103 protein-coding genes and 7 tRNA genes (2 of these 110 cut by a window edge) are annotated in these 112,273 nt (G+C 69.2%); 81 read left to right on the top strand and 29 right to left on the bottom strand.

The annotated features are described in order from the left end of the window. Both LXT12_RS02605 and LXT12_RS02600 read right to left on the bottom strand, forming a co-directional pair. Nucleotides 1-130 carry the start of a J domain-containing protein gene (locus tag LXT12_RS02605; protein WP_233389157.1) on the bottom strand. It extends 722 nt beyond the left edge of the window, so the window shows 130 of its 852 coding nt (coding positions 1-130); its start codon is at nt 128-130; the stop codon falls past the left edge of the window. Between the two features lie 76 nt (nt 131-206). Beyond that, nucleotides 207-2,408, bottom strand: a complete 2,202-nt coding sequence (locus LXT12_RS02600) for a sodium-translocating pyrophosphatase (RefSeq protein WP_233389155.1) — start codon at nt 2,406-2,408, stop codon at nt 207-209. A 155-nt stretch (nt 2,409-2,563) separates the two neighbouring features. Here LXT12_RS02600 and ppa point away from each other — a divergent pair, with 155 nt between their 5' ends. Next, the gene (gene ppa, locus LXT12_RS02595; RefSeq protein ID WP_233389153.1) at nt 2,564-3,094 is read left to right on the top strand and encodes an inorganic diphosphatase; all 531 of its coding nucleotides are present in this window, start codon (nt 2,564-2,566) and stop codon (nt 3,092-3,094) included. A gap of 52 nt (nt 3,095-3,146) precedes the next feature. Here ppa and LXT12_RS02590 read toward each other — a convergent pair whose 3' ends face one another. Continuing rightward, nucleotides 3,147-4,298 (bottom strand): GNAT family N-acetyltransferase, encoded by a 1,152-nt coding sequence (locus LXT12_RS02590; RefSeq protein WP_233389151.1) that lies wholly within the window; start codon nt 4,296-4,298, stop codon nt 3,147-3,149. A gap of 63 nt (nt 4,299-4,361) precedes the next feature. Here LXT12_RS02590 and LXT12_RS02585 point away from each other — a divergent pair, with 63 nt between their 5' ends. Both LXT12_RS02585 and LXT12_RS02580 read left to right on the top strand, forming a co-directional pair. Continuing rightward, nucleotides 4,362-6,356: an NAD(+) synthase gene (locus LXT12_RS02585; protein ID WP_233389149.1), complete on the top strand. Its 1,995-nt coding sequence runs from the start codon at nt 4,362-4,364 to the stop codon at nt 6,354-6,356. Nucleotides 6,357-6,389: 33 nt separating this feature from the next. Then, on the top strand, nt 6,390-6,728 hold the full coding sequence (locus tag LXT12_RS02580) for a P-II family nitrogen regulator (protein ID WP_233389146.1): 339 nt from the start codon (nt 6,390-6,392) through the stop codon (nt 6,726-6,728). Nucleotides 6,729-6,745: 17 nt separating this feature from the next. On the opposite strand, the gene LXT12_RS02575 is transcribed toward LXT12_RS02580, so the two are convergent. Then, entirely contained in the window at nt 6,746-7,822 is a 1,077-nt protein-coding gene (locus tag LXT12_RS02575) for an HD domain-containing phosphohydrolase (protein WP_233389144.1), read from the bottom strand. Between the two features lie 296 nt (nt 7,823-8,118). On the opposite strand from LXT12_RS02575, the gene LXT12_RS02570 reads away from it, so the two are divergent. Then, complete coding sequence (locus LXT12_RS02570) at nt 8,119-10,689, top strand: ATP-binding response regulator (RefSeq protein WP_233389142.1); 2,571 nt, start codon at nt 8,119-8,121, stop codon at nt 10,687-10,689. 36 nt (nt 10,690-10,725) lie between these two features. On the opposite strand, the gene LXT12_RS02565 is transcribed toward LXT12_RS02570, so the two are convergent. From LXT12_RS02565 to LXT12_RS02535, 7 genes are all read right to left on the bottom strand, one after another. Next, nucleotides 10,726-11,337, bottom strand: coding sequence for a LysE family translocator (locus LXT12_RS02565; protein ID WP_233389139.1), 612 nt, complete (start codon nt 11,335-11,337; stop codon nt 10,726-10,728). 65 nt (nt 11,338-11,402) lie between these two features. Continuing rightward, nucleotides 11,403-12,194, bottom strand: coding sequence for an AraC family transcriptional regulator (locus LXT12_RS02560; protein WP_233389137.1), 792 nt, complete (start codon nt 12,192-12,194; stop codon nt 11,403-11,405). A 27-nt stretch (nt 12,195-12,221) separates the two neighbouring features. Next, nucleotides 12,222-12,599, bottom strand: a complete 378-nt coding sequence (locus LXT12_RS02555) for a diacylglycerol kinase (RefSeq protein WP_233389136.1) — start codon at nt 12,597-12,599, stop codon at nt 12,222-12,224. After that, a complete protein-coding gene (locus tag LXT12_RS02550; RefSeq protein WP_233389134.1) occupies nt 12,596-13,108 on the bottom strand; it encodes an RDD family protein in 513 nt (170 codons plus the stop codon). Before LXT12_RS02550 ends, LXT12_RS02555 begins: the two co-directional genes overlap by 4 nt. After that, the gene (locus LXT12_RS02545) at nt 13,105-13,944 is read right to left on the bottom strand and encodes a DUF3106 domain-containing protein (RefSeq protein ID WP_233389132.1); all 840 of its coding nucleotides are present in this window, start codon (nt 13,942-13,944) and stop codon (nt 13,105-13,107) included. Before LXT12_RS02545 ends, LXT12_RS02550 begins: the two co-directional genes overlap by 4 nt. 10 nt (nt 13,945-13,954) lie before the next feature. Further along, on the bottom strand, nt 13,955-14,440 hold the full coding sequence (locus LXT12_RS02540; protein WP_233389129.1) for a DUF3619 family protein: 486 nt from the start codon (nt 14,438-14,440) through the stop codon (nt 13,955-13,957). After that, entirely contained in the window at nt 14,437-15,003 is a 567-nt protein-coding gene (locus LXT12_RS02535; RefSeq protein WP_233389127.1) for an RNA polymerase sigma factor, read from the bottom strand. Before LXT12_RS02535 ends, LXT12_RS02540 begins: the two co-directional genes overlap by 4 nt. A gap of 228 nt (nt 15,004-15,231) precedes the next feature. Between LXT12_RS02535 and LXT12_RS02530 the strand changes: the two genes are divergently transcribed. The 3 genes from LXT12_RS02530 (at nt 15,232) to ilvC (ending at nt 18,720) form a co-directional block, all read left to right on the top strand. Beyond that, nucleotides 15,232-17,019 (top strand): acetolactate synthase 3 catalytic subunit, encoded by a 1,788-nt coding sequence (locus tag LXT12_RS02530; protein WP_233389126.1) that lies wholly within the window; start codon nt 15,232-15,234, stop codon nt 17,017-17,019. A 166-nt stretch (nt 17,020-17,185) separates the two neighbouring features. Then, a complete protein-coding gene (ilvN, locus tag LXT12_RS02525) occupies nt 17,186-17,677 on the top strand; it encodes an acetolactate synthase small subunit (RefSeq protein ID WP_233389124.1) in 492 nt (163 codons plus the stop codon). Between the two features lie 26 nt (nt 17,678-17,703). Then, the gene (ilvC, locus tag LXT12_RS02520) at nt 17,704-18,720 is read left to right on the top strand and encodes a ketol-acid reductoisomerase (protein ID WP_233389122.1); all 1,017 of its coding nucleotides are present in this window, start codon (nt 17,704-17,706) and stop codon (nt 18,718-18,720) included. Between the two features lie 58 nt (nt 18,721-18,778). On the opposite strand, the gene LXT12_RS02515 is transcribed toward ilvC, so the two are convergent. After that, nucleotides 18,779-19,195, bottom strand: coding sequence for a DUF1810 domain-containing protein (locus LXT12_RS02515; protein ID WP_233389120.1), 417 nt, complete (start codon nt 19,193-19,195; stop codon nt 18,779-18,781). Next, complete coding sequence (locus tag LXT12_RS02510; RefSeq protein ID WP_233389118.1) at nt 19,192-19,530, bottom strand: NIPSNAP family protein; 339 nt, start codon at nt 19,528-19,530, stop codon at nt 19,192-19,194. Before LXT12_RS02510 ends, LXT12_RS02515 begins: the two co-directional genes overlap by 4 nt. 344 nt (nt 19,531-19,874) lie before the next feature. Here LXT12_RS02510 and pssA point away from each other — a divergent pair, with 344 nt between their 5' ends. The 4 genes from pssA (at nt 19,875) to pbpG (ending at nt 25,484) form a co-directional block, all read left to right on the top strand. Continuing rightward, nucleotides 19,875-20,699: a CDP-diacylglycerol--serine O-phosphatidyltransferase gene (pssA, locus tag LXT12_RS02505; protein ID WP_233389116.1), complete on the top strand. Its 825-nt coding sequence runs from the start codon at nt 19,875-19,877 to the stop codon at nt 20,697-20,699. A 193-nt stretch (nt 20,700-20,892) separates the two neighbouring features. Beyond that, complete coding sequence (gene leuA / locus LXT12_RS02500) at nt 20,893-22,584, top strand: 2-isopropylmalate synthase (protein ID WP_233389114.1); 1,692 nt, start codon at nt 20,893-20,895, stop codon at nt 22,582-22,584. Then, on the top strand, nt 22,577-24,118 hold the full coding sequence (locus LXT12_RS02495; RefSeq protein WP_233389113.1) for a 2-isopropylmalate synthase: 1,542 nt from the start codon (nt 22,577-22,579) through the stop codon (nt 24,116-24,118). Before leuA ends, LXT12_RS02495 begins: the two co-directional genes overlap by 8 nt. Before the next feature lie 400 nt (nt 24,119-24,518). Beyond that, nucleotides 24,519-25,484, top strand: a complete 966-nt coding sequence (gene pbpG / locus LXT12_RS02490) for a D-alanyl-D-alanine endopeptidase (RefSeq protein ID WP_233389111.1) — start codon at nt 24,519-24,521, stop codon at nt 25,482-25,484. Between the two features lie 62 nt (nt 25,485-25,546). Here the strand turns inward: pbpG and LXT12_RS02485 are convergent, their stop codons facing one another. Then, nucleotides 25,547-26,317, bottom strand: a complete 771-nt coding sequence (locus LXT12_RS02485) for an IclR family transcriptional regulator (RefSeq protein ID WP_233389109.1) — start codon at nt 26,315-26,317, stop codon at nt 25,547-25,549. A 34-nt stretch (nt 26,318-26,351) separates the two neighbouring features. On the opposite strand from LXT12_RS02485, the gene LXT12_RS02480 reads away from it, so the two are divergent. Further along, complete coding sequence (locus tag LXT12_RS02480) at nt 26,352-27,476, top strand: TIGR03790 family protein (RefSeq protein WP_233389107.1); 1,125 nt, start codon at nt 26,352-26,354, stop codon at nt 27,474-27,476. Here LXT12_RS02480 and hpnE read toward each other — a convergent pair. Genes hpnE through hpnC form a run of 3 tightly spaced genes read right to left on the bottom strand, consistent with a single transcriptional unit; the run spans nt 27,383 to nt 30,356 of the window. After that, on the bottom strand, nt 27,383-28,723 hold the full coding sequence (hpnE, locus tag LXT12_RS02475; protein WP_233389105.1) for a hydroxysqualene dehydroxylase HpnE: 1,341 nt from the start codon (nt 28,721-28,723) through the stop codon (nt 27,383-27,385). The two genes, LXT12_RS02480 and hpnE, sit on opposite strands and share 94 nt — an antisense overlap. Continuing rightward, nucleotides 28,687-29,535, bottom strand: a complete 849-nt coding sequence (hpnD, locus tag LXT12_RS02470) for a presqualene diphosphate synthase HpnD (protein WP_233389104.1) — start codon at nt 29,533-29,535, stop codon at nt 28,687-28,689. Before hpnD ends, hpnE begins: the two co-directional genes overlap by 37 nt. Further along, the gene (gene hpnC, locus LXT12_RS02465; RefSeq protein WP_233389101.1) at nt 29,532-30,356 is read right to left on the bottom strand and encodes a squalene synthase HpnC; all 825 of its coding nucleotides are present in this window, start codon (nt 30,354-30,356) and stop codon (nt 29,532-29,534) included. The genes hpnD and hpnC overlap by 4 nt, the downstream gene beginning before the upstream one ends. A 134-nt stretch (nt 30,357-30,490) precedes the next feature. Here hpnC and LXT12_RS02460 point away from each other — a divergent pair, with 134 nt between their 5' ends. The 12 genes from LXT12_RS02460 (at nt 30,491) to LXT12_RS02405 (ending at nt 41,683) form a co-directional block, all read left to right on the top strand. Beyond that, a complete protein-coding gene (locus tag LXT12_RS02460) occupies nt 30,491-31,627 on the top strand; it encodes an efflux RND transporter periplasmic adaptor subunit (RefSeq protein WP_233389099.1) in 1,137 nt (378 codons plus the stop codon). 13 nt (nt 31,628-31,640) lie between these two features. Next, nucleotides 31,641-34,817, top strand: a complete 3,177-nt coding sequence (locus tag LXT12_RS02455; protein WP_233389097.1) for an efflux RND transporter permease subunit — start codon at nt 31,641-31,643, stop codon at nt 34,815-34,817. A gap of 148 nt (nt 34,818-34,965) precedes the next feature. Beyond that, a tRNA-Leu gene (locus tag LXT12_RS02450) sits at nt 34,966-35,052 on the top strand. Nucleotides 35,053-35,080: 28 nt separating this feature from the next. Further along, nucleotides 35,081-36,394: a trigger factor gene (gene tig / locus LXT12_RS02445; RefSeq protein ID WP_233389095.1), complete on the top strand. Its 1,314-nt coding sequence runs from the start codon at nt 35,081-35,083 to the stop codon at nt 36,392-36,394. Nucleotides 36,395-36,501: 107 nt separating this feature from the next. Further along, on the top strand, nt 36,502-37,110 hold the full coding sequence (gene clpP, locus LXT12_RS02440) for an ATP-dependent Clp endopeptidase proteolytic subunit ClpP (RefSeq protein WP_233389093.1): 609 nt from the start codon (nt 36,502-36,504) through the stop codon (nt 37,108-37,110). Between the two features lie 138 nt (nt 37,111-37,248). After that, entirely contained in the window at nt 37,249-38,520 is a 1,272-nt protein-coding gene (clpX, locus tag LXT12_RS02435) for an ATP-dependent Clp protease ATP-binding subunit ClpX (RefSeq protein WP_233389092.1), read from the top strand. A gap of 71 nt (nt 38,521-38,591) precedes the next feature. Next, entirely contained in the window at nt 38,592-41,012 is a 2,421-nt protein-coding gene (gene lon / locus LXT12_RS02430) for an endopeptidase La (protein WP_233389090.1), read from the top strand. 86 nt (nt 41,013-41,098) lie between these two features. Next, nucleotides 41,099-41,174, top strand: a tRNA-Gly gene (locus LXT12_RS02425). A gap of 75 nt (nt 41,175-41,249) precedes the next feature. Continuing rightward, nucleotides 41,250-41,323 (top strand) — tRNA-Cys (locus LXT12_RS02420). A 12-nt stretch (nt 41,324-41,335) separates the two neighbouring features. Next, a tRNA-Gly gene (locus tag LXT12_RS02415) sits at nt 41,336-41,411 on the top strand. A gap of 38 nt (nt 41,412-41,449) precedes the next feature. Further along, nucleotides 41,450-41,525 (top strand) — tRNA-Gly (locus LXT12_RS02410). Between the two features lie 69 nt (nt 41,526-41,594). Then, nucleotides 41,595-41,683: transfer RNA gene (locus tag LXT12_RS02405), tRNA-Leu, on the top strand. A 39-nt stretch (nt 41,684-41,722) separates the two neighbouring features. Here the strand turns inward: LXT12_RS02405 and LXT12_RS02400 are convergent. Together LXT12_RS02400 and murI are read right to left on the bottom strand one after the other, a co-directional pair. Further along, nucleotides 41,723-42,409, bottom strand: coding sequence for an N-acyl amino acid synthase FeeM domain-containing protein (locus LXT12_RS02400; RefSeq protein ID WP_233389088.1), 687 nt, complete (start codon nt 42,407-42,409; stop codon nt 41,723-41,725). Between the two features lie 161 nt (nt 42,410-42,570). Continuing rightward, the gene (murI, locus tag LXT12_RS02395; RefSeq protein WP_233389085.1) at nt 42,571-43,398 is read right to left on the bottom strand and encodes a glutamate racemase; all 828 of its coding nucleotides are present in this window, start codon (nt 43,396-43,398) and stop codon (nt 42,571-42,573) included. Nucleotides 43,399-43,570: 172 nt separating this feature from the next. Between murI and LXT12_RS02390 the strand changes: the two genes are divergently transcribed. From LXT12_RS02390 to LXT12_RS02375, 4 genes are all read left to right on the top strand, one after another. Further along, nucleotides 43,571-44,326, top strand: a complete 756-nt coding sequence (locus tag LXT12_RS02390; RefSeq protein WP_233389083.1) for an electron transfer flavoprotein subunit beta/FixA family protein — start codon at nt 43,571-43,573, stop codon at nt 44,324-44,326. Beyond that, complete coding sequence (locus tag LXT12_RS02385) at nt 44,326-45,258, top strand: electron transfer flavoprotein subunit alpha/FixB family protein (protein WP_233389081.1); 933 nt, start codon at nt 44,326-44,328, stop codon at nt 45,256-45,258. Before LXT12_RS02390 ends, LXT12_RS02385 begins: the two co-directional genes overlap by 1 nt. Nucleotides 45,259-45,333: 75 nt before the next feature. Next, nucleotides 45,334-47,121, top strand: coding sequence for an acyl-CoA dehydrogenase (locus tag LXT12_RS02380; RefSeq protein WP_233389079.1), 1,788 nt, complete (start codon nt 45,334-45,336; stop codon nt 47,119-47,121). Nucleotides 47,122-47,132: 11 nt separating this feature from the next. Continuing rightward, nucleotides 47,133-48,086: an NAD(P)H-dependent flavin oxidoreductase gene (locus LXT12_RS02375; RefSeq protein WP_233389077.1), complete on the top strand. Its 954-nt coding sequence runs from the start codon at nt 47,133-47,135 to the stop codon at nt 48,084-48,086. Between the two features lie 30 nt (nt 48,087-48,116). Here LXT12_RS02375 and LXT12_RS02370 read toward each other — a convergent pair whose 3' ends face one another. Genes LXT12_RS02370 through LXT12_RS02355 form a run of 4 tightly spaced genes read right to left on the bottom strand, consistent with a single transcriptional unit; the run spans nt 48,117 to nt 51,184 of the window. Next, the gene (locus LXT12_RS02370) at nt 48,117-48,767 is read right to left on the bottom strand and encodes a trimeric intracellular cation channel family protein (RefSeq protein ID WP_233389075.1); all 651 of its coding nucleotides are present in this window, start codon (nt 48,765-48,767) and stop codon (nt 48,117-48,119) included. 31 nt (nt 48,768-48,798) lie between these two features. Further along, on the bottom strand, nt 48,799-50,367 hold the full coding sequence (locus LXT12_RS02365; RefSeq protein ID WP_233389073.1) for an ABC transporter substrate-binding protein: 1,569 nt from the start codon (nt 50,365-50,367) through the stop codon (nt 48,799-48,801). A 58-nt stretch (nt 50,368-50,425) separates the two neighbouring features. Then, nucleotides 50,426-50,728: a hypothetical protein gene (locus tag LXT12_RS02360; RefSeq protein WP_233389071.1), complete on the bottom strand. Its 303-nt coding sequence runs from the start codon at nt 50,726-50,728 to the stop codon at nt 50,426-50,428. A gap of 12 nt (nt 50,729-50,740) precedes the next feature. Further along, nucleotides 50,741-51,184, bottom strand: coding sequence for a winged helix-turn-helix transcriptional regulator (locus tag LXT12_RS02355; protein WP_233389069.1), 444 nt, complete (start codon nt 51,182-51,184; stop codon nt 50,741-50,743). A gap of 90 nt (nt 51,185-51,274) precedes the next feature. On the opposite strand from LXT12_RS02355, the gene LXT12_RS02350 reads away from it, so the two are divergent. Together LXT12_RS02350 and LXT12_RS02345 are read left to right on the top strand one after the other, a co-directional pair. Continuing rightward, entirely contained in the window at nt 51,275-51,595 is a 321-nt protein-coding gene (locus tag LXT12_RS02350) for a hypothetical protein (RefSeq protein WP_233389067.1), read from the top strand. Nucleotides 51,596-51,646: 51 nt separating this feature from the next. Next, nucleotides 51,647-51,838, top strand: coding sequence for a hypothetical protein (locus tag LXT12_RS02345; RefSeq protein ID WP_233389065.1), 192 nt, complete (start codon nt 51,647-51,649; stop codon nt 51,836-51,838). A 25-nt stretch (nt 51,839-51,863) separates the two neighbouring features. Here the strand turns inward: LXT12_RS02345 and LXT12_RS02340 are convergent, their stop codons facing one another. Beyond that, nucleotides 51,864-52,706 carry an isopenicillin N synthase family dioxygenase gene (locus tag LXT12_RS02340; protein WP_233389063.1) on the bottom strand — a complete coding sequence of 281 codons (843 nt, stop codon included), beginning with the start codon at nt 52,704-52,706 and terminating at the stop codon, nt 51,864-51,866. 298 nt (nt 52,707-53,004) lie between these two features. Between LXT12_RS02340 and LXT12_RS02335 the strand changes: the two genes are divergently transcribed. The 5 genes from LXT12_RS02335 (at nt 53,005) to LXT12_RS02315 (ending at nt 60,558) form a co-directional block, all read left to right on the top strand. Beyond that, nucleotides 53,005-55,860 (top strand): 2-oxoglutarate dehydrogenase E1 component, encoded by a 2,856-nt coding sequence (locus LXT12_RS02335; RefSeq protein WP_233389061.1) that lies wholly within the window; start codon nt 53,005-53,007, stop codon nt 55,858-55,860. Between the two features lie 89 nt (nt 55,861-55,949). Further along, entirely contained in the window at nt 55,950-57,188 is a 1,239-nt protein-coding gene (odhB, locus tag LXT12_RS02330; protein WP_233389059.1) for a 2-oxoglutarate dehydrogenase complex dihydrolipoyllysine-residue succinyltransferase, read from the top strand. 157 nt (nt 57,189-57,345) lie between these two features. Beyond that, nucleotides 57,346-58,767 carry a dihydrolipoyl dehydrogenase gene (gene lpdA, locus LXT12_RS02325; protein WP_233389057.1) on the top strand — a complete coding sequence of 474 codons (1,422 nt, stop codon included), beginning with the start codon at nt 57,346-57,348 and terminating at the stop codon, nt 58,765-58,767. Between the two features lie 103 nt (nt 58,768-58,870). Next, complete coding sequence (gene zapE, locus LXT12_RS02320) at nt 58,871-59,971, top strand: cell division protein ZapE (protein ID WP_233389055.1); 1,101 nt, start codon at nt 58,871-58,873, stop codon at nt 59,969-59,971. Next, nucleotides 59,971-60,558: a hypothetical protein gene (locus tag LXT12_RS02315; RefSeq protein WP_233389053.1), complete on the top strand. Its 588-nt coding sequence runs from the start codon at nt 59,971-59,973 to the stop codon at nt 60,556-60,558. Before zapE ends, LXT12_RS02315 begins: the two co-directional genes overlap by 1 nt. 20 nt (nt 60,559-60,578) lie before the next feature. Here LXT12_RS02315 and LXT12_RS02310 read toward each other — a convergent pair whose 3' ends face one another. Beyond that, a complete protein-coding gene (locus tag LXT12_RS02310) occupies nt 60,579-61,349 on the bottom strand; it encodes a PP2C family protein-serine/threonine phosphatase (protein ID WP_233389051.1) in 771 nt (256 codons plus the stop codon). A gap of 60 nt (nt 61,350-61,409) precedes the next feature. On the opposite strand from LXT12_RS02310, the gene LXT12_RS02305 reads away from it, so the two are divergent. Next, nucleotides 61,410-61,613, top strand: coding sequence for a YdcH family protein (locus LXT12_RS02305; protein WP_233389049.1), 204 nt, complete (start codon nt 61,410-61,412; stop codon nt 61,611-61,613). Further along, nucleotides 61,600-63,648, top strand: a complete 2,049-nt coding sequence (locus LXT12_RS02300) for a DNA repair helicase YoaA (RefSeq protein WP_414708809.1) — start codon at nt 61,600-61,602, stop codon at nt 63,646-63,648. Before LXT12_RS02305 ends, LXT12_RS02300 begins: the two co-directional genes overlap by 14 nt. Nucleotides 63,649-63,670: 22 nt before the next feature. Here the strand turns inward: LXT12_RS02300 and LXT12_RS02295 are convergent, their stop codons facing one another. Then, the gene (locus tag LXT12_RS02295; RefSeq protein WP_419964756.1) at nt 63,671-64,495 is read right to left on the bottom strand and encodes an outer membrane protein assembly factor BamD; all 825 of its coding nucleotides are present in this window, start codon (nt 64,493-64,495) and stop codon (nt 63,671-63,673) included. 42 nt (nt 64,496-64,537) lie between these two features. On the opposite strand from LXT12_RS02295, the gene LXT12_RS02290 reads away from it, so the two are divergent. The 20 genes from LXT12_RS02290 (at nt 64,538) to LXT12_RS02195 (ending at nt 84,842) form a co-directional block, all read left to right on the top strand. Continuing rightward, nucleotides 64,538-65,545, top strand: a complete 1,008-nt coding sequence (locus LXT12_RS02290) for an RluA family pseudouridine synthase (RefSeq protein WP_233389047.1) — start codon at nt 64,538-64,540, stop codon at nt 65,543-65,545. Nucleotides 65,546-65,787: 242 nt separating this feature from the next. Next, nucleotides 65,788-66,537: an SMC-Scp complex subunit ScpB gene (gene scpB, locus LXT12_RS02285; RefSeq protein ID WP_233389046.1), complete on the top strand. Its 750-nt coding sequence runs from the start codon at nt 65,788-65,790 to the stop codon at nt 66,535-66,537. Next, a complete protein-coding gene (locus LXT12_RS02280) occupies nt 66,534-68,522 on the top strand; it encodes a pseudouridine synthase (protein ID WP_233389044.1) in 1,989 nt (662 codons plus the stop codon). Before scpB ends, LXT12_RS02280 begins: the two co-directional genes overlap by 4 nt. A gap of 94 nt (nt 68,523-68,616) precedes the next feature. Next, the gene (ndk, locus tag LXT12_RS02275; RefSeq protein WP_233389041.1) at nt 68,617-69,045 is read left to right on the top strand and encodes a nucleoside-diphosphate kinase; all 429 of its coding nucleotides are present in this window, start codon (nt 68,617-68,619) and stop codon (nt 69,043-69,045) included. Nucleotides 69,046-69,086: 41 nt separating this feature from the next. After that, nucleotides 69,087-70,196: a dual-specificity RNA methyltransferase RlmN gene (gene rlmN, locus LXT12_RS02270; protein ID WP_233389039.1), complete on the top strand. Its 1,110-nt coding sequence runs from the start codon at nt 69,087-69,089 to the stop codon at nt 70,194-70,196. A 20-nt stretch (nt 70,197-70,216) separates the two neighbouring features. After that, entirely contained in the window at nt 70,217-71,002 is a 786-nt protein-coding gene (gene pilW, locus LXT12_RS02265) for a type IV pilus biogenesis/stability protein PilW (RefSeq protein WP_233389037.1), read from the top strand. 33 nt (nt 71,003-71,035) lie between these two features. Next, nucleotides 71,036-71,989: a helix-turn-helix domain-containing protein gene (locus tag LXT12_RS02260; protein WP_233389035.1), complete on the top strand. Its 954-nt coding sequence runs from the start codon at nt 71,036-71,038 to the stop codon at nt 71,987-71,989. Beyond that, on the top strand, nt 71,989-73,251 hold the full coding sequence (ispG, locus tag LXT12_RS02255) for a flavodoxin-dependent (E)-4-hydroxy-3-methylbut-2-enyl-diphosphate synthase (protein WP_233389034.1): 1,263 nt from the start codon (nt 71,989-71,991) through the stop codon (nt 73,249-73,251). The genes LXT12_RS02260 and ispG overlap by 1 nt, the downstream gene beginning before the upstream one ends. Further along, the gene (gene hisS / locus LXT12_RS02250) at nt 73,248-74,555 is read left to right on the top strand and encodes a histidine--tRNA ligase (RefSeq protein WP_233389032.1); all 1,308 of its coding nucleotides are present in this window, start codon (nt 73,248-73,250) and stop codon (nt 74,553-74,555) included. The genes ispG and hisS overlap by 4 nt, the downstream gene beginning before the upstream one ends. 35 nt (nt 74,556-74,590) lie before the next feature. After that, a complete protein-coding gene (locus tag LXT12_RS02245; RefSeq protein ID WP_233389030.1) occupies nt 74,591-75,268 on the top strand; it encodes a YfgM family protein in 678 nt (225 codons plus the stop codon). Continuing rightward, nucleotides 75,265-76,401, top strand: a complete 1,137-nt coding sequence (gene bamB / locus LXT12_RS02240; RefSeq protein ID WP_233389028.1) for an outer membrane protein assembly factor BamB — start codon at nt 75,265-75,267, stop codon at nt 76,399-76,401. The genes LXT12_RS02245 and bamB overlap by 4 nt, the downstream gene beginning before the upstream one ends. After that, nucleotides 76,398-77,735, top strand: coding sequence for a ribosome biogenesis GTPase Der (der, locus tag LXT12_RS02235; protein WP_233389026.1), 1,338 nt, complete (start codon nt 76,398-76,400; stop codon nt 77,733-77,735). Before bamB ends, der begins: the two co-directional genes overlap by 4 nt. 91 nt (nt 77,736-77,826) lie before the next feature. Then, on the top strand, nt 77,827-78,069 hold the full coding sequence (gene hfq / locus LXT12_RS02230; RefSeq protein ID WP_233389024.1) for an RNA chaperone Hfq: 243 nt from the start codon (nt 77,827-77,829) through the stop codon (nt 78,067-78,069). Nucleotides 78,070-78,080: 11 nt separating this feature from the next. After that, complete coding sequence (gene hflX / locus LXT12_RS02225; protein ID WP_233389022.1) at nt 78,081-79,310, top strand: GTPase HflX; 1,230 nt, start codon at nt 78,081-78,083, stop codon at nt 79,308-79,310. Between the two features lie 12 nt (nt 79,311-79,322). Then, nucleotides 79,323-80,579 (top strand): FtsH protease activity modulator HflK, encoded by a 1,257-nt coding sequence (gene hflK, locus LXT12_RS02220; RefSeq protein WP_233389020.1) that lies wholly within the window; start codon nt 79,323-79,325, stop codon nt 80,577-80,579. A 15-nt stretch (nt 80,580-80,594) separates the two neighbouring features. Continuing rightward, complete coding sequence (gene hflC / locus LXT12_RS02215) at nt 80,595-81,491, top strand: protease modulator HflC (RefSeq protein WP_233389017.1); 897 nt, start codon at nt 80,595-80,597, stop codon at nt 81,489-81,491. After that, on the top strand, nt 81,488-81,670 hold the full coding sequence (locus LXT12_RS02210) for a DUF2065 domain-containing protein (RefSeq protein WP_327574103.1): 183 nt from the start codon (nt 81,488-81,490) through the stop codon (nt 81,668-81,670). The genes hflC and LXT12_RS02210 overlap by 4 nt, the downstream gene beginning before the upstream one ends. Nucleotides 81,671-81,739: 69 nt before the next feature. Beyond that, nucleotides 81,740-82,903: an ATP phosphoribosyltransferase regulatory subunit gene (locus tag LXT12_RS02205; RefSeq protein WP_233389016.1), complete on the top strand. Its 1,164-nt coding sequence runs from the start codon at nt 81,740-81,742 to the stop codon at nt 82,901-82,903. A gap of 44 nt (nt 82,904-82,947) precedes the next feature. Continuing rightward, complete coding sequence (locus tag LXT12_RS02200; RefSeq protein ID WP_233389014.1) at nt 82,948-84,282, top strand: adenylosuccinate synthase; 1,335 nt, start codon at nt 82,948-82,950, stop codon at nt 84,280-84,282. A gap of 38 nt (nt 84,283-84,320) precedes the next feature. Then, complete coding sequence (locus LXT12_RS02195) at nt 84,321-84,842, top strand: phosphoribosyltransferase (RefSeq protein WP_233389012.1); 522 nt, start codon at nt 84,321-84,323, stop codon at nt 84,840-84,842. A gap of 263 nt (nt 84,843-85,105) precedes the next feature. Here the strand turns inward: LXT12_RS02195 and LXT12_RS02190 are convergent. Continuing rightward, a tRNA-Leu gene (locus tag LXT12_RS02190) sits at nt 85,106-85,190 on the bottom strand. Nucleotides 85,191-85,205: 15 nt separating this feature from the next. Between LXT12_RS02190 and rnr the strand changes: the two genes are divergently transcribed. Next, nucleotides 85,206-87,584, top strand: coding sequence for a ribonuclease R (gene rnr / locus LXT12_RS02185; protein WP_233389010.1), 2,379 nt, complete (start codon nt 85,206-85,208; stop codon nt 87,582-87,584). 21 nt (nt 87,585-87,605) lie between these two features. Here rnr and LXT12_RS02180 read toward each other — a convergent pair whose 3' ends face one another. Together LXT12_RS02180 and LXT12_RS02175 are read right to left on the bottom strand one after the other, a co-directional pair. Further along, complete coding sequence (locus tag LXT12_RS02180) at nt 87,606-88,958, bottom strand: NAD(P)H-hydrate dehydratase (protein ID WP_233389008.1); 1,353 nt, start codon at nt 88,956-88,958, stop codon at nt 87,606-87,608. A 41-nt stretch (nt 88,959-88,999) separates the two neighbouring features. Beyond that, nucleotides 89,000-90,259, bottom strand: coding sequence for an NAD(P)/FAD-dependent oxidoreductase (locus LXT12_RS02175; protein WP_233389006.1), 1,260 nt, complete (start codon nt 90,257-90,259; stop codon nt 89,000-89,002). Nucleotides 90,260-90,573: 314 nt separating this feature from the next. Between LXT12_RS02175 and rpsB the strand changes: the two genes are divergently transcribed. From rpsB to LXT12_RS02060, 23 genes are all read left to right on the top strand, one after another. Further along, on the top strand, nt 90,574-91,320 hold the full coding sequence (gene rpsB, locus LXT12_RS02170; RefSeq protein ID WP_233389003.1) for a 30S ribosomal protein S2: 747 nt from the start codon (nt 90,574-90,576) through the stop codon (nt 91,318-91,320). Nucleotides 91,321-91,389: 69 nt separating this feature from the next. Next, nucleotides 91,390-92,283 (top strand): translation elongation factor Ts, encoded by an 894-nt coding sequence (gene tsf, locus LXT12_RS02165; RefSeq protein WP_233389002.1) that lies wholly within the window; start codon nt 91,390-91,392, stop codon nt 92,281-92,283. Nucleotides 92,284-92,369: 86 nt separating this feature from the next. Next, a complete protein-coding gene (gene pyrH, locus LXT12_RS02160) occupies nt 92,370-93,080 on the top strand; it encodes a UMP kinase (protein WP_233388999.1) in 711 nt (236 codons plus the stop codon). A gap of 26 nt (nt 93,081-93,106) precedes the next feature. Further along, nucleotides 93,107-93,667 carry a ribosome recycling factor gene (gene frr / locus LXT12_RS02155; protein ID WP_233388998.1) on the top strand — a complete coding sequence of 187 codons (561 nt, stop codon included), beginning with the start codon at nt 93,107-93,109 and terminating at the stop codon, nt 93,665-93,667. After that, nucleotides 93,664-94,407 carry a polyprenyl diphosphate synthase gene (gene uppS, locus LXT12_RS02150; protein WP_255763418.1) on the top strand — a complete coding sequence of 248 codons (744 nt, stop codon included), beginning with the start codon at nt 93,664-93,666 and terminating at the stop codon, nt 94,405-94,407. The genes frr and uppS overlap by 4 nt, the downstream gene beginning before the upstream one ends. Nucleotides 94,408-94,421: 14 nt before the next feature. After that, entirely contained in the window at nt 94,422-95,258 is an 837-nt protein-coding gene (locus tag LXT12_RS02145) for a phosphatidate cytidylyltransferase (protein ID WP_233388996.1), read from the top strand. Continuing rightward, nucleotides 95,255-96,421, top strand: a complete 1,167-nt coding sequence (gene ispC, locus LXT12_RS02140; RefSeq protein ID WP_233388995.1) for a 1-deoxy-D-xylulose-5-phosphate reductoisomerase — start codon at nt 95,255-95,257, stop codon at nt 96,419-96,421. The genes LXT12_RS02145 and ispC overlap by 4 nt, the downstream gene beginning before the upstream one ends. After that, nucleotides 96,418-97,782 carry an RIP metalloprotease RseP gene (gene rseP / locus LXT12_RS02135; protein WP_233388993.1) on the top strand — a complete coding sequence of 455 codons (1,365 nt, stop codon included), beginning with the start codon at nt 96,418-96,420 and terminating at the stop codon, nt 97,780-97,782. Before ispC ends, rseP begins: the two co-directional genes overlap by 4 nt. A 21-nt stretch (nt 97,783-97,803) precedes the next feature. Then, a complete protein-coding gene (gene bamA / locus LXT12_RS02130) occupies nt 97,804-100,116 on the top strand; it encodes an outer membrane protein assembly factor BamA (RefSeq protein ID WP_233388991.1) in 2,313 nt (770 codons plus the stop codon). Nucleotides 100,117-100,118: 2 nt separating this feature from the next. Next, nucleotides 100,119-100,625: an OmpH/Skp family outer membrane protein gene (locus LXT12_RS02125; RefSeq protein WP_233388990.1), complete on the top strand. Its 507-nt coding sequence runs from the start codon at nt 100,119-100,121 to the stop codon at nt 100,623-100,625. A gap of 10 nt (nt 100,626-100,635) precedes the next feature. Further along, nucleotides 100,636-101,694 (top strand): UDP-3-O-(3-hydroxymyristoyl)glucosamine N-acyltransferase, encoded by a 1,059-nt coding sequence (lpxD, locus tag LXT12_RS02120; RefSeq protein WP_233388988.1) that lies wholly within the window; start codon nt 100,636-100,638, stop codon nt 101,692-101,694. Continuing rightward, on the top strand, nt 101,691-102,149 hold the full coding sequence (gene fabZ / locus LXT12_RS02115) for a 3-hydroxyacyl-ACP dehydratase FabZ (RefSeq protein WP_233388986.1): 459 nt from the start codon (nt 101,691-101,693) through the stop codon (nt 102,147-102,149). Before lpxD ends, fabZ begins: the two co-directional genes overlap by 4 nt. Before the next feature lie 4 nt (nt 102,150-102,153). Further along, complete coding sequence (gene lpxA / locus LXT12_RS02110; protein WP_233388985.1) at nt 102,154-102,945, top strand: acyl-ACP--UDP-N-acetylglucosamine O-acyltransferase; 792 nt, start codon at nt 102,154-102,156, stop codon at nt 102,943-102,945. A gap of 4 nt (nt 102,946-102,949) precedes the next feature. Next, nucleotides 102,950-104,074, top strand: coding sequence for a lipid-A-disaccharide synthase (gene lpxB / locus LXT12_RS02105; RefSeq protein ID WP_233388983.1), 1,125 nt, complete (start codon nt 102,950-102,952; stop codon nt 104,072-104,074). Next, nucleotides 104,046-104,687: a ribonuclease HII gene (rnhB, locus tag LXT12_RS02100; protein ID WP_233388981.1), complete on the top strand. Its 642-nt coding sequence runs from the start codon at nt 104,046-104,048 to the stop codon at nt 104,685-104,687. The genes lpxB and rnhB overlap by 29 nt, the downstream gene beginning before the upstream one ends. After that, on the top strand, nt 104,684-105,454 hold the full coding sequence (locus LXT12_RS02095; protein ID WP_233388980.1) for a TrmH family RNA methyltransferase: 771 nt from the start codon (nt 104,684-104,686) through the stop codon (nt 105,452-105,454). The genes rnhB and LXT12_RS02095 overlap by 4 nt, the downstream gene beginning before the upstream one ends. Before the next feature lie 68 nt (nt 105,455-105,522). Beyond that, nucleotides 105,523-105,720 (top strand): hemin uptake protein HemP, encoded by a 198-nt coding sequence (gene hemP / locus LXT12_RS02090; protein WP_233388978.1) that lies wholly within the window; start codon nt 105,523-105,525, stop codon nt 105,718-105,720. Between the two features lie 72 nt (nt 105,721-105,792). Further along, nucleotides 105,793-106,983 carry a DUF2325 domain-containing protein gene (locus LXT12_RS02085; protein WP_233388976.1) on the top strand — a complete coding sequence of 397 codons (1,191 nt, stop codon included), beginning with the start codon at nt 105,793-105,795 and terminating at the stop codon, nt 106,981-106,983. Between the two features lie 87 nt (nt 106,984-107,070). Then, nucleotides 107,071-108,330: a glucose-1-phosphate adenylyltransferase gene (gene glgC / locus LXT12_RS02080; RefSeq protein ID WP_233388974.1), complete on the top strand. Its 1,260-nt coding sequence runs from the start codon at nt 107,071-107,073 to the stop codon at nt 108,328-108,330. Then, nucleotides 108,327-109,805 carry a glycogen synthase GlgA gene (glgA, locus tag LXT12_RS02075; RefSeq protein WP_233388972.1) on the top strand — a complete coding sequence of 493 codons (1,479 nt, stop codon included), beginning with the start codon at nt 108,327-108,329 and terminating at the stop codon, nt 109,803-109,805. The genes glgC and glgA overlap by 4 nt, the downstream gene beginning before the upstream one ends. Beyond that, on the top strand, nt 109,802-110,152 hold the full coding sequence (locus LXT12_RS02070; protein WP_233388970.1) for a hypothetical protein: 351 nt from the start codon (nt 109,802-109,804) through the stop codon (nt 110,150-110,152). The genes glgA and LXT12_RS02070 overlap by 4 nt, the downstream gene beginning before the upstream one ends. Nucleotides 110,153-110,217: 65 nt before the next feature. Beyond that, nucleotides 110,218-111,765, top strand: a complete 1,548-nt coding sequence (locus LXT12_RS02065; RefSeq protein WP_233388968.1) for a S1/P1 nuclease — start codon at nt 110,218-110,220, stop codon at nt 111,763-111,765. Between the two features lie 115 nt (nt 111,766-111,880). Continuing rightward, nucleotides 111,881-112,273, top strand: partial view of a hypothetical protein gene (locus tag LXT12_RS02060; RefSeq protein WP_233388966.1) — the beginning only. The gene runs 774 nt beyond the window's last position; the window shows 393 of its 1,167 coding nt (coding positions 1-393); its start codon is at nt 111,881-111,883; the stop codon falls past the right edge of the window.

Genomic DNA, 112,273 nt, shown 5'->3' with positions numbered 1-112,273 from the left:
GCCGGAACCCGAGCAGCTTGGCGCGGGCGCCGTCGTGGTCGGCCTCCAGCACGGCGAGATAGCGCTGCAGGTCCTGCAGTTGCTCGCGCCGCCGCGTCAATTCGTGCCTCGTGATCGCCCTGCTTGCCATGGCGCCCGATTCTGCCGTGCCGCGCCAATGAAAACGGCCCGCTGAACGGGCCGTTATACCGATATTTACCCGGGCGTCACTGGGAGGCCGCCGAGGCGGGCGCCTCCATCATGGTGGGAGCCGCGGTTGCCGGCACGTCGCTGGCCGCCAGAGGCGCGACGGCCGTCGCCGCCGCCGTCGCGGGCAGGGCCTCGGGCGCCTTGGTGGCCGCGGTCATGGGCAGCAGGGGCACGATCAGCAACGCCACGATGTTGATGATCTTGATCAACGGGTTGACGGCCGGGCCGGCGGTGTCCTTGTAGGGGTCGCCCACGGTGTCGCCGGTGACGGCGGCCTTGTGCGCTTCCGAGCCCTTCTTGTGCAGCACGCCCTTGTCGTCGGTGAAGCCCTCTTCGATGAGCTTCTTGGCGTTGTCCCAGGCGCCACCGCCGGTGCACATGGAGATGCCGACGAACAGGCCGGTCACGATGGTGCCCATCAGCAGACCACCGAGGGCCGCCGGGCCGAGCGTCAGGCCGACGATGATGGGCGCGGCCACCGGCAGCAGCGAGGGCACGATCATTTCCTTGATGGCGGCGGTGGTCAGCATGTCGACCGCGGCGCTGTAGTCGGGCTTGCGCTGGCCGGCCATGATGGCGCCGTCGGCGAACTGCTTGCGCACCTCGACGACGACGGCACCGGCCGCCCGACCGACGGCTTCCATTGCCATGGCACCGAAGAGGTAGGGAATGAGGCCGCCGATGAAGAGGCCGAGGATGACGCGGTAGTCCGACAGGTTGAAGGCCACGTCCATGCCGCGCGATTCGAGGGCGTGGGTGTAATCGGCGAACAGCACCAGCGCCGCCAGGCCTGCCGAGCCGATGGCATAGCCCTTGGTGACGGCCTTGGTGGTGTTGCCCACGGCGTCCAGCGGGTCGGTGACGTTGCGCACGCTCTCGGGCAGCTCGGCCATCTCGGCGATGCCGCCGGCGTTGTCGGTGATGGGGCCGTAGGCGTCGAGCGCGACGATGATGCCCGCCATGCTCAGCATGCTGGTGGCCGCGACGGCGATGCCGTACAGCCCCGCCAGCTTGAAGGCCGCGAAGATGGCCGCGCAGACGAAGAGCACCGGCCAGGCGGTGGACTTCATCGACACGCCCAGGCCGGCGATGACGTTGGTGCCGTGGCCGGTGGTGGAGGCCTGGGCCACGTGCTGCACGGGGTGGTACTGGGTGCCGGTGTAGTACTCGGTGATCCAGACCATGGCCGCCGTCAGCACCAGGCCCACGGCGCAGGCGCCGAACAGGGCCGTGGCGTTGGTCGTCACGCCGCCGGCGAGCTGCACCTCGCCGGGGAACATGGCCCGCGTCACGAAGAAGAAGGCGACGAGGCTGAGCAGGCCGGCCACGATGAGGCCCTTGTAGAGGGCCGGCATCACGTTCTTCATGCCCTCGCTGGCCTTGACGAAGAAGCAGCCGACGATGGAGGCGATGATGGACACGCCGCCCAGGGCCAGCGGGTAGATGACGCCGGCCTGGGCCGAGTCGCCCATCACCATCAGGGCGCCCAGCGCCATGGCGGCGATCAGCGTGACGGCATAGGTCTCGAAGAGGTCGGCCGCCATGCCGGCGCAGTCGCCGACGTTGTCGCCCACGTTGTCGGCGATGACGGCCGGGTTGCGCGGGTCGTCCTCGGGGATGCCGGCCTCGACCTTGCCGACGAGGTCGGCGCCGACGTCGGCGCCCTTCGTGAAGATGCCGCCGCCCAGGCGGGCGAAGATGGAGATCAGCGAGGAGCCGAAGGCCAGGCCCAGCATGGGCTTGAGCGCCGTGCTGTCATGCCCGCCGCCGATGGCCATGTAGAAGCCGCCGACCCCGAGCAGGCCCAGGCCCACCACCAGCATGCCGGTGATGGCGCCGCCCTTGAAGGCAACGTCCAGCGCCGGGCCGATGCCCTTGGTGGCCGCCTGCGCGGTGCGCACGTTGGCGCGCACCGAGATGTTCATGCCGATGAAGCCGCAGATGCCCGAGAGCACCGCGCCGATGACGAAGCCGACGGCCGTCGTCGTGCCCAGCCCCGATACCGCGATGGCGATGGCGAGCACGACGCCGACGATGGCGATGGTGCGGTACTGCCGGCCGAGGTAGGCGGCGGCGCCTTGCTGGATCGCCGTGGCGATCTCCTGCATGCGGGCGTTGCCCGCGTCCTGACTCAAGATCCAGCTGCGCTGGATGAACCCGTAAAGAACGGCTGCGAGGCCGCAGGCCAGCGCGAAATACAGCGCCACTTCCGTCGACATGAAAAAGTCTCCTCTATAGCGTGCGATCTGTTCGGCCACCGCGGGCTGCGTCGGCCTGCGCGGCGGAGCTTAAGGGCGGGGTCCGAGGCGTCAGCTGAGCGTTTACCAGCAAACCTAGAATGCGGGTTTTCCTTAGCCCATAGAAATCGACGACCATGAGCCTGCACAACGTGTCCCCCGGCGCCAAGGCGCCCGACGAGTTCAACGTCATCATCGAGATCCCGATGAATGCCGACCCCATCAAGTACGAGGTCGACAAGGAAACCGGCGCACTGTTCGTCGATCGCTTCCTCACCACGCCGATGTACTACCCCTGCAACTATGGGTACATCCCCAAGACGCTCGCCGACGACGGCGACCCGGTCGACGTGCTGGTCATCACGCCCTTCGCGCTGCAGCCGGGCGTCGTGGTCACCTGCCGCGCCCTGGGCGTGCTGATGATGGACGACGAGGCCGGCGGCGATGCCAAGCTGCTGGCCGTGCCGACCAGCAAGATCCTGGCGATGTACGACCACTGGCAGCAGATCGAGGACGTGAACCCGGCCCGCCGCGCCGCCATCCAGCACTTCTTCGAGCACTACAAGGATCTGGAGAAGGGCAAGTGGGTCAAGGTCAAGGGCTGGGAAGGCGTCGAAGCCGCCAAGCGCGAGATCACCGAAGGCATGGCCAACTTCAGCAAGGCCTGACCCCGTTCAGGCCCCATTCAGGAAGACGCCGCACTCGCGGCGTCTTTTGCTTTTACGAGCCCGCTTGCGCGGTCTTGTAGGGCGCGTGGTCGTGGAGCTCGTCGATGTAGCCGGCCATGGCCTGGCCCTCACGGGCGAGGAAATCGTTGACGGCGTCGGCGAAGGCCGGGTGGGCCAGCCAGTGGCTGGAGGCCGTCGGCGTGGGCATGAGGCCGCGCGCCATCTTGTGCTCGCCCTGGGCGCCCCCTTCGAAGCGCTGGTAGCCGTCGGCGATGCACCAGGCCAGGGGCTGGTAGTAGCAGGCGTCGAAGTGCAGGTTGGGGATTTGCTCGGTCGCTCCCCAGTAGCGCCCGAAGGCCGCCCGGCGGGCGGGATCGAGGGCGATGAGCGAGGCGGCGACGCGGCGGCCCTCCCGCATCGCCGTGAACATCAGCCAGTGGCCGGGCATTTCGCTGGCCATGCGGGCGAAGAAGTCGCGCGTCAGGTAGGGGCGGCTGTGGTGCTCGCGGTAGGTCTGCTGGTAGCAGCGGTAGAAGTAATCCCAGTCCTCGGGCGTGATGGCCCGGCCCTCGCGCGCCTCGAAGCTGACGCCCGCCTCGCGCACGCGGCGCTGCTCCTGCTGGATCTTCTTGCGCTTGTCGCGGTGCAGCCGGGCCAGGAAGGCGGTGAAGTCGGCATCGCCGCCGGCCGTCCAGTGGAACTGCACACCGGCGCGTGCCATGCAGCCGGCCGCGGCGAGGGCCGCCTGGTCGGCTTCGTCGCCGAACAGCACGTGCAGGGACGAGGCATCGGTCTCGCGTGCCAGCGCCCGCAGGCCCTGCGCCAGCACGGCGCGGGCCTCGTCGTCCACGGCGAGCAGCCGGCTGCCGGGCACCGGCGTGAAGGGCACGGCCACGAGCAGCTTGGGGTAGTAGTTGAGGCCGTGCCGCTGGTAGGCCTCGGCCCAGGCCCAGTCGAAGACGTATTCGCCGTAGCTGTGGGCCTTGAGGTAGGCGGGGCAGGCGGCCAGCAGGTGCCCGTCGTCCCAGACGCTGAGGAAGCTCGGTTGCCAGCCCGTGCCAGCCACCGCGGAGCCGGAGTCGTGCAGGGCCTGCAGGTACTCGTGGCGCATGAAGGGCGTCGGCTGCGCGGAGGCGTCGAGCAGGCGGTTCCAGGCTTCTGGCGTCAGGGCGGCGGGCGAGTCGTGGACGCGGAGTGTCGGCATGGCGGGCTATTGGAAACCACCGCTGGAACGCAGGGCTAGACTGGGGTTTTGATGAAGCCGGCCATGCGTTTCGACAACCTCTACAGCCATGACTTCGCCCGCGTCGCCGTGGGCGTCCCCCAGTGCCGCGTGGCCGATCCGGCGTTCAATGCCGAGAAGACGATTGCCTTGCTGCGGCAAGCCGCGGCCGACGGCGTGGCCGTCATGGCCTTCCCGGAGCTGGGCCTGTCGGCCTACAGCTGCGACGACCTCTTCCACCAGCGCGCCCTGCTGGACGGCTGCGAGGCGGCGCTGGCCCAGGTGCTGGCCGCCACCCAAACGCTGCCTCTCGTCGCCATCGTCGGCATGCCGCTGCGCGTCGAGCAGCGCCTGTTCAACTGTGCCGTCGTGCTGCTGCGCGGCCGCATCCTCGGCGTGGTGCCCAAGACCTTCCTGCCCAACTACAGCGAGTTCTACGAAGCACGCCAGTTCGGCTCCGGCGAGGAGGCAACGGTCGACAGCGTCACGCTGCTCGGCCAGCAGGTGCCTTTCGGCAGCCGCCAGGTCTTTTCGGCCGAGGACATGCCGCTGCTGCGCCTGCACGTGGAGATCTGCGAGGACGTCTGGACGCCGATCCCGCCGTCCTCCTTCGCGGCGCTGGCCGGGGCGACCGTGCTGGTCAACCTGTCGGCGTCCAACATCGTCGTCGGCAAGGCCGCCTACCGGCGCCAGCTGGTGTCGCAGCAGTCGGCGCGCTGCCTGGCAGCCTATGTCTATTCGTCCGCCGGCGCGGGCGAGTCGACGACCGACCTGGCCTGGGACGGCCAGGCTCTCATCTGCGAGAACGGCGAGCTGCTCGCGGAGTCCGAGCGCTTCGTGCGGGACTCGCACGTCGTGACGGCCGACGTCGACCTGGAGCGCCTGGCGCGCGAGCGCATGCGCCAGACCAGCTTCGGCGATTCCGTGCGCCTGCATGCGGCGGCGGTGGGTGCCTTCCGTCAGGTGCCGTTCGAGCTGGGCCTGGATCGCGACCGGCCGCTGGCCTTGCACCGCCGCGTCGAGCGCTTCCCCTACGTGCCCGCCGACCTCGGCCGCCGCGACGAGCGCTGCCAGGAGGTCTACAACATCCAGGTCCAGGGCCTGACCCAGCGCCTGGCCTCCAGCGGCATCGGCAAGCTCGTCGTCGGCATCTCCGGCGGGCTGGATTCGACCCATGCGCTGCTGGTGGCCGCCCGCGCGATGGATGCACTCGGCCTGCCGCGCACCCACATCATCGGCGTGACCATGCCGGGTTTCGCCACGGGCGAGCGCACGCGCGAGCAGGCGCGGCGTCTGATGGCGGCCGTGGGCTGCGAGGCGCGCGAGATCGACATCCGGCCGAGCTGCGCGCAGATGCTCCGGGACATCGGCCATCCCCACCGCGAAGACCAGCCGGTCTACGACGTCACCTTCGAGAACGTCCAGGCCGGCGAGAGGACCAGCCACCTCTTCCGCCTGGCCAACCTGGCAGGCGGCATGGTGCTCGGCACGGGCGACCTGTCCGAGCTGGCGCTGGGGTGGTGCACCTATGGCGTGGGCGACCACATGTCCCACTACAACGTCAATGCCAGCGTGCCCAAGACGCTGATCCAGCACCTCGTGCGCTGGGTGGCCGAGACCGGGCAGCTCGGTGCGGGCACCGACACGCAGGTGCTGCACGACATCCTCGACACGGAGATCAGCCCGGAACTCGTTCCCGGCGCCCTGCAGAGCACGGAGGCGGTGGTCGGCCCCTATGCGCTGCAGGACTTCAACCTCTTCTACACCCTTCGCCACGGCTACGCGCCGAGCAAGATCGCCTTCCTGGCCCGCCACGCCTGGGGCGAGGCCTATGCGCCGGCCGAGATCAAGCGCGTGCTGCGCATCTTTCTGCAGCGCTTCTTCAAGGGCAGCCAGTTCAAGCGCAGCTGCGTGCCGAACGCGCCCAAGGTGGGCAGCGGCGGGTCGCTCTCGCCGCGTGGCGACTGGAGGGCGCCGAGCGATTCGGAAGCGGCCGTGTGGCTGGCCGATCTGGACCGGATTCCGGACGAACGTGCTTAAATCGGCGCCAAGCGATATCAGGAGCCTTGTCCCATGAAGCAGATCACCGCCATCATCAAACCCTTCAAGCTCGACGAGGTCCGCGAGGCGCTGGCCGAGGTGGGCGCTTCGGGGCTGACGGTCACCGAAGTCAAGGGTTTCGGCCGCCAGAAGGGCCACACCGAGCTCTACCGCGGCGCCGAATACGTCGTCGACTTCCTGCCCAAGGTCAAGGTCGAGGTGGTGGTGAAGGACGAGGAGGTCGAGCGCTGCATCGACGCCATCCTCAAGGCCGCCAAGACGGGCAAGATCGGCGACGGCAAGATCTTCGTGCTGCCGGTCGAACAGGTGGTTCGCATCCGCACCGGCGAGACCGACGAAGCGGCGGTCTAGCCAGGGCCGAGCTCCGATCACGCCATCGGGGCTCGCGAAAGCTGGGGACGCGCCGTCTCGCCGCTGTCCCGGTAGCGGGCCCGGATGTCCAGCACTTCGGGCAATCGGTTCATGAAGGCCTGCACGCAAGCCGGATCGAAGTGCTGCCCGCTTTGCGCCTGCAGATAATCCAACGCCTCGTCGACGGCCCAGGCCGGCTTGTAGGGCCGCTCCGAGGTCAGCGCGTCGAAGACGTCCGCCACGGCGACGATGCGCCCGACCAGAGGGATGGCGTCACCGGTCAGGCCCGACGGGTAGCCGTTGCCGTCGAACTTCTCATGGTGCGTCAGTGCGACGGTGGCGGCCAGTTGAAGCACCGGGCTGGTGCTGTCGCTGAGTATCTCGAAGCCGATGCTGGCGTGATGTCTCATCACGATCAATTCCTCGGGCGTCAACCGTCCGGGCTTCAGCAGGATGTGGTCCGGCGTCCCGACTTTGCCGATGTCATGCATCGGCGCAGCGTGCAGGATGAGTTCCTGCAGCGAGGACGGTTCACCCAACTGCGCGGCGATCAGCTTCGAGTAGTTCGCCATGCGCATCAGGTGGGCACCGGTCTCGGGGTCGCGGTATTCGGCGGCGCGTGACAGCCGGAAGATCGTTTCCCGTTCTCGTTCGACGATGGTCGCGGCTGCCTTGTTGACCTCCCGCGCCAGCCATTCCGCGCGGTCTTCCAGCGCCTTCTGGCCTGCACGCAGGGTGAGCATGTTGCGGGCGCGGGAGAGGAACTCCTTGCGGTCGATGGGCTTGTTGAGAAAGTCGCTGGCCCCAGCGCTCAGCGCCTCGTGGCGGACCGTCCGCTCGGAATCCGCAGTGATCATCAGTACCGGCACGTTGCCCCGATTCGGCATGCGCTGCAAGCGACGGATGAAGCTGATTCCGTCCAGTTCCGGCATGCGGTAGTCCACGATCACCAGGTCCGGCTGGTGGACGGCGCACCAGTCGAGCGCTCGGAGCGGGTTTTCGAAACCGGTTGCGCTCACGTCGTCCAACTGCCCACACCACTCGACGAGCAACGACACGTTTTCTCCAAGGTCGTCAACGATCAGGACGTTCATCACTTCGCTCCAGCCGAGCGTCTCGGCGATTGTGCTGCCGCAGGCCTGCAGTGCCTGTTTGCCAGCCTACCCCGTCTCGTGCCGTCCTGGCGTGCCCGATTCAGGGGGCGGTGATTCCGGATACCGCGCTTGTGCCGATGGCGGACTTGATCTGTCTGCTGCAGGATTCGCGGCACCGGCCGCCAGTCTGTGTGGTCGAGCGCATCCTTGACGTTCCGGCCGTTCCATCAGACCCATTGGGAGCCACGGCAATGTCACACAGCACTCTTTCAGGGTTCCGGTGGATCGTGTTGTCGATGTTGTTGCTGCAGGGATCGGCAGCCTTCGCATCCGGCGCGCAGGCCGGTGTCGACCAAACCTGGCGAGACCGCTTTGTGCTCGGGGATTTCGCGCAGACCATGCGCGACCCCGTGCGCGCGGCCCGTGAAGGTCGCGTGGCGCTTGACGCGGCGCAGCGCTCCGGCGACTTGCAGGCCCAGCTCAAGGCCGCAGCCAGCTACTTCCTGGCGATGGACGAAAACACCGGCGATTGCGCGGTCGTCGATCCGGTCATCAATGCCGCCAAGTCGCGACGCCAGGAGTTCGCCGTTGAGTTGTTCGACGTGGCTGCCGCTGCCTACCTCAGCCTGTCGGACCAGCACTGCAAGAGCTTCCTTCAGCCCGATGAACTGGAGGCGCTGGCTCGCCAGTTGGGCGATCCAGCGAGGATGTATTTCGTCCTCGGTGCCCGGGCGCTTGCGACGCTCAAGGAGAACCGGTTCAACGATGCCATCCAGACGCTGGCCGAACAACCGAACTACGCCATCTCGCAGCCCCAGGTGGTGTTCTCTCTGCACAACCGGGCTCAGGCCGAGCTTGCGGCCAACCCGGCGTCCAACGCGGCCCGGGCCCTGCTGGCCGATGCGCTGCCGCGCATCGTGGCCAGTCAGTACCCTGCGCTCTACCTGAGCCAACAGGTCCTGTCGTTCCGGATGGAGTTCGCCGCCCGGCATGACGTGGCGGCGTTTGATCACATGAAACAGGCGCTGCCCGGCACGCTCAAGGGTGTGCTCGGCGCCTGCCCTTCCGGTTTCGATCTCGTGACCTTTGCGCGCGCCAAGGTCACCGCGGGGCGGCCCGGGGAAGCGCTCGCGTTACTCGACGAAGCCAGGAAGTTCAACTCGAACTGCAAGAAGCTGGTGGCCTTGCGAAGCCGGGTGGCTCTGGAAGCCTGCACGGCCCTCGGCACGCCGGATGCGCTGGCACGCGGCCAAAGGGAGATCGAACAGATGGACGCCCTGCTGGCCGACACGCGCTCGTTCGGACCGCAAACCGTTAGGGCATTCAAATCTCGCGCGGCTTCGTTCTGGGAGCGGTTCGGCCGCTACGAGGAGGCCCTGCGTGCCCTGCGGGAGTCCAACAAGGCTGGCGAGGAACTGCAGCGGATTTCCAGCGAAACCGCCCGGGTGGAACTGCAGGAAAAGCTCAACGTCGCCGCCAAGGACAAGGAAAACGCCGAACTCAAGGCCGAATCGGAGCTGCAGGCCGCGCGACAACGCGGCTGGATGATGGCCTTCGGAGCGGCGGCGGTCGGAGTGGCTGCGACCGCGGTCGCCCTCGCGGTGGCTATGCGCCGAGGCCGCCGGCTGGTGCAGGTGTCGGCGGAGCTGGCGTTGCGCAATCGCGAACTTGAGCAGCGCAGCGCGTCGCGCATCCGGCTGCTGGCGGCCGCCTGCCACGACCTGCGCCAGCCGGCCCACGCGCTGGGCATGCTGGCCGAACTGGGCGCCGATGCGCAACGCGAGTCCTCGCGCTTTGTCGCCTGGCTGCAGAGCGTGAGGCGCAGCACCGCGTCGCTGGGCGAGATGCTTGATGAGCTGATGGACCTTGGTCGGCTGGACGGCGGGCACTACACGCCGCAGCTCGCCGTCGTATCGCTGGCTGAACTGCTGCACGACGTCATGCTGCACTTTGGTGGCCTGGCCAAGCGCAAGGGCCTGTCGCTGGACGTGCCGCCAGCGGACGGCCACGTGATGTCGGACGGGCATCTCCTTCGTCGCATCCTCTTCAACCTGGTCTCCAACGCCATCAAGTACACCGATTCCGGCTTTGTGAGAGTGAGGCTGCAGTACTCGGGACCCACCGTGTGCTTGACGGTGCAGGACAGCGGCTCAGGCATCCCGCCCCACAGGCTCGAGGACGTCTTTCGCGATCGCGTGCGGCTCGACCCGGCCAAGGCTGCCGAAGGCCTCGGTATCGGGTTGTCCATCGTGCGTCGCGCCGCCGAACTGCTAGGCCACAAGTTGAATCTCTCCTCAAGCCCCGGCGAGGGCACGACCGTCGCGCTCACTCTGCCGCTGATCGCCGAGGCGCCGCTGCCCGAACCGGTCCCGGCCGCGGGTGCCGTCGGCGGCGGACGCGGCGTGCTGGCGCTGCTGGAGGACGATGTCGAAGTACGGGACGCCATGGCGGCGCTGTTGCAACGCTGGGGCTATACGGTGCATGCCGCGGCCGACGTGGAAGGTGTACTCGCATCGCTGGAAAGCAACCCTCTCGCGCCTGCGCTGGTCATCTCCGACCTGCACCTGGGTGCCAGCGACGGGTTGACGGAAGTGGCGCGTCTGCGCGATGTACTGCAGGCGCCCGCGCTGCCCGCGCTTCTGGTCACCGGCGACCTGGACGCTGCCATCGCCAGCCAGGCAGCCCAGGCGAGCGTGTACGTGGCCCACAAGCCGCTGGCGCCGCGCAAGCTGTCGGCCCTGGTGGCGCAGTTACTGCAGATCCCGGCTCTCGATCGTGGGGCAGAGCCGGCCGGGTCGCCGGCGGCATGCGTGCACGACGGTGGCGCGGTGTACGGAGATGGCCCGCTGCATCGGCAGGCCGGTTGACCGTTTTGCTCAGGCCGCGGTTCGGGGGGCGAGACCTTAACGCTCAGTCAGGGCGAGCTTCAGGCCAAGACCCACGAAGGCCGCTGCGAAGCTTCGACGCAGCCAGGCCATGGCCGTTGCGCTGCCGAATACGCGATCGCGCATGCCTGCTGCGAAAGCCCCGTATGCCGCGAACACGGCGAAGGTCATGACCATAAAAGCGGCGGAGAGTTTCAGCATCGCCAGTGTCGGCTCCGCGTCCTCCTGCGCGACGAATTGCGGCAGGAAGGCCAGGAAGAACATCGACAGCTTGGGATTGAGCAGGTTGACGAGCACGGCGTGCCGCACGACCTCGGCGTTGGAGCGCCTGGCGCCTTCGGCCTCGACCCGCAGGACGCCCTGTTCCCGCCAGGTCATCCAGGCGATGTAGAGCAGATAGGCCACGCCCGCCACCTTGACGGCCTCGAAGGCCAGGGCGCTGGCGTGCAGCAGGGCCGCCAGGCCGGTGATGGCTGCCAGCATGTGGGGCACGATGCCCAGCGTGCAGCCGAGGGCGGCGACCAGGGCCGTGCGCGCGCCGCGTGACAGGCCGGTGGCGATGGTGACGGCCGCGCCCGTCCCGGGCGAGGCGACGACGAGTAAAGAGACGGTGAGGAATTCGAGATTCATGCAGGCGCTCCGGAAGTGAGGGCGCCATGCTGGCTTCCCGGCCCGCGGCCGTCTTGAACGAAATTTCAGAGTCGCGCGAGAGCGCCGGGCGTCATCCCGAGGCAGCGCACGAAACAGCGCGTCATGTGGCTCTGGTCGGCGAAGCCGCTGGCCGCCGCGGCCTCGGCCAAGCCCTGCCCAGCCAGCACCAGGCGGCGCGCGAGCTGCACGCGGCGCTGCACCTGGTAGGCATGGGGCGGCAGGCCGGTCAGGCGGGCAAAGGCCCGCAAGAACTGGTAGCGGCTCAGGCCGGCGTCGGCGGCGAGCTCGGAGAGGCGGAGCTCGGCGGCGGGATCGTCGTCCAGCCGGCTGCGGGCGCTGGCAATGCTCGCGGTGGCGGCCACGGGGCGGGGCTCGGCGGGCCGCAGCAGCCAGGCCACCAGCACGAGCAGGGCCGATTCGGCCTCCAGCCTCGAGCAGCCGGGCGACAGCGCCGCCTCGAACAGGGCCTGGAAACGGAGGGCGACGGCCGCGTCGCGCAGCACGGGGGCGTGGAACTCGAAGGCCGGGGTGGCGCTCATGTCGGCCGCCGCGTCGAGCACCTGAGCCGGGTCGACGTAGAGCATGCGCCAGCGTCGGCCGCGGGCGTCCAGGGGGCGGCCGTCGTGCACCTCGCCGGGGTTGACCGTGATGAGGTCGCCCGGGCCGGCCTCCACCGTGCCGCGACCACTGGCCGACTTTTGCGCGCCGCGCTCGATCAGGCCGATGCCGAACTGGTCATGCGTGTGGCGGCCGAATGCGTGGGCCGAATCGGCCACGACGACCTGCATGCCGGGCATGCCGGAACGCAGCAACTGGATGCCTCGGGCCTGGCGCATGGCCCGAGTGTCACACCAACGGCGCCGTCAGCGCAGGTGCTGCCAGACGGCAGCGGCCCAGACGCCGCCCGCCAGCAGCAGGGACAGCATCACGGCGGCGCTGGCGATGTCCTTGGCGCGCTTGGAGAGGTGGTGCATCTCGAAGGACACCCGGTCCACGACTGCCTCGATCGCGGAGTTGAGCAGCTCGACGATGAGCACCGCCAGCAGCGACCCGAGCAGCAGGGCGATCTGGACCCAGTCGCGGCCAACCCAGAAGGCCAGCGGCGCGCCGACGATGAGCAGCCAGGTTTCCTGGCGGAAGGCGCTTTCGCCGGTGTAGGCGGCCTTCAGCCCGGCCCAGGAGTAGCCGGCGGCGCGGATGATTCGGTCCAGGCCCGTGCGGCCTTTGTGGGGATTGCTCATGGACGCTGCGGGAGCTGGGTGATGACGCGCGTGCCGCAGATCGTATCGTGCAGGAACTGCCGTCCGGGATGCAGGCGCGCAATGAGCAGGTAGGCAAGCATGCCGGCGACGAGGCTGCCGACGATGGCGCCGCCACCGTGCAGGCCGAGCGCCCAGGTGCTGACCAGCGCCGGCAGGAACCACAGCCAGCTGGCCAGATAGCGCGCCACGGCTCGAGGCGCCTTCAGCGGTCGGCCCGCGGTGTCGACGACGCGCAGATGCCAGGTCTTCATCGCGAGCGTCTGGCCGGAGCGGGTCCAGAAGCCGACGAAGTACAGGCCCAGCACGATGAAGATGAAGATGCCAAGGCCGACTCGTCCCTGCAGGGCGTGCTGCTGCCGGGTCAGCACCGAATACAGGAAGCCCGCGAAGAAGACGACGCCGAAGAGCAGCACGCCCTCATACAGCAACGCCGCGAAGCGTCGCGCCAGGCCCGGAGGCGTGGCGCCTGTGGTGCCGGACGCCGTCATGGGCGCGGCGCGGAGGCGCTCGGCGCTCTCGGGGGCTTGGGCAGCAGGGTCTTGGGGTCGACGAGGTCGGGGTCGGCCACCACCTTGGATTCACCCGCCACCTGGTGGCTGGGCAGGCGCAGCGCGTGGGTGATGAGCACGGTGGTCGCGCCGGGCTTGGCCTGGATGAGGCCGCCGGTCACGGCCACGGGCGCGACGAGCCGGGGCGTCGCCGGAACGATGTTGGACTTGGGCTGGGCTGCGAGGGGCTTGGCCACCGGGCCCGCCGCCGTGCGCTGGGCCTTGCGGCGGGCGGCCGCCTTGTCGACGAGCGCCTGGCGCTGCTCCGGCGACAGGGCCTGGTAGGCCTCCCACTTGGCCTGGCGCTGCTCGGCGTCGACCTGCTTGGCCACCTGGAAACCGACGCGGGCGTCGCGGCGCTCGGCCGGCGTCAGCTTGGCCCAGTCGCGCATGCGCTCGTGCAGCCGGGTGAGCTCGGGCGGGGGCAGGGTGGCGAGCATGGGGGTGGCGTTCAGCCATTTGCTGCGCTGCGTGGGGCCGAGATGGGGCCAGTCGGCCTCCAGCGGCGCGAGCAGCTGGCGCTGGGTGGGGGTCAGGCTGGCCCAGGTCGGGGCCGGCGCCAGGGCGGAGGCCACCGGCACGGCCGGGGCCTTGGGCGCCGGCACGGCCGGGCGCGGTGCCGGGGTGGCCGGAGCCACGCTCGCAGCCGGTTCGGGGAGCGGCGCGGACGCGGCGTCGGGAAGCTGCGCAAAAGCACGAAGCCCCGCTGCGCTGAGCAGCAGGGCGATCAGCAGGCGGGGAAGGGCGGCTCGCGTCGTCGGGACAACTCGGCTCATGCGCATCCGGTCATTCCTGGCTGTCCCTCAGGTATTCGGCAAAACCGGGGTCGCTGAAGGCCGAAGGCGGGAGGTGGTCGCTCAGCAGGGCGGTGTCCACTTCGGCCGCGGCGACCACCTGTTCATGGATTTGGCTCTGCTGCATCAGCACCAGGCCGGCGAGCAAGGCAAGCAAGGGCAGGGCGGAGATCAGCTTGGCCCACAGGCCGTTTCGGCCATCGCTGCCGCCAGCCGGCCCCATGCCGCGCGGGCCGCCGCTGAAGGCCAGAACCGAGCCCATCTGCACCACGCTGGGGCTGGGGGCCGCGGCTGCCTGGGCGGCGCGGGCCTGGGCCGCTCGCGCCAGCGCTTGCTCGCGCGCGAAGCGCAGGCGCTCCGACACGTCGTGAGGCATCGCAGCGCTACGTTCCGTCAGTCCGGCGGCGACGCGCAGGCCGAACCGCGCAACGCGGGCGTCCAGGTCGGCGGGGAGGGGGGAAGACTTCGGCGAATTCATAGCGTGATCCCTTTGGCCTTGAGAGCCTTGGCCAGCGCATGGACTGCTCGTGAACAGTGAGTTTTGACACTGCCTTCGGAGCAACCCATCACAGAGGCGGTCTCTGCAACATCCAGTTCCTCCCAGTAACGCAACAGGAAGGCTTCCCGTTGACGCGTCGGCAGCTGTTGCACCTCGGTATCGATGGACTGCAAGATCTGCGCCCGGCTGACCTCGTCCGCGGCGCTCAGGGCGCCCATGGCGCCGTCCTGGGTCTCGAGGATCTCCAGCAGGTCGAAGTCGCCGTCGGCGTCCGCACCCTCGAAGTCCGACATATTCGTCATGACCGCGCTGCGGACCTTCTGCCGGCGGAACCAGTCCATCGTCGCGTTGGACAGGATGCGCTGGAAGAGCAGGGGCAGCTCGGCCGCGGGGCGGTCGAAATAGTTTTCGGCCAGCTTGATCATGGCGTCCTGCACGATGTCGAGGGCGGCATCGTCGTCTCGAACCACGTAGGCCGTGCGCTTGAAGGCGCGACGGTCCACGGTACGCAGGAAATCGTTGAGTTCTTTGTCAGTGGCCAAGGCGGAAGGCGGTCCGGGCAGCAAGGCGGATTATGGCATTCGCCTGATACGAAGGCTTAACGAGTTTTACCGGCCATAATGCGGCTTCGCACAAAGAGTCTGGTCTCTCAGTGGCCGCCCGACTGGGGCCCCATCTGTTCTGACCGCGCAGGCTCCGAGTCCGCCTCACGAGGGCGCGAGTAGGAGCACCGATGGTTTTTCGTCAGAGAAATTCACAGAGGTTCGAAAATGGACATGTCTGCCGCGGAAATCAAACGCGCCACCCAGGCGCAGCCGAATTCCTCTTCCCCCTCCACCACCACCGCGGAGCTCAATGGCTCCGAGATCCTCGTTCGCTGCCTCCAGGCCGAAGGGGTGCGCCATCTCTGGGGTTATCCCGGGGGCGCGGTGCTCTACATCTACGACGCCCTCTACAAGCAGGACAGCATCCAGCACGTGCTGGTGCGGCATGAGCAGGCCGCCGTCCATGCAGCCGACGGCTTCGCCCGGGCGACCGGCGAGGTCGGCGTGGCGCTGGTCACTTCGGGTCCGGGCGTGACGAATGCCGTCACCGGCATCGCCACCGCCTACATGGACTCCATCCCGATGGTGATCATCTCGGGCCAGGTGCCGACGCCGGCCATCGGCCTGGATGCCTTTCAGGAGTGCGACACCGTAGGCATCACCCGGCCCATCGTCAAGCACAACTTCCTGGTGAAGGACGTGCGCGACCTGGCCGTGACGCTCAAGAAGGCCTTCCACATCGCCCGCACCGGCCGCCCGGGTCCGGTGGTCGTGGACATCCCCAAGGACGTGTCCCTCGCCAAGACGACGTTCAGCTATCCGGACCGCATCGAGATGCGCTCCTACAACCCGGTGCGCAAGGGCCACAGCGGCCAGATCCGCAAGGCCGTGCAGCTGCTGCTGCAGGCCAAGCGGCCCTACATCTACACCGGCGGCGGCGTCATCCTCGGCGAAGCGACGCAGGAACTGCGCGAACTCGTCGACCTGCTGGGCTACCCCTGCACCAACACGCTGATGGGCCTGGGCGCCATGCCCGGCACCGACCCGCGCTTCCTCGGCATGCTGGGCATGCACGGCACCTACGAGGCCAACATGACCATGCAGCACTGCGACGTGCTGCTGGCCGTCGGCGCGCGCTTCGACGACCGCGTCATCGGCAACCCGAAGCACTTCGCCCAGGTCGAGCGCAAGATCATCCACGTCGACATCGACCCCTCGTCGATCTCCAAGCGGGTGCGGGTCGACATCCCCATCGTCGGCGACGTGAAGGACGTGCTGCAGGAGCTGATCGCCCAGCTGAAGGAGGCCCAGGCCAAGCCCGACGCCAACGCCGTCAACGCCTGGTGGAGCCAGATCAACGACTGGCGCCGCCGAGACTGCCTGGCCTACAAGGGCTCGGACGAGGTCATCAAGCCGCAGATGGTGGTCGACACCCTCTGGAAGCTGACCCGCGGCCGCGACACGTACATCACGTCCGACGTCGGCCAGCACCAGATGTGGGCCGCGCAGTTCTACAAGTTCGACGAACCGCGCCGCTGGATCAACTCCGGCGGCCTGGGCACCATGGGCGTGGGCCTGCCGTACGCCATGGGCATCAAGCTGGCCCGGCCCGAGTCGGACGTGTTCTGCATCACGGGCGAAGGCAGCATCCAGATGTGCATCCAGGAGCTGTCGACCTGCCTGCAGTACAAGACGCCCGTCAAGATCGTCTCGCTGAACAACCGCTACCTCGGCATGGTGCGCCAGTGGCAGGAGCTCGACTACGAGGGTCGCTATTCGCACAGCTACATGGACGCGCTGCCCAACTTCGTGAAGCTGGCCGAGGCCTATGGCCACGTCGGCCTGCTGGTCGAGAAGCCGAGCGACGTGGAAGGCGCGCTGAAGGAAGCGATGCGCCTGAAGGACCGCACCGTCTTCCTCGACATCCGCACCGATCCGACCGAGAACGTCTGGCCCATGGTCAAGGCGGGCAAGGGCATTTCGGAAATGCTGCTGGGCTCGGAAGACCTGTGAACGGCTGAAGCCGTCGGTCCTGGCGAGGGTTACCTCCCTCGCCGAGGCTGGCGGCGGATGCCGGACGCAGCCGACGAAGGCAGCCCTTTCTTCAACGATTCGAACCCGCCGCCAAGGTGCCGTGGTTACCGCCACGGTCGCTGAAGAGCGCGAAGGACGACATCCCATGAGACACATCATCGCTTTGCTCATCGAGAACGAGCCGGGGGCGCTGTCGCGCGTCGTGGCCCTGTTCTCGGCCCGGGGCTACAACATCGAGAGCCTGACCGTCGCGCCCACCGAGGACGCCTCGCTGTCGCGCATGACCATCGTGACGACCGGCAGCGACGAGGTCATCGAGCAGATCACCAAGCACCTCAACCGCCTCATCGAGGTCGTCAAGGTCGTCGACCTCACCGAGGGCAACTACACCGAGCGCGAACTGATGCTCATCAAGGTGAGGGCGGTCGGCAAGGAGCGCGAGGAGATCAAGCGCACCGCCGACATCTTCCGCGGCCGCATCATCGACGTGACCGAGAAGACCTACACCATCGAGCTGACCGGCGACGCCAGCAAGCTCGACGCCTTCATCGACGCCATCGACCGCGCGTCCATCCTCGAAACCGTGCGCACCGGTGCCTCGGGCATCGGCCGCGGCGAACGCATTCTTCGGGTCTGACCGGACCTTCTTCCCTGGAGCGAACCATGAACGTTTACTACGACAAAGACGCCGATCTGAGCCTCATCAAGGGCAAGAACGTCACCATCATCGGCTACGGCTCACAAGGCCATGCCCACGCGCAGAACCTCAACGACAGCGGCTGCAAGGTCACCGTCGCCCTGCGCCGCGGCGGCGCCTCCTGGAGCAAGGCCGAAGGCGCGGGCCTGAAGGTCGCCGAGATCGCCGAGGCCGTGAAGTCGGCCGACGTGGTGATGATCCTGCTGCCCGACGAGCAGATCGCCGACGTCTACAAGAAGGAAGTCGAGCCCAACATCAAGCAGGGCGCGTCGCTGGCCTTCGCCCACGGCTTCAACGTGCACTACGGCCAGGTCCAGCCGCGCGAGGACCTCGACGTCTGGATGGTCGCCCCCAAGGCTCCCGGCCATACGGTGCGCAACACCTACAAGCAGGGCGGCGGCGTGCCCCACCTGATCGCCGTCTATGCCGACAAGACCGGCAAGGCGCGTGACCTGGCGCTGAGCTATGCCGCGGCCAACGGCGGCGGCAAGGCCGGCATCATCCAGACCTCCTTCCGCGAAGAGACCGAGACCGACCTCTTCGGCGAGCAGGCCGTGCTCTGCGGTGGCGCCGTCGAGCTGATCAAGGCGGGCTTCGAGACGCTGACGGAAGCCGGCTACGCCCCCGAGATGGCCTACTTCGAGTGCCTGCACGAGCTCAAGCTCATCGTGGACCTGATCTACGAAGGCGGCATCGCCAACATGAACTACTCGATCTCGAACAACGCCGAGTACGGCGAGTACGTGACCGGGCCCAAGGTCGTGACCGAGGCCACCAAGAACGCCATGCGCCAGGCCCTGAAGGACATCCAGACCGGCGAATACGCCAAGTCCTTCATCCTCGAGAACAAGGCCGGCGCGCCGACGCTGATCAGCCGCCGCCGCCTGACGGCCGAGCACCCCATCGAGCAGGTCGGCGAGAAGCTGCGCGAGATGATGCCCTGGATCAAGGCCAACAAGCTGGTCGACAAGGCCAAGAACTGAGGCCCTGTCCTCCACGGTCCACGAGGGCCGGTGCCGTGAGGCGCCGGCCCTTTTTTCGCTAGTGGAGCAGAGCCAGCGTCGTCGCGTCGGGCTGCCCGCCGTAGAAGGCGTCCAGCGCCTCGCGGAAGATGTTCACCGGTGACGGGCTGACGGCATCGAACAGCGTCAGGCAGGACCGGAGCTTGAGCGCGTCGACCTCGCCCAGGATGCTTTCGGCCGAACGCCCCCGGTGGGCCAGCATCGCCTGCACGCAGCCGCGCAGCCGCTCGCCCAGCAGGGGATGGGCGAGGTAGGCCTCGGCTTCGGCGCGATCGGCGATGCCGTAGTGCTGGGCCGTGGAGCTGCGGCCGAGGCCGCGCAGCTGGGGTAGCACGAACCACATCCAGTGGCCGGTCTTGCGTCCGGCCTTCAACTCTCCCAGCGCCTGTTCATGCACGCCGTCCTGCGCCTGGACGAAGCGTTCGAGCGGGTTCATGCGAGCCCATTGTGGGCGCGCAGCGCCTCGACGGCATCGGGCGGCAGCCACAGCAGGGTGTTCAGGTAGTCGTCCAGACAGTCGACCAGTTCGGCCCGCGGGCCCTGCTTCCAGGTGGCGGAGCCGTAGAAGGCTTCCTGCTGCGCGATGAGCTGCTCGCGGCTGTCATAGGCACGGATCAGGTAGAAGCTCTCATGCTCGTGGTCGGAGCGGCCGAAGGCGACGACGTCCATGCCGCTGGCCCGCACGAGGGGCAGGGCCGTGCGCACGGCAGCGACGAAACGCTCGGCGCAGCCGGGCTTGAGCTTGTAGGTGCGGATTTCGATCAGCTTCATGCGTGGACTCCAGCGAGCTGCGCATCCTAGGCCACTGCGTCGGGGAAATGGCACCCCCGTGAGGTCCCAAGCCGGCCCAATCAAGGCGCGAGGCGCAGCCGGGGTCGGGCCCCGGCGAGGCCGAGCAACGCCGAGTGGGCCGGCTTGGGACCTCACCCTGCGGGCCGGGGCGTAAAGGCAGGCATTCAGCGTTGCTCGTCGTTGTGGGTCCCGACCCACGGCCTCCTCGCGCCTTGCCTGCCTGCCTTTACGCCCCGGCGGGGGTGTCATTTCCCCGACGCAGTGGACTAGGCCTGCCATCGTCCGGACCTGTCAGCAGGCCCCCTGCGCTATCCTGCCGCCCCATGACTCCCGATCCCATCGAGGACGACGAGCCCAGCATCGCCGTCCGTCCCCGCCGCAAGGGCATCTACGCCCTGCCCAATGCCATCACCCTGGGCGCGCTGTTCAGCGCCTTCTACGCCATCGTCATGGCCATGAACGGCCGCTTCGAGGTGGCCTGCGTGGCCATCTTCGCCGCCGCCGTGCTCGACAGCCTGGACGGCCGGGTCGCGCGCATGACCAACACCCAGTCGGCCTTCGGCGAGCAGATGGACAGCCTGTCCGACATGGTGGCCTTCGGCGCCGCGCCGGCCCTCATCGTCTACATGTGGGCCCTCAAGGACATGGGCAAGCCGGGCTGGATCCCGGCCTTCGTCTACATCGCCGGGGCGGCGCTGCGCCTGGCGCGCTTCAACGTCAACATCGGCGTGGTGGACAAGCGCTATTTCCAGGGCCTGCCCAGCCCGGCCGCGGCGGCGCTGGTCATCGGCCTGATCTGGGCGGTGGTCGACCAGGCCAGCTACACCGGCGTGCAGCCGGGCAGTTGGGTCGCCTGGGCGGCCTACGGCATCACGCTGTTCGCCGGGCTTTCGATGGTGACGAATGCGCCCTTCTACAGCTTCAAAGTCTTCGACCGGCGGCGCTCCGTGCCCTTCGTGGTGCTGGTCGTGATCATGCTGGGCATCGGCCTGGCGGCACTCGATCCCTCGCGCGTTCTCTTCGGCGTCTTCTGCGTCTACGGCCTGTCGGGCTATGCCATCTACGGCTGGCGCAAGGCCAAGGGCAAGCCGGTCAGCGTCATCTCGACGAGCACCGACGAGCCCGACGAGCGCGGCTTGCATCAGTAGCCATTCATGCTAGATTCGCGTCCCATGCAAAGCGTGCACTCGATCAGCCTGCTACTAGCCCTGGAGGAACCACGGGTTCGCTAGTCAGTCACGCCTACACGCTCCACCTGACCCCAACGGCCCGTATGCAACCGCAGCGGGCCGTTCGCGTTTTCAAAGGCTGTCGGTTGTGCCACCTCTTCGGATGGAAACCATGTTGAAGCAACCGCAGCAGAAGTACCGCGCCTTCGCGCCCATCGCCTTGCCCGACCGTCGCTGGCCCGACGCCGTGCTCACCCGTGCGCCGATCTGGCTGAGCACCGACCTGCGCGACGGCAACCAGGCCCTCATCGAGCCGATGGACATCGCCCGCAAGCTGCGAATGTTCCAGCAGCTCGTGAAGATCGGCTTCAAGGAGATCGAGGTCGGCTTCCCTTCCGCGTCGCAGACCGAGTTCGACTTCGTCCGGCTGCTCATCGAGGGCGGCCATATTCCCGACGACGTCACCATCCAGGTTCTGACGCAGGCGCGTGCCCACCTGATCGAGCGCACTTTCGAGGCCCTCGATGGCGCGCGGCGGGTCGTCGTGCACGTCTACAACGCCGTCGCGCCCATCATGCGCCGCGTCGTGCTCGGCACCGACGAAGACGGCATTGTCGAGCTGGCTGCCTCGCATGCCCGCCAGATCAAGGCACTCGCCGCGGCGCGTCCGGGCACCGACTGGCGTTTCGAATATTCGCCCGAGATGTTCTCCGGCACGGAGCTGGCCTTCAGCAAGCGCGTGGTGGATGCGGTGACCGAGGTCTGGGCGCCGACGCCGGACCGCAAGTGCATCATCAACCTGCCCTCCACCGTCGAGCACAGCACGCCCAACGTCTTCGCCGACATGATCGAGTGGATGCACCGCCACCTCGATCGCCGTGACAGCATCATCCTGTCCGTCCACCCCCACAACGACCGCGGCACCGGCACGGCCGCCGGCGAGCTGGCCCTGATGGCCGGCGCCGAGCGCATCGAAGGCTGCCTGTTCGGCAACGGCGAGCGCACCGGCAACGTCGACCTCGTCAACATCGCACTCAACCTCTACACCCAGGGTGTGGACCCGCAGCTGGACTTCTCGGACATCGACGAGGTGCGCCGCTGCGTCGAGCACTGCACGCAGATCCCGGTCCACCCACGCCATCCCTACGTGGGCGATCTCGTGTACACCTCCTTCTCCGGCTCCCACCAGGACGCCATCAAGAAGGCCTTCGCCGCCCGCAGGGACGGCGACGTCTGGGACATGCCCTATCTGCCGGTCGACCCCAAAGACCTCGGCCGCAGCTATGACGCCGTGATCCGCGTGAACAGCCAGTCCGGCAAGGGCGGCATCGCCTACCTGCTGGAGACCGAATACGGCCTGGAGCTGCCGCGCCGCCTGCAGATCGAGTTCAGCCAGGTCGTGCAGGCCGTCATGGACGACATGGGCAAGGAACTCAGCGCAGCCGACATCCACGCCATCTTCGAGCGCGAATACGCCCTCGGCGATGCCGGCACGGCCGTGCTGCAGCCGCAGATGACCGAAGTGGGCGGTGGCGCGATGCGCGTTGCCGCCGAAGTGGTGCTGGGCGGCTGGATGGGCCGCGTGCAGGGCGAGGGCAATGGCCCCATCGACGCCTTCGTCAACGCCCTCAGCGCCCGCGCCGGCACGCCCATCCGCGTGCTGGACTATCACGAGCACGCCATCGGCAGCGGTGCCGACGCCCGTGCCGTGGCCTATCTGGAGTTGCGCGTCGGCGACGAGACCCGGCATGGTGTCGGCATCGATGGCAGCATCGTGCGCGCTTCCATGCAGGCCATCCTCTCCGGCCTGCGCCGCAGCCCGGCTTTCGCGATGCCTCACAAGCAGGAACAGACCCATGAGTGACCAGCTGATCATCTTCGACACCACCTTGCGCGACGGCGAGCAATCGCCCGGCGCCTCCATGACGCGCGAGGAAAAGCTGCGCATCGCCCGCCAGCTGGAGCGGATGAAGGTGGACGTCATCGAGGCCGGCTTCGCGGCCTCCAGCAATGGCGACTTCGAGGCCGTCAAGGCCATCGCCGCCGCGGTTCGGGACAGCACCATCTGCTCGCTGGCCCGGGCCAACGACCGCGACATCTCGCGCGCCGCCGAGGCCCTGGCCGGCGCCCAGCGCGCGCGCATCCACACCTTCATCGCCACCAGCGAGCTCCACATGGAGAAGAAGCTGCGGATGACGCGCGAGCAGGTGCTGGAGCAGGCCACGCTGGCCGTGCGCTTCGGCCGCAACCTCTGCGGCGACATCGAGTTCTCGCCGGAGGACGGCTACCGCTCCGACATCGACTTCCTGGCCCGCGTCTGCGAGGCCGTCATCAAGGAGGGCGCCGGCACCATCAACATCCCCGACACCGTCGGCTATGCCATCCCGGAGCTCTACGGCGACTTCATCCGCCGGCTGCGCGAGAAGGTGCCCAACTCCGACAAGGCGATCTGGAGCGTGCACTGCCACAACGACCTCGGCATGGCGGTGGCCAATTCGCTGGCCGGCGTGAAGCTGGGCGGCGCACGGCAGATCGAGTGCACCATCAACGGCCTGGGTGAGCGCGCCGGCAATTGCTCGCTCGAGGAGGTCGTCATGGCCGTGAAGACGCGGCGCGACTACTTCGGCCTGGACGTCGGCATCGAGACCTCGCAGATCGTGCCCGCCTCCAAGCTGGTCTCCCAGACCACGGGCTTCGTCGTGCAGCCCAACAAGGCCGTCGTCGGCGCCAATGCATTCGCCCATGCCTCCGGCATCCACCAGGACGGCGTGCTCAAGGCCCGCGACACCTACGAGATCATGCGGGCCGAGGACGTCGGCTGGGCCGCCAACAAGATCGTGCTGGGCAAGCTGTCGGGCCGCAACGCCTTCAAGCAGCGCCTGCAGGAGCTGGGCATCGAGCTGGACAGTGAGGCCGAGGTCAATGCCGCCTTCCAGCGCTTCAAGGACCTGGCCGACCGCAAAAACGAAATCTTCGACGAAGACATCATCGCCCTCGTCATGGACGAGTCGGTCATCGCCGACGAGGAGCACTACCGGCTGCTGTCGCTGGCCCAGCGCTCCGAGACCGGGGAGCGGCCGCACGCCGCCATCGTCTTCTCGGTCGGCCACCAGGAACACCGCGCCGAGAGCGACGGCAACGGCCCGGTCGATGCGACGCTGCGGGCCATCGAGTCCGTGGTGCAGTCCGGCGCCGAGATGGTGCTGTACTCCGTCAACGCCATCACCGGCGGCAGCACCGAGTCTCAGGGCGAGGTGACGGTGCGGCTGCAGCACAGTGGCCGCGTCGTCAACGGCGTGGGGGCGGACCCGGACATCATCGTCGCCTCCGCCAAGGCCTACCTGAGCGCGCTGAACAAGCTGCAGAGCAAGAACGAGCGGGTCGCCGCCCAAGGCTGATGCCGGCGCGCGGGCCGGTGTAACGGCCGTGAACCGTGTCACGCCTGGGCCGACCGTTACGCCGCCGCGTGCAATCTGGCGCGCAAAGGCCCCGCTGCTCGGGGCCGCCTCCCGGGTCTGCGCCCGCAGAATCGCTGTCGTGGCCATCCGCGGGCAGCGTGCGGGGCGGTCGACCGGCGTTCTTGGCATGCGGGGCCGACCTGATACCGCCGCCGTGTCAGCCGAGGCCTACTTGCGTTCGTTTGAAGCCAGCTGCGAAGCGACCCGGAGCCGACGGCGGACCTACGGTGACTTCCCTAGAACAAGGGCAAGAGTTCACTTGAGGTATCCCGCTTAAGTTCTTATCTTGTCAGTGTTTTTGGCGTCACTTACACTGCCGCCCTGCTGTTTGGGGACACCGTTGAAGACTTTTGCCGCCGCTTTCCTGAGTCTCAGCCTGTTGGCCGGCCTGCCCGATGCGGCCTGCGCCGCCGCCAACAAGTCCAAACCCGTACCGACCCGCAAGGTCAAGTCCGTCGTGCTGCGCAAGACGGTCGCGGCCGTGCCGCCCGTGGCGACCTTCGGCCAGGTGGCCGGCCTGCACGAGGTGGACGATCCGCTCTCGCTGAAGTCCAGCGTCGCCTACGTGCTCGACCAAGACACCAACGAGGTGCTCTTCTCCAAGAACCCCCAGGCCGTGCTGCCCATCGCCTCCATCACCAAGCTGATGACGGCCCTGGTCGTCGTCGAGGCCGGCCTGTCCCTCGACGAGAAGATCACCGTGACCGACGAGGACGTCGACACCGAGAAGTTCACCCATTCGCGCCTGGCCGTCGGCACCACGCTGACCCGCGGCGAAATGCTGCACCTGGCGCTGATGTCGAGCGAGAACCGCGCCGCGCATGCACTGGGCCGCAACTACCCGGGCGGCCTGACGGCCTTCGTCGCGGCCATGAATGCCAAGGCCCAGGCCCTCGGCATGGCCGACACCCACTACGTCGAACCCACCGGCCTGTCCAGTCGCAACCAGAGCAGCGCCAAGGACCTGGCCGCCCTCGTCAACGTCACCAGCCAGATCCCGCTGCTGCGCGACCTGTCCACCTCCCGCGAGGCCCGCGTGGCCCTGGGCAAGCGCATGGTGCAGTTCCGCTCCACCAACGGCCTGCTGTCCAGCCCGCTGTGGGACATCGGCCTGCAGAAGACCGGCTTCATCAACGAGGCCGGCAAATGCCTGGTCATGCAGGCCCGCATGGCCGGGCGCCAGCTCATCATGGTGTTCCTCGATTCGAGCGGCAAGGCCTCGCGGATCGCCGATGCCGAGCGCATGCGCAAGTGGCTGGCGACGCTGCCCGGCGAGCCGGCCGCCACGGCGTCCAGCAAGCTCTGAGGTCAACTCCCTTCCCATGCAAAACGGCGCCGAGGCGCCGTTTTGCTTTTTGGAATGACCCGTCAAGTCCGGTGGCCCAGGGCCGCCGAGATCTGGGCGGCCGTCTCCTTCAGTCTGATCACCCAGCTCTCCTCCAGCCGGTCGGCCGGCGCGGAGATGGACAGGCCGGCGATCAGCTTGGCCTGGTCGTCGTAGATGCCGGCGGCCATGCAGCGCACGCCGAGTTCCAGCTCCTCGTCGTCCCGCGCGATGCCGCGCTGCCTCACCGTCGCCAACTCGCGCTCCAGTGCGCCGAGGTCGGTCAGGCTGTTGCGGGTGTGGCCGCCCAGGCCGGTGCGGGTGGCGTAGGCGCGCACCCGCGAGCTGTCGTCGCCGGCCAGGAAGAGCTTGCCGACCGAGGTCAGGTGCAGCGGCGCGCGGCCACCCACGGCGCGCACGACCTGCATGCCGGAGCGTTCCGAGTAGGTGCGCTCGATGTAGACGATCTCGTCGCCCTGGCGCACGGAGAGGTTGACCGGTTGATGCGTGAACTTGTGCAGTTCGCGCATGGCCGGCAGGGCGGCGTCGCGCACGTCCAGCCGTGCCTTGACGAGGTTGCCCAGCTCCAGCATGCGCATGCCCAGCCGGTAGCTGCCCGCCTCGGGCCGGTCGACGAATCGGCCCAGGGTCAGGTCGTTGAGAATCCGGTGCGCCGTCGAGGGGTGCAGGCCCGTCGCCTCGGACAGGGCCTTCAGCGAGACCGGGTCCTGGTGGCTGGCCAGCACGTCCAGCAGGGCGAACATCCGCTCCAGGACCTGGATGGCCGGGGTTTGCTGCGCCTCTTTGGATTTCATGCCGTCATTGTGGAGGAGATTGGCCGTGTTTTGTATGGCGAAAGCTAGGTTCAGCAGATGGCAAGCCCTGGCGGCGCTGCTGCTGGCCGTGGCGGCGGGTGGCGCCCAGGCGGCCGGACCGGCCTCGGCGCCTGCCCAGCCGGAGGCCCGGTGGAGCCGCATGCCGCGTCTCTATGGGCGGATCACGGCCGATGAGCTGGGCCTGGTCATCAACACGGCCGATCCCTATTCGGTCACCATCGGCGAGTACTACGCGCGGCGCCGCGGCATCCCGGAGGCCAACATCCTGCGCGTGCAACTGCCCCTGCGCGCCAGCCTGAGCCGCGACGAGTTCACGGCCCTCGACCAGGCCGTTCGCAGCCGCCTTCCCGAGTCGGTCAACGGCCTGGCGCTGGCCTGGGTTCAGCCCTATGCCGTGGAGTGCAATTCGCTGACCAGCGCACTCGCCCAGGGCCTGCAGCCCGACGTCTGCGCGCACAGCTGCGCGCCCACTCGCGTCAGCCCCTACACGAGCTACTTCGGTGCCCGGCCCTGGCTGGTCATCGGCCTGAGGCCGGCCATGCAGCTGGCCGCGCGGTCCGTGCCGGCCGCGATGGCCATGATCGAGCGAGGGATCGCCTCCGACCACATGCTGGCTGCCGGCAGCGCCGAGCCGGCCATGGCCTATCTGGCCGCGACGCCGGACGTGCACCGCAACGTCCGTGAACGCCTGTTCCCGCCGGCCGGCCCCGTGCCAGGCGTGGCCGGCCTGGAGGTGGCCCGGGTGCGCAGCGACGCGCTGCCGCCGATGCGCCGCATCCTGGCGTACGAGACCGGCCTGGCCCGCGTGCCGGGGCCGCTGGGCGGCGAATGGCTGCCCGGCGCCCTGGCCGACCACCTGACGTCGGCCGGAGGCCAGCTCGAAAGACCGCCGGCGGACGTACAGATGAACATCCTCGACTGGATCGATGCCGGCGCGACGGCGAGTTATGGCTCGGTCAGCGAGCCCTGCAACCACCTCCAGAAGTTCCCGCATCCCCAGGCCCTGATCCAGGCCTATGCCCAGGGCGTCAGCGCCCTGGAGGCTTACTGGCACAGCGTCGCCTGGCCGGCGCAGGGCGTGTTCGTGGGCGAGCCGCTTGCGGCGCCTTTCGCCCCGCTCCCGCCGCCCACGCCCTGAGCGGCCGCGAGGCCGGCGCGGACGGCGCCTTCGAGCGTGGCGGGGTAGGGCCCTTCGACATAGTCGCCGGCCGCCCACAGGCCCGGCGCGATGCGGCCCGGCGGGCGGACCAGCCCGGGCGTGCAGGCGAAGGTCGCGCGCTTTTCCGTCAGCATCCGCTCGATGACGGGCGGCGTGGCCCACGCCAGCTCGCGCCGCGCCTGGGCCAGCACGGCCTGCGCGCAGTCGCCGCGTTCGACCCAGGGGGCAGCACCGCTGACCACGAAGGCGAAGCGCCCCGGCGCGCCGCCGAGGGCGCCATGGTCGAAGACGAACTGTGCGGGCGAATCCGGCCCCTCGCGGAGGGCGAGCATGGGCTGGGGCAGGGCGCTGCCGGGGCTGTGCAGGTAGACCGTGACGATGGGCTGGAAGGCGAGGGCCCGGGCCAGCGCCGCCCAGCCGGGCGCGATGCCGGCCGTCAACCTCGCGGCCTCGACGCTGGTGCAGGCGAGCACCACGGCATCGAAGGGCTCGCCGTCCACGCGCCAACCCGGCTCGATGCACTGGACGCGCCGGCCGGTGCGCAGCCGTTCGCCCAGCCAGGCCGCGGCGGGGCGGGCGAGCAGCTCGGACAGCGGGCGGCGTGGCAGCAGCAGGTCGGCGCTGCCGGGCCCGCTGAAGAGGGCGTCTTTCAGCACGCGCAGGAAGACCTGGGCGCTGGCCTGCGGCGCCGGCGTGTTCAGGGCAGCCACGCACAGGGGCTCGACGAGGTCGCGCTTCACCGCCGCGGGCAGGCCGGCGCAGAGCTGGGCGACGCTCAGCGACGCGTCGCAGCGGAAGCCGCGCGCCAGCCAGCCGCCGGCCGCGGCCAGCAGGCGCAAGCGCGCGGCCAGGGGCCAGCCCCGATGCGCCAGCACGCCGCGCGTGAAGGCCACCAGGGGCGGCCCCGGCGGCAGGCGCAGCCCCGCCTCGCCGGGGTAGGGCAGGGCCAGGGGCAGCCGCTCGAGCACGGCCTCGGGACTCACGTCGAGGCGCCGCATCAGCGCCAGGCTGTCGCGGTAGGCGCCGATGAGGATGTGCTGGCCGTTGTCGTAGTCGGGGTCGCCGGCGACGCTGCGGGCCCGGCCGCCGGCCTGCGGCGCCATCTCGAAGACGGTAATGTCGTGACCCGCATCGGCCAGGCTGACGGCCGCCGCGATGCCGGCCCAGCCGCCGCCGACGATGGCCGCCTTCACCGGCCGCGCCAGTTGGTGCGCATGGCGATCCACAGCTTGCGCAGCGGCGTCAGCGCGATGCGCTGGTGCAGGACCTGGAAGCCTTCGCGCTCGATCTCCACCAGCAAGGCGCGGTAGATGTTGGCCATCATCAGCCCCGGCTTTTGCGCCGCACGGTCCGCCTCGGGCAGCTGGGCCAGGGCCTCGTCGTAGAGGCGGTGGGCGCGTTCGGCCTGGAACTTCATCAGCGCCGTGAAGCGGTCCGAATAGCCCCAGGGTTTGCTGCGCAGCAGGATCTCGCTGGCCTTGACGCCGAACTGCTGCAGCTCGTTCACCGGCAGGTAGATGCGCCCGCGCCGGGCGTCGTCGCCGACGTCGCGGATGATGTTGGTCAGCTGCATCGCCAGGCCGAGCTTGTGGGCGTAGTCCACCGTCTGTGGCTGCGTGCGGCCGAAGATGCTGCTGGCCACCTCGCCCACGACGCCCGCGACCAGATGGCAATAACGCTGCAGGCCGGGGAAGTCGAGGTAGCGGGTCTGCTGCAGGTCCATCTCGCAGCCCTCGATGACGGCGTCGAGGTGCTCCCGGCGGATGTCGTAGGCGGCCACGTGGGGCATCAGGGCCTTCATCACCGGATGGCTGGGCTGGCCGGCGAAGGCGCTGGCGGCCTCCTTGCGCCACCAGGCCAGCTTGGTGGCGGCGACGCCGGCGTCCTGCGTCTCGTCGACGACGTCGTCCACCTCCCGACAGAAGGCGTAGAAGGCCGTGATCGCGGCCCGCCGCGGCGGTGGCAGGAAGAGAAAGGCGTAGTAGAAGCTCGAGCCGCTGCCGGCGGCTTTGTCCTGGACGTATTGCTCGGGGCTCATGGTGCGGCCCGCATTGTGAGGGCGCGCCAGGCCAGGCGGGGCGCGTCGGCCATTCCCAGGGCTGGGCGGTGGATGAAACTGTCGTGGCCGCGGGTGGCGATCTTGTCGAGGATGGCCAGGCCGCCTTGCACGACCAGGCGCAGCTCCCAGCCCGCGCGGCCGGCCAGCGTGAGGGCGAGCGGTGCGCCTTCCCGCATCAGCGCGCCGGCCCAGTCGCAGAGGTCGCGCACCAATGCCCGTGCGGCCGGCCCGTCGCGGCAGGCGAGCACGTCTTCGGCGCTGACGCCGAAGCGCTCCAGGTCGGCCTCGGGCACGTAGAGCCGCCCACGGGGGCCGTCGCGGCTGAAGTCCTGCCAGAAGTTGATGAGCTGAAGGCTGGAGCAGATGGCGTCCGAACGGCGCAGCGAGACGGCGTCGCTCACGCCGTACAGCCCCAGGAGCAGGCGCCCGACGGGGTTGGCGGAACGGCGGCAGTAGTCGAGCAGGTGGCCGCGGTCGCGGTAGCGCGGCGGCGTCAGGTCCTGCTCGAAGGCGTCGAGCAGGTCATGCAGCAAGGCCGGCTGCAGGCGGTGCATCTCACGTGCCAGCGGCGCGAAGACCTGGGGCCAGCGTGGCGACGGCTGCCGGCCGGCGACGACGGCGTCGAGGTCGGCGCGGTAGTCCCGCAGCGCCTGCACGCGCTGAGGCGTCGCCAGGTCGCCTTCGTCGGCCAGGTCGTCCGCCGTGCGGGCGAAGTGGTAGAGGGCCACGACGGCCGGCCGCAGGCGCGGCGGGCAGAGCCAGGAGGCGACGGGAAAGTTCTCGTAGTGGTCGACGCTCAAGCTGCGTCCTCAAGTCGGCGCGGGAAGGTCCGAAGTGTCAGTGAGGTTTGACAGTTGTCACGGGGTCTGAATACATTACTGACCCGCCGGTCATTAAATTTTCGAGCCGGCCGTCCATCCCTGCCGAGGTCTGCATGCCCCATCTTCCGCGTCTTGCGTCGTCCCTGCTGCTGGCGGCCCTGCTTTCGGCTCTGGTGTCGGGGTGCAGCAAACAGGCGCCGGCGCCCGAAGCCGAGCGGGCGGTGCGGACCCTGGTCCTCAGTGCCAGCTCGGCGAGCTCCAGCCACGAGTACGCGGCCGAGGTGAAGCCGCGCATCGAATCGCGGCTGTCATTTCGCGTCAGCGGCAAGCTGCTCAGCCGCGCGGTCAACCTCGGCGACACGGTCAAGGCCGGCCAGGTGCTGGCGCGCATCGACGCCCAGGACCTGAAGCTGGCCGAGGCCGCAGCCAGTGCCGCCGTGATGGCGGCGCGCACCAACCGAGACCAGGCTGGCGCCGACTACAAGCGCTTCGTCGACCTGCAGCGCCAGGGCTTCATCAGCGCGGCCGAGCTGGAGCGGCGCGATTCCGCCTTCAAGGCGGCGCAGGCCCAGTTGGAGCAGGCGCGCGCCCAGGCCGACGTGCAGGGCAACCAGGCGGCCTATGCCCAGCTGGTGGCGGACGGCCCCGGCGTCGTCACCGGCATCGACGCGGAGCCGGGCCAGGTGCTGGCGGCCGGTACGCCGGTGGTGCGCGTCGCCCTCGACGGCCCCCGCGACATCGTCTTCTCGGTGCCTGAAGACCAGATTTCGCGCGTGAAGGCGGCGGCCAGCCAGCCCGGCGCCCTCAAGGTGAGGCTGTGGGCCAGCGACAAGACCTACCCATTGACCCTGCGCGAGGTGGCCGCCGCGGCCGACCCCGTCACGCGGACCTTCCTGATCAAGGCTGACGCCGGCAAGCTGGACGTCAAGCTCGGCCAGTCCGCCACCGTGGTGCTGGACCTGCCGCAGCAACCGGGCGTCATCAAGCTGCCGCTGGCGGCCGTCCTGCAGCAAGGCGGCAAGACCTCGGTCTGGGTGCTGGACGGGCCGTCGATGACGGTCAAGCCCGTGGCGGTGCAGGTGGCGGGCGCCGAGGGCAACGAGGTCGTCGTCGGCGGCGGCCTGGCGCCGGGGCAGGAGGTGGTGGTTGCCGGGGTGCACGTGCTCAATCCGGGCCAGAAGGTCAAGCGCTACGTGCCGCCGCGGACCCCCGCGGATGCCGCCCCTCCCGCTCCCGCAGCCTCTCGCTGAGCCGGGGCCGCGCATGACTTCACCAATCACCAAGCACGCCCAAGTCGGCGGATTCAACGTCTCGCGCTGGGCGCTGGAGCATCCCGCGCTGACGCGCTACCTGATGGTGGTGCTGATGCTGATGGGCTTCGCCGCCTACTTCCAGCTCGGCCAGGACGAGGACCCGCCCTTCACCTTCCGCGCCATGGTCATCCAGGCCTTCTGGCCCGGGGCCACGGCCCAGCAGATGGCCGACCAGGTCACCGACAAGATCGAGAAGACGCTGCAGGAGGTCAACCACGCCGACAAGATCCGCTCCTACACCAAGCCGGGCGAGTCGGTGACGGTGTTCCAGGTCAAGGAGAACACGCCGCCCAAGGACGTGAACGACCTCTGGTACCAGGTGCGCAAGAAGGTCGGCGACATGCGCGGCAACCTGCCGCAGGGCGTGCTGGGGCCTTTCTTCAACGACGAGTACGGCGACGTCTACGGCTCCATCTACGCGCTCTCGGCCGATGGCTTCAGCCGCGAGGAGCTGCGCGAGCACGCCGACCGCGTGCGCCAGGCGCTGCTGCAGGTCAAGGACGTGGCCAAGGTGGAGATCTTCGGCGTGCAGCCCGAGAAGCTCTTCATCGAGGTCTCGCAGAAGCGCCTGGCGCAGCTCGGCCTGGATTTCGGCCAGGTGATCAACCAGATCGGCGCGCAGAACGCCGTCGAGGGTGCCGGCGTGCTGAACGCGGGCAGCGCCAACTTCCAGGTGCGGGTACAGGGTCAGTTCACCTCCGCCCAGGCGCTGGCCGACGTGCCCATCCGGGCCGTCAATCCGCAGACGGGCGTGGCCAGCCAGATGCGCCTGGGCGACATCGCCACCATCAAGCGCGACTACGTCGACCCGCCGACCACCATGGTGCGCCACCAGGGCAAGGAGGTGCTCGCCCTGGGCGTGTCCATGGCCAAGGGCGGCGACATCATCGCCATGGGCAAGGCGCTCGGCGTGGCCACCAAGGCCATCGAGCGCGACCTGCCCGCGGGCATCCACCTGGAGCAGATCCAGGACCAGCCCAAGGCCGTGGCCACGTCGGTGGGCGAGTTCGTGCACGTGCTGATCGAGGCCGTGGTCATCGTGCTGGCGGTCAGCTTCATCTCGCTGGGCCTGCACACGAGGCCGCTGCGCATCGACGTCTGGCCCGGCCTGGTGGTCGCCATCACCATCCCGCTCGTGCTGGCCATCACCTTCGTCACCATGTTCTATTGGGGCGTGGGCCTGCACAAGATCTCGCTGGGCTCGCTCATCATCGCGCTGGGCCTGCTGGTGGACGACGCCATCATTGCCGTCGAGATGATGGTGCGCAAGCTCGAAGAGGGCTACGACAAGATGCACGCCGCCACCTTCGCCTACGACGTGACGGCCATGCCCATGCTGACCGGCACGCTGATCACGGCGGTGGGCTTCCTGCCCATCGGGCTGGCCCAGTCCACGGTGGGCGAATACACCTTCGCGATCTTCGCGGTGACGGCGGCGTCGCTCGTCATCTCCTGGTGCGTTTCCGTCTACTTCGTGCCCTACCTCGGCGCCCTGCTGCTCAAGAGCAAGCACGCCGCCGACGGCGAGGTGCACGAGATCTTCGACACGCCTTTCTACAACCGCTTCCGCGCCCTGGTGCGCTGGTGCGTGGAAAACCGCTGGAAGACGCTGGCCATCACCCTGCTCGTCTTCGTCCTCGGCCTGCTCGGCATGGGGCGCGTGCAGCAGCAGTTCTTCCCTGATTCGAGCCGGCCTGAGCTCATGGTCGACCTGTGGCTGCCCGAGGGCTCGACCATCCAGGAGACCGAGGCGCTGGCCAAGCGCTTCGAGGCACGCATGCTGAAGGAGCCCGGCGTGGCCACGGTCACGAGCTGGGTCGGCTCGGGCGTGCCGCGCTTCTACCTGCCGCTGGACCAGATCTTTCCGCAGGCCAACGTCACGCAATCCATCCTGCTGCCCAAGGACCTGGGGGCGCGCGAGGAGCTGCGCAAGCGCCTGCCGGCGGTGCTGGCCGAGGAATTCCCGGAGGCGCGTGGCCGCGTCAAGCTGCTGCCCAACGGCCCGCCGGTGTCCTATCCGGTCCAGTTCCGAGTCGCCGGCGTCGACCCCAAGGTCGTGCGCGAATGGGCCGACAAGGCCAAGGACATCCTGCGCGCCAACCCCAACATGCGGGGCGTCAACGACAACTGGAACGAGAACGTCAAGATCCTGCGCCTGACGGTCGACCAGGACAAGGCGCGTGCCCTGGGCGTCACCAGCCAGGCGCTGGCCCAGGCCTCGCGCACGCTGCTGTCGGGCACCGTCATCGGCCAGTACCGTGAAGCGGACAAGCTCATCGACATCGTGCTGCGCCAGCCGCTGGAGGAGCGGGCCGTCATCACCGACTTCGGCAACGCCAACCTGCCCACCACCTCCGGCCGGACCATCCCGATGGCCCAGGTGGCCAAGGTGCAGTTCGACTGGGAACCCGGCGTGATGTGGCGCGAGGGCCGCAATTACGCCGTCACCGTGCAGGGCGACGTCGTCGAGGGGCTGCAGGGCGCGACGGTGACCCAGCAGGTCTGGCCCAAGCTCGACGAGCTGCAAAAGCAGATGCCCACGGGCTACCGCATCGAGATCGCGGGTGCCGTGGAGGAGAGCAGCAAGGGGCAGAACTCCATCTTCGTCGGCATGCCGGTGATGCTCTTCATCACCTTCACGCTGCTGATGCTGCAGCTGCAGAGCTTCTCGCGCTCGCTGCTGGCTTTCCTGACCGGCTTCCTGGGCATCGCCGGCGTGGCCGCAGCGCTGCTGGTGCTGGGGCGGCCCTTCGGCTTCGTGGCCATGCTGGGCGTCATCGCCCTCAACGGCATGATCATCCGCAACTCCGTCATCCTCATCGACCAGATCGAGCAGGACCGCGCCCGCGGGGTGCCCGACTGGTCGGCCATCGTCGAGTCGGCGGTGCGGCGGTTCCGGCCGATCGTGCTGACGGCGGCGGCGGCGGTGCTGGCGATGATCCCGCTGTCGCGCAGCGTCTTCTGGGGCCCGATGGCCGTGGCCATCATGGGCGGCCTCATCGTCGCGACCGTGCTGACGCTGCTGGCCCTGCCGGCCATGTACGCGGCCTGGTTCCGCGTGCAGCGGCCCGAGGAGCACAGCCGCATGCTCAGCCGCCTGCCCGAGGAGTCCGGCGAGCCGACCTGAGGCGGCGCACAGGTCGCGAGACCTAGGGTTTTGCCGCCCCGCGGAACGGGGCGGCAGGCAGGCCGCGCGGCGTCGCTACAATCGCCGGTTTGCCGAATCGCCTACGGGGTCGCTTCCCGGACTTACCTCTGAAGCGGCCCAACCACCTGCGCGGGTGGCGAAATTGGTAGACGCACCAGGTTTAGGTCCTGACGCCTTCACGGGCGTGCCGGTTCGAGTCCGGCCCCGCGCACCACTGTCCTTCAACTGTTCCCGAGTCCATCATGGCCGTCACCGTCGAAACCCTCGAAAAGCTGGAACGCCGCATCACCCTGCACGTCGCGGCCGCTGAGATCAACAGCGAAGTCGAAGCCCGCCTCAAGAAGCTGGCCCGCACCGTCAAGGCCGACGGCTTCCGTCCCGGCAAGGTGCCGATGAATGTCGTCGCCCAGCGCTACGGCTACTCGGTGCAGTACGAGGTCGTCAACGACAAGCTCGGCCAGGCCTTCAACGACGCCGCCAACGAAGCCCAGCTGCGCGTGGCCGGCATGCCGCGCATCGAGCAGAAGAACGAGGCGCCCGAGGGCCAGATGGCCTTCGACGCCACCTTCGAGGTCTATCCCGAGGTCAAGATCGGCGACCTGGCCACCGCCGAGGTGGAGCGCGTCACCAGCGAGGTGACCGAGGAAGCCATCGACAAGACCGTCGACATCCTGCGCAAGCAGCGCCGCAGCTTCGCCCAGCGGGCCGCCGCCGACGTGGCCCAGGCCGGTGACCGCGTCACCATCGACTTCGAAGGCAAGATCGACGGCGAGCCCTTCGCCGGCGGCAAGGCCGAGGGCTTCCAGTTCCTGATCGGCGAAGGCCAGATGCTGGAGCAGTTCGATGCCGCTGTGCGCGGCATGAAGGCCGGCGAGAGCAAGACCTTCCCGCTGCAATTCCCCGAGGACTACCACGGCAAGGACGTGGCCGGCAAGGAAGCCGACTTCCTCGTCACGGTCAAGAAGATCGAGGCCCAGCACCTGCCGGAGGTGAACGAAGCCTTCGCCAAGTCGCTCGGCATCAAGGACGGCACGGTCGAGGCCTTGCGCGCCGACATCAAGAAGAACCTCGAGCGCGAGGTGAAGTTCCGCGTGCTGGCCCGCAACAAGGGCGCCGTCATGGACGCCCTGGTGGCCGCCTCCGAACTGGACGTGCCCAACGCCCTGGTGCAGGGCGAAGCCGAGCGCATGGTCGGCCAGGCCCGCGAGGACCTGAAGAAGCGCGGCGTCAAGGATGCCGACAAGGCCGAGATCCCGGCCGACATCTTCAAGCCCCAGGCCGAGCGCCGCGTGCGCCTGGGCCTGGTCGTCGCCGAGCTGGTGCGTGCCAACAACCTGCAGGCCAAGCCGGCCCAGCTGCAGGCCCACATCGAAGAGCTGTCGCAGAGCTACGAGAAGCCCGCTGAAGTGATGCGCTGGTACCTGAGCGACCGCGAGCGCATGGCCGAGGTGGAGGCCGTCGTGGTCGAGAACAATGTCACGGAATTCGTGCTGGCCAAGGCCAAGGTGACCGACAAGGCCCTGCCTTTCGACGAGTTGATGGCCGCCTCGAACTGAGAGGCCATGCCTTGAGGAAGGCGCCGCGCCGCGAGGCCCGGCGCCTTTGTTCTTGCATGTCCATAATCCATCCCCATAACTGACGTCACTGCTTTTCAAGGATCTGAATGAGCGCTCTCGACACCAGCAACCTCGGGCTCGTGCCCATGGTCATCGAAACGTCCGGTCGCGGCGAGCGCGCCTACGACATCTACTCGCGCCTGCTGCGCGAGCGCATCGTCTTCCTGGTCGGTCCGGTCAACGACGCCGTGGCCAACCTCGTCGTGGCCCAGCTGCTGTTCCTGGAAAGCGAGAACCCCGACAAGGAGATCTCGCTCTACATCAACAGCCCCGGCGGCAGCGTGTCGGCCGGCATGTCCATCTACGACACCATGCAGTTCATCAAGCCTGACGTCTCCACGCTGTGCATGGGCATGGCGGCCAGCATGGGTGCCTTCCTGCTGGCGGCCGGCGCCAAGGGCAAGCGCTTCTCGCTGCCCAACGCCAAGGTCATGATCCACCAGCCCCTGGGCGGCGCCCAGGGCCAGGCGACCGACATCGAGATCCATGCCCGTGAAATCCTGAAGACTCGCGAGGCTCTCAACCGCATCCTGGCCGAGCGCACCGGCCAGAGCCTGGAGAAAATCCAGTCCGACACCGAACGCGACTACTTCATGTCGGCGGCCGAAGCCCAGGGCTACGGCCTGATCGACCAGGTCCTGGAACACCGCCCCTGAGCCTCCTGCCAAACGAGAGGGGCCGTAACCGGCCCACGGATTCGCCGCGAAATCGGGGCCCTTATCCCCACAAGGGCCCCGAGATCGTTTGGACTATCATCATTCGAGGCACCCCCGCCTCCTTCTTCGAGCAGTTTCATGGCCGATAAAAAAGGCAACTCCAGCGAGAAAGTCCTTTATTGCTCCTTCTGCGGCAAGAGCCAGCACGAGGTCAAGAAGCTGATCGCCGGTCCCTCGGTCTTCATCTGCGACGAGTGCATCGAGCTGTGCAACGACATCGTCCGCGATGAGATCCCGGCCCCTGCGCCGGCGGCCCGCGCGGGCAAGTCGGACCTGCCGACGCCCAGCGAGATCAAGTCGAGCCTGGATCAGTACGTCATCGGCCAGGACGTGGCCAAGCGCACCCTCGCCGTGGCCGTCTACAACCACTACAAGCGCTTGCGCCACATGGCGACGACCAAGGACTCGGTCGAGCTGTCCAAGAGCAACATCCTGCTGATCGGCCCCACTGGCTCCGGCAAGACGCTGCTGGCGCAGACGCTGGCGCGCCTGCTGAACGTGCCGTTCGTGATCGCCGACGCGACGACGCTGACCGAAGCCGGCTACGTCGGCGAGGACGTCGAGAACATCATCCAGAAGCTGCTGCAGAACTGCAATTACGACGTCGAGCGCGCCCAGCGCGGCATCGTCTACATCGACGAGATCGACAAGATCTCCCGCAAGGCCGACAACCCGTCCATCACCCGCGACGTCTCGGGCGAAGGCGTGCAGCAGGCGCTGCTGAAGCTGGTCGAAGGCACGATGGCCTCGGTGCCGCCCCAGGGCGGCCGCAAGCATCCCAACCAGGACTTCCTGCAGATCGACACCACCAACATCCTCTTCATCTGCGGCGGCGCCTTCGACGGCCTGGAGAAGGTCATCCAGAACCGCAGCGAGAAGTCGGGCATCGGCTTCGGCGCGACGGTGCGCAGCAAGGCCGAGAAGAAGGTCGGCGAGGTCTTCCGCGAGGTCGAGCCCGAGGACATCATCAAGTTCGGCCTCATCCCCGAACTGGTCGGCCGCCTGCCGGTGGTCGCAACGCTGGGCGAACTGACCGAAGACGCCCTGATCCAGATCCTCACCGAGCCCAAGAACGCCCTGGTCAAGCAATACCAGCAGCTCTTCGAGATGGACGGCGTTGAGCTCGAGATCCGCAAGCCGGCCCTGGCCGCCATCGCCCGCAAGGCGCTGGCCCGCAAGACCGGCGCCCGCGGCCTGCGCTCCATCATGGAGCAGGCCCTCATCGACACCATGTTCGACCTCCCCGCGCTCGACGGCGTCGAGAAGGTCGTGCTGGACGAACACAACATCGAGGAGGCGTCGGCACGCCCCTTGCTGGTCTATCGCGAGCAGGCCAAGGCCAGCGCCTGAACCCCGGGCGCCACCGGCTGCTTGCATTCGCCCCCTCAGGCCGCACATCGGCCTGAGAAAGAGAGGTCTACATGTCCGGACATCCCATCCTTCCCGCCGACCCCATCACGCTGCCGCTGCTGCCGCTGCGTGACGTGGTCGTGTTCCCGCACATGGTCATCCCGCTGTTCGTGGGCCGGCCGAAGTCCATCAAGGCCCTGGAAGCCGCGATGGAGGCGGGTCGCCAGATCATGCTGGTCGCCCAGAAGGCCGCCGGCAAGGACGAGCCCAAGGCCGAAGACATGTTCGAGGTCGGCTGCGTCTCCAGCATCCTGCAGATGCTCAAGCTGCCCGATGGCACCGTGAAGGTGCTGGTCGAGGGCCTGCAGCGCGCCACCACGCTGTCCATCACCGAGCCTGGCGAGCATTTCGTCGCCGAGGTCACGCCCATCCCGCCCGAGACCGAGCATGCGCCCGAAGTCGAGGCCCTGCGCCGCGCCGTGACGCAGCAGTTCGACCAGTACGTCAAGCTCAACAAGAAGATCCCGCCGGAGATCCTCACGTCCATCGGCGGCATCGACGACCCGGGCCGCCTGGCCGACACCATCGCCGCCCACCTGCCGCTCAAGCTCGACGCCAAGCAGGCCGTGCTCGACCTGTCCGACGTGGCCAAGCGGCTGGAGAAGCTGCTCGACCTGCTGGAGCACGAGGTCGACATCCTGCAGGTCGAAAAGCGCATCCGTGGCCGCGTCAAGCGCCAGATGGAGAAGAGCCAGCGCGAGTACTACCTGAACGAACAGGTCAAGGCCATCCAGAAGGAGCTCGGCGACGGCGAAGAAGGCGCCGACATGGAGGAGCTCGAGAAGAAGATCCTCGCGGCCCGCATGCCCAAGGAAGCGCGCAAGAAGGCCGACGCGGAGCTCAAGAAGCTCAAGCTGATGTCGCCCATGTCCGCCGAGGCGACCGTGGTGCGCAACTACATCGACACCCTGGTCAGCCTGCCCTGGAGCAAGAAGACCAAGATCAAGCACGACCTCAAGAACGCCGAGGACGTGCTGAACGAAGACCACTACGGCCTCGAGAAGGTCAAGGACCGCATCCTCGAATACCTCGCGGTGCAGCAGCGCGTCGAGAAGGTCAAGGCGCCCATCCTGTGCCTGGTCGGCCCTCCGGGCGTCGGCAAGACCTCGCTCGGCCAGAGTGTGGCCCGCGCCACGGGCCGCAAGTTCGTCCGCATGGCGCTCGGCGGCGTGCGTGACGAAGCCGAGATCCGCGGCCACCGCCGCACCTACATCGGCTCCATGCCGGGCAAGGTGCTGCAGAGCCTGTCCAAGATCGGCACGCGCAATCCGCTCTTCCTGCTCGACGAGATCGACAAGCTGGGCATGGACTTCCGCGGCGACCCGTCCTCGGCCCTGCTCGAGGTGCTGGACCCGGAGCAGAACCACACCTTCGGCGACCACTACATCGAGGTCGACTTCGACCTGTCCGACGTGATGTTCGTCGCCACGTCCAACTCGATGAACATCCCGCCGGCCCTGCTGGACCGGATGGAGGTCATCCGCCTGTCGGGCTACACCGAGGACGAGAAGGTCAGCATCGCCCAGCGCTATCTGCTGCCCAAGCAGCGCAAGAACAACGGCGTGCAGGACGAGGAACTCGACGTCACCGAGTCGGCCATCCGTGGCGTGATCCGCTACTACACGCGTGAAGCCGGCGTGCGTTCGCTCGAGCGCGAGATGTCCAAGATCTGCCGCAAGGTGGTCAAGGGCATCCAGCTCAAGACCTACGAGGGCAAGGTCGTCGTCACCGAGGACAACCTCCACGAGTTTCTTGGCGTGCGCAAGTACGACTTCGGCCGTGCCGAGAAGAAGAACCAGGTCGGCCAGGTCGTCGGCCTGGCCTGGACCGAGGTGGGCGGCGACCTGCTGACCATCGAGGCCACGGCCATGCCGGGCAAAGGCAACATCATCCGCACCGGCTCGCTGGGCGACGTGATGAAGGAGTCCGTCGAGGCCGCCCGCACTGTGGTGCGCTCGCGCGCCCGCCGCCTGGGCATCAAGGACGAAGTCTTCGAGAAGCGCGACGTGCACGTCCACGTGCCCGATGGCGCCACGCCCAAGGACGGCCCGAGCGCGGGTGCGGCCATGACGACGGCCTTCGTGTCGGCACTGACCGGCATCCCGGTGCGCGCCGACGTGGCGATGACGGGCGAGATCACGCTGCGCGGCGAGGTCACGGCCATCGGCGGTCTCAAGGAAAAGCTCCTGGCGGCCCACCGCGGCGGCATCAAGACGGTGCTGATCCCCGAGGAGAACGTCAAGGACCTCCAGGACATCCCGGAGAACGTCAAGAACCAGCTCGAGATCGTGCCGGTGCGCTGGATCGAGAAGGTGCTGGAGATCGCCCTCGAGGCGGTACCGGCGCCTCTGCCCGACGAGGAGGTGGCCGTGGTGGCGCCTGCCAAGACGGAAGAGGCGGTGGTGCCTGGCGCGCAGTCTGTGCCGCACTGAAGCGGAAGCGGCTGGTCTTGTGATCCGACCAAAAAACAGATTACAATGCCAGCTTCGCTAGACACGCAAGTGACTGGTGAAGCGACGCGGGAATAGCTCAGTTGGTAGAGCGCAACCTTGCCAAGGTTGAGGTCGCGAGTTCGAGCCTCGTTTCCCGCTCCAGTTTTCCTTGAGGGAAGCCCCGGCTTCCCTTTTTCGTCAAGGCCGCACCAAACGGCCTTGGCTTGGGTTTACGGCGGCGCGATAGCAAAGCGGTTATGCCCCGGATTGCAAATCCGGTCAGTCCGGTTCGACTCCGGATCGCGCCTCCAAGACAAGACACTGCGGGAATAGCTCAGTTGGTAGAGCGCAACCTTGCCAAGGTTGAGGTCGCGAGTTCGAGCCTCGTTTCCCGCTCCAGTGTGACGCCACGGTGCGCTGCAAGGCGCTCCGGCGATGCGGGATTAGCTCAGTTGGTAGAGCGATACCTTGCCAAGGTATAGGTCGAGAGTTCGAGCCTCTTATCCCGCTCCACTCCTCACGGGAGATTCGGTCACCGGATCTCCCGTTTTTCTTTGGTGCGGCCCGGATAATGCCGGCGGCGCGCGGGTGGCGAAATCGGTAAACGCAGCGGACTTAAAATCCGCCGCCTCGAAAGGGGCGTACGGGTTCAAGTCCCGTCCCGCGCACCAGTGCAGCCGGCCGGCACGGATTGCCGCCGAAATGACCCGTTAGGACAGCCGGGCCAGCATCGTGGCTTCAGTTCCCTCGTCCCACGCCAGCGGGTAGAGGCTGCGTGCCGCCGCCAGCATTTCCGGCTGGCCGCCCAGCAGCGCGATCTGCTCCCGCACCGCCGCGAAATCGATGCTCATCAGCACGGCCGGCGCCTGAACCCTCGGGTTGTGGCGCTCGTGCGTGTAGGGAATCAGGCCCAGGCAGCGTCGGTAGAAGGGCACGTGGCGGGGGTTCACCTCGATGACCAGCCGTTCGCAGCCGGCACGCCGGTGGGCATGCAGGTAGCCGAGGTGGAAGATCTGGGCCAGGACGCGCTTGGGGTCGTGCGAATGCTTGTCCACGGCCAGGCCGCCGAATTCGCACAGCTTCACGCCAGCGGCGCGCCACTCGTCCAGTTCGTTGCCGAACAGCAGGTCCGCGTGCAGGCCGCCCGGTCCGTCGAAGCGCACCGACAGCGTGCCGACGATGCGCTCGCCGTCGCGCGCCGTGCAGACGACGTCGCCGTCCTGGCTGCGGCTGCTGTAGCGCTCGCGGGAGACACGAAGGCCACGGTCGCCGTAGCGGCGCTCGACGAGGCCCAGGGCCTCGCCCTCGAGGCCGCCGAAGCCGCTGTCCAGCTCCAGGGGCGGGCTGCGGCTGGGGGTGTGAGACGGGTTGCGCCTCGCTTCAACGATTGGGACCATCGACTGCATCCTCGGCGCCTGCGTTTGCAAGCGGCGGAGTCTAGGGATGCTTGGCCCCTCCGGGCGCGACTCTCACAGACCGATACACCGGTAGGATTTCGTCTATGAGATTTCGCACATGAACGGTGCCCGCCCGCCTTCCGCGGGTGCCGTTGCGCCGTTCAGGAGGCCGGTGTGGTGAGCGACGTCAAGCCGGGCTGCCAGGCCTGGACGGCCGTGTCCTGCCAGCCCAGGACGGTGGCGATCCAGTCGCTCAGGGTCTGCGGGTCGCCGCTGGTTTCGATGTGCAGGGAGGCTTGCTCACCGGCGGCCGGCCGCCAGAGTTCGCATGCGCGGCGCGCGACGGCCGTCTCGATGCGCAGCAGTTGGACCTCGGGGCCCAGGGCCGCCTGCCAGAGCGGCTCGATCAGCGGATAGTGGGTGCAGCCGAGCAGGGCGGTGTCGACGCCGGCGGCGCGAAGCGGCATGCAGTGCTGCTCCAACAACTGCCGCAGCATGGGGCTGGCGAGATCGCCCGCCTCGATGTGCTCGACGACGCCCGGGCAGCCTCTCACGACGACCTCGCGTCCCTGGGCATGCCGCTCGATCAAGGCCTGCAGGCGGGCGCTGGCGGCGGTGGCCGGCGTGGCCAGCACCCCGATGCGGCCGTTGCGCGTCGCCGCGACGGCCGGCTTGATGCCGGGCTCGGTGCCGACGAAGGGCAGCCCCGGCCAGCGGGCGCGCAGCGCTTCGATGGCGTGGGCCGTGGCGGTGTTGCAGGCCACGACGACCAGCGCGGCCCCTTGCTCGACCAAATGTTCGGTGATGGCCATGCAGCGGGCGCGGATCTCCTCCGGGCTGCGGTTGCCGTAGGGCGCATAGGCCGTGTCCGCGAGGTAGCGCAGTGGCGCCGTAGGCAACAGGGTGCGCAGTTCGCGCAGCACCGTCAGCCCGCCGACGCCGGAGTCGAAGACGCCGATCTCGCGGCGCGGGGTGGGGTCGATCTGCATGGGCGCGGCAGTCTAGCCCGAGGATTTCGAGAGGGCTCTCCATAACGACTTCGTGCAGCGCGATCGAGGCTCTGGCTAGAATCGAACGATCGTGCTTTTTTAAGCGCGGCTCCGCCCGGAGCGCCCCGTAGAATCCGATTAACGTTTACGTCAATTCGAGCTGGAGTTTTCGATGAAGGTCTTGGTCCCGGTGAAGCGTGTCGTCGACTACAACGTCAAGGTGCGCGTGAAGAGCGATGGCACGGGCGTCGACATCGCCAACGTGAAGATGTCGATGAATCCCTTCGACGAGATCGCCGTCGAAGAGGCGGTGCGCCTGAAGGAGAAGGGCGTCGTGACGGAAGTCATCGCCGTGTCCTGCGGCGTCACCCAGTGCCAGGAGACCCTGCGCACCGCCATGGCCATCGGCGCCGACCGCGCCATCCTGGTCGAGACGCCTGCCGACGTCGAACTTCAGCCGCTGGCCGTGGCCAAGCTGCTCAAGGCCCTGGTCGACAAGGAGCAGCCCCAGCTCGTCATCCTCGGCAAGCAGGCCATCGACGACGACTGCAACCAGACGGGCCAGATGCTGGCCGCACTGGCCGGACTGCCGCAAGGCACCTTCGCGAGCAAGCTGGAGGTGGCCGGCGACAAGCTCAACGTTACCCGCGAGGTCGACGGCGGCCTGGAGACCGTGGCCCTCAGCCTGCCGGCCGTCGTGACGACCGACCTGCGCCTGAACGAGCCGCGCTACGTGACCCTGCCCAACATCATGAAGGCCAAGAAGAAGCCGCTCGACGTGGTCAAGCCGGCCGACCTGGGCGTGGACATCGCGCCGCGCATCAAGACGCTCAAGGTGAGCGAGCCGCCCAAGCGCGGTGCCGGCGTGAAGGTGCCCGACGTGGCCACCCTGGTGAACAAGCTGAAGACTGAAGCGAAGGTGATCTGATGACTGCCCTGGTTATTGCCGAACACGACAACGCGTCCATCAAGGGCGCGACCCTGAACACCGTCACGGCCGCCGCCGCCCTGGGTGGCGAGGTTCACGTCCTCGTCGCCGGACAGAACGCCGCCGCGGCCGCTGCGGCCGCCGCGCAGATCGCGGGCGTGGCCAAGGTGCTGCAGGCGGACTCCGCCGCCCTGGCCGATGGCCTGGCCGAGAACGTCGCCGCGCAGGTCGTGGCGCTGGCCTCGGGCTACAGCCACATCCTTTTCCCCGCCACGGCCGCCGGCAAGAACGTCGCCCCGCGCGTCGCCGCCCTGCTGGACGTCGCCCAGGTCAGCGACATCACCAAAGTCGTCAGCGCCGATACCTTCGAGCGCCCGATCTACGCCGGCAACGCCATCGCCACGGTCCAGAGCGGCGATGCCACCAAGGTCATCACCGTGCGCACCACCGGCTTCGACCCGGCCGCCGCCACGGGCGGCTCGGCCGCGGTGGAGAGCGTCGCGGCGGCTGCCGACGTCGGCAAGAGCAGCTTCGTGGGCCGCGAGGTCACGAAGAGCGACCGCCCCGAGCTGACCGCCGCCAAGATCATCGTCTCCGGCGGTCGGGCCCTGGGCTCCAACGAGAAGTTCATGGAAGTGCTGACGCCGCTGGCCGACAAGCTCGGCGCCGCCCTGGGCGCCTCGCGCGCCGCGGTGGACGCAGGCTACGCGCCCAATGACTGGCAGGTCGGCCAGACGGGCAAGATCGTCGCTCCGCAGCTCTACATCGCCGCCGGCATCTCGGGCGCCATCCAGCACCTGGCCGGCATGAAGGACTCCAAGGTCATCGTGGCGATCAACAAGGACCCCGAGGCCCCGATCTTCTCGGTGGCCGACTACGGGCTCGAGGCCGACCTGTTCACGGCCGTGCCCGAGCTCGTCTCCGCGCTGTAAGCCACCGCGCCGACCGCACCGGGCGCCCGACGTCGACTGTCGCGGCGCCCTTTTTGTTGCCGCCAGGAGGAACAAATGAGTTACCAAGCTCCCGTCAAGGACATGCTTTTCAACATCCAGCACCTCGCCGGGCTGGAGACGCTGACCCAACAAGTCCCCGCATTCGCCGACTTCGGCCTGGACACCGCCGCCGCCGTGCTGGAGGAGTGCGCCAAGCTGACCCAGGACGTCATCGCGCCGCTGAACTTCGAGGGTGACAAGAACCCGTCGAGCTGGAAGGACGGCGTCGTCACGACGACGCCCGGCTTCAAGCAGGCCTTCCGCGCCTATGCCGAAGGCGGCTGGCAAGGCCTGGTACACCCGCAGGAGTTCGGCGGACAGGGCGCGCCCAAGACCATCGCCGCGGCCTGCAACGAGATGCTGCAGTCGGCCAACATGAGCTTCGCGCTGTGCCCGCTGCTGACCGATGGCGCCGTCGAGGCCCTGCTGACCGCCGGCAGCGACGAGCAGCGCAACGTCTACATCCCCAAGCTGCTGGACGGCAGCTGGACGGGCACGATGAACCTCACCGAGCCGCAGGCCGGCTCCGACCTCGCCCTCGTGCGCACCCGCGCCGAGCCGCAGCCCGACGGCACCTACAAGATCTTCGGCACCAAGATCTTCATCACCTATGGCGAGCACGACATGGCCGAGAACATCGTCCACCTCGTGCTGGCCCGCGTGGCCGGCGCGCCGGAGGGCGTGAAGGGCATCAGCCTCTTCCTCGTGCCCAAGTTCCTCGTGAACGCCGACGGCTCGCTGGGGGCGCGCAACGACGCCCACTGCGTGTCCATCGAGCACAAGATGGGCATCAAGGCCAGCCCGACGGCCGTGCTGCAGTTCGGCGACCACGGTGGCGCCATCGGCCAGCTCATCGGCGAGGAGAACCGCGGCCTGGAGTACATGTTCATCATGATGAACGCGGCCCGCTACGGCGTCGGCCTGCAGGGCATCGCCATCGCCGACCGCGCCTACCAGAAGGCCGTGGCCTATGCGAAGGACCGCGTGCAGTCCCGCCCCGTGGACGGCTCGGTGGCCGGCCCCGCCGCCATCATCCACCACCCCGACGTGCGCCGCATGCTGATGACCATGCGTGCGCTGACCGAAGGCTGCCGCGCCATGGCGAGCACCGCTGCCGCGGCCTTCGACGCCGCCCATCACCACCCCGACGCCGAGGCGCGCAAGCAGAACCAGGCCTTCTACGAGTTCATGGTGCCCCTCGTGAAGGGCTACAGCACCGAGATGAGCCTGGAGGTCACTTCGCTCGGCGTGCAGGTGCACGGCGGCATGGGCTTCATCGAGGAGACCGGTGCGGCCCAGTACTACCGCGACGCCAAGATCCTGACCATCTACGAAGGCACGACGGCCATCCAGGCCAACGACCTCGTCGGCCGCAAGACCTCGCGCGACGGCGGCCAGCTGGCGCGCGGCATCGCCGGCCAGATCGAAGTCACCGAGGCGGCCCTGGCCAAGCGCGACGGCGCCGCGGCGCCGTCGGTGCTGAGGGCCCTGCGGGCCTCGCGGGAGGACTTCCTCGCCGTGGTCGACTTCATCGCCGGGTCGGCCAAGGGCAATCCCAATGCGGCCTATGCCGGCTCGGTGCCCTACCTGATGCTGGCGGGCAACCTCGTCGCCGGCTGGCAACTGGCCCGCGCGCTGCTGGCGGCGGAAGACGCCTTGGCGACTGACACGCCCTTCATGCAGGCCAAGATCGCCACGGCGCGCTTCTATGCCGAGCACATCCTGCCGCGCACCGCCTCGCTGCGTGCCGCCATCGTGGATGGCGCCGAGAGCGTGACCGCGCTGCCCCTGGACGCCTTCTGAGGAGACCCCACTTGGCCCTGCCGCCCATCCTGAAGAACCTGCCCCTGCCGGTCATCGGCTCGCCGCTGTTCATCATCAGCAACCCCAAGCTCGTCATCGAGCAGTGCAAGGCCGGCGTCGTCGGCTCCATGCCGGCCCTCAACGCCCGCCCGGCCGAGCAACTCGACGAATGGCTGGCCGAGATCACCGAGACCCTCGCGGCCTGGAATCGCGACCATCCCGACCGCCCCGCCGCGCCCTTCGCCATCAACCAGATCGTGCACAAGAGCAACGAGAGGCTCGAGCACGACATGCAGGTCTGCGCCAAGTACAAGGTGCCCATCGTCATCACGTCGCTCGGCGCCCGCGAAGACGTGAACCAGGCCGTACACGCCTGGGGCGGCATCGTGCTGCACGACATCATCAACAACAAGTTCGCCAGGAAGGCCATCGAGAAGGGTGCCGACGGCCTCATCGCCGTGGCAGCCGGCGCGGGCGGCCATGCCGGCGTGAAAAGCCCCTTCGCCCTGGTGCAGGAAATCCGCGAGTGGTTCGACGGCCCGCTGGCCCTGTCCGGCTCCATCGCCTCGGGCGACGCCATCCTGGCGGCCCAGGCCATGGGCGCCGACCTGGCCTACATCGGCTCGGCCTTCATCGCCACCGAGGAGGCCCGCGCCAGCGCCGAGTACAAGCAGATGATCGTCGACAGCAACAGCGACGACATCGTCTACAGCAACCTCTTCACCGGCGTTCACGGCAACTACCTGCGCGGCTCCATCGTCAACGCGGGCCTGGACCCCGACGCCCTGCCCGAAAGCGATCCCAGCAAGATGAACTTCGGCGGTGGCGCGGCCAAGGCCTGGAAGGACATCTGGGGCAGCGGCCAGGGCATCGGTGCGGTGCGTGGCGTGGTGCCTGCGGCCGAGCTCGTGGCGCGCCTGAAGCGCGAGTACGCGGCGGCGCGCGCGCGTCTGGCGCTCGGCTGAGACGAGTCTGCGTCGCCAGCGACGCAGCGGTCAGCGCCGGGCGTCGATGCGCCAGGCGGGGAGGGTCCAGCCGGTCCAGAGCGCCAGGCCGCGCAAGGCCACCGCGGTTCCCGCTGCGGCGCTGATGGCGGCCCACTGCGGCGCATCGAGGCGCACGGCCGCCACCAGCACCCAGGCCCCGACGAAGCTGCAAAGCGCGTAGGGCCGGTGGTCGTGGAAGGCGGCCGGGATCTCGTTGCAGACGATGTCGCGCAGCACGCCGCCGAAGGTGGCGGTGATGACGCCCATCAGCACGGCGACGATGGCCGGCATGCCGAGGTCCAGGGCGAGCAGCGCGCCGTTGGCGGTGAACAGGCCCAGGCCCAGCGCATCGGGCCACTGGATGGCCCGCTCGGTCAGCGCGAGATGGCGCCCGCGCAGGAACAGCATGGCGGCGAAGCACAGGGCCATCAGGCCCCAGAGCCAGTCGGCGTGCTCGACCCAGAAGAAGGGTCTGCGGTCCAGCAGCACGTCGCGCAGCGTGCCGCCGCCGAAGGCGGACAGGCCGGCGACGACGCACAGCCCGACGACGTCGAGTTGCTTGCGTGCGCCGGCCAGCAGGCCGGACAGCGCGAAGGCGAGGGTGGCCGCGACCTCGACGGCGGCCTGCAGGGTGGAGAAATTGAGGACGGGCGGCTTCACGCCCGCATCATTCCACCGTCCGTGGGGCCGGTTACTTCACGGTGGTGTAGCGGGCCTCGAAATAGTCGTTCGAGCGGTGCAGGGTTTCCACGCCCGGCTTCATCGCCCAGGGCCGGATCTGGTGGTGGATGGGAATGAAGAGGGACTCGTCGCGGATGCGCAGCAGGGCCTCCTTGATGAGGGCGTTGCGCTTGGGCACGTCCGGCTCGAACTTGATCTTCTGGATGAGCTCGTCGAGCTTGGCGTCGCTGACCTTGCCGAAGTTGAAGTTGCCGTCCGCGCCGTTGGTGCGGGTGTGGCCCCAGGCCTGCATGGCGTAGAGGGCGTCGTAGGTGGAGACGCCCCATCCCAGCATGTAGAAGGGGGACTCGCCGCGCTGGAAGGTCTGGCTGTGGGTCGCGAACGGCGCGGCGATGAGGCGCACCTTCACGCCGATCTTGGCCCACATCGACGCCGCGGCCTGGCAGACCTGCTCGTCGTTGACGTAGCGGTTGTTGGGGCAATGCAGCGGCACCTCGAAGCCCTGCGGGTAGCCGGCCTCGGCCAGCAGCTTGCGGGCCTTGTCGAGGTCGGGCTTGGCCGGCGTGTCCAGCGCCGCGTCGTAGCCGTTGACGCCCGGCGGCACCATCAGCGCGGCCGGCACCGACAGCCCGCGCATGATGCTGCGCTTGATGGTCTCGCGGTCCAGTGCGATGTTCAGCGCCTCGCGCACGCGCTTGTCCTTGAAGGGGTTCTTGCCCTTGACGCTCGAGTCGCGCAGCTCGTCGCTGCCCTCGTCCATGACGAAGAAGACGGTGCGGATCTCCGGTCCCTCCAGCAGCTTGACCTTGCCCTGCTCCTTGAGGCGGAAGAAGTCCTGCGGCGGCAGGTCGGTGACGATGTCCACGTCGCCCGACAGCAGGGCCGCCACGCGGGTCGGCGCCGACTTGATGGGCAGGTAGGTCAGCTCGGTGACGTTGCCCGGGTTCTTGTCCCACCAGTCCTTGTTGGCCACCATCTTGACGGCCTGGTCGGGCTGCCAGCTCACCAGCTTGTAAGGCCCCGTGCCGTTGGCGTTGCGGGAGGCGAAGTTCTCTTCCTTGGACTTGTAGTCCTGGGTGTTGGTGGCATTGTTCTTCACCGCCCAGGCCTTGCTCATGATGGGGAAGGCGATGATGTTCTGCAGCAGCATCGGCGTCGGCGCCTCGAGGATGAAGTCGACGGTGTGGTCGTCGATCTTCTTCACCTCCTTGATGCCGGACACGTAGGTCTGCTTGGTACCCTGGGGCTGGGTGATGCGGCCGAAGCTGAACACCACGTCGTCGGCCGTGAAGGGCGAGCCGTCGTGGAACTTGACGCCGCGGCGCAGGTCGAAGCGCACCTGGGTCTGCGACAGGTAGGTCCACTTGGTGGCCAGCGAGGGTTCGGGACGGTAGTCCTTGCCCAGTCGCGTCAGGCCCTCGTAGATGTGGGTGCCGATGGTGTTGGAGGTGTTGTGGTCTTGCGAGTGCGGGTCCAGCGTCAGGATGTCGTTGGTGGCGGCCCAGCGCAGTGGGGCGGCGGTGGCGCTGAAGGCGAGAGCGGCCAGCAAGGGCAGGAGTCGACGTGCAAGGGATTTCATGCGGCTTCCTCGGTGCATCGGAAGCCGAAAAATGTAGCCGCGGCCTCGGGGGGCTTGGCTAGGGCTTGCCCGCGGGTTCGAGTGAGCAATCGCAACCGGCGCCCGCGGCGATCCAGCGCCGCACCAGCCGGAGGCCCCATCTGCCGAAGAGGCCGCTCGGTTGAGCCGTCAGGGCGCCGCACAGGTAGCGTGCGCCGTCCCATCGCAGGGCGACGCACGCACCGCGAAGGCGCCGGCTCAGCACGACGCCCAGGGGGCAGGGCTCGGCCAGGCAGCAGACGCCGCAGCCGTTGCAGGGCTGGCCGGGCGCCGGCTTGGGCGGCGCCTCGGGATGGATGTGGATGACCCGCCGCGGCGTCACGGTCTCGCGGCATCAGGGCCGGGCGGCCAGGCCGGTGGCGGCGTCGCACGTGGCCCGCGGGTCGGCGCCGGCGTCGTGACATGCATCGCCTCCGAAGGCGGCCTGGTGGGCCAGGCCCCAGCGGCGGATCTGCTCGGCCACGGGCAGCACCGACAGCCCGTGCGCAGTGAGCGAGTAATGGACGGTAGCGGGCACCGGGCCGGTGCGCTGCCGGCTGACCAGCCCGTCCGCCTGCAGTTCGCGCAACTGCTGCGCCAGCACCTTGGCCGACACGTCCGGCAGGCTGCGCCTCAGCGCGGCAAAGTGGCGCGGGCCGTCCGCCAGGCGATACACGACGAAGAGCTTCCACCGGCCGCCGATGGCCGCCAGCGCCTCCGTGAGCGCGCAGCCCGGGATCGCATTCGCGCGGACGAGGCGGGGGTGGTTACCTGCAGGTGCCTTCTTGGCGGTGCCCATGGTGCTGGCTAGAGTGGATTCGTCTTTGGAGCACGCCGCTGTCGGCGGTGGTGTGCGGCCCGTCCAAGTCTATTCAGATCACATCGCGCCATGCCCCTTCCGCTCCTGAACCCGACCCGCCGTGCGGCCGTCCTGATGGCGCTTTCGGGCGCGGCGGCCGGCGCCCCGCAGTTGCCGGCCACGCCGGTCGGCTCGGCGCATGACTTCGACTTCGAACTCGGCAGTTGGCGCACCGCACTGCGCCGGCGCCTGAAGCCCTTGAGCGGGTCGGACGCCTGGACCGAATACTCGGGCACGACCGTCGTGCGCCCGGTATGGAGCGGCCGAGCGAATCTGGTCGAACTCGACGTGACCGGGCCGAAAGGCCAGCTGCAGGGCCTTTCGCTGCGGCTCTTCGAGCCGCAGCGGTAGCGGTGGACGCTCAACTTCTCCAACGCCGCATCGGGCGAACTGGCCACGCCGATGGTGGGTGGGTTCGGCGGCGGTCCTCGCGGCGTCTTCTACAGCGTCGAGGAATACGACGGGCGCCAGATCCTGGTGCGCTTTGTCATCGACGCCGAGGGCGCCGACCGTTGCCGCTTCGAGCAGGCCTTCTCGGCCGACGCGGGGATGACGTGGGAGTCGAACTGGATCGCGGTCGATACCCGCTCATGACACCCGGATGCGTGGACTGCGGTCTTCAGGTCTTCACGCCCAATTCCCGCAGCCGCTCGTTCAGGTAGCTCTCCGCGGTGTAGCGGTCGCTCAGCACCACGTCGTCGCGGGGATGCAGGAACAGGGGCAGGGACACGCGGCTCTTTCTGGCGCCTTCGCCGGTGGGATTGACGACGCGGTGCTGGGTCGACGGGTAATAGCCCTCGGAGGCTTCCTGCAGCATGTCGCCGATGTTGATGGTCAGCGTGCCGAAATCGCAGGGCACGTCGTGCCAGGCGCCATCCTTGCCCAGCACCTGCAGGCCCGGCTCGTTGGCCGCGGGCAGGATGGTCAGCAGGTTGATGTCGCCATGCGGGGCTGCGCGCAGGGAACCTTCGGGCTCCTGGCCGGTCAGCGGCGGGTAGCGCAGCACGCGCAGCAGGGTCTTGGTGCTGCCCTGGATCATGCGCGACAGCGGTTCGCGGTAGCGCGCGGCGATCTCCGGCGGCGTGTAGCGCTCGACCCAGCCGAGCAACTCCTCGGCCAGGGCATTGGCCTCGCGGTAGTAGGCGAGGGCGTCGGCCTTCAGCGACTCGGGGATGCGGCCCCAGGGGTAGATGTGGAAGTACTCCTTGATGTCCTTCTGCTTGAAACCCTTCGCGGTTTCGGAAATCTCGGTCGAGAAATAACCATCCTGCGTCTCCTTGGAAAACGCGTAGGCGTGCTTGGCCTCGCCGTTGAAGAAATCCAGCCAGTCGGCGTAGATCTTCTCGACCAGGGCCTGGCGGATGGGATGGTTGGTCAGCACCCCGAACCCGGTCTCGTGCAGGGAGCGGGTGAACTTTTCGGCGGCATCGGGCGCGCGGTAGTCGACGACCTGGACTTGCATTGGGATCTCCTGAATGTCCCGTGGCGCAGCCATTCAATGGCGGGGCTGGCGCGGCGCCAAGTTTACGGATCAGTCAACTTTTAGCCACCGGGATCAGTGAACTTTGTCGCGTCCACGCGGCCTTGCCGGGCAAACCCTTGGTGCTAGAGTTCGCCCCTTGGAAGTTCTTTGGTCCTTCCCGTCCCTTTTGCTGGCGACAGCGGAGGTGGGTCGCAATCCGCCAATCGGTCGAGCCGTGTCGCGGAAGGTTCTTCAACCAGCCAACTCCCTGGAAACCGGGGCATGAGGTGAGCGAGAGATGATGCAGCAATACAGGTCGAACTCCTACCTGTTCGGCGGAAACGCGCCGTATGTGGAGGAGATGTACGAGGCCTACCTCGACAACCCGGGCTCCGTGCCCGACAACTGGCGCGCCTACTTCGACGCCCTGCAGCACGTGCCTGCAGTGGACGGCACCGAGGCCCGCGACGTGGCCCACGCGCCCGTCATCGAATCCTTCGCCCAGCGCGCCAAGGCCAATGCCTTCGCCAACAAGGCCAGCAGCGCCGACCTCGCCGTCGCCCGCAAGCAGGTCCACGTCCAGTCGCTGATTGCTGCCTACCGCTTCCTCGGCAACCGCTGGGCCGAGCTGGACCCCCTCAAGCGCGCCGACCGCCCCAAGATCCCCGAACTCGAGCCGGCTTTCTACGACCTGAGCGAGTCCGACATGGACATCTCGTTCTCGGCCGCCAACAGCTATTTCGGCGGCGAGACGATGACGCTGCGCCAGATCGTGCAGGCGCTGCGCGAGACCTACTGCGGCTCCATCGGCGCCGAGTTCATGCACGGCTCCGACCCCGGTGAAAAGCGCTGGTGGCAGGAGCGCCTGGAGAAGGCGCGCGGCAAGCCCAGCTTCACCGCCGAGAAGAAGAAGCACATCCTCGATCGTCTGACCGCTGCCGAGGGCCTGGAGCGTTACCTCCATACCAAGTACGTCGGCCAGAAGCGCTTCTCGCTCGAAGGCGGCGAGAGCTTCATCGCCGCGATGGACGAGCTCATCCAGCGCGCCGGCGAGCGCGGCGTGCAGGAGATCGTCATCGGCATGGCCCACCGCGGCCGCCTGAACGTGCTGGTCAACACCCTGGGCAAGATGCCCGCCGACCTGTTCGCCGAGTTCGAGCACAAGGCCGCCGAAGACCTGCCCGCGGGCGACGTGAAGTACCACCAGGGCTTCAGCTCCGACGTGTCCACCGTGGGCGGCCCCGTCCACCTGTCGCTGGCCTTCAACCCCTCGCACCTGGAGATCGTCAACCCGGTGGTCGAGGGCAGCGTGCGCGCCCGCCAGGACCGCCGCGGCGACAAGGCCGGCGAGCAGGTGCTGCCGGTGCTGGTGCACGGCGACGCGGCCTTCGGCGGCCAGGGCGTCGTGCAGGAGACGCTGGCCATGGCCCAGACCCGCGGCTACCGCACGGGCGGCACGGTCCACATCGTCATCAACAACCAGATCGGCTTCACCACCAGCGACCCGCGTGACCTGCGCTCGACCTGGTACTGCTCCGACGTCGTCAAGATGATCGAGGCCCCGGTGCTGCACGTGAACGGCGACGACCCCGAGGCCGTCGTCTGGGCCATGCAGCTGTGCATGGACTACCGCGCCGAGTTCAAGAAGGACGTGGTGCTGGACATCGTCTGCTTCCGCAAGCTGGGCCACAACGAGCAGGACACCCCGGCCCTGACCCAGCCGCTGATGTACAAGAAGATCGGCGCCCACCCCGGCACCCGCAAGGTCTACGGCGACAAGCTCGTCACCCAGGGCGTGCTCACGGCCGAAGGGCCGGACGAGATGGTCAAGACCTACCGTGCCGCCATGGACGAAGGCCGCCACACCGTCGACCCGGTGCTGACCAACTTCAAGAGCAAGTTCGCCACCGACTGGTCGCCCTTCCTCGGCAAGAAGTGGACGGACAACTGCGACACGGCCATCCCCGTCACCGAGTGGAAGCGCCTGTCCGAGAAGCTGACCACCCTGCCCAAGGACTTCACGCCCCACAACCTGGTGGCCAAGCTCTACGCCGACCGCGCCGCGATGGGCCGCGGCGAGGTCAACGTCGACTGGGGCATGGGCGAGAGCATGGCCTTCGCTTCCCTGGTGGCCTCGGGCTACCCGGTGCGCCTGTCCGGCGAGGACAGCGGCCGTGGCACCTTCACGCACCGCCACGCCGTCCTGCACGACCAGAACCGCACCAACTGGGACGAGGGCAGCTACATCCCGCTGCAGAACGTCGCCGACGGCCAGGCCCCGTTCACCGTCATCGACTCCATCCTGTCCGAAGAGGCGGTGCTGGGCTTCGAGTACGGCTATGCCGCGGCCGAGCCCAACACGCTGACCATCTGGGAAGCGCAGTTCGGTGACTTCGTCAACGGCGCTCAGGTCGTCATCGACCAGTTCATCGCCTCCGGCGAAGTGAAGTGGGGCCGCGCCAACGGTCTCGTGATGATGCTGCCGCACGGCTACGAAGGCCAGGGCCCCGAGCACAGCTCGGCGCGCCTGGAGCGCTTCATGCAACTGGCCGCGGACAACAACATGCAGATCGTGCAGCCGACGACGGCCTCGCAGATCTTCCACGTGCTGCGCCGCCAGATGCTGCGCATGTTCCGCAAGCCGCTCGTCATCATGACGCCCAAGAGCCTGCTGCGCGCCAAGGACGCCACCTCGCCGCTGGTCGAGTTCACCAAGGGCGAGTTCCGCACCGTCATCGGCGAGCAGGACGCCACCGTGGCCGCCGACAAGGTCAAGCGCCTCATCGTCTGCTCGGGCAAGGTCTATTACGACCTGGTGCGCACGCGGGCCGAGAAGAAGGCCACCGACGTGGCCGTCATCCGCGTCGAGCAGCTCTACCCCTTCCCGCACAAGGCCTTCGCGGCTGAGCTCAAGAAGTACCCCAACGCCACCGACATCGTCTGGTGCCAGGACGAGCCGCAGAACCAGGGCGCCTGGTTCTTCGTGCAGCACTACGTGCACGAGAACATGCTCGACGGCCAGAAGCTCGGCTACGCCGGCCGCCCGGCCAGCGCCAGCCCAGCCTGCGGCTATGCCCACCTGCACCAGGAGCAACAGAAGGCGCTCCTCGACCAGGCCTTCGCCAAGCTCAAGGGCTTCATCCTCACCAAGTAAGACCGCGAAGCGCAGCGCCCTCCACAGGCGCTGCGCTCGCTCGCGCCTGCGCCACCCAACACCCGAATAGAAGACACGGAGCCTCCATCATGGCCATCGTTGACGTCCAGACCCCCCAGTTTTCCGAATCCGTTTCCGAAGGCACGCTGCTGACCTGGAAGAAAAAGCCCGGCGAAGCCGTCACGGTCGACGAGACCCTCGTCGAGATCGAGACCGACAAGGTCGTGCTCGAAGTGCCCGCGCCCGCCAGCGGCGTGCTGGCCGAGATCCTGAAGGGCGACGGCAGCACCGTCGTCAGCCAGGAAGCCCTGGCCCGCATCGACACCGAAGGCAAGGCCGGCGCCGCAGCGCCTGCGGCGGCACCCGCCGCAGCGCCCGCCGCCCCGGCTGCCGGCGCCAGCAAGGGTGACGTGGCCATGCCCGCCGCCGCCAAGATCCTGGCCGAGAAGGGCCTGTCGGCCACCGACGTCGCCGGCACCGGCAAGGACGGCCGCGTCACCAAGGGCGATGCCCTGGCCGCCGGCGCCAAGCCCGCCGCTGCCGCCGCGCCGCTGGTGGTGCCCGCCACCCCCGCCGTCGCCAAGCCCCTGCCGGCCGTGGCCGCGCCGGTGCAGCAGAACCTCGGCGACCGCCCCGAGCAGCGCGTGCCCATGACCCGCCTGCGCGCCCGCATCGCCGAGCGCCTGCTGCAGTCCCAGGCCACCAACGCCATCCTGACCACCTTCAACGAGGTCAACATGGCCCCGGTCATGGAGATGCGCAAGAAGTTCCAGGAGAAGTTCGAGAAGGAGCACGGCGTCAAGCTCGGCTTCATGAGCTTCTTCGTGAAGGCCGCGGTCGCTGCCCTCAAGAAGTACCCGGTGCTCAACGCCTCGGTCGACGGCAACGACATCGTCTACCACGGCTACTTCGACATCGGCATCGCCGTCGGCTCGCCGCGCGGCCTGGTCGTGCCGGTGCTGCGCAACGTCGACCAGATGAGCTTCGCCGACATCGAGAAGAAGATCGCCGAGTTCGGCCAGAAGGCCAAGGATGGCAAGCTGTCCATCGAGGAACTGTCGGGCGGTACCTTCTCGATCTCCAACGGCGGTGTCTTCGGCTCGATGCTGTCCACGCCCATCATCAACCCGCCGCAGTCGGCCATTCTGGGCGTGCACGCCACCAAGGACCGCGCCGTCGTCGAGAACGGCCAGGTCGTGGTGCGCCCGATCAACTACCTCGCCATGTCCTATGACCACCGCATCATCGATGGCCGCGAGGCCGTGCTGGGCCTGGTGACCATGAAGGAAGCCTTGGAAGACCCGGCCCGCCTGCTGTTCGACATCTAAGTCGGAGCTACTGCGCGACTTCATGGCGGCGTTGCGGGTCCCGTCCTCGGCATCCTCACGTAGCGCTGCTACGTTCCGGTGCCTCGGCACCCGCGCCTTGCCCTGAAGCCGCTCGCTACGCTCCGACAGGGGCGCTTACGAAGATTTGGAGAACTGAATGACCACCAAGCAATTCGACGTCGTCGTCATCGGCGGCGGCCCCGGCGGCTACATCGCGGCCATCCGCGCAGCCCAGCTCGGCCAGAACACGGCCTGCATCGACGAGTGGAAGAACGACAAGGGCGGCCCCGCCCTCGGCGGCACCTGCACCAACGTCGGCTGCATCCCGTCCAAGGCCCTGCTGCAGTCCAGTGAGCACTTCGAGCACCTCAACCACCACTTCGCCGACCACGGCATCACGGCCGACAACGTCAAGATGGACGTTGCCAAGATGCTGGCCCGCAAGGACCAGGTCGTGAAGCAGAACAACGACGGCATCGTCTACCTGTTCAAGAAGAACAAGGTCACGTTCTTCCACGGCCGCGGCAGCTTCGTCGCCGCCAAGGATGGTGGTTATGAGATCAAGGCCGGCGAAGAGGTCATCTTCGCCAAGCAGGTCATCGTGGCCACCGGCTCCAACGCCCGTGCCCTGCCGGGCGCCGCCTTCGACGAAGAGAACATCCTGTCCAACGACGGCGCCCTGCGCGTCGGTGCGGTGCCCAAGAAGCTCGGCGTCATCGGCTCGGGCGTCATCGGCCTGGAGATGGGCTCGGTCTGGCGCCGCCTGGGTGCCGAAGTGACGGTGCTCGAAGGGCTGCCCACCTTCCTGGGCGCCGTCGACGAAAGCATCGCCAAGGAGGCCGCCAAGGTCTTCAAGAAGCAGGGCCTGGACATCCAGCTCGGCGTCAAGGTGGGCGAGGTCAAGTCGGGCAAGAAGGGCGTCAGCGTCGCCTACACCGACGCCAAGGGCGAGGCCAGGACCCTGGAGGTCGACAAGCTCATCGTCTCCATCGGCCGCGTGCCCAACACCATCGGCCTCAACCCCGAGGCGGTGGGCCTGAAGCTCGACGAGCGCGGTGCCATCGTCGTCGACGACGAGTGCAGGACCAGCCTGCCGGGTGTCTGGGCAGTCGGCGACGTCGTGCGCGGCCCGATGCTCGCGCACAAGGCGGAGGAAGAGGGGGTGGCCGTGGCCGAGCGCATCGCCGGCCAGCACGGGCACGTCAACTTCAACACCATCCCCTGGGTCATCTACACCAGCCCGGAGATCGCCTGGGTGGGCAAGACCGAGCAGCAGCTGAAAGAGCTCGGCGTGGCCTACAAGGCCGGCCAGTTCCCCTTCCTGGCCAACGGCCGCGCCCGTGCGCTGGGCGATACGACGGGCTTCGTCAAGTTCCTGGCCGACGCCACCACCGACGAGATCCTGGGCGTGCACATCATCGGCCCGTTCGCCTCCGAGCTGATCTCGGAAGCCGTCGTTGCGATGGAGTTCAAGGCCAGCGCCGAGGACATCGCCCGCATCTGCCACGCCCACCCGTCGCTGTCCGAGGCGACCAAGGAGGCCGCGCTGGCCGTCGACAAGCGCACGCTGAACTTCTGATCGGAAGGCATCAAACACAGCCACAGAGACACAGAGGCACAGAGGAAATCGGCTTTCTCTGTGCCTCTGTGACTCTGTGGCTTTGTTCTTGAGCTGAAGGCTAATGACCTCCGTCACCGACCTTTACCAGCAGACCCTCGCCGAACGCGGCTTCAAGGCAGACGAGGCGCAGCTGCGCGCCATCCAGGCCCTGCAGCGCTGCCAGGATGAATGGGCGGCCTACAAGGCCCGCCGCGGCAACGCGGTGGCCAAGCTGCTCGTGCGCCCGCCCATCCCGCGCGGCGTCTACATGTACGGCGGCGTCGGCCGGGGCAAGAGCTTCCTGATGGACTGCTTCTTCCAGGCCGTGCCGCTGACGCGCAAGACGCGGCTGCACTTCCACGAGTTCATGCGCGAGGTGCACCGCGAGCTGCAGGAACTCAAGGGCATCCCCGACCCGCTGGAGGAACTGGGCAAGCGCATCGCGCGGCGCTTCCGCTTGATCTGCTTCGACGAGTTCCACGTGGCCGACGTGACCGACGCGATGATCCTGCACCGGCTGCTGGACGCGCTGTTCCGCAACCGCGTCTCCATCGTCACGACGTCCAACTTCCATCCCGACGAGCTCTACCCCAACGGTCTGCACCGCGACCGCATCCTGCCGGCCATCGAGCTGCTGAAGTCGCGCCTGGAGGTCATCAACGTCGACGCGGGCACCGACTACCGGCGCCGCACGCTGGAGGATATGAACCTCTACCTGACGCCGCTGAACGCGGACACCGAGGCGGCGCTGACGCAGGCCTTCGAGTCGCTCGCGGAGGCCCAGGACGAGGACCGCAAGCTGATGATCGAGCACCGTGCGATCTGGGCGCGGCGGCGTGCCGGCGGCGTGGTGTGGTTCGACTTCCAGACCCTGTGCGGCGGCCCACGCTCGCAGAACGATTACCTGGAGCTGGCCAGCCAGTTCCACACCGTCATCCTCTCCGACGTACCCGAGATGCCCGTGCGCCTGGCCAGCGAGGCGCGCCGCTTCACCTGGCTGGTGGACGTGCTCTACGACCGCCGCGTCAAGCTCATCATCTCGGCCGCGGTGCCGGCCGAACGGCTCTACACCGAGGGGCCGCTCGCCCACGAATTCCCGCGCACCGTGTCGCGCTTGCAGGAAATGCGTTCCGCGGAGTACCTTGCGCTCGCCCGCCGTGAAGTCGACACCTCGCTGACCTGATGCCCCTGCTGCTCACCCTGCTTGCCGCCGCCGCGGCGTCCTCGCCGGCCGCCTCGCTGCCCACGAGCCGCGCCGACATCGCCGCCCAGCGCGCCGCGATCGAGCAGCGCTTTGCCCACGACCAGGCCGATTGCGAGCAACGCTTTGCCGTCAGCGCCTGCGTGGACGACGTGCGCCGCCGCCGCCACGACGCTCTGGCCCCGCTGGTGCGGCGCGAGCACGAGCTGGCCGCCCAGGAAAGGCGCGACCGCGCGGCCGCCCAGGCGCAGCGCGTGCGCGACCGCGAACAGGCCGCCACGGCGGACCAAGGCCAGCGCCGCGACAAGGCCATGGCGGCGCCGCCCGCCACGCCCGCGTCCGCGGCACCGCACCCGGTACGGGCGCGCACGCCCGAGCAGGCTGAGCAGGCGCGCCGCGAGGCCGAGACACAGGCCGCCAGCGAGGCCGCCCAGCGTCGTGACAAGGCCCGGGAACGCCAGCTGCGCCGCGACCAACGCTTGGCCGAGCACGCAGCGCGCGAGAAGTCGCGCCTGAAGCCGCCGGCCGCGCCGCTGCCGCTGCCGCCGGCCTCGGACGTGGGGCGCTGAGGCCGGGCCTGCCGGCCCGGTCAGTCCAAGCTCTCGAGCTTGGCGATGGCGATGGACAGGTTGTCACCGCCGCCGCGGGCGCGCTGGCGCGCCTTGCTGACCAGCAGCTCGGCCGCCTCGCGCGGCGGCAGGCTGTAGAGCACGCTGCCGAGTTCCTGGGCGGTGAAGTAGTGCCACAGCCCGTCGCTGCAGCACATCAGCGTGTCGCCCACTTCCAGGCCCTCGAAGCGCTCGGCCGTGGAGGTCGGGTCCTGGACGGTGCCCAGGCAGGCCGTGAGCAGGTTGCTCTGCGGATGGGAGCTGGCCTCGGCTTCGGTGAGCTGGCCTTCGTCCACCAGGCGCTGCACGTAGGAGTGGTCCATCGACCGCTTGACCAGGCGGGCACCGCGGAACCAGTAGATGCGGGAATCGCCCGAATGAATCCAGTGCACGCAGCGGTCGCTGGTGACGACGAAGCTGGCGATGGTGCTGTGCGGCTCCTCCTCGGCGGAGATGGCCGTCAGCTTGATCATCAGGTGAGCCTCGGCCGCGATCTGGCCGAGCAGTTCGGCGGGAGACTCGTCCTCGGGCGAATAGCGCTCGAAGAGCTGGCGGGCCGTCAGGATGACCTGGTCGGCCGCCTTGCGTCCGCCGCTCTTGCCGCCCATGCCGTCGGCGACGATGCCCATCACGCAGCCCTCGATGCGAGGGTGCGCGAACACTGCCACCTGATCCTGCTGGTAGGCGCGGTCCCCGCGATGGGTGCCGGTGGCGGCGTTGAGTCGGAATCCGACGGCGGTGGATGAGGCCATGCCGAAAACTATACTGGTCAGCTGAGACGGGGGCCCATGCGGACCCCCCATAAACGCTGGATGGATGAACAACTTCACTCGTTGACGCGACGCCTCATCGAGTTGCGCATCGAGCACGCGGACCTCGACGCCATGATCGACCGGCTGGTTGGACAGGCGTCCGTGGACGAACTGGCCCTGCAGCGGTTGAAGAAGCGGCGCCTGGCGCTGCGCGACATGATGGCCCGGATCGAAGCCGCCGCGGACCCCGATGACCGAGCCTGATCTCGACGACTGGCTCGACGCCCTGGACCAGGCCACGCCGCCCGCCCCGCCCCCGGTGGAGGAGCTGGAGCAGGCCGTCGCCGCGGCCTTCGACGACGCCGGCCCGCTGGCCCGTCTGGACCCCGGCTACAAGCCCCGCGAGCCGCAGCTGCAGATGAGCCGGGCGGTCGCCCGCGCCCTGAGCCGGCGCCAGGCCCTCGTCGTCGAGGCGGGGACCGGCGTCGGCAAGACCTTCGCCTACCTTGTGCCGACGCTGCTGTCCGGCAGCCGGGCCCTCGTCAGCACCGCCACCAAGAGCCTGCAGGACCAGCTCTTCCTGCGCGACCTGCCGCGCCTGGCCAAGGCCTTGCAGACGCCGGTGCGCCTGGCCCTGCTCAAGGGCCGCGGCAGCTACCTCTGCCTGCACCGCATGAAGGAAGCCCGCATCTCCGGCGAGTTCCCGGACCGGCGCACGGCGCTGGCGCTGGCCCGCATCGAGCGCTGGGCCCTGGGGACGGCGACCGGCGACTTCGCCGAGATCGACGGGTTGGACGAGCGCTCGCCCATCATTCCCATCGTCAGCAGCAGCCGCGAGAACTGCCTGGGCCAGGATTGCCCGGACTGGAAGGCCTGCCATGTCGTCAAGGCGCGGCGCGAGGCCATGGAGGCCGACATCGTCGTCGTCAACCACCACCTCTTCTTCGCGGACCTGACGTTGCGCGACACCGGCGTGGCCGAGCTGCTGCCCAGCGTCGAGGTGGCCATCTTCGACGAGGCCCACCAGCTCGCCGAGGCGGGCGTGCAGTTCCTCGGCACCCTGCTGGGCACCGCCCAGCTCGGCGATTTCGGCCGCGACCTGCTGGCCCAGGGCCTGGCCCATGCCCGCGGCGTGCATGATTGGCAGGCGCTGCAAGGCGCCGTCGAGAAGGCGGCGCGCGAGCTGCGCCTGGCCGCGGCCGGGCCGCTGGCGGCGGCGGGGCGGGAGCTCCGCGGCACGCTCAAGCTGGGCTGGAAGGAGCGGGCCGGCCAGCCCGCGCTGGCCACCGCGCTCGGCGACGTGGAGCAGGCCTGTGCGAACGCCTTGGCCGCGCTGACCGCCGTGCGCGACGCCGCCCCCGATTTCGCCCGCCTCTGCGAACGTGCCCAGCAGCTGCGCGACCTGGCGCGGCAGTTCGCCGCCGAGCCCGACCCCGGCGACGTGCGGTGGATCGACCTCACGCCGCACGCCGCCCGCCTCGTCGAGTCGCCGCTGGACATCCGCGAGGCCATGCAGCAGCAGCTCGAGGGGCCGCCCAAGGCCTGGGTCTTCACGTCCGCCACGCTGGGCGACGACGAGCGGCTGACCTGGTTCACCGAGCCCGCCGGCCTCAGCGAGGCCGAAGTGCTGCGCGTCGGCAGTCCCTTCGACTACCCGGCTCACGCGCGCCTGTACGTGCCGCGCGGCTTTCCCAAGCCGTCGGAGCCCGAGCATCCGGCCAGCGTCGCACTGCTGGCCTCGCGGCTGGCGCGGGCGCTGGGCGGGCGCACCTTCGTGCTGACGACCACCCTGCGCAACCTGCAGACCGTGGCCGATGCGCTGCGCGAGCGCTTCGAGGAGGCCGGCGACGCCATCACCGTGCTGCAGCAGGGGGCGGCGCCCAAGCGCGTGCTGCTGCAGCGTTTCATCGACAACCCGGCGTCCGTCCTGGTCGGCTCGGCCAGCTTCTGGGAGGGCATCGACGTGCCGGGCGATGCCCTGCAATGCGTCGTCATCGACAAGCTGCCCTTCCCCCCGCCCAACGACCCGTTGGTGGAGGCGCGCGTGCAGCGGCTGGAGGCCGAGGGGCGCAATGCCTTCGCGGAGTATTTCGTTGCCGAGGCGGCCATCGCGTTGAAGCAGGGCGCCGGGCGCTTGATCCGCACCGAGACCGACCGCGGCCTGCTGGTGGTGTGCGACCCGCGCATGGCGGGCATGAACTACGGCCGGCGCCTGCGCGCCGCCCTGCCGCCCATGACGCCGGTGGCCAACGAGGCCGAGGCGCTCGCCTGGCTCACGGAGCTGTCAGCGGCTCATTGAAGCGCGGGCATGCGCCGCGCGTTCACCAGAACTTCCACCAGGGTTTCTTGGCCAGGCCGTGGGTGGCGTATTCGCTGTTCGGGAAGTTCTTGTCCAGCACGCGGCGGGCGTCGTCGCGCAGCTGGGTGAGGCCGAGCTTGTCGTAGCTCTCGGTCATGATGTAGAGCGCCTCCTCGATGCCGGGGGCGTACTGGAACTCCGCCACCGCGGCCTGGGCGCGGTTGGCCGCCGCCACGTAGGCCTTGCGGTTGAAGTAGTAGCGCGCCACGTGGATCTCGTAGGCGGCCAGCGTGTTGGTGATGAAGTTGACCCGCGACTGGGCGTCGGCCGCGTACTTGGACTCGGGGAACTGCTCGATCAGCTGGCGGAAGGCCAGCAGCGCCTCGCGCGAGGCCTGCTGGTCGCGCTCGGAGACGTCCTGGTTGGCCAGGCGCCCGAAGAGGCCGAGGTCTTCGTTGAAGTTGACGATGCCCTTCATGTAGAGGGCGTAGTCCATGGCCGGGCTGGACGGGTTGAGCTTGATGAAGCGGTCCAGCGTGGCGACCGCCTGGGCGCGTTCGGCGGTGCGGTAGTAGGCCCAGGCGAGATCCAGCGTCGCCTGCTGGCCCATGGTGGTGCCGGCGGCCCGGCCCTCGATCTTCTCGAGCGACTTGATGGCCCGGTCGTAGCTGCCCGAGTTCAGGTCGTCCTTGGCGTCTGCATACAATTTGTCGAGGGCCGCCTGGGAGTTCGGGTCGTCCTTGGCCGTGGAGCCGCAGCCCGCCAGGCCCAGCGCGAGGGCCATCGAGAGGGCGCCGACGAAGGCACTGAAGACACCGCGGCCGGCCTGGATTTTCTCAACAAACATGTCTGAATCGGGGTGGCTGCGCCGGCCCTGTCACACTGAACAATGGGCGCGAAGTATAGGGCGGGGGGGCTGGATGACCCGGAAGACGAGGCGGGCGATGCCGCGGCCGACGAGGCACCCGAACGCCGCGAGGCACGGGTGGAGGCCGACGGCCATGGCGAACGCCTGGACCGCTGGCTGACGGGCCGCGCGCCGGAGTTCTCGCGCAACCACCTGCAGTCCCTGGTCGAGCGGGGCTGTGTCCTCGTCGACGGCCGCGCCGTCACCAAGGCCGCCCACAAGCTGCGCGCCGGCCAGCGTGTCGAGGTCACCCTGCTGCCCACCGACGAGAGCCGCGCCTTCCGCGCCGAGGCCATGGCCCTGCCCATCGTCTTCGAGGACGAACACCTGCTCGTCGTCGACAAGCCGGCCGGCCTCGTTGTCCACCCCGCGGCGGGCAACTGGTCGGGCACGCTGATGAACGGGCTGCTCGCCCACCACGCCGCGGCGGCGACGCTGCCGCGGGCCGGCATCGTGCACCGGCTGGACAAGGACACCAGCGGCCTGATGGTCGTCGGCAAGACGCTGGAGGCGGTGACGGCGCTGACCCGCCTCATCGCTGCCCGCGAGGTGCACCGCGAGTACCTGGCGCTGGCCCACGGCCGCATCGACGCGGCCTTCGTCGTCGAGCAGCCGCTGCGGCGCGACCCGGTCTCCCGCGTGAAGATGGCCGTGGCGCCCGCAGGCCTGGGCAAGGCGGCCCGCACGGACGTCTTTCCCCTCGGGGTGGGCGAGGCCGCCGGGCGGCCGGTCAGCGCGGTGCATTGCGTGCTGCACACGGGCCGCACCCACCAGATCCGCGTCCACCTCGCGCATGCCGGCCACCCCCTCGTGGCCGACGCCCTCTACGGCGGCGCCGCGGCCCTGGGCCTGACGCGCCAGGCCCTGCACGCGGCCCGCCTGTCGTTCCGGCATCCGGCCACCGGCGAAGCGCTGTCGCTGGTGGCGCCGCTGCCGGGTGACCTGGCTGCCGCATGGGCCGCCATCGGCGCGGCGGAGCTGCCGCGCTGACGTGGCTACAATGCCCTCCGGTTGTCGTGCCCAAGCGCTGCTGCCCGAAGTGGATGCAGCCCCTCGCGGGATCGCAGTCCAACCCCGGAAGCCGCCAACCATCTCGTGGTGCGCCCCGCCGATTGAAGGCCAGGGCTGCGCCCGGTGCCAGACCCGCCCCGCCGCCCGACGAACGCTTCGATCAGCGTCCGGCCCGGGGCCAACGCCAGAGCTCTCCCCATTGAGGGTGCGAAGTTGAGTTCATGAATACCCAGGATGCCAAGCGCGTCCTCGAAACCGCGCTGATCTGTGCCTCGCAGCCGCTGACGTTGCGCGAGATGCGCAGCCTGTTCGCCGACGAACTCGGCGCGGACAGCGTGCGCAATCTGCTCGACGAACTGACCCGTGACTGGGAAGGCAAGGGCGTGGAGCTGGTGGCGCTCGCCTCGGGCTGGCGTTTCCAGAGCCGGCCGGAGCTGCGCGAATACCTGGACCGCCTGCACCCCGAAAAGCCGCCGCGCTACTCGCGCGCCGTGCTCGAGACGCTGGCCATCATTGCCTACCGGCAGCCGGTCACGCGCGGCGACATCGAGGACATCCGTGGCGTCGTCGTCGCCAGCCAGATCATCAAGCAACTGGAAGACCGCGGCTGGATCGAAGCCATCGGCCACCGCGAGACGCCCGGCCGCCCGGCCCTGTACGCGACCACCAAGGCCTTCCTCGACGACCTGGGCCTGGCCAGCCTCGAACAGCTGCCGGCCCTGGACGTCGGCAGCGAACCGCCGGCCTTCGAAGCCCTGCAAGGCCAGTTGCTGGACGCGCCGGAGGAGGCCTTGGCCGACCAGCCCGCGGCTGCCGAGGTTCCAGCCGAGTCGGTGGCAGAGCCTGTGGCCGACGAGGCCCCGGTTCAGCCCATCCCGACGCAGAGCCTGCTCGGCGAGGACGGCACGCCCCCCATCCCCGATCCCGACCCCAACGACCCGCCCCCGCAACCCCAACCCGAATCCGCATGAACGACGCCGCCGACCAAGACAAACCCCTGCCCACCGCCGCCGAAGGCGAGGTGCCCGCTGCGCCCAAGCGGCGCCGCACGACGGCCAAGCCGGCTGCCGAGGCCGCCGCGCCCGTCGCTGGCGAGGCCGAGCCTGCTGCGGCGCCGGTGAAGCGCACGCGCCGCAAGGCCGCCGAGGCCGATGCGGGGGAGGGCGCTGCCGCTGCCGAGGCGGCCCCTGAGGCGGCCGCCGAGGCTGCGCCGGCCGAAGCACCGGCCCGCAAGCGGGCGCCGCGCAAGACGGCTGCCACGAGTGCCGAGGCGGCTGCCGAGGCCCCGGCACCCGCCCCCGTGGCGGCCCCGGCGCCCGCGCCCATGCCGTTGTTCACCCTGGCCGATGAGACGCCGGCGCCCGTGGTGGCGGCACGCGGAGAAGGAGCGGACGAGGACGAGGGGAGCGAGGCCGGCGACGACGAAGGTGACGACGGCGAGGGTGGCGAGCGCGGCGGTCGCAACCGCAACCGTCGGCGCAATCGCAAGGACAGGGCGGAGCGGCTGGCCACGGAGCAGGGGCTGGCGGCCTCGGAGCCTGCCGGCCCGGCCCTGGCGCCGGAGCTCGTCGAGGCCGCGGGGGCGCGCTTCGCCGACGTCCTGTCGGGCACCCTGGACGCCGAGTCCGAGGGGCCGGTTGGCGAACTGCCGACGCTCAGGCCCGAGGCCGAAGGCGACGTTCAAGGCGACAGCGAGCCGGCTGCCGAAGGCGAGGGCAAGCGCGTGTTGGCCCCGGACGTCGACGCGCCCAAGCTGCAGAAGGTACTGGCCCAGTCGGGCATCGGCTCGCGCCGCGACATCGAGGAGTGGATCGCCGAGGGCAAGATCGAGGTGAACGGTGAGGTCGCCCACGTCGGCCAGCGCATCTCCTTCGGCGACCGGGTGCGCGTCAATGGCAAGGACGTGCGCGTGCGCATCTCGCCGCCCAACCCGCGCATCCTGGCCTATCACAAACCCACCGGCGAAGTCTCCACCTTCAACGACCCCGAGGGCCGCCCGACGGTCTTCCGCACGCTGCCGCGCGTGCCGGGCCAGAAGTGGCAGTCGGTCGGTCGCCTCGACATCAATACCGAGGGCCTGCTGCTGTTCACCAACTCCGGCGAACTGGCCAACCAACTGATGCACCCGCGCTTCGGCATCGAGCGCGAGTACGCCGCCCGCGTGCTGGGCGCGCTGTCCGACGAGCAGCGCGCGCGCTTGCTGGAGGGCGTCAACGTCGACGGGCAGACGGCCTCGTTCAAGAGCATCGAGGACGGCGGCGGTGAAGGCGCCAACCGCTGGTACCGCGTCGTCATCACCGAAGGCCGCAACCGCGAGGTGCGCAAGCTCTTCGAGGCGGTGGGCCTGGTCGTCAGCCGGCTGATCCGCATCCGCTACGGCACCGTCGTACTGCCGCGTGGCCTCAAGCGCGGCGTCTGGGTCGAACTGGGCGACGACGACGTGCGCGTCATCCGTCGCATGGCGGGCCACACGTCCAACACCGGCCAGCCGCAGCAGGGCCAGCAGCAGGGCAAGAAGGACCGCAACAAGCGCCGGGCGGACGACCGCGCCGCCGGCAGCGGGCCGCGCCCCAGCCGGCCGCCGGAGCCCCAGCAGCCGCGCCCGCCGCGTGACGAGCGCGCCCAGCGCCGTGGCGGCGACGAGTATGGCGAGGACGACGACGACTTCATCCCCCACCACGTCAACCCGCTGGAGCAGACCTTCGACCGCCGCCACGCCACCAGCGGCAAGCGTGGCTTCCCGCAGGGCTTCGGCGCCGGCGGCAGCGGCCACGGTCCGCAGGGCGGCAAGGGCGGCAACAAGCCCAAGGGTGGCGGCCCGCGCGAGCCCGATCCCATGCAGACCTCCGTCGGCTACATCGGCGGCGACGCCTACCTGCGCCGCGGTGGCGGCGGTGGGGGGGGGCGTGGCGGCAAGGGGGGCAAGGGCGGCGGCTTCGGCGGCCGGCACCGCTGAGTCTGCACGCCAGGGCCCTCCGGGATGATGCTAGGGTCATCCCGGAGGGCTACAATTGCAGGCTTTGTCCAATACACCCCATCAGGAGAAAACCATGGCGATCGAACGCACCCTGTCCATCATCAAGCCCGATGCCGTGGCGAAGAACGTCATCGGCCAGATCTACGCCCGTTTCGAAGGCGCCGGCCTGAAGATCGTGGCGGCCAAGATGGTGCACCTGTCGCGCGGCGAGGCCGAGCAGTTCTACGCCGTCCACAAGGCCCGCCCCTTCTTCAACGACCTGGTGAACTTCATGATTTCCGGCCCGGTGATGATCCAGGTGCTGGAAGGCGAAGGCGCCATCCTGAAGAACCGTGACCTGATGGGCGCCACCGACCCCAAGAAGGCCGAGAAGGGCACCATCCGCGCCGACTTCGCGGACAGCATCGACGCCAACGCCGTGCACGGCTCCGACGCGCCCGAGACGGCCGCCGTCGAGGTGGCGTTCTTCTTCCCCGGCATGAACGTCTACGCCGGTCGCTGATCCCCCCAACGGGGTCGGTGACCCCGGCCCGGGAGCTTGAAATGGACGCGGTCAACCTGCTCGGATTCGACCTGCCAGGCTTGGCCGCCTACTGCGAGCAACTGGGCGAAAAGAAGTTCCGGGCCACCCAGCTCTTCCGCTGGATCCACCAGAAAGGCGCGTCGGACTTCGACCAGATGTCCGACCTCGCAAAATCCCTGCGCGAAAAGCTCGCCGGCCGCGCCTTCATCCGCGGCCTCGACGTCATCTCCGAGCACGTCTCGGCGGACGGCACCGTCAAGTGGCTGTTCGACGTCGGCGCCGGCAATGCGGTCGAGGCGGTGTTCATCCCCGAGGACGACCGGGGAACCCTGTGCGTTTCCAGCCAGGCCGGCTGCGCCGTGGGCTGCCGCTTCTGCTCCACCGGCCACCAGGGCTTCAGCCGCAACCTGACGACGGCGGAGATCGTCGCCCAGCTCTGGTTCGCGGAGCACAGCCTGCGCAAACGCCTCAACACGACGGAACGCGTGATCTCCAACGTCGTGATGATGGGCATGGGCGAGCCGCTGCAGAACTACGACCAGCTCGTGCCGGCGCTGCGCACGATGCTGGACGACCACGGCTACGGCCTGTCGCGCCGCCGCGTGACCGTGTCGACCTCGGGCGTCGTGCCCATGATCGACCGGCTGCGCGAGGACTGCCCCGTGGCCCTGGCCGTCAGTCTGCACGCACCCACCGACCCGCTGCGCGACCAGCTCGTGCCGCTGAACAAGAAGTACCCCATCGCCGAGCTGCTGGAGGCCTGCAAGCGCTACCTCACCGCCGCGCCGCGCGACTTCATCACCTTCGAGTACTGCATGCTGCAGGAGGTGAACGACTCGCCCGAGCAGGCCCGCGAGCTGGTGAAGCTGCTGAAGAACCGGGTGCCCTGCAAGCTCAACCTGATCCCCTTCAACCCCTTCCCGGCCTCGGGCCTGGTGCGCAGCACGAATGTGCGGGTGCAGGCCTTCGCCGAGGTGCTGATCCAGGCCGGCATCGTCACCACGGTGCGCAAGACCCGCGGCGACGACATCGACGCCGCCTGCGGCCAGCTGGCCGGCGAAGTGCAGGACCGCACCCGCGCGCATATCCGCATGGTCAGGGCGCCCGTCAACGTGGCCAAATCCACGTGATCCACACCTCCGAGGGTTCGATGAAGCGACTGCTGCTGCCCGTCCTGGTCTCCGCGCTGCTTGCCGCCTGCGCCGGGACCGGCTCCGCCCCGCCGGCCGATCGCGAGATCAAGACCGAGTCCGACCAGACCGACGCCGACCGTCGCGCCGGCATCCGCCTGGAGCTGGCGCAGGGCTATTTCTCGCGCGGCCAGTTCAACACGGCGCTGGACGAACTCAAGCTCGCGCTGCAGGCCAAGCCCGACATGCGCGAGGCCGTCAACCTGCGCGGCCTGGTCTACGCCGCCATGGGCGACAACCAGCTCGCCGAGGAGGCTTTCCGGCGCGCCCTGACGGTCTATCCCAACGACGCCGACACCCTGCACAACTACGGCTGGTTCATGTGCCAGCAACAGCGTTGGCAGACGGCCGATGCCCTGTTCGACCAGGCCATCGCCCAACCCTCCTACCGCGCACCGGCCCGCACCCTGCTGGCCAAGGGCGTTTGCGAGGCCCGCTCGGGCCGCATGCTGGTGGCCGAGAAGACGCTGGCGCGCGCCTTCGAGCTCGATGCCGGCAACCCCGCCATCGCGGTGAATCTGTCCGAGGTGCTCTACCGCAACAACGAGCTGGAGCGGGCGCGCTTCTACATCAAGCGTGTCAACGAGCAGCCCGAGCAGGTCAACGCGCAGAGCCTGTGGCTGCAACTGCGCATCGAGCGGCGCCTGGGCAACACCGGCAATGTCGACGACCTGGCCCTGCAACTGCGCCGCAAGCACCCCCAATCGCCCGAGACCCAGGCGCTGGACGCCGGCCGGTACGACTGAAGGCCGCCGCCGCGGCGACAACAACAACAGACGATGGAACCCATCCCCGAGGGTCGAGCCTCCGACAACCGCGCCACCTCCGCCGGTGCCTGGCTGAGGAACGCCCGCCAGCAGCGAGGCCTGCACATCGCTGCCCTGGCCGTCATGCTCAAGGTGCCCCAGGCCAAGCTGGAGGCCCTGGAAGCCGACCGTTATGACGAGCTGCCCGACGCGACCTTTGCCCGAGCACTGGCCACGGCCATGTGCCGCGCGCTGAAGGTCGACCCGGCGCCCGTGCTGGCCTTGCTGCCGCGTTCGAGCGCCGGCGAGTTCGACATGCGGCCCGGCCTGAACCAGCCCTTCCGCGAACGCGGCGCCGGCGGCCCCATGGATGCCGACGTGCTGGCCCTGGCGGCCCGGCCGGTGGTCTGGGGCCCGCTGCTGCTGCTGGCGGCAGCCGCGGCCGTGTACTGGATTCCGGCGGGCTGGCTGCCCGAGCGGGGCGACACTGCCGCCACGCCGCCCGCCCCGGCGGCGTCGGCCGTCGCCGTCACGCTGGCGGCCAGCGAGCCGCCGGTGCAGTTCGTCGCGGCGCCGCCGGCCACGACGGCGTCTGTCGCGGCTTCATCCGCCGTGGCGGTCTTGCCTGAAGCGCCGGCCAGCGCGCCCGCGCCGGCGGCCACGCGGCCCGAGCCGGTCGCATCCGCGCCGCTGCAGGTGCGCGACGTGGCGCCGCCGCCCGTCGTGGCCCGGCCCGCCTCGGTGCCGGCCGGCCAGGCCCTGCGCCTGACGGCCACGGCCGAGACCTGGATCGAGGTCGCCGACGCCAAGGGCCAGGTGCTGTTGTCCCGCGTGCTGCGTGCGGGCGAGCAGCAGGAGTTCGGCGGTGCGCCGCCTTACAAGGTCCGCGTCGGCAACGTCAGCGGCACGCGGATCGAATGGCGCGGTACCCCGGTCGACCTGGCCGCCCGCGCAAGCAACAACGTCGCCCGTCTGGAGTTGAATTGATGAGCGCAACCCTGATTCCCGAGGCCGCCCCCGCGCCGCGCCGCAGCCGCCAGGCCCGCGTCGTCTGGGGCAGCCGTGTCGTGACCCTCGGTGGCGATGCCCCGGTGCGCGTGCAGTCCATGACCAACACCGACACGGTCGATGCCGTCGGCACGGCCATCCAGGTCAAGGAGCTGGCCATCGCCGGCTCCGAGCTGGTGCGCATCACGGTCAACACGCCCGAGGCCGCCGAGGCCGTGCCCTACATCCGCGAGCAGCTCGACCGCATGGGCATCGACGTGCCGCTGGTGGGCGACTTCCACTACAACGGCCACCGCCTGCTGACCGAGCACCCGGCCATGGCGCAAGCCCTGTCCAAGTACCGCATCAACCCCGGCAACGTCGGCAAGGGCGAGAAGAAGGACCGCCAGTTCGCGCAGATGATCGAGGCCGCCGTCAAGTACGACAAGGTCGTGCGCATCGGCGTCAACTGGGGCAGCCTCGACCAGGAGCTGCTCGCCCAGTTCATGGACGAGAACGCCCGCCGCGCCCAGCCCTGGGGCGCCAAGCCCGTCATGTACCAGGCCCTCGTCGAGTCGGCGCTGACCTCGGCGGCCTACGCCACCGAGCTGGGCATGAACCCCGACAACATCATCATCAGCTGCAAGGTCAGCGGCGTGCAGGACCTGATCTCGGTCTACCGCGAGCTGGCCCGCCGCAGTGACTACGCCTTGCACCTGGGCCTGACCGAAGCCGGCATGGGCACCAAGGGCACGGTGGCCTCCAGCGTGGCGCTGGGCATCCTGGCCCAGGAGGGCATCGGCGACACCATCCGCGTCAGCCTCACGCCCCAGCCGGGCGAGCCGCGCACGCAGGAGGTGGTCGTGGCGCTGGAGATCCTGCAGGCCCTGGGGCTGCGGCACTTCAACCCGAGCGTCACCGCCTGCCCGGGCTGCGGCCGCACCACCAGCACCACCTTCCAGGAGCTGGCCAAGCAGATCGACGACTTCCTGCGTCTGCAGATGCCGGTCTGGCGCAGCAAGTACCCTGGCGTCGAGGAGATGAAGGTGGCCGTCATGGGCTGCATCGTCAACGGCCCGGGCGAGAGCAAGCATGCCGACATCGGCATCAGCCTGCCAGGCACCGGCGAGGCGCCGGCGGCGCCCGTCTTCATCGATGGCCAGAAGGCCCTGACCTTGCGCGGCGACAACATCGCGCAGGAGTTCCACGCCCTGGTCGAGAGCTACATCGAAAAGCGCTTCGGCGCGACTGCTTCCGCATGACCGACAACAAGAAAGTCCAGCCGCTGCAGGCGGTGAAGGGCATGAACGACATCCTGCCGCCCGAGTCGGCGCGCTGGGAGTCCCTGGAGGCCACCATGCGCGGCGTGCTGGCGCGCTATGGCTACGCCAATGTCCGCGTGCCCATCGTCGAGCCGACGGCCCTGTTCGTGCGCGGCATCGGCGAGGTGACGGACATCGTCGAGAAGGAGATGTACGCCTTCGAAGACCGCGCCGACAAGCACGGCCAGGCCGAACACCTCGCGTTGCGCCCCGAGGGTACGGCCGGCGTGGTGCGCGCCATGATCGAGCACAGCTACCTGCGCGACAGCCCGCGCCGCCTTTACTACATCGGCCCGATGTTCCGGCGCGAGAAGCCGCAGAAGGGCCGCTACCGTCAGTTCCACCAGATGGGGATCGAGGCCCTGGGCTTCGCCGGCCCCGACGTCGATGCCGAAGTCATCCTGCTGGCCCGCACGCTGTGGCGCGAGCTGGGCCTGAAGGAGGGCGAGGACGTCACGCTGGAGATCAACTGCCTGGGCCAGCCCGATGAACGCCGCGCCCACCGCGAGGCGCTGGTCGCCCATCTCGAGCAGCACAGGGACGTGCTGGACGAAGAGGCCAGGGCCCGCATGTACAGCAACCCGCTGCGCGTGCTGGACACCAAGAACCCCGCGATGCAGGCCATGGCCGAAGGCGCGCCGAAGCTGCTCGACTTCCTCGGTGAAGCGTCGCTGGCCCACTTCAACGGGGTGAAGGCGCTGCTGGATGCCGTGGGCCTGGCCTACCGCATCAACCCGCGCCTGGTGCGCGGCCTGGACTACTACAACCTCACCGTCTTCGAATGGGTGACCGACAAGCTGGGCGCGCAAGGCACGGTCTGTGCCGGCGGGCGCTACGACGGCCTCGTCGAGCAGCTGGGCGGCAAGCCCACGCCGGCCGTGGGTTTCGGCATGGGCCTGGAGCGCCTGCTGCTGCTGCTGGAGACGCTGACCCTGCGGCAACCCGCCGCCGCGCCTGACGCCTATGCCGTCGTGCCCGAGCCGGCCGACCTGCCGCGCATCCTGCCGGTGCTGGAAGCCCTGCGCGCCGCCGGTATCGCCGTGCAGATGCACGCCGGCGGCGGCTCGTTCAAGTCCCAGTTCAAGAAGGCCGACGCCTCGGGCGCCCGCTTCGCGCTGGTCTTCGGTGCCGACGAACTGGCCCGCGGGGAGGTGGGCGTCAAGCCCCTGCGCGAGGCGGGCGAACAGGTCTTCATGCCGGCGTACTCGACCGTCGCCCTGGCCGACAAACTCCGCACCGCATAATCCCGGGCCCTGCCCGCACACGCTGTATTCCCCTCATGGCATCGCATCTCGACCTCGAAGAACAAGAACAACTCGAACAAGTCAAAGCGTTCTGGAAGCGCTGGGGCAACCTCATCACGTGGGTGCTGACCGCCGCCCTGGCCGCCTATGCCGGCTGGCAGGGCTGGAACTGGTACCAGCGCGACCAGGCCGCCAAGGCCGGCGCCATGTATGACGAGTTCCAACGGGCCGCCACGGCGCAGGATGCCGACAAGGCCGCCGCCGCGGCAGGCGACCTCAAGGCCCGCTATCCGGGCACCGGCTACGCGGCCCAGGCTGGCCTGGAGGTGGCTCGCCTGCAACTCGACAAGGGCAAGGCCGACGAGGCCCGCCAGAGCCTGGCCTGGGTGGCCGAGCAGGGCTCCGAGCCGGCCTACCGCGACCTGGCCCGGCTGCGCCTGGCCGGCCTGCAGCTCGACGCCAAGGCCTACGACGACGCGGCCAAGACGCTGGACGCCGTCAAGTCCCCCGAGTTCGCCGGCCTCGTGGCCGACCGCCGCGGCGATGCCCTGCTGCTGCAGGGCAAGCACGACGCCGCCAAGGCCGAGTACCAGAAGGCCCTGGCCGCCATCGACAAGACCCAGGACTACCGCCGCATCGTCGAAGCCAAGCTCGCGACGCTGGGCGTCCCGACCGTCGTCGAAGCCGCGCCCAACGCCGGAGCCGTGCAATGAAGCGCGCCGTCCTGACCTCGCTGCTGGCCGCCGTGCTGGCCTCCTCGCTGTCCGGCTGTTCCGTCTGGAACTCCTGGTTCGGCGACGACAAGAACAAGCCCGCCCCCCTTGAAACCCTCAGCGGCCCGGCCAGCGGGCGCGTGCTCTGGAGCGCCAAGGGCGACAACGTCAACTTCCCGCTCAGCATCGCGACGCCGGATGACCGCTTCGTCGTGGCGAGCAGCGACGGCAGCGTGCGCGCGCTGGCCGCGACCGATGGGCGCGAACTGTGGCGCGGCGACGCCGGCAGCAAGCTGGCCGCAGGCGTGGGCAGCGACGGCCGCTTCGCCGCCGTGGTCAGCCGCGACAACGAGCTGATCGTGCTGGACGCCGGCCGCATGGCCTGGAAGAAGACCCTCCCGACGCCCGTCATCGCGGCGCCTCTGGTCGCGGGCGAACGCGTCTTCGCGCTGACGCTGGACCGCCAGGTGCTCGCCTTCGATGCGCTGGACGGCCGCAAGATCTGGGAGCTCAAGCGCCCCGGCGAGCCGCTGACCCTGGCCAAGGCCGGCGTGCTGCTGGCCTACAAGGACACCCTGGTGGTGGGGCAGGGGCCGCGCCTGGCCGGCGTCGATCCGCTCAAGGGCCAATTGCGCTGGGAGGCCAGCGTGGCCACGCCGCGCGGCACCAACGAGGTCGAGCGCCTGGCCGATCTCGTCGGGCCCGCGGTGCGCCAGGGCGACCTCATCTGCGCCCGCGCCTTTCAATCGTCGGTCGGCTGCGTGAACGCCGAGCGCGGCAGCGCACTGTGGAACCGTGTCGTCGGCGGCACCAATGGCATCGGGGCGGACGACCAGGTCGTCGTCGCAGGCGATGCCTCCGACCGCCTGTCCGCCTGGAAGCTCGCCAACGGCGACCTCGCCTGGTCGGCCGACCAGTTCCAGCACCGCAAGCTGTCGGCCCCGGTCGTGACCGGCAAGCAGATCGTGATCGGCGACTACGAGGGCCAAGTCCACCTGCTGGACCGCGACACCGGCAAGACCCGTTCGCGCCTGCCCACCGACGGCTCCCAGGTCGTCACCATCGCCCTGCTGGGCGATACCGCCCTGGTGGCGACCAAGAGCGGTGGCTTGTTCGCCATCAAGGCTGAATGAAACCAGTCATCGCCCTCGTCGGCCGCCCCAACGTGGGCAAGTCGACGCTGTTCAACCGGCTGACCAAGTCGCGCGACGCCATCGTGGCCGACTTCGCCGGCCTGACGCGCGACCGCCACTACGGCGACGGCCGCCTGGGCGACCGGGAGTTCATCGTCATCGACACCGGCGGCTTCGAGCCCGACAGCACGACCGGCATCGTCAAGGAGATGGCCAAGCAGACCAAGCAGGCCGTGGCTGAGGCGGACGCCGTCATCTTCGTCGTCGACATCCGCCTGGGCCTGTCGGCCCATGACGCCGAGATCGCGCGTTACCTGCGCAGCGTCAACAAGCGCGTCCACCTGGCCGTCAACAAGGCCGAGGGCATGGCCGACTCGCCGCTGCTGGCCGAGTTCCACGAACTCGGCATGGGCGAGCCGCATCCCATCTCCTCGGCCCATGGCCAGGGCATCCGCAGCCTGCTGGACGCGGTGCTCGAGCCCTTCGAGGACACCAGCGAGGAGTTCGGCGCCGGCCCGCAGCAGGACGGCGTCATCCGCCTGGCCGTCGCCGGCCGCCCCAACGTGGGCAAGAGCACCCTGATCAACACCTGGCTGGGCGAGGAGCGCCTCGTCGCCTTCGACATGCCGGGCACGACGCGCGACGCCATCGCGGTGGACTTCGAGCGCAACGGCCAGAAGTTCAAGCTCATCGACACGGCCGGCCTGCGCCGCAAGGGCAAGGTCTTCGAGGCGATCGAGAAATTCTCGGTCGTCAAGACGCTGCAGGCCATCGCCGACGCCCACGTCGTGCTGCTGCTGCTCGACGCCACCCAGGGCGTGACCGACCAGGACGCCCACATCGCCGGCTACATCCTCGACAGCGGCCGGGCCGTGGTGCTGGCCGTCAACAAGTGGGATGCCGTCGACAGCTACCAGCGCGAGACCGTCAAGCGCCAGATCGAGCAGCGGCTGGCCTTCCTGAAGTTCGCGCCCATCCACCAGATCTCGGCCCTCAAGCGCCAGGGCCTGGCGGCGCTGTGGGACGCCATGGCCGACGCCTACGCCTCGGCCTACCGCAAGATGACGACGCCGGTGCTGACGCGCCTGGTCCAGGAGGCGGTCGAGCACCAGCAGCCCAAGCGCTCGGGCACCTCGCGGCCCAAGCTGCGCTACGCCCACCAGGGCGGGCAGAACCCGCCCATCGTCGTCATCCACGGCAATGCGCTGGACGGCGTCACCGAGGTCTACAAGCGCTATCTCGAAGGGCGCATCCGCGCCCACTACAAGCTCGTGGGCACGCCCTTGAAGATCGAGCTGCGCTCCTCCAAGAACCCCTTCGCCGAAAAGAACTAGGGGAGATCGCGGCATGACCGCCGGCCCCGCGGGGACGCTGTGTTAAGGTCTTACCCGCATCCCCTCCCCCCCGATAACTCGGAGCATACCGATGAGCAACAAAGGCCAACTTTTGCAGGACCCCTTTTTGAACCTGCTGCGCAAAGAGCATGTGCCGGTCTCGATCTATCTGGTCAACGGCATCAAGCTGCAAGGCCACATCGAATCCTTTGACCAGTACGTCGTGCTGTTGCGCAACACCGTGACGCAGATGGTCTACAAGCACGCCATCTCCACCGTCGTGCCCGGCCGCGCCGTCAACTTCCACGCCGGCGACGGCAGCCCCGACGCCTGACGCCCCCACCCTTGTCCGCGTCTTCATCCCCCGCCGCGTCGCCGCCCTCCGAGGCGGCGCGCGCCATTCTTGTGGGTGTCGATTTCGGCCGCCACTCCGCCAAGCAGGGCTTCGACGAAAGCCTCGACGAACTGGCCCTGCTGGCCGAATCGGCCGGCGACACGCCGGTGGCCAAGGTCATCGCCCGCCGCCCCGCCCCCGACGCGGCCCTCTTCGTCGGCTCGGGCAAGGCCGACGAGATCAAGCTCCTCGTGCAGGCCCACCAGGCCCACACGGTGCTGTTCGACCAGGCCATCTCGCCGGCCCAGCAGCGCAACCTCGAGCGCGTCCTCGGCGTGCCGGTGGCCGACCGCACCGCCCTCATCCTCGAAATCTTCGCCCAGCGGGCCAAGAGCCACGAGGGCAAGCTTCAGGTCGAGCTCGCCCGGCTGCAATACCTCGCCACGCGCCTGGTGCGCCGCTGGAGCCACCTGGAGCGCCAGAGCGGCGGCATCGGCATGCGCGGCGGCCCGGGCGAGGCGCAGATCGAGCTGGACCGCCGCATGATCGACGAGCGCATCAAGCAGACCAAGGAACGCCTGAAGCGCGTGCAGCGCCAGCGCGGCACCCAGCGCAAGGCGCGCTCGCGCAACGGCGTCTTCAAGGTCTCGCTGGTGGGCTACACCAACGCTGGCAAGAGCACGCTGTTCAACGCCCTCGTCAAGGCGCGCGCCTACGCGGCCGACCAGCTGTTCGCCACGCTGGACACCACGACCCGCTCGCTCTACCTCGATCAGGCCGGCGCCAGCGTGTCCTTGTCCGACACCGTCGGCTTCATCCGCGACCTGCCTCACAAGCTCGTCGAGGCCTTCCGTGCGACGCTGCAGGAGGCGGCCGACGCCGACCTGCTGCTGCACGTCGTCGACGCGGCCAGCCCGGTGCTGGACGAGCAGATGGTGGAGGTCGAGCGCGTGCTCGAGGAAATCGGCGCCGGCGGCGTGCCGCAGATCCTCGTCTACAACAAGCAGGACCTGCTGCCCGAGGACCAACGCCCGCGGGTGGCCATCGATGCGCTGCTGCGCCCCGGTGCGGGCGAGCCCACGCCGCGGGTCTTCGTCAGCGCCGTCGATGGCAGCGGCCTGGCCGAGTTGCGCGGGCTGATTGCCCAGGCGGTGCAGGCCTCGCACTTGAATGACGAGGCCGATGCCTCACATGCGGACGACGATGGCGACGCCGCCGTCCCTCCAACCGGATCTCACTGACCCCAAGCAGGCATGAGCAGCTCCCTCCACAACCCGCCCCGCGCGCCCTGGCGCCGGCTCCTGCTGACCCCGGTGGCCCGCGTGACCCACGCCCTGGGCCGGCGGCTGCTGAGCAACGGCCGCAACGACGGCCCGCCGGACCTCGACGAACTCTGGCGCGACTTCAACCGCAAGCTCTCGGGCCTGTTCGGCGGCCGCTCCGGCGGCGCCTCGGGCGGTGGGGGCGGCGGCTCCGACATGAAGGGCGCCGGCATCGGCCTGGGCCTCATCGCGGGCGTCGTGGCCCTCGGCTGGCTGGCCAGCGGCTTCTTCATCGTGCAGGAAGGCCAGCAGGGCGTCGTCACGTCCTTCGGCAAGTACAGCAAGACGGTCGAGGCCGGCTTCCAGTGGCGCCTGCCCTATCCCTTCCAGCAGCACGAGATCGTCTCGGTGACGCGGCTGCAGCAGGTCGACGTCGGCCGCAACAACATCGTGGCGGCGACCGGCCTGCGCGACTCCTCCATGCTCACGCAGGACGAGAACATCGTCGACATCCGCTTCATGGTGCAGTTCACCATCAAGGACGCGCGCGACTTCCTCTACGAGAACCGCGACCCCGAGCAGGCCGTGCTGCTGGCCGCGGAGTCGGCCGTGCGGGAGATCGTCGGCCGCAGCACCATGGATTCGGTGCTCTACGAGCAGCGCGACGCCATCGCCACCGACCTCGTCAAGTCCATCCAGACCCAGATCGACCGGCTCAAGGCCGGCATCCAGATCAAGAACGTCAACGTGCAGAGCGTGCAGCCGCCCGAGCAGGTGCAGGCCGCGTTCGAGGACGCCTTCAAGGCCGGCCAGAACAAGGAGCAGACCAAGAACGAGGCCCAGGCCTACGCCAACGAGGTCATCCCGCGCGCCCAGGGCGAAGCTGCCAAGCTGCGCGAGCAGGCCGAGGGCTACCGCGCCCGCGTCGTCGCCACGGCCGAGGGTGACGCCCAGCGCTTCAAGAGCGTGCTGGCCGAATACCAGAAGGCGCCCCAGGTCACGCGCGACCGCCTCTACATCGACGCCATGCAGCAGGTCTACGGCAACGTGAGCAAGGTGATGATCGACAGCCGGGCCGGCTCCAACCTGCTCTATCTGCCGCTGGACAAGCTGCTGCAGCAGGGCGGCAGCAGCGGCAGCGTGACGGTGTCCGCTCCGCAGCCGACCGCCGTGCCCGACGCGCAGGCCCTGCCCAGGACCGATGACCTGCGCAGCCGCGACAACCAGCGCAGCCGCGACGGCCGCTGACCGAGGACCCAACGAATGAACCGTATTGCCGCCATCCTCGCTGGCGCCCTGGTCGCCCTGATGCTGCTCTCGTCGATGCTCTTCATCGTCGACCAACGCCAGGTCGCCGTCATCTACGCGCTGGGCGAGATCAAGGAAGTCATCACCGAGCCGGGCCTGAAGTTCAAGCTGCCGCCGCCGCTGCAGAACGTCGTCATGCTCGATCGCCGCGTCCAGACGCTGGACAGCACCGAGTCGCGCCCCATCTTCACCGCCGAGAAGAAGAGCCTGGTCATCGACTGGCTCATCAAGTGGCGCATCAGCGAGCCGCGCCAGTTCATCCGCAACAGCGGCGCCGACATGCGCAACGTGGAGAACCGCCTCGCGCCCGTCGTGCAGGCGGCCTTCAACGAGGAGGTGACCAAGCGCACCGTCATCGCCGTGCTCGCGAGCGAGCGCGAGAAGGTCATGCAGGACGTGCGCAAGCGCCTGGCCGACGAGGCCAAGCAGTTCGGCATCGACGTCGTCGACGTGCGCATCAAGCGGGTGGACTTCGCCTCGGGCATCACCGACTCGGTCTACCGCCGCATGCAGTCCGAGCGCCAGCGTGTGGCCGCTGAGGCCCGCTCCACGGGTGCTGCCGAGGGCGAGAAGATCAAGGCCGACGCCGACCGCCAGCGCGAGATCATCGTCGCCGAGGCTTTCCGCGACGCGCAGAAGATCAAGGGCGAGGGCGACGCCAAGGCCTCCGCGCTCTACGCCGAGGCCTTTGGCCGCGACCCGGCCTTCGCCCAGTTCTACCGCTCGCTGGAGGCCTACCGCGCCAGCTTCCGCACCAAGAGCGACGTCATGGTGGTGGACCCGAGCAGCGACTTCTTCAAGGCCATGCGCGGCTCCGGCGCAGCCCCTGCCGCCGCTCCGGCGCGCAAGTGAACGAGCTGCTGACGGCCCTGGCGTTGATGATGGTGGTGGAGGGGCTGCTGCCGCTGGCCAGCCCCAAGCGCTGGCGGGAGGTATTCAACCGCATCCTCGCCATGAGCGACGGCCAGATCCGCTTCATCGGCCTGGCCAGCATCGCGATGGGCCTGGTGGGGCTGCTGTTGTTGCGCTGACCCCCTTCACCCCACTTGGGGCGGCAGGCTCCTCGGTACAATGCCGTTTTTAACCGCCTGCCTGCGCCCATGTCCTCTGCTTGGCTGCTGCCCGAGCACATCGCCGATGTCCTGCCTTCGCAGGCGCGCCGCATCGAAGAGCTGCGTAGAGAGCTGCTCGACATGGCCCGCAGCTATGGCTGCGAGCTCGTCATCCCGCCGCTGCTGGAGCACCTCGACTCTCTGCTGTCCGGCACCGGCACCGGCAGCGAGATCAAGCTCTTCAAGCTGGTCGATCAACTGTCCGGCCGGTCGCTGGGCCTGCGCGCCGACACCACGCCCCAGGTCGCCCGGATCGACGCCCACCTGCTGAACCGCCAGGGCGTGACGCGCCTGTGCTACTGCGGCCCCGTGGCCCACACGCTGCCCGACGGGCTCAACACCAGCCGCGAGCCGCTGCAGTTCGGCGTCGAGATCTACGGCCATGCCGGGCTGGAAGCCGACCTGGAGGTGCAGGACCTCGCCCTGGACGCCCTGCGCCGGGCCGGCCTCCAGAACGTCATGCTGGACCTTGGCGACGCCCGCCTGCTGCAGGGCGTGCTCGACGGCATCAAGCTGCCCGCCGAGACGCTGGCGACACTGACGGCCGCGCTGGCCGCCAAGGACATGGGCACGCTGGCCGCGCTGGCCGAGGGCATGCCGGCCGCCGCGCGCGACGCTCTGCTGGCCTTGCCCAGCCTGTTCGGTGGCCGCGAAGTGCTGTCGGAGGCCGCGAGCCGCCTGCCCGCCCACCCGCTGGTCACGGCCGCGCTGGACGACCTCGACCGGCTCGCGGCCCAGCTCACGGCCGTTCATCCTGAGGTCAGCCTGGGCTTCGACCTGGCTGACCTGCAGGGCTACGCCTACTACACCGGCATCCGCTTCGCCGCCTATGCCGAGGGCTGCTCGGACGCCGTGCTGCGCGGCGGGCGCTACGACGAGGTCGGCGCGGCCTTCGGACGCCGCCGGCCGGCCGTGGGCTTCAGCCTCGACCTCAAGACCCTGGTGGGCCTCGTCTCTCCCACGCCGCTGCGCGCCGCCGTGCGTGCGCCCTGGAGCGAGGACGCTTCGCTGCGCCAGGCCGTGCGGGCCCTGCGCGAGCAGGGCGAGACGGTGGTCTGCGTGCTGCCGGGGCACGAGCACGAGGCCGATGAATTCGACTGTGACCGCGAACTGGTTCGCGAGCACGCAGCCTGGGTCGTGCGCGCGCTGTGAGCGCGGCGGCCCCTCCCAAATCCCAAGCAAAGCAGGCACATCAAATGCAAAGCCAAACCGCGCGCGGACGCAATGTGGTCGTCGTCGGCACCCAGTGGGGTGACGAGGGCAAGGGCAAGGTCGTCGACTGGATGACCGACCATGCCCAGGGCGTGGTGCGCTTCCAGGGTGGCCACAACGCCGGCCACACCCTCGTCATCAAGGGCGTCAAGACGGCGCTGCAGCTCATCCCCAGCGGCATCATGCGCGACGGCGTGGCCTGCTACATCGGCAACGGCGTGGTGCTGGACCCGACCCACCTCCTGACCGAGATCGAGCGCCTGGAGGCCGCCGGCGTCGAGGTGCGCTCGCGCCTGTTCATCAGCGAATCCTGCCCGTTGATCCTGCCCTTCCACGTCGCCGTCGACAAGGCGCGCGAGGCCCTGCGCGAGACCAGCGGCAGCGGCAAGATCGGCACGACCGGCAAGGGCATCGGCCCGGCCTACGAGGACAAGGTCGCCCGCCGTGCCCTGCGTGCCCAGGACCTGAAGCACCCCGAGCGCTTCGCCAAGAAGCTGCGCGAGCTGCTTGAGCTGCATAACTTCGCGCTCAAGGGCTATCTGCACGGCGAGGAGCTCGCCTTCGAGCCCATCTTCGAGCAGGCCATGAAGATGGCCGAGGCCATCAAGCCCATGCTGGCCGACGTGGGCTACATGATCCACAAGGCCCACCAGGCCGGCCAGAACATCCTGTTCGAAGGCGCCCAGGGCACGCTGCTGGACATCGACCACGGCACCTATCCCTACGTCACCTCGAGCAACTGCGTGGCCGGCAACGCCGCCGCCGGTGCCGGCGTGGGCCCGCAGATGCTGCACTACATGCTCGGCATCACCAAGGCCTACACGACGCGCGTCGGCTCCGGCCCCTTCCCGACCGAACTCGACTGGGAAGTGCCCGGCACCGTCGGCTACCACCTCTCCACCGTCGGCCAGGAGCGCGGCACGGTCACCGGCCGCGCCCGCCGCTGCGGCTGGCTGGACGCCGCGGCGCTCAAGCGCTCCATCATCATCAACGGCATCACCGGCCTGTGCCTGACCAAGCTGGACGTGCTCGACGGCCTGGCCGAGATCAAGATGTGCGTGGGCTATGAGCTGGACGGCCGGCAGCTCGACATCCTGCCCCTGGATGCCGACGAGATCGAGGCCTGCACGCCGGTTTTCGAGACCTTCCCGGGCTGGACCGAAACCACCTTCGGGATCACCTCCTGGGACGCGCTGCCGGCCAATGCCCGTGCCTACCTCAAGCGGGTCGAGGAGGTCATCGGCGCGCCCATCGACATGGTTTCGACCGGCCCTGACCGCGAGCACACCATCGTGCTGCGCCACCCCTATTCCGCCTGACGCCTGAACACCTCTCAATCCACGGAGACGCCACCACCATGCTGACCGACGACGGCAAACACCTCTACGTGTCCTGGGACGAGTACCACCTGCTCACCGAGCGCCTGGCGCTCAAGGTGCACGCCTCGGGCTGGCAGTTCGACCAGATCCTGTGCCTGGCCCGCGGCGGCATGCGCCCGGGCGACGTGCTGTCGCGCGTCTTCGACAAGCCGCTGGGCATCATGTCCACCAGTTCCTACCGTGCCGAAGCCGGCACCATCCAGGGCCGGCTGGACATGGCCAAGTACATCACCATGCCCAAGGGCGAGCTGGCCGGCCGCGTGCTGCTGGTGGACGACCTCGCCGACTCGGGTGTGACGCTCAAGGCGGTGGTGGAGCGCCTGCGCGGCATGCCCGCCATCACGGAGCTGCGCTCTGCGGTCATCTGGACGAAGAAGGTCTCGGCCTACATGCCGGACTACTACGTCGAGCTGCTGGAGACCTCGCCCTGGATTCACCAGCCCTTCGAGGAGTACGACGGGATGGGGCCGGAGCAGCTGGCGAAGAAGTTCGTCGTTTGATTGGAGTGCTTGTGGCGCGAATCGGAGAAAGCTCGGTTTGTGCCACGACTCGACGAAGCGCCCATCGAGGGCGCGTCGTCGGGGACTCGGTCACGTTCCGCGACCCCGACGGCCGGCCTCGCGCTTGCAAGCGCGAAGCCTTCACCGAGGCGTCGGGCAAGCCGCAGGGCTTGCCCTCGGTCCCCGGTGACGCGTCTTTCGAGTCCTCTCCTGGGCGCCAAAGCAAAAGGCCAGCGCTTTCGCGCTGGCCTTTTGCTTTGATTTGGTGCCCAGGAGAGGACTCGAACCTCCACGGAGTTACCCGCTAGTACCTGAAACTAGTGCGTCTACCAATTCCGCCACCTGGGCAAGGTACTCGAAGCTTTGAATCAAAGCTCTGAGCCGTTTCAGGAAAACCGAGACTATATCATCAAAAACTTGAAGCACACAACCAACGCCCCCGCCGCCGAAGGCGCGGGCCTGCTCGGCGAGATCGAAGGAACACTGCAGGGCCATCGCGACGGCCATGGCTTCCTCATCCCCGACGACGGCTCCGCCGACATCTACCTGCCCGCGCAGGAAACCCAGGCCGTCATGCATGGCGACCGGCTGCGTGTGCGCATCGTCCGCATGGACAAGCGCGGACGCCCCGAAGGCCGCGTGCTGGAGATCCTCGAGCGCAAGAAGCGGCCCATCATCGGCCGGCTGCTGCTCGAGTCCGGCGTGTGGCTGGTCGCGCCCGAGGACCGGCGCATGGGGCAGGACATCCTCATTCCCAAGAACGGCATCGCCAACGCGACGGCCGGGCAGGTGGTGGCCGTCGAGCTGACCGAGCCGCCCTCGCTCTATTCCAAGCCGGTCGGCCGTGTCGTCGAGGTGCTCGGCGAGATCGACGACCCCGGCATGGAGATCGAGATCGCCGTGCGCAAGTACGACGTGCCGCACCGCTTCAGCCCCGAGACGCTGGCGCAAAGCGCCAAGCTCCCCGAGCGGCTGCGCGCCGCCGACCTCAAGCACCGCATCGACCTGCGGGACGTGGCCCTCGTCACCATCGACGGCGAGGATGCCCGCGACTTCGACGACGCCGTCTACTGCGAGCCCTTCAAGCAGGGGCGCGGCAAGAAGGCCTTCGAGGGCTGGCGGCTGCTCGTCGCCATCGCCGACGTTTCCCACTACGTCAAGCCCGGCGAGCCGCTGGACGCCGATGCCTACGAGCGCGCCACCTCCGTCTACTTCCCGCGTCGCGTCATCCCGATGCTGCCGGAGAAGCTGTCCAACGGCCTGTGCTCGCTCAATCCCTACGAAGACCGCCTCAGCATGGTCTGCGACATGCTGGTGTCCACGGACGGCGAGGTCACGGCCTACCAGTTCTATCCGGCGGTGATCTGCTCGCACGCCCGCTTCACCTACACCGAGGTGGCGGCCATCCTCGGCAACACCCACGGGCCCGAAGCCGCCAAGCGCCGCGAGCTGGTGCCCCACCTGCTGCACCTGCACGAGGTCTACCGCGCGCTGCTGGCCGAGAGACAACGGCGCGGCGCCGTCGACTTCGAGACCACCGAGACCCAGATCGTCTGCGACGACAACGGCCGCATCGAGAAGATCGTGCCGCGGGTGCGCAACGAGGCCCACCGCCTGATCGAGGAGGCGATGCTCGCCGCCAACGTGTGCTCGGCCGACTTCATCCTCGGCAGCAAGCACCCCTCGCTGTACCGGGTGCACGAGGGGCCGACGCCCGAGAAGCGCCAGACCCTGCAGGCCTATCTGCGTTCGCTGGGCATCGGCATGGGCCTGTCCGAAGACCCGAGCCCGCGCGAGTTCCAGCAACTGGCCGAAGCCACCAAGGACCGCGCCGACGCCCAGCAAATCCACCAGATGCTGCTGCGCTCCATGCAGCAGGCCATCTACACCGGCACCAACTCCGGCCACTTCGGCCTGGCCTACCCGGCCTACACCCACTTCACCAGCCCCATCCGGCGCTATCCGGACCTGCTCGTCCATCGCGTCATCAAGGCCCTGCTCGGCAACAAGCGCTACACGCTGGATGCCAGCAAGATGAACGTGCCGCAGGCGCCCAAGCGCCCCGGCCGCGCCGCACCGCCCAACCCCGCAGAGGCGCGCAACGAGGGCGAACGCTGGGAGGTCGTCGGCGCGCATTGCAGCGCCAACGAGCGCCGGGCCGACGAGGCCAGCCGCGACGTCGAGGCCTGGCTCAAGTGCCGCTACATGCGCGACCGCCTGGGCGAGGTCTTCGCCGGCACGGTGTCGGCCGTCACGAGCTTCGGGCTCTTCGTGCAGCTCGACGAGCTCTACGTCGAAGGCCTGGTCCACATCACCGAGCTGGGCGGCGAGTATTTCCGCTTCGACGAGGTCCGGCAGGAGCTGCGCGGCGAGCGCACCGGCATCCGCTACGTCACCGGCGCGCGCGTGCAGGTGCAGGTGAGCCGCGTCGACCTCGACGGCCGCCGCATCGACTTCCGCCTCGTGCGCGACGACGAGGAGGCCCGGCTGCTGGCGCGGACGCCGGCTGGGCGGTCCCCCGGCAAGGCGGCGCCCAAGTCGGCGGGCAGGAAGCGCACGCCCAAGACGGCGGTCGAGACGCTGGAGGACGTGCGCCAGGCGGACCGCGACGTCAAGAAGAGCCGCAAGGCCGTGGTTGCCAGCCTGCATCCCGTCAAGGCGGCGCAGCAGGCAGCCAAGCGGGCCGCCACCAAGGCCGCCAAGAAGACGGCTGCCAAGTCCACGCCGCGCAAGCGGCGTTGAGGCCGCCGGCGGACGGTGGCGTCAGGCGTGGCCGGCCAGCCGCTCGACGAGATCGCCCGCCCGCAGGACGCCCGGCACTTCGCCCGCACGGGCGTGGGTGTCCACGCCCGCGCAGGCGATGGCATGGGCGCTGGCGTCCGGCTGCTGGGCCCAGAGCCCGCCCAGCCAGCCGGCCAGCACGTCGCCGCTGCCGGCGGTGGCCAGGGCCGGCCCGCCGCTCGCGCACAAGGCCGGCCGCTCGCGGGGGGAGGCGATGACGCTGCCCGATCCCTTGAGCACGACGGTGCAGGCCAGCCGGTCGGCCAGCTCGCGGGCAGCTCCGAGCCGATCGGCCTGCAGCGCTGCCGTGTCGCGGCCCAGCAGGCGCGCGGCTTCGAGCGGATGGGGCGTCAGCACCGTCGAGCCGACGGGGCGGGCGCGCAGCAGGCCGTGCAGCGCCGGTTCCGCGGCGATGGCGTTCAAGGCGTCGGCATCGATGACCAGCCGTGGCAGGGCCTTCAACAGATGCGGCAGCGCGTCGGCGATGCGCGCACCGGCTCCGCAGCCGACCACGCCCACCGCCTGCGGCAGCACCGTGGCGCGCCCACGCATCAGTTCGGGGCGGCCGGGGTCGGCGGGCTCGTCGTCCGCCACGCCGAGCAACTCGGCGTAGACCCGTCCGGCGCCGCTGGCCAGGGCCGCGCGCGCGGCGAGCCGCGCGGCGCCCTGCATGCCCGGGGCGCCGCCAACGACCACCACCTGCCCGTGGCTGCCCTTGTGGCTGGTGGGGCTGCGCGCCGGTGCAGGCGAGGGGCCGAGCAGGTCGGCCGTCGCCGGCTCGTCGGGGGCGATGCCGAGGTCGTCGAACCAGATCCGGCCGCAGTGGGTCCGGCCCTCGCCGGTGAACAGGCCGGGCTTGAGCGTCAGCAGCGTCAGGGTGTGGTCGGCCCGCACGGCGCGGGCGCCTGCGGGCTGGCCCGTGTCGGCCAGCAGGCCGCTGGGCAGGTCGACCGCCAGGATGGGAGCGCCGCAGGCCTGAAGGGCCGCGAAGGTGGCCAGCATCGCGGCGGTGGGGGCGCGGTTCAGGCCGAGGCCGAGCAGGGCGTCGATGGCCAAGGACGGATGGGTCGGTGCTTCATTGCCGATGTGGACCGGCACCCCCGCTTCGGCCAGGCGCCGGGCCGCCACCCGGCCGTCGCCGCCGTTGTTGCCGGGGCCGCAGGCCACCCAGACGGGACCGTCGCCACGCCGCGTGGCCAGTGCCAGCTTGGCGACCGCCAGGCCGGCGCGCTCCATCAGGTCGGGCGAATGGACGAGGGCACGGGCTTCGATGCGCCGGCTGGCCGCCACGTCGAAGAGGGGCAGGGTTGCGGTCGTGGGCAGCAGGGCGCGCATGCCCGTGAGCTTAGGGCCTGTTGGCCGCCCGGTGGGCGGCTTCAGGCCAGGCGCTGAGGGCCGAGGGTGGTCAGATCCAGGGCATTGGGCTGCCCTGTGATCTGCTGGGCGAGCCATTGCGCGGCGCCGGCCGCCACGCCCCAGCCTCGGCCGCCCGGCGAGAGGTTGAGCCACAGGCCCGCACGGCCGGTGGCGCCGAGTACCGGCAGGCCGTCAGGCGTCACGGCGCGCCGGCTCTGGCCCTGCTGCACCTGCTGGTGCAGCACCGAGCCGGGGAACCAATGCTGCAGGCCCCGATGCAAGGCCTCGAAGTCGGGAATCGTCCGGCCCCCGGTCGAGGTCACGGCCAGGCCGCCGGTCACGCGCACGCGCTGGCCGATGCGCGCGACGGACAGGCCGCGGTCGCCGTCGATCCAGCCCGCCCTGGGGCCAAGGTCGGGATGGGCTTCCAGCACGCGCAGCGGGGCCGTCACCGAACTCTCATGCAATGCGGCCAGGGGCAGACGGCGGCCGAGCAGGGCGGGGGCGTCCAGGCCGTTGCAAAGCACGACGGCGTCGAAGCGCTCGTCCTGCACGCCCACCGCCAGCGGCTGGGTGTCGCTGGCCTCGCGTTCGGCTGTGCCGAGGTCGCGCGCCGGCGCCTCGGGCGGCGGGGTGTATTCGTGGCGCAGGGTCACGGCGGCGCCTTCGGTCGTGATGGCCCTCACCGTGGTGTGGAAGCGGAATCCTGCGCCCAGCCGCTGGGCCTGGTGGCGCAACTGCTGGGCGAAGAGGCGCGCATTGCCGGCGCCGCCCCCGCCGAGGGCCAGGGCACCGGCCAGCGCTGCCTCGCCGCTCAGGCCCGGCTCGCGCCGGCGCGCCTCGTCGGCGTCGAGCAGCTCGACCTGCAGCCCGAGGGCCTGCCAGCCTTCGAGCCGGGCCTGCGCCGCAGCCATGCGCTTGCCGTCGGCAAGGGCCAGCAGCAGGCCGTCGGCGGCTTCGTCGTCCAGGCCGAGGGCATGACGCAGCTCCGCCGTGCGGGCCAGGCCGAACTGGCTCAACGCCGCCAGGGCCGAGGCGCCTTGGCCACCCTGGCGGCCGGCGCGCCAGCGGCGCCAGCGCCAGGCCAGCGGCGCTGGCGGCGGATTGGCGTCGAGCCCGGGCAGGAAGGGGCAGAGCAGGGCGCTGCTCGCGAAGCTGGCCCTTTCGGCCACGCTCCCGCCGCGCTCGAACACCTGCACGCGGCAGCCGAGGGCGGCGAGTTCATAGGCCGTGGCGACGCCTGCGAGCCCGGCGCCCACCACCGCGACGCTGCGGCTCACCGACACACCCGGCAGGCGGTTGCGGGGCTGGAGTCGGCGGGCGCGGCGGCGCAGCGTCGGCTGGGATGGGCCATGGGCTTATGTATACTCAGGGGTTTTGCCGGAGGGTCAGCTTCTTTGGAGCGGTCCATCGCTTCGGCAAAAGACGTTGTGAGGGATGTGGGGCTGAGCTCTTCGGCGCCTGTCTGTCGCAGCGGAATCGCAAACCGGCCACTCAAAGGTGTTGCGGTCTGCAGGCCAGTTGAAACAGGCGTTTCAAGCTGCTGCAGCGCAATTCGGGCCGGATTTTAGACCCAACCTTCGGAGCAAGACCCATGTCTGTCACGATGCGCGAGATGCTGGAAGCCGGCGTCCATTTCGGCCACCAAACCCGCTTCTGGAACCCCAAGATGGCCCCGTATATCTACGGCCATCGCAACAAGATCCACATCATCAACCTCGAGAAGACGCTGCCCGCGTTCAACGAGGCCATGAAGTTCATCCGCCAGCTGTCGGCCAAGCGCGGCACCATCCTGATGATCGGCACCAAGCGCCAGGCCCGCGAGTTCATCGCCGCTGAAGCCCAGCGTGCCGGCATGCCCTACGTCGACCAGCGCTGGCTCGGCGGCATGCTGACCAACTTCAAGACGGTCAAGGGTTCGCTGAAGAACCTGAAGGACATGCAGGCCCAGGTCGAGGCCGGCACCCAGCCCGCCATCAAGAAGGAAGCCCTGCTGTTCCAGCGCGAGATCGCCAAGCTCGAGAAGAACATCGGCGGCATCCAGGACATGACGGCCCTGCCGGACGCCATGTTCGTCATCGACGTGGGCTATCACAAGATCGCCGTGGCCGAGGCCAAGAAGCTGGGCATTCCCGTCATCGGCGTGGTCGACACCAACCACTCGCCCGAGGGCATCGACTACGTCATCCCCGGCAACGACGACTCCGCCAAGGCCGTGGCCCTGTACGCCCGCGCCGTGGCTGACGCCGTGCTCGAAGGCAAGGCCAACGCCACCGCCGACGTGCTGGCCGCCGTCGCTCCCGCCGGCGACGAGTTCGTCGAGGTTTCCGAAGAGGCCTGAGCCCCTTCCGCCCTGCATCTGAAAGGGGCCGTCATGGCCCCTTTTGCCAACCGAAATCTGGAGAGAGAAATGGCTGCAATCACTGCAAGCATGGTGGGCGAGCTGCGCGCCCGCACCGACGCCCCGATGATGGAGTGCAAGAAGGCCCTGACCGAGGCCGACGGTGACCTGACCCGCGCGGAAGAGATCCTGCGCGTCAAGCTGGGCAACAAGGCCGGCAAGGCCGCCTCGCGCATCACCGCCGAAGGCGTGGTGTCGTCCGCCGTCGTCGGCGGCAACGGCGCCCTGATCGAAGTCAACTGCGAGACCGACTTCGTCTCCAAGAACGACGCCTTCCTGGCCTTCGTCGGCGCGCTGGCCGGCCTGGTCGCCGAGCACAACCCGGCCGACGTGGCCGCCCTGTCGGCCCTGCCGCTGTCGCAGGAAGGCTTCGGCCCGACGGTGGAAGACGTGCGCAAGGGCCTGATCGGCAAGATCGGCGAGAACATGACCATCCGCCGCTTCGTGCGCTACGCCGACACCAAGCTGGCCGCCTACCTGCACGGCACCCGCATCGGCGTGCTGGTGGAGTTCGACGGCGACGCCGTTGCCGCCAAGGACGTGGCCATGCACATCGCCGCCATGAAGCCGGCTGCGCTGTCGGGCGCCGACGTGCCGGCCGAACTGGTCGCCAAGGAGCGCAAGATCGCCGAAGAAAAGGCGGCCGAATCCGGCAAGCCGGCCGACATCGTCGCCAAGATGGTGGAAGGCTCGGTGCAGAAGTTCCTGAAGGAAGTCAGCCTGCTCGACCAGGTCTTCGTGAAGGCCGCGGACGGCAAGCAGTCCGTCGGCGCCTACCTGAAGTCGGCCAACACCACCGTCAAGGGCTTCACGCTCTACGTCGTGGGCGAGGGCATCGAGAAGAAGGTCGACGACTTCGCGGCCGAGGTGGCCGCCCAGGTGGCGGCTGCAAAGGGTCAGTAAAGACCGTTGCAAATGACAAGGGCGCCAAGTTGGCGCCCTTTAAACTTCCGGGCCACGAAAGGCCCCCCGAATTTCCGAGGACACCCATGCCCGCGTACAAGCGCATCCTGCTCAAACTCTCCGGCGAAGCCCTGATGGGCGACGACGCCTACGGCATCAACCGCGCGACCATCGTGCGCATGGTGCAGGAGGTCCGCGAGGTGACGCAGATGGGCGTGGAGGTGGCGGTGGTCATCGGCGGCGGCAATATCTTCCGCGGCGTGGCCGGCGGCTCGGTCGGCATGGACCGCGCCACGGCCGACTACATGGGCATGCTGGCCACGGTGATGAACTCCCTCGCCCTGGCCGACACCATGCGCCAGGAAGGCATGACGGCCCGCGTGATGTCGGCCATCGCCATCGAGCAGGTCGTCGAGCCCTATGTGCGGCCCAAGGCGCTGCAGTACCTGGAAGAGGGCAAGGTTGTCGTCTTCGCGGCCGGCACCGGCAATCCCTTCTTCACGACCGACACCGCCGCCGCGCTGCGCGGCGCCGAGATCGGCGCCGAGATCGTGCTCAAGGCCACCAAGGTCGACGGCGTCTACACCGCCGACCCCAAGAAGGACCCCGAGGCCAAGCGCTATTCGCGCATCAGCTTCGACGAGGCCATCACGCGCAACCTGCAGGTCATGGACGGCGCCGCTTTCGCGCTGTGCCGCGACCAGAAACTGCCGATCAAGGTGTTCAGCATCTTCAAGCCGGGCGCGCTCAAGCGCGTCGTGCAGGGCGAGGACGAAGGCACCCTGGTCCACGTCTGACGCCAACTTTCTCCGAGAGACAGATCATGAGCACCGCTGACATCAAGAAGAATGCCGAGGCCAAGATGGCCAAGTCCGTCGAGGCGCTGAAGAACGAACTGCACAAGATCCGCACGGGTCGCGCCCACCCGGGCATCCTCGACCAGGTCCACGTCGACTACTACGGGTCCCAGGTGCCCATCAGCCAGGTCGCCAACGTCAGCCTGCTCGACGCCCGCACCATCTCCGTGCAGCCCTGGGAAAAGGGCATGGGCGCCAAGATCGAGAAGGCCATCCGCGAGAGCGACCTCGGCCTGAATCCCTCGGCCCAGGGCGACCTGATCCGCGTGCCCATGCCGCCGCTGACCGAGGAGCGCCGCAAGGAGCTGACCAAGGTTGTGCGCAACGTCGGCGAGGACGCCAAGGTGGCCGTGCGCAACCTGCGCCGCGACGCCAACGAGCAGGCCAAGAAGCTGCTCAAGGACAAGGAGATCGGCGAGGACGAGGAGCGCCGCAGCCTCGACGAACTCCAGAAGCTCACCGACAAGGTGATCGCCGAGATCGACAAGCTCGTCTCGGCCAAGGAAGCCGAGATCCTCGCGGTTTGAGCGCGCTCCCCACCGTGGCGCAAGACCGTCCCGCGCCGCCGCGCCACGTCGCCATCGTCATGGATGGCAACGGCCGCTGGGCCAAGAAGCGCTTCCTGCCGCGCTTCTTCGGCCACAAGGCCGGCGTGGACAGCTTGGTCAAGATCGTCCAGGCCTGCATCGACCGCGACATCGAGCACCTCACCGTCTTCGCCTTTTCCAGCGAGAACTGGAAGCGCCCGAGCGACGAGGTCTCGGGCCTGATGGGCTTGGTGCTTGCCGCCGTCAGCCGCTACCTGGCCAAGATGGGCGCCATGGGCGTGCGCATCCGCATCGTCGGCGACCGCGACGCGGTGTCCGACAAGCTGCGCAATGCCTGGAACGAGGCCGAGACGAGCACGGCGCACAACTCCAAGCTCACACTCAACGTCGCCTTCAACTACGGCGGTCGCTGGGACATCGTGCAGGCCTGCCGCAAGGCCATCGCCGCCGGCCTCAAGCCTGAGGAGCTGACCGAAGCCGCGCTGTCGGGCTTCATGGCCATGGCCCATGCGCCCGACCCCGACCTCTTCATCCGCACGGGCGGCGAGGTGCGCATCAGCAACTTCCTGCTCTGGCAGGTGGCCTACACCGAGTTCGTCTTCTCCGACTGCCTCTGGCCCGAGTTCGGCGAGCGCGAGCTCGACGCGGCCATCGCCGCCTTCCATGAACGCGACCGCCGCTTCGGGGGCGTGAAAGACGCCGCCAGCGCGGCGGCCTGAGGCCGAGGTCCGCCATGCTCAAGACCCGCGTCATCACCGCCGTTGTGCTGCTGGCCGTCCTGCTGCCGGTGCTCTTCCAGCCCTCGCCCTGGCCCTTCGCCTGGGTGACCGTCGTCATGATGGGCGCAGCCGGCTGGGAATGGATGCGCCTCAACGGCCTGCCCGGTACGGGCGCCGTCGCGGGTGGCGTGGCCCTGGCCCTGGCCTGCGTCTGGACCCTGCTGATCGGCGGCATGAACGCACCGCCGCCCTGGGTCTGGTGGCTGGCGACGGCCGTGTGGGTGCTGGGCGGCGCCTTCGCGCTGCGTGCCGGTCCGGCCGGCTGGCCGCAGGTGGCTCGGGGCGCCCGGCTGGCCCTCGGCGCCCTGCTGCTGTGGGGAGCCTGGCTGGCCATCGTGCAGGCCAAGGTGCATGGCATCAACTTCATCCTGTCGGTGTTCTGCCTGGTGTGGGCGGCCGACATCGCCGCCTACTTCGGCGGACGCGCCTTCGGCAAGCGCAAGCTGGCGCCGGCCATCAGCCCGGGCAAGAGCTGGGAGGGCGTGTGGGCGGGCCAGCTCGGCGTCCTGCTACTGGGCGTCGTGTGGGTGCATTTCATCGACGTGCGCTTCGGCGTCGACTCTCCCAGCCTCTACACCCTGCTGGTTCAGCGCCATGGCTGGGTGTCGCTGCTGGCGCTGGTCTTCCTGGCTGCCATGAGCGTGGTCGGCGACCTCTTCGAATCCCTGGTCAAGCGGGCGGCCGGCGCCAAGGACAGCAGCAACCTGCTGCCCGGCCACGGCGGGGTGCTCGACCGCATCGACGCCCTGATGCCGGTCTTTCCTCTGGCCCTCGCCCTGATTTCCCTATGAAACGCCAACGCGTCTGCGTGCTCGGCTCGACCGGCTCCATCGGCGTCAACACGCTGGACGTCATCGCCCGGCATCCCGAACGCTACGAGGTCGTCGCCCTGAGCGCGATGAGCCGTGTCGACGAACTGCTCGCCCAGTGCCTGCAGTGGCAGCCGCGGCTGGCGGTCATGCCCGGCCGCGAGGCCGCGGCGCGCTTGCGTGAGCGCCTGCGCGAGGCGGGCAGCCGCACCGAGGTGCTGGACGGCGCCGACAAGCTCGCGGAGATCGCCGCCCACCCGGACGTCGACACGGTGATGGCCGCCATCGTCGGGGCCGCGGGCCTCGCGCCGGCCATCGCCGCGGCCCGCGCCGGCAAGCGCCTGCTGCTGGCCAACAAGGAGGCCATCGTCGTCGGCGGCGCCCTCTTCATGCATGCGGTGGAGGAGGGCGGCGCGACGCTGCTGCCCATCGACAGCGAGCATTCGGCCATCTTCCAGTGCCTGCCCGAGGACCGGGCCACCTGGCACGACCGCATCGACCACATCGTGCTGACGGCCTCCGGCGGCCCCTTCCGCCAGCGCGACCCCGCCACGCTGGCCGACGTGACCCCCGACCAGGCCTGCGCCCATCCCAACTGGGTCATGGGCCGCAAGATCTCGGTCGACTCGGCCACGATGATGAACAAGGCGCTGGAAGTCATCGAGGCGCGCTGGCTCTTTGGCCTTGCGCCCGAGCAGATCCGGGTGCTGATCCACCCGCAGAGCATCATCCACTCCATGGTGGTCTGCCGCGACCATTCCGTGCTCGCCCAGCTCGGCACCCCGGACATGCGCGTGCCCATCGCCTACGGGCTGTCCTTTCCCGAGCGCATCGTCTCGGGCGCCAGCCGCCTCGACCTGCTGACCACGCCCAACCTCAGCTTCGAGGAGGCCGACGCCGCCCGCTTCCCGGGCCTGCACCTGTCCTGGCACGCGCTGCGCGGGCCGGAGGGCAGCACGACGGTGCTGAACGCGGCCAACGAGGTCGCCGTGGACGCCTTCCTGAACGGCCGGTTGCGCTTCGACCGCATCCACGCCGTCAACTCGCAATGCCTGGCGGACGTTCAGCCGGGCGACTGCGCCAGCATCGAGGCGCTGCTCGACCTCGACGCCCGGGCCCGCGCCCACGCACGCCAACTGCTGTGACCACCCTCGTCGCCTTCCTCGTCGCCCTGGCCCTGCTGATCGCGGTCCATGAGTGGGGCCACTATCGCGTCGCCCGCGCCTGCGGAGTCAAGGTGCTGCGCTTCTCCATCGGCTTCGGCCGGGTGATCTGGCGCCGCATCGGCCGCGACGGCACGGAGTTCACGCTTGGCGCCCTGCCGCTCGGTGGTTATGTCCGCATGCTCGACGAGCGCGACGGCGCCGTCGCTCCGCAGGAGCGCGAGCAGGCCTTCAACCAGCGCCCGCTGCGCCAGCGGGCCGCCATCGTCGCGGCCGGCCCCGCGGCCAACTGGGTGCTCGCCATCCTCCTGTTCGCCGTCGTCGCCTGGCTGGGCAGCGAGGTGCCCAAGGCCGTGCTGGGCACGCCGCCGGCCGGCTCCCTGGCCGAGCGCGCCGGCGTGCATGCCGGCGACTGGGTGCGCGCCGTGTCTGCCGACGGCCAGCAGTGGGACGAGATCGAGTCCCTGCCCGACCTGCAGGCCGCCGTCGCCCGCGCGCAGGCCCTCGCCGAGCCTCTGCACCTTTCCGTCACCGAGGGCGAAGGCCATGGAGCCCGTTCCCTGCGCCTGGACACCGAGCGCCTGGCCGGCCGTGCGCCGGACGCTCGCCTGGCCGGCGAGATCGGCCTGGTGCCGCTGCAGGAGCCGCTGATCCAGCAGGTTGCACCGGGCGGCCCGGGCGCCGCGGCCGGCCTGTTGGCCGGCGACCGCGTGCTGTCCATCGACGGCCAGGGCGTGCCCGATGCCGGCTTCCTCCGCGACGCTATCCGCCGCTCCCATGACGGCGAGCAGCCGCGTCCCATGCTGTGGCAGGTTCAACGGGCGGGGCAGGCGGTCGAACTCCGGCCGGTGCCGCGCATGGTGGAGGACGGCGGTCAGCGCATCGCCCGGCTCGAGATCGGCGTGGGCTCGCTGCCCGAGCGCGTCTTCGTCCGCCATGGCTTCGGCGATGGCCTGTGGCGCGGCGCGCAGCAGAGCTGGGACATGGCGGCGACGACGGTGCAACTGCTCGGGCGCATGCTGGTGGGCCAGGCCTCGGTCAAGAACCTCGGCGGGCCGCTGGCGATCGCCGACGCGGCGGGCCAGTCGGCGCGCGCGGGCCTCGTGCCCTATCTCGAATTCCTCGCCCGGATCTCCCTCAGCCTGGCGGTGCTGAACCTGCTGCCGCTGCCGATGCTCGATGGAGGGCACCTCATGTATCATCTTTTCGAGGGTCTGAGCGGCCGCCCCGTCTCCGAATGGTGGCAACGGCAACTGCAGCGCGCTGGTGCGCTGATCCTGGTGCTGATGATGGCCTTGGCCTTTACCAACGACATTGCCGCCCGTCTGACGGGCTGGCATTGACACTGAAACTCCCCGGTCCCCATGTCCTTTTCTTTGCGTTCGGGAGCATCGCTGCGCCCCCCACTCCTGGCTTTGGCTCTCGCGGGGATCTTTCAGACGGGCGCCGCCTGGGCTGTCGATCCCTTCGTGCTGAAGGACATCCGCGTCGAGGGCCTTCAGCGTACCGACCCGGGTACCGTCTTCGCGTCGCTGCCCTTCCGCATCGGCGACACCTACAACGATGAAAAAGGCGCCGCCGCCCTGCGCGCCCTGTTCGCCACGGGCCTGTTCAAGGACGTGCGCATCAGCATCGAGGGCGACGCGGTCGTCGTCATCATCGACGAGCGGCCCATCATCGCCAACGTCAACTTCGTCGGCCTGAAGGAGTTCGACACCGAAGCCCTGACCAAGTCCCTCAAGGACGTCGGCATTGGCGAAGGCAAGCCCTTCGACAAGGCCCTGGCCGACCGCGCCGAGCAGGAACTCAAGCGCCAGTACCTGACGCGCAGCCTCTACGGCGCCGAGGTCACCACCACCATCACCCCGATCGAGCGCAACCGCGTCAACGTCAGCTTCAACGTGACGGAAGGCGAACCCGCCAAGATCGCCGAGATCCGCATCCTGGGCACCAAGGTGTTCTCCGAGAGCACCCTGCTGGGCCTGCTGGAGCAGACGTCCTCGGGCTGGCTGACCTGGTACACCAAGACCGACCGTTACTCGCGCGCCAAGCTCAACGCCGACCTCGAGACCCTGCGCAGCTACTACCTCAACCGCGGCTACCTCGAGTTCAACGTCACCTCCACGCAGGTGACCATATCGCCGGACAAGCAGAGCATCAGCATCGCCATCACCGTCAGCGAGGGCCAGCCCTACACGGTGACGGGCATCAAGCTCGAGGGTGACTACCTTGGGCGCGAGGAGGACTTCAAGCACCTCGTCTTCCTCAAGCCCGGCCAGGCCTACCAGGGCGAGGCCGTGGCCGCCACGACCCGCGCCTTCTCCGACCTCTTCGGCACCTACGGCTACGCCTTCGCCCGCGTCGACAGCCGCCCCGAGATCAACCGCGAGACCGGGCAGGTCGTCGTCACCTTCGTGGCCGAGCCCCAGCGCCGCGTCTACGTGCGCAAGGTCATCATCTCCGGCAACTCCCGCACCCGCGACGAGGTCATCCGCCGCGAGTTCCGCCAGTTCGAATCCGCCTGGTACGACGGCCAGAAGATCAAGGCCTCGCGCGACCGCGTCGAGCGCCTGGGCTACTTCAAGGACAAGGAAGTCAACATCGACACCCAGGAGGTGCCCGGGGCGCAGGACCAGGTCGACGTCATCCTGACCGTCGTCGAGCGGCCTACCGGTGCCATCACCGTGGGCGCCGGCTACTCGAGCCAGACCAAGCTGTCGTTCTCAGGCTCCATCCGCCAGGATAACGTGTTCGGCTCGGGCAACTACCTCGGCATCGACATCGCGACGGCACGCACGGGCCGCCAACTGCAGGTCTCCACCGTCGACCCCTACTTCACCGTGGACGGCGTCTCGCGGGCGGTCGATCTGTTCTACCGCACGACCCGCCCCATCAACACCCTCGGCGAGGAGTATGAGTACGTCACCAAGGGCGGCGCGGTCCGCTTCGGCGTGCCCTTCTCCGAGGTGGACACCGTCTTCTTCGGCGTCGGCTACGAGCAGACCGACATCACCACCTCCAAGGGCCTGCCCAACAGCTATCTGCTCTTCGTCAACCAGTTCGGCCAGCGCAGCAACTCCATCCCGCTGACCGTGGGTTGGCAGCGCGACAGCCGGGACAGCGTGATCTCGCCGCTCAAGGGCAAGTACCAGCGCGTCAACATCGAGGCCAGCCCCTTCGGCGACGCCCAGTTCGCCCGGCTGAACCTGCAGTACCAGCAGTACTTCGACATCACGAACAAGATCACCCTGGGCGTCAACAGCGAACTCGGCTGGGGCGTGGGCCTGGGCGGCAAGCCCTACCCGATCTTCAAGAACTTCTACGGCGGCGGCCTGGGCTCGGTGCGCGTGTTCGAGGCCGGCTCGCTCGGTCCGGTCGACGTGACCGGCTCCTACACCGGCGGCAACCGGCGCTTCAACACCAACGCCGAGCTCTACCTGCCGGTGCCCGGCAGCGGCAACGACAAGAGCTTCCGCATCTTCGGTTTCGTCGACGCCGGCAACGTCTGGGGTTCGCACGAGAAACTCAAGCTCGACAGCATCCGTGTGTCGGCCGGTATCGGCCTGTCCTGGATCTCGCCGATGGGCCCGCTGCGCCTCAGCTACGGCAAACCTATCCGCAAGCAACCCACGGATAGAATCGAGAAATTCCAATTCCAGATCGGGACTGCATTCTGATGATGAGCAAGCTCTTGCAATCGGTGGCTCTGGCCGCGTCGATGATGGTGGCCGCCGCGGCCGTGCATGCCCAGGAACTGAAGATCGGCTACGTGAACAGCGAGCGGGTGCTGAAGGAGGCCAACCTCGCCAAGGCAGCCCAGAGCAAGCTCGAGGCGGAGTTCGGCAAGCGGGAAAAGGATCTGTCCGCTCTGGAAACCAAGCTGCGTGGCGCCGCCGCCCAGCTCGAGAAGGACGCCCCGACTCTCTCCGACGCCGAGCGCGGCCGTCGCCAGCGCGACCTGGTCGAGCAGGACCGCGACCTGCAGCGCAAGCGCCGTGAGTGGCAGGAAGACCTGACCCAGCGCAAGAACGAGGAACTGACGGCGGTGGTCGAGAAGGCCAACCGCGTGATCAAGCAGATCTTCGACAACGAGAAGTACGACCTCATCCTGCAGGACGCCATCCACTTCAGCCCGCGCGTGGACATCACCAAGAAGGTGATCGACGCGTTGAACGCGCAGAAGTAAGGCCCAGCCCATGAGCCCGACAGCTGTCGCGCTCGGGTCCAGCCAGACGGCAGCGGTCGCGCTGCCCCAGCTGATCGCCGCCTTGGGCGGCGATTTGCTTGGTGGGTCCGACATCGCCATCGCCCGCATCGCGCCGCTGGACGAGGCGGACGAGGTCAGCATCAGCTTCCTCGCCAACCCCCGCTACCAGGCCCAGCTCGCCACCACGCGCGCCGCCTGCGTCATCGTCGCGCCGGCCCTGGCCGAGGCCGCCGCGGCCCGCGGCGCCGCCATCGTCACGCCGGACCCCTACCTGTACTTCGCGCGGCTGACGCAGTGGTGGGCCGCACGCACCCGTCCCGCCGCCCAGCCCGGCGTGCATCCGAGCGCCGTCGTCTCGGCCGAGGCGCGGCTGGGGCGGGGCGTCGAGGTCGGTCCGCTGGCCGTCATCGAGGCCGGGGCCGTCGTCGGTGACGGCGCGCGCATCGGCGCCCACTGCGTCGTCGAGCGCGATGCGGTGGTCGGCGCAGGCACGCGGCTGGCGCCACGCGTCGTGCTGGGCCATGGCTGCCGCATCGGCGCGCGTGGCATCGTGCACAGCGGTGTCGTCATCGGCGCGGACGGCTTCGGCTTCGCCCCGTCGAGGGACGGCTACGTCAAGATCGAGCAGCTCGGAGCCGTCACCATCGGCGACGACGTCGAGATCGGTGCCAACACCTGCATCGACCGCGGCGCTCTGAGCGACACCGTCATCGAGGACGGCGTCAAGCTCGACAACCTCATCCAGATCGCCCATAACGTGCACATCGGCCGCAACACCGCCATGGCCGGCTGCGCGGCGGTGGCGGGCTCGACGAGAATCGGTGCCAACTGCACCATCGGTGGCGCCGCCAACATCGTCGGCCACCTCACCATCGTGGACGGCGTGCACCTCGCGGCGGCCACCACCGTCACCAGCAGCATCACCGAGCCGGGAGCCTACGGCGGGCCCTATCCCTTCGAAGAAAATGCCAGCTGGCGCAAGAACGCTGCCACGCTGCGCCAGCTCCATACCTTGCGAGAGCGTGTGCGCGCGCTCGAGAAAAAATGACCGACCCGATCACGATGGACATCCACGAAATCCTCAGGCGCCTGCCGCACCGCTACCCCATCCTGCTGGTGGATCGCGTCGTCGAGCTGACCAAGGGCGAGCGCATCCGCGCCGTCAAGAACGTCACCATCAACGAGCCCTTTTTCCTCGGTCATTTCCCGCACCGCCCGGTGATGCCGGGCGTGCTGGTGCTGGAAGCCCTCGCGCAGGCGGCCACCTTGCTGGCCATCGAGACCATGGACATCGTGCTGGACGACAAGTCGGTCGTGTACTTCGCCGGCATCGACGGTGCCCGCTTCAAGCGCCCCGTCGAGCCGGGCGACCAGCTCATCCTCGAAGTGGCCCTGGGCCGGGCCAAGGCCGGCATCTACAAGTTCGCCGCCCGCGCCCTCGTCGGCGAGCAGGTGGCTGCCGAGGCCGAGCTGATGTGCACCATGCGCCGCATCGAGTCCTGATGGCATGGCTTTGATCCATTCCACCGCGCTGATCGACCCTGCCGCCGAGCTGGACTCGTCGGTCGAGGTCGGCGCCTACACGCTGATCGGTCCCGGCGTGCGCATCGCGGCCGGTACCGTCATCGGCCCGCATTGCGTCGTCGAGGGCCGCACGACCATCGGCGAGAACAACCGCTTCTTCCAGTTCGGCTCCATCGGTGCCGCGCCCCAGGACATGAAGTACCGGGGCGAGCCGACCGAGCTGGTCATCGGCCGCGACAACACCTTCCGCGAGTTCGTCACCCTCAACACCGGCACGGTGCAGGACGGCGGCGTGACCCGCATCGGCGACGACAACTGGGTGATGGCCTACGTGCACGTCGCCCATGACGTGCAGCTGGGCAGCCATTGCGTGCTGGCCAACAACGCGACGCTGGCGGGGCATGTCCACGTCGGCGACTGGGCCACCATCGGCGGACTGACCGGCGTGCACCAGTTCGTCAAGATCGGCGCCCACGCGATGATCGGTTTCCAGGGCCACGTGGCCCAGGACGTGCCGCCCTTCATGACGGTGGACGGCAACCCGCTGTCGGCGCGCGCGGTCAACGTGACCGGGCTCAAGCGCCGCGGCTTCACGCCCGAGCGCATCGGCGTCATCCGGCAGATGCACAAGCTGCTCTACCGCAGCGGCCTGACGCTGGACGAGGCCAAGGCGGCCATCGAGGGCCTGCGGGGCAGCGAGAACGGCGTGGCCGACGGCGACGTCGATGCCATGCTAGGGTTCCTGCGCGCGGCGACCCGCGGCATCGTCCGCTGAGCCCATGGGCACCGATTCGCCCCGCCTGGGCCTGGCGGTCTGCGAGGCCAGCGGCGACCTGCTCGGTGGCCTGTTGCTGCAGGGCCTGCGCCAGCGCTGGCCGGGCCTTACGGCCGTCGGCATGGGCGGGCGCAAGATGCAGGCTCAAGGCTTTGAGGCCTGGTGGCCCAACGACCTCGCCTTCTTCGGCTATGTCGAGGTGCTGATGCACCTGCGCGAGGCCTTGCAGCGCCGCCGCCGGCTCGGTGACCGGCTGATCGCCTGCCGGCCGGACGTCTTCATCGGCATCGACGCCCCGGACTTCAACTTTGGCCTGGAGACGCGGCTGCGCGAGGCGGGGCTCAAGACCGTGCACTTCGTCTGCCCCTCGATCTGGGCCTGGCGCCCCGAGCGTCTGGACACCATCCGCCGCGCGGCCGACCACGTGCTCTGCCTCTTCCCTTTCGAGCCCGAGATCCTGCACCGGGCCGGCATCGGCGCGACCTACGTCGGCCATCCGCTGGCCGACGCCATCCCCATGACGCCGCCGCGCGACCAGGCCCGCGCGGCCTTGCAGCTGCCGGCGGACGCCACCGTCATCGCCCTGCTGCCCGGCAGCCGCAAGAGCGAGATCAAGCACATCGCACCGGCGCTGATCGGGGCGGCGCGCCTGCTGGCCCGGCCGGGCCGGCGCTTCGTCATGCCCGTCGTGCCGGGGCTGAGGCCGCTGCTCGAGCCGCTGCTGGGGGGCGCGGACATCCAGCTGCTCGACGGCCAGTCCCACGCGGCGCTGGCGGCCTGCGACCTGACGCTGGTGGCCAGCGGCACCGCCACGCTGGAGGCCGCCCTCTTCAAGCGGCCCATGGTCATCGCCTACAAGGTGCATGCCCTCAACTGGTGGCGGCTCAAGGGCAAATCCCTGCTGCCCTGGGTGGGCCTGCCCAACATCCTGGCGCGAGAATTCCTCGTGCCGGAACTGCTCCAGCAGGACTGCACCCCCGACAAGCTCGCGACCGAGGCCGAGGCCTGGCTCGCCGATGCGCCGCGCCGTGCGGCCGTGCAGGAGCGCTTCGTGCAAATCCATGAACTGCTGCGCCAGGACACGGCGCAGCGCGCCGCCGATGCGATCGCGAACCTCCTACCGGCCTGAACAAGGCTCGCTCGACTGGACGCCCACCGGCCTCGTCGCCGGCGTGGACGAGGCTGGCCGCGGGCCCCTGGCCGGCCCGGTGTTCGCCGCCGCCGTCATCCTCGACGACCTGCAGCCCATCCATGGGCTGGCCGATTCCAAGGTGCTGACGCCGCAAAAGCGCGCCAGGCTCTACGACGAGATCCGTGCCAAGGCGCTGTGCTGCTGCATCGCGCATGCCACGCACGAGGAGATTGACCGCATCAACATCCTGCAGGCCACCATGCTGGCCATGCAGCGCGCGGTGACGGGCCTGCGGCTCAAGCCTGCGCTGGTGCGGGTCGACGGCAACCGCCTGCCGGTGCTGCCCATGGCCGCCGAGGCCATCGTCAAGGGCGACGCCACCGTGCAGGCCATCTCGGCCGCCAGCATCCTGGCCAAGGTGGCGCGCGACCTGTTCTGCGAGCAGATGCACGCCAGCCATCCGCAGTACGGCTTCGCCACCCACAAGGGCTATTCCACGCCCGAGCACCTGGCGGCGCTGCGCGAGCACGGCGCCAGCCCCTGGCATCGCCGCAGCTTCGCACCGGTGCGCGAGGTGTGCGTCGACGTCACCGTGAACCCGCTGGCGTGAAGCTCGACCACGTCACGTCCCGCGACAACCCCGCCCTGGTGCGCCTGCGCAAGCTCGTGGCCGAGCCGGGCGGATACCGCAAGACCGGCAGCGTCTGGATCGAGGGGGACCACCTGCTGCGGGCCGCCCTGCAGCGCGGCTGGCGGCCCGGCCTCGTTGTGCTCACCGAGGCGGCGATGCAGGATGCCACGCTGGCGGCCCTCGCCGAGTCCGCCCCCCGCGCCCTGGTTGTGCCGGCGGCGCTCTTCAAGGGGCTGAGCAGCCTGGAATCGCCTGCCCAGATCGGTGCCGAGCTGGCCCTGCCGCCCGCGCCGGCCATCGACCCGCAGGCGGCCAGCCTGGTGCTGGACCGGCTGCAGGACGCCGGCAACGTCGGCGCCATCCTGCGCAGCGCCGCGGCCTTCGGCGTGCGTCAGGTGCTGGCCCTCAAGGGCACGGCGGCCCTGTGGTCGCCCAAGGTCGTGCGGGCGGGGCAGGGCGCTCACTTCGGCCTGCGGCTTGCTGAGGGCCTGGCCGTGGACGATCTCGCCGCGCTGGCCGTCCCGCTGGTGGCCACCAGCTCGCACACCGACCGGCGCATCCATCAGCTCACGCTGCCTTCGCCCTGCGCCTGGGTGATGGGCCACGAGGGGCAGGGCGTGTCGCCAGCGCTGATGGCGCGCTGCACCCTGACCGTCGGCATCCCGCAGCCCGGTGGCGAGGAGTCGCTGAACGTCGCCGCCGCGGCGGCCATCTGCCTCTACGAGAGCCATCGCCAGCGCGGTTGAGACGCGTGGCCGGGTCGCCCGCGTCAGTGCCGGTTGCAATCGAGAATGATTCTCATTACAGTGATCGCATGCCTGCCGATCACGACCTGCCCGACCCCCATCTCCAGGCCGCCCCGGCGCCCGCGCCGCCGCCGGGCGCGCAGGCGGCCTGCCGCATCGACAGCGCCCGCTTGCTCGGCACGCGCGGCGAGGTCTACATCGTCCATCGCCAGCAGCTCTACCGGCTGCGGGAGACGGCCCAGGGCAAGCTCATCCTGACCAAGTAGCCCCGCGTTCCACCCGCGCCAGCCAGCCGTCGCCCGCCAGCGCTCCCAGATGCCCCATCCTGGAGACTTCGCATGGCCGAGACCTGCTGCGCGGCGCACGCCGCATCCCCTGCCACCGCCGGTTCGCGCCGGCGCCGCCTCTGGGAACTGGGCGGCCACGCCCACTGCCCCGTCATCGGCGTGTGCCTGCCGCTGGAGCGTGTGCGCCAGCTGGCCCGCAAGCACCTCGCCCTCCAGGGCGACGAGGACGACTACACCCTGCACTGCAGCCTCGTCACCGCCGCGGCCCGCCGCAACGCCGTGGCCGAGGCGCTCCAGCGCGAGCTCGAGCAGCGCTTCGCCCTCGACGTCCGCCAGGCGGCCCGGGCCAAATGCCGCGACAGCCTGACGACCTGGTGGCGTGGCCGCGCCGTCCAGGGCGAGATCGCGGGCGCGCTGTGGGCCACCCTCACCCATCCCCGCTGCGACGAGGGGCTGGAGATGCGGGTGCTCGGCCAGGTGCACATGCTGCAGCACCAGCTCGGCGCCGCGCAGCGGGTGGACATGGCCCGCCATCGCGAACTGGCCGCGGAGCACCAGGCCTTGCTGCGCGACTACGCCGAAGTGCAGCAGCGCGTGACCGCCTGGACCGCCGAGCGTGCCCGTGAGCAGCAGGCCTGGGAGGCGGAGACCGTACGCCACCGCGCCGCCGTCGTCGCGCTGCGCACCCGGCTCGCCCAGGCCGAGGAGGCGCTGCAGCAGTGGCAGGCCGCCCGGCCCGACCTGCCCGAGCGCGAGGCACTGCGCGCGCGCCTGGCCGAGCAGCTTGAGCGCAACCGGGTGCTGCAGCGGGAGGTCAGCCGGCTGGCGGCGCGGCCGGCAGCGCTGGCCGCGTCCGGCGAAGCGGCGCAGGCACCTGCTGTCATCGACGACGGGAGGGCTCCCGCACCGGTGACGCTGGAGCACCGCGTCGTGCTCTGCGTGGGCGGCCGCAGCGGCAGCGTGCCGCAATACCGCCAGGCGGTGGAGGGCTGTGGCGCGCAGTTCCTGCACCATGACGGCGGCGATGAGCACAAGCCCGCGCAGCTGGAGCCCCAGCTCGCCGCGGCGGACCTCGTCATCTGCCAGACCGGCTGCATCAGCCACGACGCCTACTGGCGCGTGAAGGACCATTGCAAACGCCACGGCAAGCGCTGCGTCTTCGTCGACACGCCCAGTCGCAGTGCCTTCGAACGTGCGCTGGCGCGGGCCACCAGCGGCGAAGCCACCGGGCGCGAGCCCTGAGGGGAAGCCCCCAGCGGGGCGATGGGAGACTGGACGCACACTGCAGGCATCCAGAGCCTGCACACAGGCCCCAGTCGGAGTCCGGTCATGCCCCCCGTCGCCTCGCCCCATCAGCTCGCCCGCCGCGCCATCGCCCTCGTCCTGGCTGGAGGCCGCGGTTCCCGGCTCAAGCAGCTCACCGATTCGCGCGCCAAACCGGCCGTCTACTTCGGCGGCAAGTTCCGCATCATCGATTTCGCGCTGTCGAACTGCGTGAACTCGGGCATCCGCCGCATCGGCGTCGTCACCCAGTACAAGAGCCATTCGCTGCTGCGCCACATCCAGCGCGGCTGGAGCTTCCTGCGCGCCGAGCTGAACGAGACCGTCGACCTCATGCCCGCCCAGCAGCGGGTCGACGAGGAAAGCTGGTACCGCGGCACGGCCGATGCCGTCTACCAGAACCTGGACATCATCCAGAGCACCGGCGCCGACTACATCGTGGTGCTGGCCGGCGACCACATCTACAAGATGGACTACTCCAGCATGCTGGTCGACCACGTCGCCACCGGCGCGGGCTGCACGGTCGGCTGCATCGAGGTGCCCAAGGGCGAGGCCAGCGCCTTCGGCGTCATGGCCGTGGACGGCGACCGCCGCATTACCGCCTTCAAGGAAAAGCCCGCCGACCCGCCCTGCATCCCCGGCCGCGAGGGCGTGTGCCTGGCCAGCATGGGCATCTACGTCTTCAACGCCGACTACCTCTACCGCCTGCTCGACGAAGACCTGGCCGACCCGGCCTCGAGCCACGACTTCGGCAAGGACGTCATCCCCAAGACCGTCGCCGAGGGGCGCGCCGTGGCCCACCCCTTCGGCATGAGCTGCATCCAGAACCCCAACGGCGCGCCGCCCTACTGGCGCGACGTCGGCACCCTGGATGCCTTCTGGGCCGCCAACCTCGACCTCGCCTCCATCAGCCCCGAGCTCGACATCTACGACACCGACTGGCCCATCTGGACCTACCAGCGCCAGCTGCCGCCGGCCAAGTTCATCCCCGACCACAACGGCATGCATGGCATGACGGTGAACACCATCGTCAGCGCCGGCTGCATCGTGTCGGGCTCGCATGTGGTGCAGTCGGTGCTGTTCAACAACGTGCGCATCCGCTCCTTCTGCAACATCCACCAGTGCGTGCTGCTGCCCGGCGTCGAGATCGGCCGCCACTGCCGGCTGACCAAGGTCATCGTCGACCGCGCCTGCGTCATCCCGGACGGCCTGGTGGTGGGCGAGGACGCGGCGCTGGATGCCGCGCGCTTCGAGCGCACCGAGAACGGCGTCGTGCTGATCACGCGGCAGATGCTGGCCAAACTGTGACGCGCGTCCTGCAGGTCAGCGCGGAGCTGTACCCGCTGCTGAAGACCGGCGGGCTGGCCGATGTGGCGGGTGCACTGCCTGCCGCGCTCGCCGCGGCCGGTGCCGAGCCGCGCCTGCTGGTGCCGGGTTTCCCGGCCATCCGCGAAGCCCTCGGGAAGGAATGCGCCGTCGCGCCCGTGGCCCTGCCCTGGAGCGAGGGCCGCGCGGCCCTGCTGCGTGGGCGGCTGCCGGGCTTCGAGATGCCCGTCTACGTGCTGGACGCCCCCGGCCTCTTCGACCGCCCCGGCAACCCCTACGCCGACGCCGCCGGTGTGGCCTATGCCGACAACCACCGCCGCTTCGCGCTGCTGGGCCTGGCGGCGTCGCGGCTGGCCGAGGGCGTGGATGGCAGCTGGCGCCCCGGCATCGTCCACGCCCACGACTGGCATGCGGGCCTGGCCTGCGCCCACGTCGCGGCGAGCCGCTCGCGCCGGCGCACCGACGCCAGGACGGTCTTCACCATCCACAACCTCGCCTACCAGGGCCTCTTTCCGGCCGACCTCTTCTGCGAGCTCGGCCTGCCGCCGCATTTCTACGCCGTCGAGGGCCTTGAGTTCTACGGCCAGGTGAGCTTCATGAAGGCCGGCCTGCATTTCGCCGATGCCATTACCACGGTCAGCCCGAGCTATGCGAAGGAGATCCAGACGCCCGAGCAGGGCTGCGGCCTGGACGGCCTGCTGCGCCATCGCGCCGGCGTGCTGCACGGCATCCTGAACGGTGTCGACTACGGCGTGTGGTCACCCGCCAGCGATGCGAGCCTCGCGGCCGCCTACGACGCTGACCAGCCCGACGGCAAGGCCGCCTGCAAGGCCGCGCTGCAGCGCGAATGCGGGCTCGATGCAAAGCCGGACGCCCCCCTCTTCGGCATCGTCAGCCGCCTCACCGAGCAGAAGGGCCTGCCCTTGGTGCTGGAGGCGCTGGACGACCTGCTCGACGGTGGCGGCCAACTGGTCGTCCTCGGCAGCGGCGACGCCCGGCTGGAAGCCGCCTTCGGCGAGGCCGCGGCCAGGCACCCGGGCCGGGTCGCGCGCCGCACCGGCATGGACGAAGGGCTGGCCCACCGCATCGTCGCGGGCAGCGACGTGGTCCTCGTGCCCAGCCGTTTCGAGCCCTGCGGGCTGACCCAGCTCTACGGCCTGAGCTACGGTGCGCAGCCGCTGGTGCACCGCGTCGGCGGCCTCGCGGACACGGTGGTGGACTGCACGCTTGAAGACCTGGCCGCCGGCACGGCGACGGGCTTCGTCTTCAACGCCTTCACGGCCGAGGCCTACCGCCGAGCGCTGCGCCGCGCCTTCGCGTTGTGGAGCCGGCAGGAGTTCTGGGCACGCGTGCGCGCGGCGGCGATGCGCCAGCACTTCAGCTGGGACGATGCGGCGGCCCGCTACATGCAGGTCTATCGTGGCGTGCTGGCCGCCCCAGGAGATGAACCGCGATGACTGCGACTCCAGCGCCCACGCCTGACCGCATCCAGGAAATCCTCGACGAGCGCATCACGAACTTCGCCCAGGCGGCCCAGCGGCGCTTCAAGACCAACGATCTCGTCGTGGTGCTGGACTTTCGAGAGGACCCGGCGGAGCTCGAAGCCATCGCGCGCCAGGATCTCGTCGGGGCCGACGAACTGTCGCTCGACCTCAAGCTGAAGCTCTCCAGGCCGGCCTCCGAACTCCAGGCCGTGCACGGCTCGCCGGCGCAGTCGTTCTGGTTCATCGTCATCTTCGATGACGACGACGCGGAATGCGGGGCGGTCAACGCGTCCATGTTGGCGCCCGGCGGGGCGGGCTGACGCCGGGTCTGAACGGAGCCCGCGGTTGGCCGGACACTACACGGCTTCCCGCCATCGAGAGCGACATGCCCGCATCCCGACTCCTCCCGATCCGCCGCCTTGGTGCGGTGGCCGCGCTGACCCTGCTGGCCCTGGCGCCGACCTGGTGCCACGCCTGGGGCCAGGAGGGCCACGCCATCGTGGCCGAGATCGCCCAGCGCCGGCTCACGCCCGCCGCGGCCGCCGCGGTCGCGAAGCTGCAGGGCGGCGCCAGCCTCGCCTCGGTCGCGAGCTGGCCCGACGACGTGCGCGGCGAGCGCAAGGGTGATTTCAACCTGCATTTCGTCGACATGCCGCGCGGCGTGCACGAGTACGACGAGAAGGCCTTTTGCGCGCCGTCCGAGAAGGGCGACTGCGTCGTCAACGCACTGCGCCGCGCCCAGCAGAACCTGCGCTGTGCGCCGGCCGAGGAGGCCCGGCGCGAGGCGCTGCGCTACGTCGTGCACTTCGTGGGCGACCTGCACCAGCCCCTGCATGCTACCGGCGACCTGGAGGGCGGCAACGGCTTCAAGGTGCACGGCAGCCTGCATGGCCAGACCTGCAAGGGCGCCTGCGCGCTGGAAAGCGGCAACCTGCATTCGCTGTGGGACTCCGGCCTCATCCGCCGCACCGTCTGGAACTGGGGCGCCTACGTCGACCGCCTCGAGAAGACGCTGCTGGCCACGCAGGACTTCGACCTGAAGAGCGGCGGCGACCAACCCGCCGACTGGGCCATGCAGTCGCACGCCGTGGGCGAACTGGTCTGGAACGACCAGCTCATCCCCGCCGACGGCACGATCGACGACGCCTACTACGCCGCCGTGCTGCCCATGCTGGACCAGCAGCTCGCCCTGGGCGGCCTGCGCCTGGCCCGGCTGCTCAACGAGACCTTCGCGCCCGGGTCCTGCAGCGCGCCGGTGGCCACGACGCCCTGGCCCAGCGCCGAGAAGGGCCTGCAGCCGTCCACCAACCTCGGCGAGCTGAAGGTCCAGTTCAAGGCTTACCACGAGCGCCCGGCCGCCGGCGGCCCGAGCGGCTACGAGCGTGACCAGGCCGAGACGGACGCTGCCGCCACCGCCTACGTGCTGTCGCGCGCGAAGCAGGTCGCCAAGCCGGCGCTGGTGCTGGACATCGACGAGACCTCGCTGGACAACTGGGCGCAGATGGCCCAGAACGACTTCGGCTACATCATCAACGGCGACTGCACGGCGGCACCCGGCACCGCCTGCGGTGCGCTGGCCTGGGACCAGCAGGGTCGCGCCCCCGCCATCGCGGCCACGCTCAAGCTCTACCAGGCCGCGCGTGCCGCGGGCGTGGCGGTGTTCTTCATCACCGGCCGCAGGGAGGCCGAACGCGCCGTCACCGAGGCCAACCTGCGCGCCGCGGGCTACGACGGCTGGGCCCGCCTCGTGCTGCGCCCGGATGGCTCGCACAGCATGTATTCCGCCGCCAGCTTCAAGGCCGCCGAGCGCGCCCGCATCGTGATGCAGGGCTACCAGATCCTCGCCACGGTGGGCGATCAGCCCAGCGACCTGTCCGGCGGCTATGCCGAAAAGGCCTTCCTGCTGCCCAATCCGTTCTATCGGATTCCCTGAGCCGCTCGCGGCCATTGCCGCCTGACCACCGCCTGACCCCTCAAGCCGGTGATCCACCTCGCGGGACGAAGCAGCGCGGGCCTTCAAAATCGCGCCCTTTCCAGGGAGCAAACGAATGAAAAGTATCTGGACCGGCTGGGTCCTGGGCGCTGCCTTGACTCTTGCAGGCTGCGGCGGCGGGGGCGGCTCGCCCGTGCAGGAGACACCGGCGTTGTCCGCGGCTGTCCGCGTGAGCAATCTGAAGCCTCAGCGCGTCGACATCCAGGCCGTCGAAACCGAGCGGTCGATCTTCGGCGTCGAGCTGTCCGCCGATGTCGTGGGCGACCTGACCCGCCTGTCCGGCCAGACCATCTACATGATCATCGAGGACGGCACGGGGCTCTTCGAGGTCGCGAGCACCACCATTTCGCCCACGGGAGTCGACAACCGCATCCTGTTGAAGCTGAAGTCCACCTTGGGCAAGGCCGGCACCCTGGAGGGCAATCTGAGGCTGAACGTCTGTATCGAC

This window comes from Pelomonas caseinilytica (genome assembly GCF_021353235.1).
In the GTDB taxonomy this organism is placed as follows: Bacteria; Pseudomonadota; Gammaproteobacteria; order Burkholderiales; family Burkholderiaceae_C; genus Pelomonas; species Pelomonas caseinilytica.
The sequence above is the reverse complement of the archived record's forward strand: the minus strand, read 5'-3'. Positions and strand labels throughout refer to the sequence as shown.

Excerpts from the sequence above, each read along its gene's own strand:
- LXT12_RS02600 (WP_233389155.1), bottom strand. The coding sequence starts at position 2,408 with ATGTCGACGGAAGTGGCGCTGTATTTCGCGCTGGCCTGCGGCCTCGCA.
- ppa (WP_233389153.1), top strand. The coding sequence starts at position 2,564 with ATGAGCCTGCACAACGTGTCCCCCGGCGCCAAGGCGCCCGACGAGTTC.
- LXT12_RS02590 (WP_233389151.1), bottom strand. The coding sequence starts at position 4,298 with ATGCCGACACTCCGCGTCCACGACTCGCCCGCCGCCCTGACGCCAGAA.
- LXT12_RS02585 (WP_233389149.1), top strand. The coding sequence starts at position 4,362 with ATGCGTTTCGACAACCTCTACAGCCATGACTTCGCCCGCGTCGCCGTG.
- LXT12_RS02580 (WP_233389146.1), top strand. The coding sequence starts at position 6,390 with ATGAAGCAGATCACCGCCATCATCAAACCCTTCAAGCTCGACGAGGTC.
- LXT12_RS02575 (WP_233389144.1), bottom strand. The coding sequence starts at position 7,822 with ATGAACGTCCTGATCGTTGACGACCTTGGAGAAAACGTGTCGTTGCTC.
- LXT12_RS02570 (WP_233389142.1), top strand. The coding sequence starts at position 8,119 with ATGTTGTTGCTGCAGGGATCGGCAGCCTTCGCATCCGGCGCGCAGGCC.
- LXT12_RS02565 (WP_233389139.1), bottom strand. The coding sequence starts at position 11,337 with ATGAATCTCGAATTCCTCACCGTCTCTTTACTCGTCGTCGCCTCGCCC.
- LXT12_RS02560 (WP_233389137.1), bottom strand. The coding sequence starts at position 12,194 with ATGCGCCAGGCCCGAGGCATCCAGTTGCTGCGTTCCGGCATGCCCGGC.
- LXT12_RS02555 (WP_233389136.1), bottom strand. The coding sequence starts at position 12,599 with ATGAGCAATCCCCACAAAGGCCGCACGGGCCTGGACCGAATCATCCGC.
- LXT12_RS02550 (WP_233389134.1), bottom strand. The coding sequence starts at position 13,108 with ATGACGGCGTCCGGCACCACAGGCGCCACGCCTCCGGGCCTGGCGCGA.
- LXT12_RS02545 (WP_233389132.1), bottom strand. The coding sequence starts at position 13,944 with ATGAGCCGAGTTGTCCCGACGACGCGAGCCGCCCTTCCCCGCCTGCTG.
- LXT12_RS02540 (WP_233389129.1), bottom strand. The coding sequence starts at position 14,440 with ATGAATTCGCCGAAGTCTTCCCCCCTCCCCGCCGACCTGGACGCCCGC.
- LXT12_RS02530 (WP_233389126.1), top strand. The coding sequence starts at position 15,232 with ATGGACATGTCTGCCGCGGAAATCAAACGCGCCACCCAGGCGCAGCCG.
- ilvN (WP_233389124.1), top strand. The coding sequence starts at position 17,186 with ATGAGACACATCATCGCTTTGCTCATCGAGAACGAGCCGGGGGCGCTG.
- ilvC (WP_233389122.1), top strand. The coding sequence starts at position 17,704 with ATGAACGTTTACTACGACAAAGACGCCGATCTGAGCCTCATCAAGGGC.
- LXT12_RS02515 (WP_233389120.1), bottom strand. The coding sequence starts at position 19,195 with ATGAACCCGCTCGAACGCTTCGTCCAGGCGCAGGACGGCGTGCATGAA.
- LXT12_RS02510 (WP_233389118.1), bottom strand. The coding sequence starts at position 19,530 with ATGAAGCTGATCGAAATCCGCACCTACAAGCTCAAGCCCGGCTGCGCC.
- pssA (WP_233389116.1), top strand. The coding sequence starts at position 19,875 with ATGACTCCCGATCCCATCGAGGACGACGAGCCCAGCATCGCCGTCCGT.
- leuA (WP_233389114.1), top strand. The coding sequence starts at position 20,893 with ATGTTGAAGCAACCGCAGCAGAAGTACCGCGCCTTCGCGCCCATCGCC.
- LXT12_RS02495 (WP_233389113.1), top strand. The coding sequence starts at position 22,577 with ATGAGTGACCAGCTGATCATCTTCGACACCACCTTGCGCGACGGCGAG.
- LXT12_RS02485 (WP_233389109.1), bottom strand. The coding sequence starts at position 26,317 with ATGAAATCCAAAGAGGCGCAGCAAACCCCGGCCATCCAGGTCCTGGAG.
- LXT12_RS02480 (WP_233389107.1), top strand. The coding sequence starts at position 26,352 with ATGGCGAAAGCTAGGTTCAGCAGATGGCAAGCCCTGGCGGCGCTGCTG.
- hpnD (WP_233389104.1), bottom strand. The coding sequence starts at position 29,535 with ATGAGCCCCGAGCAATACGTCCAGGACAAAGCCGCCGGCAGCGGCTCG.
- LXT12_RS02460 (WP_233389099.1), top strand. The coding sequence starts at position 30,491 with ATGCCCCATCTTCCGCGTCTTGCGTCGTCCCTGCTGCTGGCGGCCCTG.
- LXT12_RS02455 (WP_233389097.1), top strand. The coding sequence starts at position 31,641 with ATGACTTCACCAATCACCAAGCACGCCCAAGTCGGCGGATTCAACGTC.
- tig (WP_233389095.1), top strand. The coding sequence starts at position 35,081 with ATGGCCGTCACCGTCGAAACCCTCGAAAAGCTGGAACGCCGCATCACC.
- clpP (WP_233389093.1), top strand. The coding sequence starts at position 36,502 with ATGAGCGCTCTCGACACCAGCAACCTCGGGCTCGTGCCCATGGTCATC.
- clpX (WP_233389092.1), top strand. The coding sequence starts at position 37,249 with ATGGCCGATAAAAAAGGCAACTCCAGCGAGAAAGTCCTTTATTGCTCC.
- lon (WP_233389090.1), top strand. The coding sequence starts at position 38,592 with ATGTCCGGACATCCCATCCTTCCCGCCGACCCCATCACGCTGCCGCTG.
- LXT12_RS02400 (WP_233389088.1), bottom strand. The coding sequence starts at position 42,409 with ATGGTCCCAATCGTTGAAGCGAGGCGCAACCCGTCTCACACCCCCAGC.
- murI (WP_233389085.1), bottom strand. The coding sequence starts at position 43,398 with ATGCAGATCGACCCCACCCCGCGCCGCGAGATCGGCGTCTTCGACTCC.
- LXT12_RS02390 (WP_233389083.1), top strand. The coding sequence starts at position 43,571 with ATGAAGGTCTTGGTCCCGGTGAAGCGTGTCGTCGACTACAACGTCAAG.
- LXT12_RS02385 (WP_233389081.1), top strand. The coding sequence starts at position 44,326 with ATGACTGCCCTGGTTATTGCCGAACACGACAACGCGTCCATCAAGGGC.
- LXT12_RS02380 (WP_233389079.1), top strand. The coding sequence starts at position 45,334 with ATGAGTTACCAAGCTCCCGTCAAGGACATGCTTTTCAACATCCAGCAC.
- LXT12_RS02365 (WP_233389073.1), bottom strand. The coding sequence starts at position 50,367 with ATGAAATCCCTTGCACGTCGACTCCTGCCCTTGCTGGCCGCTCTCGCC.
- LXT12_RS02355 (WP_233389069.1), bottom strand. The coding sequence starts at position 51,184 with ATGGGCACCGCCAAGAAGGCACCTGCAGGTAACCACCCCCGCCTCGTC.
- LXT12_RS02350 (WP_233389067.1), top strand. The coding sequence starts at position 51,275 with ATGCCCCTTCCGCTCCTGAACCCGACCCGCCGTGCGGCCGTCCTGATG.
- LXT12_RS02345 (WP_233389065.1), top strand. The coding sequence starts at position 51,647 with ATGGTGGGTGGGTTCGGCGGCGGTCCTCGCGGCGTCTTCTACAGCGTC.
- LXT12_RS02340 (WP_233389063.1), bottom strand. The coding sequence starts at position 52,706 with ATGCAAGTCCAGGTCGTCGACTACCGCGCGCCCGATGCCGCCGAAAAG.
- LXT12_RS02335 (WP_233389061.1), top strand. The coding sequence starts at position 53,005 with ATGATGCAGCAATACAGGTCGAACTCCTACCTGTTCGGCGGAAACGCG.
- odhB (WP_233389059.1), top strand. The coding sequence starts at position 55,950 with ATGGCCATCGTTGACGTCCAGACCCCCCAGTTTTCCGAATCCGTTTCC.
- lpdA (WP_233389057.1), top strand. The coding sequence starts at position 57,346 with ATGACCACCAAGCAATTCGACGTCGTCGTCATCGGCGGCGGCCCCGGC.
- zapE (WP_233389055.1), top strand. The coding sequence starts at position 58,871 with ATGACCTCCGTCACCGACCTTTACCAGCAGACCCTCGCCGAACGCGGC.
- LXT12_RS02315 (WP_233389053.1), top strand. The coding sequence starts at position 59,971 with ATGCCCCTGCTGCTCACCCTGCTTGCCGCCGCCGCGGCGTCCTCGCCG.
- LXT12_RS02310 (WP_233389051.1), bottom strand. The coding sequence starts at position 61,349 with ATGGCCTCATCCACCGCCGTCGGATTCCGACTCAACGCCGCCACCGGC.
- LXT12_RS02305 (WP_233389049.1), top strand. The coding sequence starts at position 61,410 with ATGGATGAACAACTTCACTCGTTGACGCGACGCCTCATCGAGTTGCGC.
- LXT12_RS02300 (WP_414708809.1), top strand. The coding sequence starts at position 61,600 with ATGACCGAGCCTGATCTCGACGACTGGCTCGACGCCCTGGACCAGGCC.
- LXT12_RS02295 (WP_419964756.1), bottom strand. The coding sequence starts at position 64,495 with ATGTTTGTTGAGAAAATCCAGGCCGGCCGCGGTGTCTTCAGTGCCTTC.
- LXT12_RS02290 (WP_233389047.1), top strand. The coding sequence starts at position 64,538 with ATGGGCGCGAAGTATAGGGCGGGGGGGCTGGATGACCCGGAAGACGAG.
- scpB (WP_233389046.1), top strand. The coding sequence starts at position 65,788 with ATGAATACCCAGGATGCCAAGCGCGTCCTCGAAACCGCGCTGATCTGT.
- LXT12_RS02280 (WP_233389044.1), top strand. The coding sequence starts at position 66,534 with ATGAACGACGCCGCCGACCAAGACAAACCCCTGCCCACCGCCGCCGAA.
- ndk (WP_233389041.1), top strand. The coding sequence starts at position 68,617 with ATGGCGATCGAACGCACCCTGTCCATCATCAAGCCCGATGCCGTGGCG.
- rlmN (WP_233389039.1), top strand. The coding sequence starts at position 69,087 with ATGGACGCGGTCAACCTGCTCGGATTCGACCTGCCAGGCTTGGCCGCC.
- pilW (WP_233389037.1), top strand. The coding sequence starts at position 70,217 with ATGAAGCGACTGCTGCTGCCCGTCCTGGTCTCCGCGCTGCTTGCCGCC.
- LXT12_RS02260 (WP_233389035.1), top strand. The coding sequence starts at position 71,036 with ATGGAACCCATCCCCGAGGGTCGAGCCTCCGACAACCGCGCCACCTCC.
- ispG (WP_233389034.1), top strand. The coding sequence starts at position 71,989 with ATGAGCGCAACCCTGATTCCCGAGGCCGCCCCCGCGCCGCGCCGCAGC.
- hisS (WP_233389032.1), top strand. The coding sequence starts at position 73,248 with ATGACCGACAACAAGAAAGTCCAGCCGCTGCAGGCGGTGAAGGGCATG.
- LXT12_RS02245 (WP_233389030.1), top strand. The coding sequence starts at position 74,591 with ATGGCATCGCATCTCGACCTCGAAGAACAAGAACAACTCGAACAAGTC.
- bamB (WP_233389028.1), top strand. The coding sequence starts at position 75,265 with ATGAAGCGCGCCGTCCTGACCTCGCTGCTGGCCGCCGTGCTGGCCTCC.
- der (WP_233389026.1), top strand. The coding sequence starts at position 76,398 with ATGAAACCAGTCATCGCCCTCGTCGGCCGCCCCAACGTGGGCAAGTCG.
- hfq (WP_233389024.1), top strand. The coding sequence starts at position 77,827 with ATGAGCAACAAAGGCCAACTTTTGCAGGACCCCTTTTTGAACCTGCTG.
- hflK (WP_233389020.1), top strand. The coding sequence starts at position 79,323 with ATGAGCAGCTCCCTCCACAACCCGCCCCGCGCGCCCTGGCGCCGGCTC.
- hflC (WP_233389017.1), top strand. The coding sequence starts at position 80,595 with ATGAACCGTATTGCCGCCATCCTCGCTGGCGCCCTGGTCGCCCTGATG.
- LXT12_RS02205 (WP_233389016.1), top strand. The coding sequence starts at position 81,740 with ATGTCCTCTGCTTGGCTGCTGCCCGAGCACATCGCCGATGTCCTGCCT.
- LXT12_RS02200 (WP_233389014.1), top strand. The coding sequence starts at position 82,948 with ATGCAAAGCCAAACCGCGCGCGGACGCAATGTGGTCGTCGTCGGCACC.
- LXT12_RS02195 (WP_233389012.1), top strand. The coding sequence starts at position 84,321 with ATGCTGACCGACGACGGCAAACACCTCTACGTGTCCTGGGACGAGTAC.
- LXT12_RS02180 (WP_233389008.1), bottom strand. The coding sequence starts at position 88,958 with ATGCGCGCCCTGCTGCCCACGACCGCAACCCTGCCCCTCTTCGACGTG.
- rpsB (WP_233389003.1), top strand. The coding sequence starts at position 90,574 with ATGTCTGTCACGATGCGCGAGATGCTGGAAGCCGGCGTCCATTTCGGC.
- tsf (WP_233389002.1), top strand. The coding sequence starts at position 91,390 with ATGGCTGCAATCACTGCAAGCATGGTGGGCGAGCTGCGCGCCCGCACC.
- pyrH (WP_233388999.1), top strand. The coding sequence starts at position 92,370 with ATGCCCGCGTACAAGCGCATCCTGCTCAAACTCTCCGGCGAAGCCCTG.
- frr (WP_233388998.1), top strand. The coding sequence starts at position 93,107 with ATGAGCACCGCTGACATCAAGAAGAATGCCGAGGCCAAGATGGCCAAG.
- LXT12_RS02145 (WP_233388996.1), top strand. The coding sequence starts at position 94,422 with ATGCTCAAGACCCGCGTCATCACCGCCGTTGTGCTGCTGGCCGTCCTG.
- ispC (WP_233388995.1), top strand. The coding sequence starts at position 95,255 with ATGAAACGCCAACGCGTCTGCGTGCTCGGCTCGACCGGCTCCATCGGC.
- bamA (WP_233388991.1), top strand. The coding sequence starts at position 97,804 with ATGTCCTTTTCTTTGCGTTCGGGAGCATCGCTGCGCCCCCCACTCCTG.
- LXT12_RS02125 (WP_233388990.1), top strand. The coding sequence starts at position 100,119 with ATGAGCAAGCTCTTGCAATCGGTGGCTCTGGCCGCGTCGATGATGGTG.
- lpxD (WP_233388988.1), top strand. The coding sequence starts at position 100,636 with ATGAGCCCGACAGCTGTCGCGCTCGGGTCCAGCCAGACGGCAGCGGTC.
- fabZ (WP_233388986.1), top strand. The coding sequence starts at position 101,691 with ATGACCGACCCGATCACGATGGACATCCACGAAATCCTCAGGCGCCTG.
- lpxA (WP_233388985.1), top strand. The coding sequence starts at position 102,154 with ATGGCTTTGATCCATTCCACCGCGCTGATCGACCCTGCCGCCGAGCTG.
- lpxB (WP_233388983.1), top strand. The coding sequence starts at position 102,950 with ATGGGCACCGATTCGCCCCGCCTGGGCCTGGCGGTCTGCGAGGCCAGC.
- rnhB (WP_233388981.1), top strand. The coding sequence starts at position 104,046 with ATGCGATCGCGAACCTCCTACCGGCCTGAACAAGGCTCGCTCGACTGG.
- hemP (WP_233388978.1), top strand. The coding sequence starts at position 105,523 with ATGCCTGCCGATCACGACCTGCCCGACCCCCATCTCCAGGCCGCCCCG.
- LXT12_RS02085 (WP_233388976.1), top strand. The coding sequence starts at position 105,793 with ATGGCCGAGACCTGCTGCGCGGCGCACGCCGCATCCCCTGCCACCGCC.
- glgC (WP_233388974.1), top strand. The coding sequence starts at position 107,071 with ATGCCCCCCGTCGCCTCGCCCCATCAGCTCGCCCGCCGCGCCATCGCC.
- LXT12_RS02070 (WP_233388970.1), top strand. The coding sequence starts at position 109,802 with ATGACTGCGACTCCAGCGCCCACGCCTGACCGCATCCAGGAAATCCTC.
- LXT12_RS02065 (WP_233388968.1), top strand. The coding sequence starts at position 110,218 with ATGCCCGCATCCCGACTCCTCCCGATCCGCCGCCTTGGTGCGGTGGCC.